A 115,343-nucleotide genomic window follows, 5' to 3' on the forward strand; every position below is an offset into this window, starting at 1 on the left:
ATATTATGAACTACTGTACCAACAGGTATGTTCTTCATAGGAAGACAGTTACCAACCTTTATATCAGCATCTGATCCTGAGAAAATAACATCTCCTACTTTTAATCCAACAGGAGCTATTATATATCTTTTTTCACCATCAGCATAAACTACAAGAGCTATATAAGCTGATCTATTTGGATCATATTCTATTGTAGATACCTTTGCTGGTATTCCATCTTTATTTCTTTTAAAATCTATTAATCTATATTTTTGTTTTGCACCGCCACCAATATGACGAACTGTTATTTTACCGTTTGCATTTCTACCACCAGTTCTCTTTTTTGCAACAAGAAGAGATTTCTCAGGTACACTTGTAGTTATTTCTTCAAAAGTACTCATAGTCATTTCTCTTCTTGAAGGAGTGGTAGGTTTAAAACCTTTAACTGCCATCTCGGTATTCCCTCCTTCTTATAGCTTATCTGGTATTTAACCAATAAACGCTTTATTTATAATTACATGCCTTCAAAGAATTCAATAGCCTTACTATCAGCTGCAAGTTTAATTATTGCTTTTTTATAGTCAGGTCTTTTTCCAACATGTACTCCAACCCTCTTAGTCTTACCTAAAAATCTAGCAGTTTTAACATCTTCTACTTTTACGCCGAAAACTTCTTCTACCGCTCTTTTTATCATTGACTTATTAGCATGAATATCAACTATAAGGGTGTATTTTTTATCATTCATAGAAGCCATGCTTTTTTCAGTTATAACAGGTCTTCTTATGATATCATAATTAGTTAGCTTCATTATGCATACACCTCCTCAATTTTTGACACAGCATTCCTAGTAATTATAACCTTATCATATTTTAATAAATCATATACATTTATATTGTTAGCTGGTATTACAGCTACACCTTCTATGTTTCTTGCTGATTTATATACATTTTCGTTTGATTCAGATGTAATTATTAGGGTTTTCTTAGCATCAAATGCATTTAACATTTTAACAACTTCTTTTGTTTTTGGAGCATCTAATTCAAGACTCTCTAAAATTATCATTTCGTTATCTTTAACTTTGCTTGTAAGAGCAGATTTCATAGCCACTCTTCTCATTGACTTTGGAACAGAAGTTCTGTAACTTCTTGGTTTTACTGCAAAAACCATACCACCATGAATCCATTGTGGCGCTCTTATTGAACCCTGTCTTGCTCTACCAGTTCCTTTTTGTCTCCAAGGCTTTATTCCACCTCCAGAAACTTCAGCTCTAGTTTTAGCTGACTGAGTTCCTTGTCTTTTGTTTGCAAGTAAAGCAACAACTACTTGATGTAAAGCATCTTCGTTAACTTCAACTCCGAACACGTTATCTGATAGTTGAATATCTCCAACTTTTTGTCCTTCTTTATTAAACATTCCTACTGTAGGCATTCTGCATCCTCCTTTCTACTAAAACTTAAGCCTTAACTGTATTTCTTATTACTACAAAGCTCTTGTTTGGTCCTGGTACTCCACCTTTTATTAATATAATGTTTTTCTCAGGCATAACCTTAGCAACTTGTAAATTCAATACTGTTGTATTTACATGCCCCATGTGTCCAGGTAACTTCTTGTTTTTAAATGTTCTTGATGGGCTTGATGATGCTCCCATAGAACCTACTGCTCTATGGAACTTTGATCCGTGTGACATTGGACCTCTGTGAGCATTCCATCTCTTTATAGTGCCTTGGAATCCCTTACCCTTTGACACTCCAGACACATCAATTCTTTCTCCAGCTGCAAACAAATCAGCCTTTATTTCGTTTCCTACTTCGTAGGAACTTATATCTTCTAATCTAAACTCTTTTATAAACCTTTTTAAAGAAGCACCAGCTTTAGCAAAATGCCCTTTCATTGGCTTATTTACAAGCTTTTCTCTTATATCAGCAAATCCTACCTGTATAGCATTGTAACCATCTTTTTCTGTAGTTTTCTTTTGAGTAACCACACATGGACCTGCTTCAATTACTGTTACAGGGATTATCTTACCATTCTCATCGAATATTTGAGTCATACCAAGTTTTCTGCCTAGTATAGCTTTTTTCATTATCTGCACCTCCTCAACATATTAGCGGATCGAACCAGCGATCATAATAGTCAGTAATAGTCTATCTATTACAATTATAATTTTATTTCAATATCAACGCCTGCTGGTAAATCAAGTCTCATTAAGGCATCAACAGTTTTTGGTGATGGACTTAATATATCTATTAATCTTTTGTGAGTTCTTATTTCAAACTGCTCTCTTGAATCCTTATATTTGTGTGGAGCTCTTAATATTGTTATAATATCCTTTTCTGTAGGTAGAGGTACTGGACCTGCTACTTTTGCTCCAGTTGATTTTGCAGTTTCAACAATTTTTTCAGCTGATTGATCTAATATATTGTGATCAAAAGCCTTTAGTCTGATTCTAATTTTTTGTTTTGCCATTGCTATTTCCCTCCTTTTCATGCACGCTTTGCTTCTTACGTACAACAGCGGATGTGTTATGTAAACTGTTCCGGGCGTTGCATATGTTTTTTTAAAACACCCTAATATACAGAACCACCGTCGCTCGGTTCAAGACCTAGCATACTCAGCTAAGAATTACCCGGAAGTCCGGCAACCTCTTGCCTCATCGCTGTTATCATTTTACAACTTCTTTATTATACACTATCTTTTTATTTTTGACAAGCATAAATTTTAATCTAAATAATTTTATAAAAAAGGAAAGAGCGTCCTCTTTCCTTTTTTTATTTTAAAGGCCTTTAAAATTTACATTAAGTTATTTAAGCTAAAATTGATTACTTTTCTATAGTACTAACAACTCCTGAACCAACAGTTCTTCCGCCTTCTCTTATAGCGAATCTTAATCCTTCATCCATTGCTACTGGAGTGATTAATTCAACTTTCATGTCGATGTGGTCTCCAGGCATAACCATTTCCATTCCTTCTGGTAATTTGATTGATCCTGTAACGTCTGTTGTTCTGAAATAGAATTGTGGTCTGTATCCATCGAAGAATGGAGTATGTCTTCCGCCTTCTTCTTTCTTTAATACGTAAACCTGACCTACAAACTTGCTGTGTGGTTGAACTGAACCAGGTTTTGCTAATACTTGACCTCTTTCGATATCAGTTCTTTGAACACCTCTTAATAATGCTCCTATGTTATCTCCTGCCATCGCTTGATCAAGAAGCTTTCTAAACATTTCAACTCCTGTACATACTGACTTACCTTTTTCTTCTTTTAATCCAACGATTTCTACTTCGTCTCCAACTTTTAGTATTCCACTTTCAACTCTTCCTGTTGCAACTGTTCCTCTTCCTGTGATTGTGAATACATCTTCTACTGGCATTAAGAATGCTTTGTCTGTAGCTCTTTCTGGTGTTGGTATATGGCTATCTACTGCATCCATTAAGTCTAGTATTGGCTTTATTGCTTCTTCATCTGTTGGATTTTCTAATGCTTTTAATGCTGATCCAGCTACGATTGGAGTATCATCTCCTGGGAAGTCATACTCGTTAAGTAATTCTCTAACTTCCATTTCAACTAATTCTAACAACTCTGGATCATCTACCATATCTGCTTTGTTTAAGAATACTACTATATATTGTACTCCAACTCTTGATGCTAGTAGTATGTGCTCTCTTGTTTGTGGCATTGGACCATCTGCTGCACTTACAACTAAGATAGCTCCATCCATCTGTGCTGCTCCTGTTATCATGTTCTTAACATAGTCAGCGTGTCCTGGACAATCAACGTGTGCATAGTGTCTTGTTTCTGTTTGATATTCAACGTGTGCTGTGTTGATTGTGATTCCTCTTTCTCTTTCTTCTGGTGCTTTGTCTATTGATGCATAATCAAATGCTTCTGCAAATCCTTTTTTTGATAATACTGTTGTTATTGCTGCTGTTAATGTTGTCTTACCGTGGTCTACGTGTCCTATTGTTCCTATGTTTACGTGTGGTTTTGTTCTTTCAAATTTTGCTTTTGACATTTTTTGTTCCTCCTTAAAATAAACTAATCTATTTTATTAAATTAAGAATTTTTCTTTCCTGCAACTTGCTCTTGAATGCTCTTTGGAACATCCTCATAATGATCAAATACCATTGAGTAAACTCCTCTACCTTGTGTTCTTGATCTTAAAGTAGTTGCATAACCAAACATCTCTGAAAGAGGTACGAATGATCTTATTACTTGAGCACCTGCTCTTGCTTCCATTCCTTCTATTCTTCCTCTTCTTGAGTTAATGTCTCCCATTACATCTCCCATGTACTCTTCAGGGACTATAACTTCAACTTTCATCATTGGTTCTAGTAATACTGCATCTGCTTTTGCCATAGCGTTCTTAAATGCCATAGATCCAGCGATTTTAAATGCCATTTCTGATGAGTCAACATCATGATATGATCCATCAACTAATTTAATCTTGAAGTTGATAACTGGATATCCAGCTATTATACCACTATCTGAAGCTTCTTGGATACCATTGTCAATTGGTGAAACATATTCCTTTGGAATTGCTCCCCCAACAATAGCATTTTCAAATGAATATCCTTCTTCTGATGGTATCATTTCAATCCAACAGTGACCATACTGACCACGTCCACCAGACTGTCTAACAAACTTACCTTCAGCTTTAACAGCCTTTTTAATAGTTTCTTTATAAGCAACTTGTGGCTTACCAACGTTACATTCAACTTTAAATTCTCTTTGAAGTCTATCAACGATTATCTCAAGGTGAAGTTCTCCCATACCAGCTATAATTGTCTGACCAGTTTCTTGATCTGTATGAGTTCTAAATGTTGGATCCTCTTCAGCAAGCTTAGCTAACGCTATACCCATTTTTTCTTGACCAGCTTTAGTCTTTGGCTCTATAGCTACATCTATAACTGGATCTGGGAATTCCATACTTTCAAGTATAATTGGATTTTCATCATCACAAAGTGTATTACCTGTTGTAGTTTCTTTTAATCCAATTATTGCTCCTAAATCACCAGCGCGAAGTTCTTCAACTTCTTGTCTGGAGTTAGCATGCATTTTAACAAGTCTTCCAATTCTCTCTTTTTTTCCTTTTGTTGAGTTAAGTACATAAGTACCGCTCTTCATTATACCTGAGTATATTCTTGCGAAAGCTAACTTACCTACAAATGGGTCAGTTGCTATTTTAAATGCTAACGCTGACATTGGTGCGTTATCGTCCGCTGGTCTTCTATCTTCTGCACCAGTATCAGGATTTGTTCCTTGAATAGCTGGAATGTCTAATGGTGATGGCATGTATGCAACTACAGCATCAATCATTGGTTGAACACCTTTGTTTTTATATGATGATCCACATACAACTGGCACTATAGCATTGTTTATAACACCTTTTCTAAGTGCTTGATTTATTTCTTCTATAGTAAACTCTTCGCCTTCAAGATATTTCATCATTAATTCTTCATCTTGTTCAGCTACAGCTTCTAGTAAAGTTGTTCTGTATTCTGCAGCTTTTTCTTTTAAATCTGCAGGAATTTCAACTGAATCCATAACTGTTCCTAAATCATCTTCATATATTATAGCTTCATTAGTTACAATGTCTACAATTCCTTTGAAATTAGCTTCAGATCCTATCGGGATTTGAATTGGAACTGCATTACAGTGCAATCTATCTCTTAACATGTTTACACACATGTAGAAGTCAGCACCTGTTGAGTCCATCTTGTTCACATATACCATTCTTGGTACTTTATAGTTATCTGCCTGTCTCCATACTGTCTCAGTTTGTGGTTCTACTCCACTTTTTGCATCCAGTACTGTAACTGCACCATCAAGAACTCTTAACGATCTTTCAACTTCTACAGTAAAATCCACGTGTCCTGGTGTATCTATGATGTTTATTGCATGATCTTTCCATAGACAGAAGGTTGCAGCTGATGTTATTGTTATTCCTCTTTCCTGCTCTTGAACCATCCAGTCCATTGTAGCTCCGCCTTCATGAACCTCACCTATTTTATGAGTTTTTCCTGTATAGAAAAGGATACGCTCAGTTGTGGTAGTTTTTCCAGCATCAATATGTGCCATTATTCCGATATTACGAAATCTCTCTAATGGATATTCTCTTCCCACTTAATCTTCCTCCCTTTTAAGTATGAATTTTAAATTTGACAAAACTGTTTTGGTGTATACCAAAACAGTTTTGTGATATTAGTATCTATAATGTGCAAAAGCCTTATTAGCTTCAGCCATTTTATGAGTATCTTCTCTTTTCTTAACAGCTGCACCTGTATTGTTAGCTGCATCCATTAATTCTCCAGCAAGTCTGTCTCTCATGTACTTCTCGCCTCTTTTTCTTGCTGCTGCAAGCATCCATCTGATTCCTAATGTCTGTCTTCTCTCAGGTCTAACCTCTATAGGAACTTGGTATGTAGCACCACCTATTCTTCTTGCTTTTACTTCAAGAAGTGGCATTACATTGTTCATTGCATCTTCAAAAACCTCTAATGGTTCTCTATCTGTTTTCTGGCGGATTATTTCAAAAGCTGCATAACAAACTTTTTGCGCCACCCCTTTTTTACCATCTTCCATTATACTGTTTATAAACTTTGTAACAACTTTACTATTGTATATTGGATCTGGTAATACATCTCTTTTAGCTATATGTCCTTTTCTTGGCACTTTTCTTCCCTCCTTAACAATTTTAACTTTTAAGTTCATCGGTACTCGGTTAAAATATGTTATATAAACAACATTTTCAACCGCAAAGTGCTTTGTACTTCTGCAAATTATCTATAAATCTATATATAAATGCTGAAGACGCAGCACTACTTTTCAACTTAATTTGACCAAATCTTATTTTTGTTTTGGTCTCTTAGCACCATATTTTGATCTTGATTGTAATCTGTTAGCTACTCCAGCAGAGTCAAGTGCTCCTCTTACTATGTGGTATCTAACCCCTGGAAGGTCTTTAACTCTTCCTCCTCTTATAAGAACAACGCTGTGCTCTTGTAAGTTGTGACCTACACCTGGAATATACGCAGATACTTCAAAACCGTTTGTTAGTCTAACTCTTGCTATTTTTCTTAACGCTGAGTTTGGCTTCTTAGGTGTTGTAGTTTTTACTACTGTACAAACTCCTCTTTTTTGAGGGCATTCCTTTAGTGCTGGTGCTGTTGATTTTGTACCTACTGTCTTTCTGCCTTTTCTTACTAATTGGCTTATAGTTGGCATATTTACACCTCCTTTAAGATATAAATTAAACTAGGCTGTTAACCTAAGTTAATTTCAAATTTGTAGTGTTAAAAATTTATGTTAAATTAAATCTGTAAGCTAATTTAATTAAAAAGACTAATCTTTTAGTACAGCAGCTGTCGCAGCTCCTACATCTATTCCACAAAGTCTTCCTAATTCTTTCATTGTATTTATATACAATACTTCCAGGGAATTTTCATCAACTAATATTTTTACTGACTGTACTAACTTATCATCAGCATCCTTAGCAATATAAACAGTTTTAACGCTATTGTTTTTAATACTTTTAACTGTCTGCTTAACGCCAATAACTTTGTTTCCTTCAAGCCTGTAAACCATAATCTCTATTCCCCCTTACAGTTCTATAGAGACAAAGTTTAAATTACTTTGTCTCCATAAAAAACATACAGATGTATTTTATCATCTTAGCACTGGTATGTCAATAAGTTATATGATTAAGCTTGTGCCTCATCATCTAGTAAGTTCTCATCATTTTCCTTTTCAGTGTTGATTCTAATTGATCTATACCTTGTCATACCTGTACCAGCAGGTATTAACTTTCCAATAATTACATTTTCCTTTAATCCTAGAAGCGGATCTATTTTCCCTTTAATAGCTGCATCTGTAAGTACTCTTGTGGTTTCTTGGAACGATGCTGCTGAAAGGAATGACTCCGTAGCTAGTGATGCTTTTGTAATACCAAGTAAAGCAACCTTACCCTGTGCAGGTATTCCACCTTGAGCTTCAACTCTTTCATTTTCTTCTTCAAAGTCAAATATATCAATTAGTACTCCAGGTAATAACTCTGTATTACCTGACTCTTCTATCTTTACTTTTCTAGTCATTTGTCTTACTACAACTTCAAGATGTTTGTCATTAATATCAACACCCTGTAATCTATAAACTTTTTGCACTTCTGATAGAAGATAGTTTTTAACTCCAAGTACACCCTTAATTCTCAATACATCATGTGGATTAATAGAACCTTCTGTGATTTCATCTCCAGCACCAATTACATCTCCATTTGATACTTTAAGTCTTGAACCAAATGGGATATCATAAGTAACCTCTTCTCCAGCTTCTGTTATAACTGAAACCATTCTCTTCTTCTTTGTTTCTTCCATTCTCACTGTACCCGCAACTTCACTTACTATCGCGAGTCCTTTTGGCTTTCTAGCTTCAAATAATTCCTCTACTCTTGGAAGACCTTGAGTTATATCTGCTCCAGCAACCCCACCAGTGTGGAATGTTCTCATTGTAAGCTGAGTACCAGGTTCTCCTATACTTTGTGCCGCAACTATTCCAACAGCTTCTCCTATATTTATCTTTTGAGATGTAGCCATGTTCATTCCATAGCATCTTGAGCATACACCATGTTTTGACTTACAAGTAAATACTGATCTAATCTTTACCTTTTTAACACCAGCGTCCTCAACTTTATCTGCAATTATAGAGTCCATATAGGTATCTCTTGCAACAATAACTTCTCCTGTTTTAGGATTTAGGATATCTTCTCCTGAATATCTTCCAGTAAGTCTTTCAGCTAGACTTTCAATTGTTTCATTTCCCTCTTTTATTTCAGATACTTCATAACCATCTTGGGTTCCACAATCTTCAACTCTTACTATAACATCTTGGCTTACATCAACAAGTCTTCTAGTAAGGTATCCTGAGTCTGCTGTTTTTAAAGCCGTGTCAGCGTTACCTTTTCTAGCTCCGTGGGTTGATATAAAATACTCAAGAACGTCAAGTCCTTCTCTGAATGATGCTCTTATAGGTAATTCTATAATTTTACCAGATGGGTTAGCCATAAGACCTCTCATACCTGCAAGTTGCTTAATCTGACTCTTAGAACCTCTGGCTCCAGAGTCTGCCATCATAAATATTGGATTAAACTTATCAAGCGTTCTCATAAGCGCGTCTGCTACATCTTCTGTGGTCTTAGTCCATTTTTCTATAACTCTTTCATATCTTTCATCTTCAGATATGAATCCTCTTCTATACATCTTCTCAATTTTATCAACTGCGGCATCAGCTTCTTCAAGTAATCTTTTCTTATCTTCTGGAACTACCATGTCAGATGTTGAGACAGTAATAGCTCCTATACTTGAATAATGATATCCTTTTGCCTTTATGTTATCAAGCATAATAGACGTTTCAGTTGCACCGTGTTTCATATAACATTTATCTATAACTTTTCCAAGGTTTTTCTTAGTAACAAGGAAATCAACCTCCAACTTAAATTCGTTTTCTGGCTTACTTCTATCTATAAATCCTAAGTCTTGTGGTATAGCCTCATTAAATATTATTTTCCCTGGAGTAGTTTCTATTATTCCGCTAACTTCTTTTCCATCTTTTATTTTAGTCATTTTAACTTTTATTTTAGCATGAATGCTAACTTCAGTTAATTGATATGCCATTATCACTTCATCAGGTGATGAGAATATCTTTCCTTCACCCTTCTCACCATCTTTATCTATAGTTAAATAATATGAACCAAGTACCATATCCTGAGTTGGTACTACAACTGGCTTTCCATCAGATGGTTTCATTATATTGTGTGCTGCAAGCATCAAGAATCTTGCTTCTGCCTGCGCTTCAACAGATAAAGGAACGTGAACAGCCATTTGGTCTCCATCGAAATCTGCATTGTACGCTGTACATGATAGTGGGTGAAGTTTTATTGCTCTACCTTCAACAAGTACAGGTTGGAATGCCTGAATTCCTAGTCTATGTAGAGTAGGAGCACGATTTAAAAGAACTGGATGGTCAGCTATTACTTCCTCAAGTACATCCCATACTTGAGTCTGAACCCTTTCAACCATTCTTTTAGCACTTTTTATGTTATGTGCTACTCCACTTTCAACAAGCTTCTTCATAACAAAAGGTTTAAATAATTCAAGCGCCATTTCTTTTGGAAGTCCACATTGATACATTTTAAGTTCAGGTCCTACAACTATAACAGAACGCCCTGAGTAGTCAACACGCTTTCCTAGTAGGTTTTGTCTAAATCTTCCCTGCTTACCTTTTAACATATCCGATAATGATTTTAAAGGTCTATTTCCTGGTCCTGTAACTGGTCTTCCTCTTCTTCCATTGTCTATAAGTGCATCTACTGCTTCTTGTAGCATTCTTTTTTCATTTCTTACTATGATATCTGGTGCACCTAAGTCTAGAAGCTTCTTCAATCTATTGTTTCTGTTTATAACTCTTCTATAAAGGTCATTTAAATCTGATGTAGCGAATCTACCACCATCAAGTTGAACCATAGGTCTTAAGTCTGGTGGTATCACAGGTATTACATCTATAATCATCCACTCTGGTCTATTGCTAGACTTTCTAAATGACTCTACAACTTCTAATCTTCTAATTATTCTTACTTTCTTTTGTCCTGTACTGGTTTTCAAATCTTCTTTTAATTCAACAGATAATTGCTCTAAGTCTAGTTCTTCTAAAAGCTTTTTAATAGACTCAGCTCCCATACCTGCCGAAAAGTTTTCTTCGCCGTATTTGTCTACAGCTTCTCTATATTCCTTTTCATTTAGCAATTGCTTCTTTAATAAAGGAGTTTCTTTAGGGTCTAAAACAACATAGGATGCAAAGTATAGAATTTTTTCTAAAGCCCTTGGAGACATATCAAGTATAAGTCCCATACGCGATGGTATTCCCTTGAAATACCATATGTGAGATACAGGGGCTGCGAGTTCAATATGCCCCATTCTCTCACGTCTTACCTTAGCTTTAGTAACTTCAACGCCGCATCTGTCACAAACTATACCTTTATATCTAATCCTCTTATATTTACCACAGTGACATTCCCAGTCTTTCATTGGTCCAAATATTCTTTCACAGAACAAACCATCTCTTTCGGGTTTTAACGTTCTATAATTTATAGTTTCTGGTTTTTTAACTTCACCTCTAGACCATTCTCTAATTTTTTCAGGCGAAGCCAATCCTATTTGTAGTGCATCAAAATTATTTAATTCAAACAAGGGTACATCCTCCCTTCCTAGTGTTCATCACCAAAATCATCTATTTCCAATTCGCCCTGAAGATCATCTAAAGAAATATCTTCATAATCGATATCTAGTTCTTCATCAGTATCTTCATTTTCAATGTAGTCATCAGTAGGAGGTGGTGGAACAATCTCTTCGCTACCTTCAATATTAACACCTAAGTCCTCTATTTCTTCCTCTACTGATTCTCTTAATTTTATCTCTTCATTATCATCATTTAATACTTTTACATCAAGACATAAAGCCTGTAATTCCTTTATAAGAACCTTAAATGATTCAGGAACTCCTGGTTCAGGTATATTTTCACCTTTTACAATAGCTTCATAAGTTTTAACTCTTCCCACTACATCATCAGACTTAACTGTCAATATTTCTTGAAGAGTATGAGCAGCACCATATGCTTCTAGGGCCCAAACTTCCATCTCTCCAAATCTCTGTCCTCCGAATTGCGCCTTACCACCTAACGGTTGCTGAGTAACTAATGAATATGGTCCTGTAGATCTAGCATGTATCTTGTCATCAACTAAGTGAGCTAGTTTTAATATATACATATAGCCTACAGTTACATCGTTATCGAAAGGCTCTCCAGTTCTTCCATCATACAATATTGTTTTACCATGTTCTTTGTATCCAGCTTTTAATAGACAGTCAATTATTTCTTCCTCTGTAGCTCCATCGAATACAGGAGTAGCTATGTGCCATCCTAGTTCACTTGCTGCCCAACCTAAATGAACCTCAAGTACCTGACCTATATTCATACGTGAAGGAACCCCTAATGGGTTTAAACATATCTGAAGTGGTCTTCCATCAGGTAAGAATGGCATATCTTCTTCAGGTAATACTCTAGAAATAACCCCTTTATTACCATGTCTTCCTGCCATCTTATCTCCAACAGAAATCTTTCTTTTTTGTGCTATATAGCATCTAACTAGTTTATTAACACCTGGTGGTAATTCATCACCATTTTCTCTAGTAAATACTTTTACGTCAACAATTATACCAGCTTCTCCATGTGGTACCCTTAATGAAGTATCTCTAACTTCTCTTGCTTTTTCTCCAAATATTGCTCTAAGCAATCTTTCCTCTGCTGTAAGTTCAGTTTCTCCTTTAGGCGTTACTTTTCCTACAAGAATATCTCCTGATCTTACTTCAGCACCTATTCTTATTATTCCTCTTTCATCTATATCCTTTAAGGCATCATCACCAACATTAGGTATATCTCTTGTTATTTCTTCTGGTCCCAACTTTGTATCTCTTGCTTCTGCTTCATATTCTTCTATATGAATTGAAGTAAATACATCATTTTTAACTAACTCTTCTGAAATGAGCATCGCATCTTCATAGTTATAACCTTCCCATGTTATGAATCCCATTCTGATGTTTTTTCCTAATGCTATTTCTCCCAAATCAGTTGATGGTCCATCTGACAATACAGTTCCCTTTTCAACACGTTCATCCTTGCTTACTATTGGTCTTTGATTTATACAAGTACCTTGGTTAGATCTCTTAAATTTAAGAAGTCTATAGACGTCTATTCCACCATCTGAATCTCTCTTAACCCTTACCTCATTTGCACTCACATATACAACAATTCCTGCATTTTTTGCTTTTGGTAATACACCTGAGTCTACCGCAGCCTTAAATTCAATTCCTGTTCCTACAACTGGAGCTTGAGGCTTTAATAGGGGTACCGCCTGACGTTGCATGTTTGATCCCATAAGAGCACGGCTGGCATCATCATTCTCTAAGAATGGTATCATTGCAGTAGCAACAGAAACTATTTGTCTTGGAGATATATCCATAAAGTCAACATCTTCTCGTGGAACAACAATTATATCTTCCTTAGTTCTTACAGTAATCTTATTATCAATAAAATATCCATCTTCCTCAATAGGTTCATTTGCCTGAGCAACTAGGTACTCATCTTCTTCATCTGCTGTCATATATACTATTTTGGTGGTAACTCTACCTGTCTTTTTATCAACTTTTCTATATGGCGCTTCGATAAATCCGTAATCATTAACTCTAGCATAAGTTGCTAATGAGTTAATGAGACCTATATTTGGACCTTCTGGTGTTTCTATAGGGCACATTCTACCATAGTGTGAGTGGTGAACGTCTCTAACTTCGAATCCAGCTCTTTCTCTTGAAAGACCACCTGGTCCTAGAGCCGAAAGTCTTCTCTTGTGAGTTAACTCTGATAAAGGATTTGTTTGATCCATGAATTGTGAAAGCTGTGAACTTCCAAAAAACTCCTTTATAGCTGCTGCCACAGGTCTTATATTTATCAGTGCTTGTGGAGTTATTACCTCTTGATCTTGAATAGTCATTCTTTCCTTAACTACTCTTTCCATTCTTGAAAGACCTATTCTAAATTGGTTTTGAAGAAGTTCTCCAACTGATCTAAGTCTTCTGTTTCCAAGGTGATCAATATCATCTGTATGACCAATATTATACGCTAATCCTAATTCATAGCTTACTGTAGCGTATATATCATCTCTTATTATATGCTTAGGTATTAACATATGGATATTCTTTCTTAGTTGCTCTTTTATACTTTGTTCATCGCTATAATTGTCTAAAATTTCTTTTAGAGTAGGATAATGAACAAGTTCCTTTATATTTAAATCATCTATTTTAAAATCTATAAAATTATGTATATTTACAAAGTTATTTCCTAAAATCTTTAAAACTTTATCTTCAACTTGAATATTTACTGAGTTTACACCACAGTTTTGAATTTCTAAGGCTTTTTCTCTATCAATCTTCTCACCTTTTTGAATAAGAATCTCACCTGTTTGTGGGCTTACAACATCTTCTGCTGAAATTTGGTTTGCAATTCTTAGATGTAATGCTAATTTTTTATTGAATTTATATCTTCCAACTCTTGATAAATCATATCTTTTGGGGTCAAAAAATAAAGATTCAATAAGTGACTGTGCACTATCAACTGTAGGTGGTTCTCCCGGTCTTAATCTTTTGTAAATCTCAAGTAATGCCTCTTCACGAGTTTTTGTATTATCTTTTTCTATTGTAGCTTTTAATCTTTCGTCATCTCCAAAAAACTCAGTTATTTCAGCATCTGTTCCGTACCCCATAGATCTTACAAGAATAGTTATAGGCAACTTTCTCGTCTTGTCTATTCTTACATAAATTATATCATTTGAGTCAGTTTCATACTCTAACCAAGCACCTCTGTTTGGTATTACAGTTGCGGAAAAAAGTTTCTTACCTGTCTTATCAACTGCCATGTCATAGTAAACACCTGGTGATCTAACTAATTGGCTAACTATTACTCTTTCTGCACCGTTAATAATAAAGGTTCCCTGTTCGGTCATAAGAGGAAAGTCTCCCATGAACACTTCTTGTTCTTTTACCTCACCAGTTTCCTTGTTAAGTAATCTAACTTTTACTTTTAAAGGTGCTGCGTATGTAGCATCTCTTTCCTTACATTCCTCAACAGAATACTTGATGTTATCCATATCCAATTTATACCCAACAAACTCTAGATTTAGATTAGCGGTATAATCCTGAATTGGATTAATATCGTCAAACACTTCTTGCAGGCCTTCCCTTAAAAACCAATTATAGGAATCTAGCTGCACCTCAATCAAATTAGGCATATCACCTACTTCTTTAAGTTTGGAAAAGCTCATTCTTGTTCTTTTACCAACCTGGACAGGATGTACCATTGACTTTCACCCCTTGCATAAACTAAAAATAACCACAAACACAACTCAATTAAAATGTGTTTCTGGATTGACCACATTACCATCTTTTTAGTATAACCTTTTTTTTATAATTAATTCAAACTTTAGTAAAAAATTATAATATTCACATTGTAATTAATTCATCAATGCAATAAATTATTTTATCACAATACTAAATAATTGTCAATAATTACTGTCTATAAATTTGAAAAGAGGCACTTTTTATATAAAAAGTGCCTCTTTTTTATAAGATACTATTTTATTTCTACAGTAGCACCAACTTCTGCAAGTTTAGCTTTTATAGCTTCAGCATCTTCTTTGCTTACGCCCTCTTTTAATGTCTTAGGAGCTCCATCAACTACTTCTTTAGCTTCTTTTAATCCTAAGCCAGTTAACTCTCTAACTACTTTTATAACTTTTATTTTTTCTGATCCAGCATTAGCTAATACTACATCAAATTCAGTTTTTTCTTCTGCTGCAGCTGGTGCTGCACCCGCTACTGCTACTGGAGCAGCTGCGCTTACTCCAAATTCCTCTTCACATGCTTTTACTAACTCGTTTAATTCTAAAACGCTCATTTCTTTTATAGCTTGAATTATTTCTTCTCTAGTCATTATTAGACACCTCCAAAATTTCTCTTCAATAAATTATTCATTATTCAAATTATGCTTCTTCTGACTCTTTCTTTTCTTTAATAGCATTTAATAAATATGCTAAGTTTGACATTGGAGCTTTGAAGCTTCCAAGTAATTGAGCAAGTAGAACTTCTCTTGGTGGTATTTTAGCAAGTTGTTGAACTTTTGCAGTATCAAATATCTCGCCTTGAACTACTCCACCTTTTAATTCTAACTTTTTATGATCCTTTGCAAAGTCATTAAGGATTCTAGCAGGAGCTGTTGGATCTTCATATCCAAATGCTACTGATACAGGTCCTTCAAGAACGCTTTCAATTCCATCAAATCCTAACTCTTTTGCAGCTAACGTAGTTAAAGTATTCTTGTAAACTTTATATTCTACGCCTGACTCTCTTAATTTCTTTCTAAGCTCTGTATCCTCTTCAACAGTTAATCCTTGATATTTAGCGAAAATTATACCTTGAGCTTTTTCCATTTTTTCTTTTATTTCTAACACTTTTGTTTCTTTTATTTCTCTATTCTTTCCCACTGTGTGTCCACCTCCTCACAGTTTAAAACTGATATAATATAAATTTAAAGGTCTCTCCGTAAACGCAGAGAGACCAATTACATTCTACTATTGGAACCCTCGGTAGGTTGGTACAACCGTTATGCATTCGCACCTACTGTCTACGGAATATTTATTTATTTTATCAACCTCTAAGATTATACATTAATTATCGATTTATGTCAACAATTAATCTAATGCTTTTACCGGATTTATTCTTATTCCAGGTCCCATAGTGCTTGAAACTGCTACAGATTTTAAGTATTGTCCTTTAGCAGCTGCAGGTTTAGCTTTTATAACAGCTTCCATTAATGAATGGAAGTTTTCAAGTAATTTTTGCTCTCCAAATGATTTCTTTCCAATTGGAACGTGTACTATAGCAGTTTTATCAACTCTATATTCAACCTTACCAGCTTTAATATCAGCTACTGCTCTTGATACATCAAAAGTAACTGTACCTGATTTTGGGTTTGGCATTAATCCCTTAGGTCCTAATACTCTACCTAATCTACCAACAACACCCATCATGTCTGGTGTAGCAACAACTACGTCAAAGTCAAACCAGTTTTCTTTTTGTATTTTATCAACTAGTTCCTCTGCTCCTACGAATTCTGCGCCAGCTGCTTCAGCTTCTTTAGCCTTATCACCTTTTGCAAAAACTAAAACTCTTACTTTCTTACCAGTTCCGTGAGGAAGTACTACAGCTCCTCTAACTTGCTGGTCTGCGTGTCTTGGGTCAACTCCAAGTCTTAATGCTAATTCAATAGTTTCATCAAATTTAGCTTTTGAAGTCTTTACAGCAAGTTCCATAGCTTCTGATGGTGTGTATAGAACACTTCTATCAATAAGCTTAACGCTTTCATTGTAACTCTTTCCCATTTTCTATCCTCCTTTGTGGTTTTAACGGTTTTTACCTCCCACTATTTTGGTTAACTATTCTTCAACAACTATACCCATGCTTCTTGCTGTTCCTGCTACCATGCTCATAGCAGCTTCAACTGATCCTGCATTTAAGTCTGGCATTTTTGTTTCAGCTATTTGTCTAACTTGTTCTTTAGTTACTTTAGCAACTTTAGTTTTATTTGGTACGCCTGATCCACTCTCTATTCCTGCTGCTTTCTTTAATAATACTGCTGCAGGTGGAGTCTTTAGTATGAAACTAAATGATCTGTCCTGATATACAGTAATAACTACAGGAATTATCAAGCCTGCTTGATTAGCAGTCTTAGCGTTAAATTCTTTACAGAATCCCATAATATTTACCCCATGCTGTCCAAGTGCTGGTCCAACAGGTGGTGCTGGAGTTGCTTTTCCTGCAGGAAGTTGAAGTTTAATCATTCCTACTACTTTTTTAGCCATGAATTTACACCTCCTAAAATGTGGTTATACGGACTTATGCCCTCCCACTTGTTAAGACTTACGTCTTATTGACTAATCTAGTTTTTCTATTTGATTAAAATCAAGTTCAACAGGGGTTTCCCTGCCAAACATGTTTACTAACGCTTTAATTTTTCTTTTTTCTGTATTAATTTCTTGGATAACAGCCGGGAAGTTTTCTAATGGTCCTGACTTAACTTTAATATTCTCTCCCACTTCAACATCTACGTTAACGAGTTTTTCAGCTATGCCCATAGCTGTTACTTCTTCTTCAGTAAGTGGTACAGGTTTTGACCCTGGTCCTACAAACCCCGTTACTCCTCTAGTGTTTCTAACTATGTACCAAGAATCATCTGTCATTATCATATGCACTAAAACATATCCTGGAAAAATCTTTTTTTGAGTTATTTTCTTTTTACCATCTTTTATTTCGATTTGTTCCTCCATAGGAACTTGAACATCATCTATCCAATGGTAAAGATTTCTATTCTCAATGGTTTTTTCAAGATTAGCTTTAACCTTATTCTCATAACCAGAATATGTGTGTACTACATACCATCTAGCTTTTTCTGCCATAATTCAAGGGACGGGAATCTTCTCTCGACCCCTACCTCCTTTTTATGTTATTTAAATATTACTGCAATCAGATTTTTGAATCCAAAATCTAGTAGTCCAACAATTAATACATATATAACACAAAATGTCATAACTGTTGCTGTTGCTTTTTTTACATTTTCTTTAGAGGCCCAAGTTATTCTTTTAAATTCTGCTTTTAATTCTTTAAAAAAATTAATAACTCCGTTGCCGGATGCTGCTGTTTTATTCACTTTTTTCATATCATTCTGTGCAGCCATTATTTCACATCCTCAATTCATTTTAATTAAACGCCTCTATGTAATACTACTTTGTTTCTTTATGAGCTGTGTGCTTATGGCAAAATGGGCAATACTTTCTCATTTCTAATCTGTCAGGATCATTTTTCTTGTTTTTCATTGTATGATAATTTCTTTGTTTGCAGTCTGTACATGCTATTGTTATTTTTATTCTCATTGCTTCCACCTCCTGATACATGCCTATATATAAATATCAAAATGTCGTTTATTGTTACTTACGATTGTGCGTTACTTAGATAATTTATCACAACTTAGTTATTATGTCAATTGAAATTAAAAGCATGTATTACTATTAATTTACATTTATACTTTTAAAAGGACTAGGTCTAGAAACCCAGTCCTATAACATTGATTACTTTTCTATAGTACTAACAACTCCTGAACCAACAGTTCTTCCGCCTTCTCTTATAGCGAATCTTAATCCTTCATCCATTGCTACTGGAGTGATTAATTCAACTTTCATGTCGATGTGGTCTCCAGGCATAACCATTTCCATTCCTTCTGGTAATTTGATTGATCCTGTAACGTCTGTTGTTCTGAAATAGAATTGTGGTCTGTATCCATCGAAGAATGGAGTGTGTCTTCCGCCTTCTTCTTTCTTTAATACGTAAACCTGACCTACAAACTTGCTGTGTGGTTGAACTGAACCAGGTTTTGCTAATACTTGACCTCTTTCGATATCAGTTCTTTGAACACCTCTTAATAATGCTCCTATGTTATCTCCTGCCATCGCTTGATCAAGAAGCTTTCTAAACATTTCAACTCCTGTACATACTGACTTACCTTTTTCTTCTTTTAATCCAACGATTTCTACTTCGTCTCCAACTTTTAGTATTCCACTTTCAACTCTTCCTGTTGCAACTGTTCCTCTTCCTGTGATTGTGAATACATCTTCTACTGGCATTAAGAATGCTTTGTCTGTAGCTCTTTCTGGTGTTGGTATATGGCTATCTACTGCATCCATTAAGTCTAGTATTGGCTTTATTGCTTCTTCATCTGTTGGATTTTCTAATGCTTTTAATGCTGATCCAGCTACGATTGGAGTATCATCTCCTGGGAAGTCATACTCGTTAAGTAATTCTCTAACTTCCATTTCAACTAATTCTAACAACTCTGGATCATCTACCATATCTGCTTTGTTTAAGAATACTACTATATATTGTACTCCAACTCTTGATGCTAGTAGTATGTGCTCTCTTGTTTGTGGCATTGGACCATCTGCTGCACTTACAACTAAGATAGCTCCATCCATCTGTGCTGCTCCTGTTATCATGTTCTTAACATAGTCAGCGTGTCCTGGACAATCAACGTGTGCATAGTGTCTTGTTTCTGTTTGATATTCAACGTGTGCTGTGTTGATTGTGATTCCTCTTTCTCTTTCTTCTGGTGCTTTGTCTATTGATGCATAATCAAATGCTTCTGCAAATCCTTTTTTTGATAATACTGTTGTTATTGCTGCTGTTAATGTTGTCTTACCGTGGTCTACGTGTCCTATTGTTCCTATGTTTACGTGTGGTTTTGTTCTTTCAAATTTTGCTTTTGACATTTTTTGTTCCTCCTCGTTTGATAAACATTTTGTTTAGGTAAACTCACCCTGGTGTGTTGTGAACTTTAAATATATTATTGGAGCCCATGACCGGGATTGAACCGGTGACCTCCACCTTACCAAGGTGACGCTCTGCCGACTGAGCTACATGGGCAATTTTACTATTCAGAGCAGGAATGATTAAAATTCCTAACACATAATTTAATAGGTTAATCTATATTAAATTACTCCTGCTCACCATAAATTAAAATTATTTTAAAAGTTATATACCGATTATCAATTTTAATATAATTTTTTTTTTTTGTCAATATGTATTTGTTATTTATCATTCAAACATTTTTCTAGTTTTCTTTTAACTCTTTGTAACGCATTGTCTATTGATTTAGCGTGCCTATCTAAATCACAAGCAATCTCTTGATATGACTTACCATCAAGATAAGACATCAAAACTTCCATTTCTAAACTTGACAAAACTTCGCCAATTTCTCGTTGTATGTGGTTTAGTTCTTCTTTACTTATGATTAGCTCTTCTGGATCAGATACCCTAGCTTCAGATAATACATCTAATAAAGTTCTATCTGACTCTTCGTCATATATAGGTTTATTTAAAGAAACATATGTATTAAGTGGTATATGTTTTTGACGTGTAGCCGTCTTGATTGCAGTTATTATTTGCCTAGTTACACATAATTCTGCAAAAGCCTTAAAGGAAGACAATTTATCTGGCTTGAAATCCCTAATAGCTTTATATAATCCTATCATTCCCTCTTGATATATATCTTCTTTATCTGCTCCTATTAAAAAATAAGACTTAGCTTTAGATTTAACGAAGTTTTCATATTTGTTTATCAAATATTCCTGAGCCCTAATATCCCCTTTTTTAGCTTCCATAACAACTTCCTCATCTAACTTATCTGTAAAGGAGGAAATTTTACTGATATAACCCCTCTTTTCCAAGGTATCCCCCCCAAAATAAATATAGGCCACATAACTGATTATACATTACATTTAAATTTTTAGTCAATAGATTTCACTTACTTCTTCGAATTTTTTCAAGTTTTTCCAGTATATTCTCATCAACATCATCTGCTAATGTATACTTCCTAGAAAAATACTTTTTCTCTATCTTATTTTTTATTTTAGATTCTATTAATTTAATCTCGTGATAGAACTCAATAGAGGACATTCTTACCGCTCCTCTTTGAAACACAATTTGCTGCTCTAATGAGTCAGATGTTACAACACACACTTCTGCTTTCCGGCCTATTCTATTAACTTCCCTCTCTATGAGGATATCTGCCGTTTCTCCTTCTTTAGTGAAAATAACAATAATGTTATCGGTTATTTTTTCACGTTTTTCTATACTTCCACTAACCATATGTGCATCAAAAACTATAAATATTTTATATCCATTATATGCTGCATAGTTGCTAAGAATCTCTATTAACTCTTTCCTGGCAGCCTCAAAGCTATATTGTTTAATATCCTTTAGCCCAGGCCAACTATTAATTACATTATAGCCATCTACAAAAACTTTTTTCACTTTTTATCACATTTCATTTTTTGTTTTAATACTTCATACATCAATATGCCACCTGCAACAGAAGCATTTAAAGACGATATTTTTCCAACCATAGGTATTTTAACAAGTACATCACATTTTTCTTTCGTTAATTTTAGAATACCTTTACCTTCACTTCCAATTATTAAAGCTATTGATCCCTCAAAATTTGTGTCAAAACAATAACTTTCTCCAGCCATGTCAGCTCCGTATATCCATATACCCTCCTCTTTAAGTTTATCTATAGTAGAGTTTAGATTTGTAACTTTAGCAATTTTTATATGCTCTGTGGCACCTGCCGAAGATTTATATACAGTTGGAGTGACCCCTACATTCCTTCTTTTAGGTATTATAATTCCATGAGCTCCACAAGTTTCAGCTGTTCTTATTATAGAACCAAAGTTATGTGGATCTTCAATTTCATCAAGTATTATTATAAAAGGATTTTCTCCTTTTTCTTTTGCATAACTTAAAATATCCTCAATTTCAAAGTATTTGTACGGAGTAACCTGCGCAATTACACCCTGGTGAGCCCCCGTTTGAGACATTTGATCCAACTTTCTTCTGTCTACGTACTTTATGACTATATTTTTATCCTTCGCTAAACCTAGAACTACATTTATTGAACCTGACACATCTCCATTTGCTATAAATATCTGTTCAATTGTTCGATTGGAACGTAAAGCCTCTATAACTGCATTCCTACCTTCAATTATATCTTCTCTAAATTCCATTACATTATTCTCAGTAATTTTATTAATCTTGCCTTTATTACTATCGGTGGAATTACTATTTTCTCTTTTGGGATTTAAATTTTTTTCTTTAAACCCCTTATTGTTTTCTTTCACATTATTACCTCCTCAACAGCCAATACTCAAGCAATGTATACTATTAAATATATTTCCTTCTTACATCCTCAATTTTACCGCAACTCATTCGTCCTTCAGGACAAATTCCTGTTACACAGGAAGGTCCACATTTTTTGAAAAGAATTGGCGCTACTCCTTTTACTTGTTTAAGCATTTCATCTGCTAACTCTCTTATTTCCCACTGTGCTCGATTGCAACACCTATGTTTGAAAAAGTTAATTAGACTTCTAGCATTCATAGTAAATATTATTTTTGTTTCACAAGCATTAGGAAATACATATCTTGCATCTTCAATAGCCTTTTTTTCTGCCGATAACAAATCCATTCCACTTTCTACATATCTTTCCTTTAATATGTTGGTCAACTTATTATAAGACTCTTGACTATTTTTCATAGTATCAATAAATATTTCCTTAGCATCATTATCTTTCTCAATTTCTGGCGGGATTATATATTCAAACTGTTTTAATTTTACGTACCTTTGACTTTGCTGAGAATATGAACCAATTCTATGTCTTACTAACTGGTGTGTTAAACTTCTCGAAACCCCTTCAACAGCAAATGTAAAAGATACGTGTTCTACTGGTGACTCATGTCCATATGACATAAGCATATTTAAGAATTTAGTTGCAGCTTCTCCATCTAAATTTTTTTGTATTTCATCAATTCCAACAGAGCTATAGCATAATTTTGCTGCTGAAGCTATAACATTTTCAGGATTAGGTGTATATTCTATTAGTTTAACTTTAAGTTGCACTTATATCCCCCCCTTTTTGTATATCAACAATAATATTAAGTAGATACTCAAGTCTTTCAACTTGCTCCGTTATATATAAAAATCCCACTAATGCTTCAAATCCTGTGGCAAATCTATATTCTTGAATATCTGCATTTTTCGGAGCAGTTGACGACTTGCAGTTTCTGCCTCTCTTAAATATATTTATTTCTTCTTCCGTCAATTTGCATTCTAACTTTTTTATAAATTCACTTTGTGAATGCGCCTTAACAAACTTTATAGTTTCCTTATGTAGTTTATGAACAGACATATCCCTATTCATTTCTACTAAATAAGTTCTTATAAAAATTTCATATATTGCATCTCCTACATAAGCTAAAACTAGTGGGTTTAATTGCCTTGCACTTTCTTTGGTAAATTTATTTTTTATTAAGTTAAAATTCATCTAAATTCTCCATTCTAAATCAGCTTCACTTTAGTTTCTTTTCCATCTTACCCCTTGAGGTGTATCTTCAAGAATAATCCCTTGCGCCTTTAGATCATCTCTAATTTTATCAGAAAGAGCCCAGTCTTTATTTTTTCTTGCTTGCTGTCTCATTTCTATAAGCTTCTCGATTTCTTCCTCCAAAGTTACCTTTTTGGAATTTTGTAATATACCCAAAGGTTTACCAAGTTCTTTTATTAGATCTAATGAATATCTGACTACCTCTTCAGAAGAGTTTACTCCTACATTTGTATTAATATCTCTTACCAAGTCAAAGATAACAGATATAGCATCAGCCGTATTGAAATCATCATCCATTTTTTCTATATATTTTTTTCTATACGAATCTAGATTCTCAATGTATTTCTTTTCCTCTTCTGTAGCTTTTTCTAGCTTTATTTCATCCAATAGACTTTCTAGGTTCCCAATTGAATTGTACAATCTTTCTATTGCCGCTTTTGTGGAGTCTAATAATTCCAGACTAAAATTTATCTGTGTTCTGTAATGCCCAGATAACATAAACATTCTTATAACATCAGAATCATACTTCTCTAATATTTCTCTTGCAGTGAAAAAGTTATTAAGCGACTTTGACATTTTTTGATTGTTAACATTCACAAAGGCAGAGTGCATCCAATATTTTGCAAATGTTTGACCTGTTCTTCCCTCACTTTGTGCTATTTCATTCTCATGATGTGGAAAAACTAAATCTGAGCCACCAGCATGAATGTCGATAGTTTCTCCCAATAAATCATGAGCCATACAAGAACACTCTATATGCCACCCCGGTCTTCCCATACCCCATGGACTTTCCCATGCGGGTTCTCCTGGTTTTTGACTCTTCCAAATTGCAAAGTCCATAGGGTCTTGTTTTCTCTCATCTACATCTATTCTTGCTCCAGATTGAAGGTCTTCAAGATTTTGACCAGATAACTTTCCATACTCATCAAATTTCTTTGTACTAAAATATACATCTCCATTAACTTCGTATGCATATCCTCTTTCTATTAGATCTCTTACAAATTCAACTATTTGATCTATATAATGAGTTGCTCTTGGATTTACTGTAGCTCTTTCTATATTTAAAGCATCGGCATCTTTGTAATACTCATCTATAAATCTATCTCCCAACTGTTTAACTGTAATACTTTCTTCACTTGCTCTCTTTATCATTTTGTCGTCAATATCAGTAAAATTTTGTACGAATTTTACTTTATATCCTCTGTACTCAAAATATCTTCTAACGGCATCAAAAACAACAAACGTTCTCGCATTACCTATGTGGAAATAATTGTAAACTGTAGGTCCGCACACATACATATTTACTTCTCCCTCTTTTAGAGGAATAAACTCTTCTTTCTTTCTTGTCATTGTATTGAATAGCTTCATATTATTTTTACCTCCTGATTCGGATTTGTATTATAATCAACAAAATTATTTACCTTTTAAATAACGAAAGTAATACATTAATTTACTTAAACATTTTAACACATTCTTTTCACTTATTTAACCCTTATTAGCATTTTTATCACACTTTAGGTTAAATGTTATATTTACCTAAATTACTGCTATTAGTTTTATATGGTATACTGACTTAAGTTTAATGTCTTCAATATTCAATTAAATCTCTTATTGCATCAGCAATAAGAGATTTAATTAATTTTTAGAGTTTTTCAATTATTTTTTCCGCTATATATAAATCTTCTGGCGTCGTAATCTTTATATTATTATAACTTCCCTCATATAAGTAAACTTTGTTACCATAGTACTCAACAACTGAAGTATCATCAGTAACCTTCTGCCCAGTTAACGATAACTTTTCATGACAATTAAAAATAAGATCATACTTAAAACATTGAGGGGTTTGAACAGCGAAAACTTTCTCCCTCTCAAACGTATTGCATGAGAATCCCTCTTCATCTTTAATCTTTATTGTATCCTTAGGCATTATACCACAGGCACAAGCACCATAACTTTTTGTATATTTTATACCATCCTCAATAATTTTTACTGTTACAAAAGGCCTAGCGCCATCATGAATTAAGACAACTCCACAATCTTTAATAGCTTTTAACCCATTGTACACTGAATCTTGCCTTTCACTCCCACCAGCTACTATCTGTAATACTTTACCTATCTGATATTTATCTACTATTTCTTTCTTACAATACTTTATTTCATTCTCAGCACATACAATAATTATTCCATCTATTAAATCAGAATTTGAAAATGTCTTTAGTGAATAGTAAAGAATAGGTTTATCTTTTATATTGATAAACTGCTTATTGATATTAGCCCCCATTCTTTTTCCTTTTCCTGCCGCTACAATAATAACAAAATTCTTACTCATACTTAAGCTTCCTCTTTCTGTTTTGCAAAAATCATTCTTCCAGCTGCAGTCTGAAGTACAGATGTAACTACTACATCTTTAGTTTCACCTATGTGCTTTCTTCCACCTTCTACAACTATCATTGTACCATCATCAAGGTAAGCAATTCCTTGACCTGATTCTTTTCCATCCTTAACTATTTGAATTTTCATTTCTTCACCTGGCAACACAACTGGCTTAACGGCATTTGCTAACTCATTTATATTTAAAACTGGTACTCCTTGGAACTCTGCAACCTTATTTAAATTATAATCATTAGTTATAACTTTTCCACCTAAAACTTGTGCTAGTTTTAAAAGCTTGCTATCTACTTCTGCTATTTCAGGAAAATCTTTTTCGTAAATTTGTACCTCTATATTTAATTCCTTTTGTATCTTGTTTAATATATCAAGTCCTCTTCTTCCTCGGTTCCTTTTTAAACCATCCGAAGAATCTGCTATGTGCCTCAATTCCTCAAGTACAAAGTTAGGTATTACTAAAGCTCCCTCAATAAATCCAGTCTGACATATATCAAATATTCTTCCGTCTATGATTACAGATGTATCTAATATTTTAGAATATCCCTTATAATCAGATTTACTCTTTTTATCCTTGTTAACAACTCCCTTTTTTATGCTTATGCTAGAGAATAAGGCTAACAATTCTTCTCTCTTTCGTATAGCTATATTTCCGCCTAAAGCCGCCATTATTACTGCAACTACTACTGCTAGGATAGCTCCTATTATAGGTATACGAGCTAAAAGGTTAACAAATAATGCAGCTATTGCAAGTCCTACAATACCACCTATTGTACCAAATAGTATTTCAGTTGCAGGTAACTTTTGAATACTCTTTTCAATATAATCCATAATCTTTATTATAATAGCATTAATCCAAGGAGATATTAAAAATAATATAATTCCGAAAAATATAGTTGATAAAATCAAAAATAATATTGACTTTATAGGACTTCCTCCTATATGGGCTAACTTTAAGAAATAACTGGTATGAATTACTTCATCACCAATTAGATAACCTAATATTAGTCCTATAATTGTAAATAAACCCCTTAATAATTTTTTTAACAATAACATCACCTCCTTTATAATTATTAACATTTTTTTCATTTTTAAATCCTATTAATATCTAATATATATTAATAAATTATTTTTTTCAATAAAACTTAATTTATTTAATAAATTATTTACCTTATCTTACATAATGCCTCATCCATATTTATATCAAAAACTAGCATAATTTCGCTTGCCAACATATTTTCAGCTTTATATAAGATTTTATTTTCCCCTGGTGGCAGATGTTCATGAAGTTTTAAATAATATAAATCCCTTATTACCTCGCATATTTTTAAAATATTGCCAGTTTTTATCTTATCATTATTATCTCTATATCTCTTTCCCCACTTTTTTTCAATTTGCAAAGGATTTTGTTTTATTATTTTAAGCATATCTTCCATAACGTCTTTGCACACTAGTTCTCTAACCTTATAGCCATCAATCTTATCTTCAGGTATATATAAATCTATATCATTAAGCAAAAGAGAAATTTTTATATATTTCTTTTTTGTATCATATTCATTACATTCTAATTGTGACATAATACCAGCCCCATAATTGGGAACAAATACCTTAACTCCATTATCTGACATGCTAATCCCCCTATCCATATAATTGTTCTTGATTTATTATATAGAAGGAAAGTAAAATTCGTACTATATTTATTGACAAAATTATCTGAAAAAAACTATAATTAATTTGTAGATGTTAATTTAAATCTATATAAGGAGTTGAGCCTGATGAAAGATGTAATTTTTGATGATTTTCAGAATGCAGTTGATGAATCTCTTATAAGACATAAAAGTGTTTTGGATATAATGACTAAGCTTCAAGAATCTAATGGAAGAATAAACAGAGCTGTAGCAAAGTCAGCTACAAATTGCGGATGCGTTGAAATAAATGGTAAAAAACAGCACTTACCTGAAGATGATAACAACATAAATGTAGAATCATTAAAAGATTCCTTTAAAACACATATCGATGGAAAGCTTTGCAGTAATTGTCGAGATGTAATCGAAAGAGAAATTGGAAATAACTTTTTCTATATTGCTTCTCTTTGTAATAGTTTAGACTTAAATTTATATGATATACTTCTTAAAGAGTATGATAAAATAAATACTTTAGGTAAATATTCCTTTAGATGAAAAATCAGCACAAAATAATGAAAACATTATTTTGTGCTGAAATTATTATCTATCATTATTTGCTCTCTAAGCCTTCGAAGTCCATTTTTTATAGCCCTAGCCCTTGCTTCTCCAATTCCTTCAACCTTATCTAATTGTTCATATGATGCTTCCATAACACCCTTTAACTCTCTAAAGTTTTTAACTAAGTTTTCTATTACATTAGTTGGTATCCTTGGTATCTTATTTAACATCCTATATCCTCTTGGGGATATAAGTGTATCTACCAAAGGTACTCCTATATAACCTAAATACTTTGAAATGGTGTCTAAATTCAGCAACTCTTCAGACCCCATCGCTTGAACTAGTTTATATATTTCATTGTAATCCATATTATTTTGACAATAATCTCGTATTAAAAGAATACCGTCCTGTTCAACACTTTTTACAAGTTCATTTAACTGCATAGAAATGAGCCTTCCTTCATTTCCCAACTCACATATGTATCTTTCGATTTCTGATACAATTCTCATGACCATTTCCGTTCTTTGTATTCCTGTAACAACATCAAACAAAGTTACTAAATCTTGAAATTCAAGAATATTCAAATTACTTACAACCCTATCTAGTACTGCTACATATTTTTCTAAAGTCTGAAGTGCTTGATTAGCCCTTCCTAGTATTATACTACTATCTCTTAATACGTATTTTACACTACCTTTATATACCGTTATAATATTTCTCCTTTGGGAAATAGCTACAACAATTGCGCCTGTTTGTTTGGCTACTCTGTCGGCAGTCCTATGCCTAGTCCCAGTCTCAAAAGTAGGAATACTAGAGTCCGGAATCAATTGTGCATTTGCATATATAATTTTTTTCAGATCACTACTCAAAACAAGTGCTCCATCCATCTTAGCAAGCTCATAGACGTAAGAAGGACTATATTCTGAATTTATAGTAAAACCACCGTCAACTATTTTTAGTATTTGTTCATTATCTCCTAATATTATGAGTCCACCAGTCTTAGCTCTCAGTATGTTCTCCAGTCCATCCCTAAGTTGAGTACCTGGTGCCATAAGCTTAAGTATATTCATAAGTTCCTTGTCTTTTTCAAATCTCAACTCTATCACCCTACATTAAAAAACTTTACTTACCGCTTCTTTCAGGGAAGTAACTCCAATTATATTTATTTTCTTGTTCTTTATCTTTTCCCTATTTCTAAATGGTATTACAATATTTTTAAATCCCATTTTTTCTGCCTCATTTGCAAGCCTATCAGAAAACGATACTGGTCTTACTTCTCCTGTAAGACCTAACTCTCCAATTATCAATAACTTTTCCAAGTTTATTTCCTTAGACTTAACACTTGAAATAAGAGCTAAAGCTAACCCTAAGTCTCCAAAGGTTCCATTGATATTAAGGCCTCCTACTACATTAACATATACATCGCAATTATAAAAGGGCATTTTTAACTTTTTTTCTAAAACTGCTAAGATAAGATTTAACCTAGAGCTTTCAACTCCAACTACTGTTCTCCTTGGCATTACAGCTTTTGTTTCACTAACTAATGCTTGAATTTCTACTAAAATTGGCCTAGTTCCTTCCATTATACCTATGACCACAGACCCCTCTTTTTGAAATCCAGTATCCTCAAGAAATACCTCTGAAGGATTTGATATTTCTTCAAGCCCACTTTCCCTCATTTCAAAGACCCCGATTTCGCTAGTTGTTCCAAAACGATTCTTCACAGTTCTCAAAATTCTAAACTCTTCTGTTCTCTCTCCTTCAAATGATAACACTGTATCTACCATATGCTCTAATACTCTTGGGCCTGCAAGTTCCCCTTGTTTAGTGATATGTGCCACTATAAAAAATGAAATGTCTTTTGTTTTACCAATACGCATGATATCATTAGCACTTTCTCTAACTTGAGAAACACTTCCTGGCGCAGATGTAATAGACTGTTTAAAAAGTGTTTGTATTGAATCAATAATTACAAAAACCGGTTTGGTATTTTCTATATGTTCCTCTATCTTATCTAAATTAGTTTCTGATACTATATAAAGTTCCTCAGATAAGGCCTCTAACCTATCTCCTCTCATCTTTATTTGCTCTTCTGACTCTTCTCCCGATATATACAAAACTTTACCATATTTTCTTGCTATATTATTTGCAGTTTGGAGAAGTAATGTAGATTTACCTATACCAGGTGCTCCTGATATTAAAGTAAGTGATCCCCTTACTATTCCTCCTCCTAATACTCTATTTAATTCAGCTATTTGTGTGTCAAATCTGTCATACTCACTAGACTTAATATTCAATATACTCTTTGGTAAACTATTAGATCCCCCTGACAAACTTGAGGGAACATTAGCTGTCTTGATTTCTTCAATCATACTATTCCAATTATTACAATTTGGGCATTTCCCAAGCCATTTCAACGATTCATACCCACACTCTTGACATACAAAAGTAGTCTTATTTTTGGCCATTAAAAACACCTCCTTCTATACAAAATATAATTATACAGTATTATTCCTGTATCTTGTCAACAGTAATCAAATTTTAAAAGCAAAAACAATGTATGATCTCTTTAAGATTATACATTGTTTTGTTCAAAAATTAATTTTAAATATTACTCTGATTTTCTAAATACTAGTTCATCATTTTCTACAGCTACCTTTACTTTATTGCCCTTTCTAACATTTCCTTTTAACATTTCTTCGGAAAGCTTATCTTCTACCACTTTGGTTATTGCTCTTCTAAGGGGCCTTGCTCCATAAGTTAAGTCAAATCCCTTCTTAGCAAGAATTTCCTCTGCTTCATTGGAAAAGTGAATATCTATATTCTGATCTCTTAGTCTTTCTGATACAGAACCTAGCATTAGTCTAACAATTTGTTTCAAGTCTTCTTCTTGAAGTTGATGGAAGACTATAATATCATCTATTCTATTTAAAAATTCTGGTCTAAAAGAGCGCCTAAGTTCCTCCATCACATTGTCTTTCATCTTCTCATATTCATCAAGTTTTTGATTTTCACCACTTAAGGCAAACCCCATAGATTTTTGCTTTTTAATAGTAGATGCTCCTACATTAGATGTCATTATTATTATAGTATTTCTAAAATCTACAGTTTTTCCCTTACCATCTGTAAGTCTTCCGTCTTCTAATATTTGAAGCAATATATTAAAAATTTCTGGATGTGCTTTCTCAATTTCATCAAATAGTACTACTGAGTAAGGATTCCTTCTTACCTTTTCTGTTAGCTGGCCACCTTCATCATATCCTACATATCCAGGAGGAGACCCTATAAGCCTTGATACAGTATGTTTCTCCATATACTCTGACATATCAATTCTTATCATATTAGTCTCATCACCAAACATTGCTTCAGCCAAGGCTTTAGATAACTCTGTTTTCCCTACTCCTGTCGGTCCTAGGAATATAAATGACCCTATAGGTCTCTTAGGATCTTTAAGTCCTACTCTAGCTCTTCTTACAGCCCTTGATATAGATTTTACTGCCTCTTCCTGACCTATAACTCTTTTATGAAGGATTTCTTCTAACTTCAATAATCTTTCTGACTCTTTTTCTGTTAGTTTTTCTATAGGTATATTAGTCCATTTAGAAACAACAGCTGCTATTTGAGGCTCAGATACAGTTAATGTAGAAACATCTTTTTGAGTCATCCAATTTGTTTTCAACCCATCTAGCCTATCCTTTATTGCTTTTTCCTTATCTCTTAATCTTGCTGCCTTTTCAAAATCCTGGACTCTTATTGAGTCCTCTTTTTCTTTTGTAGTTTTTTCAAGCTCAGATTCTAATTCCTTTAAATCTGGAGGAGTAGTTAAGCTTTCAATTCTAACTTTTGCAGCAGCTTCATCAATTAAATCTATTGCTTTATCAGGCAAATGTCTATCTGTTATATATCTATCTGACAAATTTACTGATGCTTCTATAGCATCATCAGTAATTTTCACCCTATGATGCGCTTCATACTTATCTCTTAATCCTTTTAATATAAGAATAGCTTCCTCCTTAGTAGGTTCCCCAACCATAATAGGCTGAAACCTTCTTTCTAAAGCTGCATCCTTCTCAATATATTTCCTATACTCATCAATTGTAGTAGCCCCGATGCATTGAATTTCTCCCCTAGCTAAAGCAGGCTTTAGTATATTAGATGCGTCTATCGCCCCCTCTGCTGCACCTGCTCCTATAAGGGTATGAATTTCATCTATAAATAAAATGACATTTGCAGCTTTTCTTATTTCCTCCATAACCTTTTTAAGCCTATCTTCAAATTCACCTCTATACTTAGATCCCGCAATCATTGATGATAAATCTAATGTTACTACTCTCTTATCCTTAAGCATTTCAGGAATAGTTGCTGAAACTATTTTTTGTGCTAATCCCTCGGCTATAGCTGTTTTACCGACTCCTGGGTCCCCTATTAAACAAGGATTATTTTTTGTTCTTCTAGACAGTATTTCAAGAACTCTTTGAGTTTCTTTATCTCTACCTATTACGGGGTCAAGTTTTCCTTCCCTAGCCATCTCAGTTAAATCCCTGCCAAATTGATCTAGAGTAGGAGTTGGTTCACCGGACCCTTTCTTAACATCATTCGAATTTGTTGACTGTTCTCCTGACAAAGTATCAACTAATTCTTTCCTTAACCTACCAAAATCTGCACCTAAGTTATTTAATATAGTAAAAGCAACACCCTCAGCTTCTCTAATAAGTGCTAATAATATATGTTCTGGACTTATATAATTGTGATTCAACGTTCTAGCTTCAAGTAAACTTACTTCTAAAAGTCTTTTCGTTCTTGGAGTCAGAGGTATTTCTTTCTTATAAAGTTCCATATCTCCTTTTCCTTCATATTCTTCAACTAGATTTCTTACATTTTCTACAGTAATCCCCATTCCATTAAGAAGTTTTTTAGCAATTCCATCTTCCCTTAGAATTCCTAATAAAATATGCTCAGTTCCTACATAACCATGTTTAAGTGATTGAGCTTCTTCTTGAGCATAAAAGAGAACTTTTTGTGCTCTCTCAGTAAATCTTCCAAACATCATAACATATTCACCATCCTATACTTATTATATATCTTTATGATAACTTTTCTCTAACAAGTTTAGCTCTATTTAGATCTCTCTCTTTGCTAGATAGCTTTTTGTCAAAAAGCTTTTGTATAGTCGCATTTTGTGTATAAACTAAAAGGCTATTTAAAGTAATCTTATCTACATCTTTAATTATTCCCATTTCTATTCCTAATCTTACATCGGATAATAGCTTTAAACATTCATCAGGACTCAAAAGTACTGATGACCTTAATATTCCCAAAGCCCTATAAATTCTATCCTCTGTCTCATATCTGTATTTTTTTATAAGATTTTCTCTTGATGAATTTTCTTCATTGATTATTTGGCTTACAACCGCCTTTAAATTACTTATAATTTCCTCATCACTTAATCCTAATGTTATTTGATTGGATATTTGATAGATGTTCCCCTTAGCTTTTGAACCTTCTCCGTATAGCCCCCGTACAGTCATTCCAACTTGAGTTATCGCGTTTAAAACTGCATTCATTTTATTGTTTATAGTAAGCGATGGAAGATGTACCATTACAGATGCTCTTAGGCCAGTTCCAATGTTAGTAGGGCAAGTAGTTAGATATCCAAACTTTTCATCAAAAGCATAATCTAGTTTTTCTTCTAGGAGATTATCAATCTTATTACTTAAATCATATACCTCTTCTAAATTTAATCCCGATGTAATACATTGTATTCTTATATGGTCTTCTTCATTAATCATAATGCTTATTGTTTCATTTTTATCTTTAATAAAAGCTGCTTTATTAGTATTGTCTAAAAGATTTTTGCTTATCAAATGTTTTTCTAAGTAAATTTCATTATTAATAGGATTTTCTTCCCAAAGTAAAATGGTTTTAAACTCATCCTCTGTATGAGAGGAGGTATAAAATGCTTCCTCAACCTTTCTTATCAACTTCTTCCCACTATCATCATCTAATTTATGCGGGAATGGCATTTTGTTAAGATTTCTTGCCAATCTTATTCTACTGCTTAATACTAAATCTTCATTTTTACCACGTGATTTTATCCAGTTCTCCATGATTACACCTCCTTACCGGGCTCTCCTTGAAGTTCTTTTATAGCATCTCTAATTTTTGCAGCACTTTCATAGTCTTCCGAAGCAATAGCTCTCTGAAGGTTTTCCTTTAGCTCTAATAATCTTCTTCTCTTTATTATTGTTTCACCAGCTTTTCTAGGTAACTTTCCTGTATGCTCTAAATTTCCTTGAACTCTTTTAATAATAGGTTTCAAGGTCTGTGCAAAGTTACTATAGCATTCGCTACAACCTAGCAATCCTTTTCTTTTAAACTCACTATAAGTATTGCCACAATTGCTACATGAAATATCAAAGTTGTTCTGCGTTTGATTATTTGGACCAACATAGTCCATTATCCCGCTGAGTATTGTCTGAAATGTAAATGGTGATGAGAACTCAATAGCCCCACCTATCCCAAATTCTCCTTTTTCTCTTGCGCATTTTTCACACAAGCTAAATTCCTGCTTAACTCCATTTACTATTTTTGTTATGTGTACAGTAGCATCATTTTTTTTACATACTTCACACAGCATGTTATCACCCCTATAATATGAATTATCTCAATATATTCTAGTGAGCTAATCTATTGACAAATCCAATATTACATAATACAACTTTATCTGAAAAATTATGACTTGTTCAGAATAATTGTAATTATTGACTTCAATATATTAGCTCTCAATCTATTTGTATTCTCTATATAAGTATTTAAGGTCCTATCATTTATTGCGGCTTTTGTAATAATAGCTTCTCTTTCACTAAGAACTCCTATTTCAACTAGACCTTCTATTATCTTTGCACCATCATTGTATGTTATGCTTTCACCTATCCTATCATTTATGACTTGAAGTAATGACTTATCTTTATCTAACTTGATACGTTTGATTATTATATATCCGCCACCACCCCTTTTGCTCTCTATGTAATACCCCTTATCTAGAGTAAACCTTGTCGTTAATACATAATTTATCTGAGACGGAGCACAACTAAAATAATTAGCTAACTCGTTTCTAACAATCTGAAGCTGATTTTCTCCATTGCTTTTCAACATTTCCTTTATAAATTCTTCTATAACATCTGACAATCTTGTCATAAGGATCCTCTCCTGTCTTTGACTTTCTTTGACCTTAATTCCATATTAATATTATCAGTGATTTTATTCAATACTTATATTATCTCAAATTTATAGTTTTATAATCATTATACTAATATACGCTTTAGTTTCTTTTATTTTCTAAAATATTCTCTACGATCCAAGCTAAAAAATGTTGAGAACCAATTGTTATATAATTACACTATAGAACAATTGGTTCTCAATCAAACTCTCCATTATTTACACAAACCAAACTTCTTCTGATATAGTTTTTCTTCTAATACACAAATAATTTTATTATGAAATATTATATTTAGATGCCTTAATGTAGTACTTTCCACCATTATCCTTATTATCCAAATCCACTATAAAATTATTATTCTCTAACATTTTGCATATAAGATTAACATTCTCTCCCTCACTATTATTTATAGTAATTATAAGATTATCATTTTTATTAACTATTGCCATATAATCATAAATACTGCTATAATCACCTAACTCTATTGCTCCACTTATATCCATACGGTATTCAGACATAAAATCTCTCCTTACTGAAATAATTCACATGTTTATTTTCTCTTATAATTTATTAAAATATGCAGAATATTATTCCAATAAAAAACTCCAATAGTACTTTACTATTGGAATTTTCACTAAACTTTATACCTCTTCTTTAATTTTTAGCCTTTTGGATTCTTCAATAACCTTACCAACTTCAGTAGGAGGAACTTCTTCATATCTTTCAAATTTCATTGTAAAGCTTCCTCTTGCTTGTGTCATAGATCTTAAATCCGTTGCATACTTAAACATTTCTGATTGTGGGGCTTCTGCTATTATTTTTTGTTTATCTGAACATGGCTCCATTCCTAGAACCCTACCTCTTTTCTTATTAATATCACCTATTATATCACCCATATAGTATTCTGGAACGATTATCTCAACATGCATAATCGGCTCTAATAATATCGGTTGAGCCTCTGTTAACCCTTTCTTGTAAGCTAGAGACGCTGCTACTTTAAATGCCATTTCAGACGAATCTACTGGATGATATGATCCATCATGCAATATAGCTTTCAGTCTTATAACAGGATATCCAGCCAATACTCCATGCTGTATACACTCTTTGAGCCCTTTCTCTACTGCCGGAATATACTGTCTTGGAACAACTCCACCAACAACTTGATCTACAAATTGTAACTCATCCTCTCCATCTACTCTAGGCTCAAACTTAATTTTTACATCACCATACTGTCCATGACCACCGGACTGTTTTTTATGTTTTCCTTGAACATCCACAACTTTTTTAATAGTTTCTCTATAAGGTATCTTTGGCGTTTGTAATATTACATCTGCACCAAACTTACTTTTTAATTTAGATGCAATTATATCAAGATGTGACTCTCCTAGGCCTGAAACTATGGTTTCAGCATTCTCTATATCTCTTGAAACTTTAAAAGTAGGGTCTTCTTCTAATAACTTATTTAACCCACTAGATATTTTATCTTCATCATTTTTAGACTTTGGCAGAACAGCCATTGATATAACAGGTTCTGGGAATTCGATATTTTCAAAAACTATTGGATTTGAAGCATCACATAAGGTATCTCCAGTACTTGTAAACTGTAACTTTGCTACAGCTCCTATATCACCAGCTATAATCTCACTTGTAGGTATTTGTTGCTTACCTCTTAAAAAATACATAGTACCAATCTTTTCATTCTTATCCTTACTAGCATTATATATAACAGAATCAGACTTAACTTTTCCAGTCACCACTCTGAAAAGTGACAGCTTCCCAACAAAAGGATCTGCTATTGTCTTGAATACAAATGCAGAAAAAGGAGAATTCTCATTTATTACTATATCAATATTACTGTTACTTTTTAAGTTTTTAGCCATAACTGGTAATGTGTTTTCTGGTGATGGGAAACACTCAACTATGTCTTCAAGTAGTGTTTCTATTCCAATTCCCTTTAAAGCTGATCCACACATTACTGGCGTAATCTCACCTTTAGCGCACCCGTTTATCAGTCCGTTGTATATTTCCTCATCACTTAATGTACCTTCACTAAAATACTTATCAAGTAGCACCTCATCAGTTTCAGCTACCGCCTCTACAATCATATTCTTACATTCATCAACTTTATCAATTAGTTCTAGTGGTATATCAGATTCCTTCATACTATTAGTCTTTTCATCAAATATCCTAGCTTTTCTTGAAATTATATTTATAACTCCCCTAAAACTTTCTTCAGTTCCTATAGGATATTGAACCGGTACTACTGATATTCCAAACCTTTCTTTCAAATCTGATAATACCTTGTCAAAGTTAGAGTTTTCTCTGTCTAATTTGTTAATGTACAATGACCTTGGTAACTTATACCTATTAACATATTGCCAGGCCTTTTCTGTACCTACTTGAATGCTAGATACCCCAGAAACAACAATCATAGATGTATCTGACGCTCTTAGTCCTTGTAAAACGTCACCGACAAAATCAAAATATCCAGGCATATCAACTAGATTTATTTTTGTATTATTCCACTCACATGGTAACGTTGAAGTTGATATAGATATTTTTCTCTTCTTTTCTTCTAAATCATAATCACTAACTGTGTTTCCTTCCTCAATTTTACCAAACCTATCTGTGGTTTTAGTATAGTACAATATTGATTCTGCTAAAGTAGTTTTTCCTGAACCGCTATGTCCAATTATACCTACATTCCTCAAATTTTTAGTTGTGTAGTTTTTCATAAGCAATTCCCCCTCACTTTTAGGTTAATTATATATTTCTACTTTAATTTAAAAAACCCTTTAGAATTTATTTAATTTTCTAAATAATTTGATTATATGTTTCCACTTATTTCTTATTTTATGCTTTCTCAAATGGAAATTATTAAAATTTTTTTCTACAGAATTTGCAAATAAAAAAACTAGCTACCTTAAGTAACTAGTTTCTACACATCTATACATAATTATATAATTTTATTCAAAATAAAAATGGCTCCGTGGAGAGGACTCGAACCTCCAACCCTTCGGTTAACAGCCGAATGCTCCGCCGTTGAGCTACCACGGAATATTTTAACCTAGCAGCGACCTACTCTTCCACACAGTCTCCCGTGCAGTACCATCGGCACTGTGAAGCTTAACCATCGTGTTCGGAATGGGAACGGGTGTAGCCTTCACGTCATAACCACTAGATTATATTTAATTTATCAAGAGAATTTTGTTCTCTCAAAATTGCACAGTGATATATTAGGTCAAGCCCTCGACCTATTAGTATCAGTCAGCTGAACATGTTACCATGCTTACACCTCTGACCTATCAACCTTGTGTTCTTCAAGGGGTCTTACTAGCTTACGCTATGGGAAATCTTATCTTGAGGTGGGCTTCACGCTTAGATGCTTTCAGCGTTTATCCCGTCCCGACATAGCTACCCAGCTGTGCTCCTGGCGGAACAACTGGTGCACCAGAGGTCAGTCCATCCCGGTCCTCTCGTACTAAGGACAGCTCCTCTCAAATTTCCTACGCCCGCGACGGATAGGGACCGAACTGTCTCACGACGTTCTGAACCCAGCTCGCGTGCCGCTTTAATGGGCGAACAGCCCAACCCTTGGGACCTACTTCAGCCCCAGGATGCGACGAGCCGACATCGAGGTGCCAAACCTCCCCGTCGATGTGGACTCTTGGGGGAGATCAGCCTGTTATCCCCGAGGTAGCTTTTATCCGTTGAGCGATGGCCCTCCCACGAGGTACCACCGGATCACTAAGCCCGACTTTCGTCCCTGCTCCACTTGTTTGTGTCGCAGTCAGGCTCCCTTCTGCCTTTGCACTCTACGAACGATTTCCAACCGTTCTGAGGGAACCTTTGGGCGCCTCCGTTACTTTTTAGGAGGCGACCGCCCCAGTCAAACTGCCCACCTAACAATGTCCCGTGACCAGATTCATGGCCGCCGGTTAGAATCCCAGTACTGTCAGGGTGGTATCCCAAGGACGACTCCACAAAGGCTGACGCCTCTGCTTCGCAGTCTCCCACCTATCCTGTACAGACAATACCGAGACTCAATGCTAAGCTACAGTAAAGCTCTACGGGGTCTTTCCGTCCAATCGCGGGTAGCGAGCATCTTCACTCGCAATACAATTTCGCCGGATTTGTTGTCGAGACAGTGCCCAAGTCATTACGCCATTCGTGCGGGTCGGAACTTACCCGACAAGGAATTTCGCTACCTTAGGACCGTTATAGTTACGGCCGCCGTTTACTGGGGCTTAAGTTCACACCTTCGCTTGCGCTAAGTGTTCCCCTTAACCTTCCAGCACCGGGCAGGCGTCAGCCCCTATACATCAGCTTTCGCTTTAGCAGAGACCTGTGTTTTTGCTAAACAGTTGCTTGGGCCTATTCTCTGCGACCACCTTGCGGTGGCACCCCTTCTCCCGAAGTTACGGGGTCAATTTGCCGAGTTCCTTGACAACAATTCTTCCGCTGGTCTTAGGATTCTCTCCTCACCTACCTGTGTCGGTTTGCGGTACGGGCACCAGTTCACTCCATAGAGACTTTTCTTGGCAGCGTGGAATCAGATACTTCGCCCAAAAGGGCTCCCCGTAACACCTCAGCATTAACTAGACGGATTTGCCTATCTAGTCTGCCTAAGTGCTTAGACGCACATCCAATAGTGCGCACATCCTATCCTCCTGCGTCATCCCATTTGTAATAACGCAAACTGGTGGTATCGGAATATCAACCGATTGTCCATCACCTACGCCTTTCGGCCTCGGCTTAGGTCCCGACTAACCCTGAGCGGACGAGCCTTCCTCAGGAAACCTTAGGTTTTCGACCAATAAGATTCTCACTTATTTCTCGCTACTTATGCCAGCATACTCACTCCTGTACAGTCCACCGCTCCTTACGGTACGACTTCAACCCATACAGGAAGCTCCTCTACCACTGATACTTACGTATCAATCCATAGCTTCGGTGGTAAGTTTTAGCCCCGAACATCTTCGGCGCAGGATCTCTCGACTAGTGAGCTATTACGCACTCTTTAAATGAGTGGCTGCTTCTAAGCCAACATCCTAGTTGTCTTAGAAATCCCACATCCTTTTCCACTTAACTTACACTTTGGGACCTTAGCTGATGGTCTGGGCTGTTTCCCTTTTGACCACGGATCTTATCATTCGTAGTCTGACTGCTTTGATTCAAGTATATGGCATTCGGAGTTTGATAGGGTTCAGTAACTGTTGTCAGCCCCTAGCCCATTCAGTGCTCTACCTCCACTACTCATTCAAAACGCTAGCCCTAAAGCTATTTCGAGGAGAACCAGCTATCTCCGAGTTCGATTGGAATTTCTCCGCTATCCACAGCTCATCCCATGGTTTTTCAACACCAATGTGGTTCGGTCCTCCACGGAATTTTACTTCCGCTTCAACCTGTCCATGGATAGGTCACCCGGTTTCGGGTCTACGACATGCAACTTTTTGCCCTATTCAGACTCGGTTTCCCTTCGGCTACGTATCTTAAATACTTAACCTTGCTACACATCGTAACTCGCTGGCTCGTTCTACAAAAAGCACGTCGTCGCAGGTAAAACTGCTTCGACTGATTGTGGACACACGGTTTCAGGTTCTATTTCACTCCCCTTCCGGGGTTCTTTTCACCTTTCCCTCACGGTACTGCTTCACTATCGGTCACCAGTTAGTATTTAGCCTTGGGAGGTGGTCCTCCCTGCTTCCCACAAGGTTTCACGTGTCTCGTGGTACTCTGGATCAGATCTAGAAGTTTTCATTTTCATCTACAGGGCTGTTACCTTCTATGGCGGAGCCTTCCAGCTCTCTTCAATTAATTCCTACTTCCTTTTATGATCTGTCCGCAACCCCAGGAACAAGTTCCTGGTTTGGGCTCTTTCCCTTTCGCTCGCCGCTACTTAGGAAATCGATTTTTCTTTCTCTTCCTCCGGGTACTTAGATGTTTCAGTTCCCCGGGTCTACCTCTATAAACCTATGAATTCAGTTTACAGTACATAGCGTTAGCTATGTGGGTTGCCCCATTCGGAAATCTCCGGATCGCAGGCTATTTGCGCCTACCCGAAGCTTATCGCAGCTTATCGCGTCCTTCATCGGCTACTGGTGCCAAGGCATTCACCATGCGCCCTTTGTAGCTTGACCTTAAATCATAATTCTACAAAGGTATATATACCTTTAGCTTTACTTTGTTTATGTTAAATAATTCTCATTATTCAACGCTTATCACTGTGCAATTTTCAAAGAACATTTTGGTGGGCTTAAATGGACTCGAACCATCGACCTCACGCTTATCAGGCGTGCGCTCTAACCAGCTGAGCTATAAGCCCATAAGGGTTAATCCCTCAAAATTAAACAGAGTGTAAACCAGAATTCCAATGTAACTAAAAACCTAAGTTCTTAGTTATTATTCCTTAGAAAGGAGGTGATCCAGCCGCAGGTTCTCCTACGGCTACCTTGTTACGACTTCACCCCAATCACTGACCCCACCTTCGGCCGCTGGCTCCTTACGGTTACCTCACGGACTTCGGGTGTTGCCAGCTCTCATGGTGTGACGGGCGGTGTGTACAAGGCCCGGGAACGTATTCACCGCGACATTCTGATTCGCGATTACTAGCAACTCCAGCTTCATGTAGGCGAGTTTCAGCCTACAATCCGAACTGGGATGAGTTTTTTAGTTTGGCTCCCCCTCGCGGGTTTGCATCTAATTGTACTCACCATTGTAGCACGTGTGTAGCCCTGGACATAAGGGGCATGATGATTTGACGTCATCCCCACCTTCCTCCCGGTTAACCCGGGCAGTCTCACTAGAGTGCTCAACTTAATGGTAGCAACTAATGATAAGGGTTGCGCTCGTTGCAGGACTTAACCTAACATCTCACGACACGAGCTGACGACAACCATGCACCACCTGTCTCCCTGCCCCGAAGGGCTTCCTCCATTACGAGTAATTCAGGGGATGTCAAGTCCAGGTAAGGTTCTTCGCGTTGCTTCGAATTAAACCACATGCTCCGCTGCTTGTGCGGGCCCCCGTCAATTCCTTTGAGTTTTAATCTTGCGATCGTACTTCCCAGGCGGAGTACTTATTGTGTTAACTGCGGCACAGAGGGTTGGACCCCCCTACACCTAGTACTCATCGTTTACGGCGTGGACTACCAGGGTATCTAATCCTGTTTGCTACCCACGCTTTCATGCCTCAGCGTCAGTTATGGTCCAGAGAATCGCCTTCGCCACTGGTGTTCTTCCTAATCTCTACGCATTTCACCGCTACACTAGGAATTCCATTCTCCTCTCCCACACTCTAGATATCCAGTTTGAAATGCAGCTCCCAAGTTAAGCCCGGGAATTTCACATCTCACTTAAATATCCGCCTACGCATCCTTTACGCCCAGTAAATCCGGACAACGCTTGCCACCTACGTATTACCGCGGCTGCTGGCACGTAGTTAGCCGTGGCTTCCTCCTTGGGTACCGTCATTATCGTCCCCAAAGACAGAGCTTTACAACCCGAAGGCCTTCATCACTCACGCGGCGTTGCTGCATCAGGCTTTCGCCCATTGTGCAATATTCCCCACTGCTGCCTCCCGTAGGAGTCTGGACCGTATCTCAGTTCCAATGTGGCCGATCACCCTCTCAGGTCGGCTACGCATCGTCGCCTTGGTGAGCCTTTACCTCACCAACTAGCTAATGCGCCGCGGGTCCATCTCAAAGCGGATTACTCCTTTAATTAGTTCTTCATGCGAAAAACTAATGTTATGCGGTATTAATCTCCCTTTCGCGAGGCTATCCCCCTCTTTGAGGCAGGTTACCCACGTGTTACTCACCCGTCCGCCGCTAATCCACCCCGAAGGGTTTCATCGCTCGACTTGCATGTGTTAGGCACGCCGCCAGCGTTCGTCCTGAGCCAGGATCAAACTCTCAATTTAAAAGTTTGCTTGCTCATTACTGCTTTGTTACTTTAAAAGTAACTCAAAGAATTGCTGGTTTATTCAAAGATAAGTTATCTTATCTTTCACTCTGTTTAATTTTCAAGGATCAGTTTCTCTTCAACAATTATGAATTTTATCAAATTCATGTTAATTTGTCAATACCTTTTTTAAAGATTTAACTAATGATATTAAAAATTAAATTTATGCTTATAAGTTATCATTAATTAATTCACTTAACTTGTCTCCTTCGAATATATCATTTTACACTCTTAAAGAAGACAAGAGTTATTCTATCACAATTTTGAATCTTAATAATCATAAATTTAACGAATTCATCAAGTTATATTAATATACCTCTTTATTTTAAGGTATTGCTTTAAAATTCATATATAGATACACCAGGTTAAGTTTGTTTTTATAAGCTTTGACTATACGCAGAATGCACATATACCACCTTGCCAATCAAAAGTTGATAATAAACCTTTAGTTCATTGAATTTAAATTCTATAATAAATATTACGATTAATTCAGTAAAAAAATATGTTAAGCTGTGATTGAATAAAATAGAAGTGAATATTTTCCGATTCTCTACCAATTTCAAAATCAACATAAATTTATATATAAAAAAAAGAAGTAGTACATACTACTTCTTTTTTGGTGGAGATAAAGGGATTCGAACCCTTGACCCCCTGCGTGCAAGGCAGGTGCTCTCCCAGCTGAGCTATACCCCCATATGGTGGACCTTCAGGGACTCGAACCCCGGACCAACCGGTTATGAGCCGGTTGCTCTAACCAACTGAGCTAAAGATCCATATCGACCTGGCAGCGACCTACTCTTCCACACAGTCTCCCGTGCAGTACCATCGGCACTGTAAAGCTTAACCATCGTGTTCGGAATGGGAACGGGTGTAGCCTTTACGTCATAACCACCAGATATCTTAAGTTCATTACAGTTATTAATTATACTATACTAAACTTAATTTGTCAACATATTTTTATTATTTTTTAATATGTTGTTCTCTCAAAATTGCACAGTGATATATTAGGTCAAGCCCTCGACCTATTAGTATCAGTCAGCTGAACATGTTGCCATGCTTACACCTCTGACCTATCAACCTTGTGTTCTTCAAGGGGTCTTACTAGCTTACGCTATGGGAAATCTTATCTTGAGGTGGGCTTCACGCTTAGATGCTTTCAGCGTTTATCCCGTCCCGACATAGCTACCCAGCTGTGCTCCTGGCGGAACAACTGGTGCACCAGAGGTCAGTCCATCCCGGTCCTCTCGTACTAAGGACAGCTCCTCTCAAATTTCCTACGCCCGCGACGGATAGGGACCGAACTGTCTCACGACGTTCTGAACCCAGCTCGCGTGCCGCTTTAATGGGCGAACAGCCCAACCCTTGGGACCTACTTCAGCCCCAGGATGCGACGAGCCGACATCGAGGTGCCAAACCTCCCCGTCGATGTGGACTCTTGGGGGAGATCAGCCTGTTATCCCCGAGGTAGCTTTTATCCGTTGAGCGATGGCCCTCCCACGAGGTACCACCGGATCACTAAGCCCGACTTTCGTCCCTGCTCCACTTGTTTGTGTCGCAGTCAGGCTCCCTTCTGCCTTTGCACTCTACGAACGATTTCCAACCGTTCTGAGGGAACCTTTGGGCGCCTCCGTTACTTTTTAGGAGGCGACCGCCCCAGTCAAACTGCCCACCTAACAATGTCCCGTGACCAGATTCATGGCCGCCGGTTAGAATCCCAGTACTGTCAGGGTGGTATCCCAAGGACGACTCCACAAAGGCTGACGCCTCTGCTTCGCAGTCTCCCACCTATCCTGTACAGACAATACCGAGACTCAATGCTAAGCTACAGTAAAGCTCTACGGGGTCTTTCCGTCCAATCGCGGGTAGCGAGCATCTTCACTCGCAATACAATTTCGCCGGATTTGTTGTCGAGACAGTGCCCAAGTCATTACGCCATTCGTGCGGGTCGGAACTTACCCGACAAGGAATTTCGCTACCTTAGGACCGTTATAGTTACGGCCGCCGTTTACTGGGGCTTAAGTTCACACCTTCGCTTGCGCTAAGTGTTCCCCTTAACCTTCCAGCACCGGGCAGGCGTCAGCCCCTATACATCAGCTTTCGCTTTAGCAGAGACCTGTGTTTTTGCTAAACAGTTGCTTGGGCCTATTCTCTGCGACCACCTTGCGGTGGCACCCCTTCTCCCGAAGTTACGGGGTCAATTTGCCGAGTTCCTTGACAACAATTCTTCCGCTGGTCTTAGGATTCTCTCCTCACCTACCTGTGTCGGTTTGCGGTACGGGCACCAGTTCACTCCATAGAGACTTTTCTTGGCAGCGTGGAATCAGATACTTCGCCCAAAAGGGCTCCCCGTAACACCTCAGCATTAACTAGACGGATTTGCCTATCTAGTCTGCCTAAGTGCTTAGACGCACATCCAATAGTGCGCACATCCTATCCTCCTGCGTCATCCCATTTGTAATAACGCAAACTGGTGGTATCGGAATATCAACCGATTGTCCATCACCTACGCCTTTCGGCCTCGGCTTAGGTCCCGACTAACCCTGAGCGGACGAGCCTTCCTCAGGAAACCTTAGGTTTTCGACCAATAAGATTCTCACTTATTTCTCGCTACTTATGCCAGCATACTCACTCCTGTACAGTCCACCGCTCCTTACGGTACGACTTCAACCCATACAGGAAGCTCCTCTACCACTGATACTTACGTATCAATCCATAGCTTCGGTGGTAAGTTTTAGCCCCGAACATCTTCGGCGCAGGATCTCTCGACTAGTGAGCTATTACGCACTCTTTAAATGAGTGGCTGCTTCTAAGCCAACATCCTAGTTGTCTTAGAAATCCCACATCCTTTTCCACTTAACTTACACTTTGGGACCTTAGCTGATGGTCTGGGCTGTTTCCCTTTTGACCACGGATCTTATCATTCGTAGTCTGACTGCTTTGATTCAAGTATATGGCATTCGGAGTTTGATAGGGTTCAGTAACTGTTGTCAGCCCCTAGCCCATTCAGTGCTCTACCTCCACTACTCATTCAAAACGCTAGCCCTAAAGCTATTTCGAGGAGAACCAGCTATCTCCGAGTTCGATTGGAATTTCTCCGCTATCCACAGCTCATCCCATGGTTTTTCAACACCAATGTGGTTCGGTCCTCCACGGAATTTTACTTCCGCTTCAACCTGTCCATGGATAGGTCACCCGGTTTCGGGTCTACGACATGCAACTTTTTGCCCTATTCAGACTCGGTTTCCCTTCGGCTACGTATCTTAAATACTTAACCTTGCTACACATCGTAACTCGCTGGCTCGTTCTACAAAAAGCACGTCGTCGCAGGTAAAACTGCTTCGACTGATTGTGGACACACGGTTTCAGGTTCTATTTCACTCCCCTTCCGGGGTTCTTTTCACCTTTCCCTCACGGTACTGCTTCACTATCGGTCACCAGTTAGTATTTAGCCTTGGGAGGTGGTCCTCCCTGCTTCCCACAAGGTTTCACGTGTCTCGTGGTACTCTGGATCAGATCTGACTGTTATTCTTTTTACCTACAGGGCTGTTACCTTCTATGGCAGAGCCTTCCAGCTCTCTTCAATTAAGAAATCACAGTATTTAATGATCTGTCCGCAACCCCAGGAACAAGTTCCTGGTTTGGGCTCTTTCCCTTTCGCTCGCCGCTACTTAGGAAATCGATTTTTCTTTCTCTTCCTCCGGGTACTTAGATGTTTCAGTTCCCCGGGTCTACCTCTATAAACCTATGAATTCAGTTTACAGTACATAGCGTTAGCTATGTGGGTTGCCCCATTCGGAAATCTCCGGATCGCAGGCTATTTGCGCCTACCCGAAGCTTATCGCAGCTTATCGCGTCCTTCATCGGCTACTGGTGCCAAGGCATTCACCATGCGCCCTTTGTAGCTTGACCTATTGACCGAAAATTGCTATAAACTTCGCATCTCTTCGTCAGATCACTCGTTGCGGTGCTCATTTACCTGAAGTAAACTCCGCTCCTCACTCATGCTCTTCCTCGACCTGCTCGTTTCTATCAATTTTCTAGTTTTAGTTTATAAATCTACAAAGGTGTTATTGATACTTTAATACAGATATAAATATCCATATTTAAGTAATCATACCTTTAGCTTTACTTTGTTTATGTTAAATAATTTTCATTATTCAACGCTTATCACTGTGCAATTTTCAAAGAACATTTTGCTACCACCTTAGTGTTAGCTTTATTTGAGGTTTTAATCCCTCAAAATTAAACAGAGTGTAAACCAGAATTCCAATGTAACTAAAAACCTAAGCTTCTAGTTATTATTCCTTAGAAAGGAGGTGATCCAGCCGCAGGTTCTCCTACGGCTACCTTGTTACGACTTCACCCCAATCACTGACCCCACCTTCGGCCGCTGGCTCCTTACGGTTACCTCACGGACTTCGGGTGTTGCCAGCTCTCATGGTGTGACGGGCGGTGTGTACAAGGCCCGGGAACGTATTCACCGCGACATTCTGATTCGCGATTACTAGCAACTCCAGCTTCATGTAGGCGAGTTTCAGCCTACAATCCGAACTGGGATGAGTTTTTTAGTTTGGCTCCCCCTCGCGGGTTTGCATCTAATTGTACTCACCATTGTAGCACGTGTGTAGCCCTGGACATAAGGGGCATGATGATTTGACGTCATCCCCACCTTCCTCCCGGTTAACCCGGGCAGTCTCACTAGAGTGCTCAACTTAATGGTAGCAACTAATGATAAGGGTTGCGCTCGTTGCAGGACTTAACCTAACATCTCACGACACGAGCTGACGACAACCATGCACCACCTGTCTCCCTGCCCCGAAGGGCTTCCTCCATTACGAGTAATTCAGGGGATGTCAAGTCCAGGTAAGGTTCTTCGCGTTGCTTCGAATTAAACCACATGCTCCGCTGCTTGTGCGGGCCCCCGTCAATTCCTTTGAGTTTTAATCTTGCGATCGTACTTCCCAGGCGGAGTACTTATTGTGTTAACTGCGGCACAGAGGGTTGGACCCCCCTACACCTAGTACTCATCGTTTACGGCGTGGACTACCAGGGTATCTAATCCTGTTTGCTACCCACGCTTTCATGCCTCAGCGTCAGTTATGGTCCAGAGAATCGCCTTCGCCACTGGTGTTCTTCCTAATCTCTACGCATTTCACCGCTACACTAGGAATTCCATTCTCCTCTCCCACACTCTAGATATCCAGTTTGAAATGCAGCTCCCAAGTTAAGCCCGGGAATTTCACATCTCACTTAAATATCCGCCTACGCATCCTTTACGCCCAGTAAATCCGGACAACGCTTGCCACCTACGTATTACCGCGGCTGCTGGCACGTAGTTAGCCGTGGCTTCCTCCTTGGGTACCGTCATTATCGTCCCCAAAGACAGAGCTTTACAACCCGAAGGCCTTCATCACTCACGCGGCGTTGCTGCATCAGGCTTTCGCCCATTGTGCAATATTCCCCACTGCTGCCTCCCGTAGGAGTCTGGACCGTATCTCAGTTCCAATGTGGCCGATCACCCTCTCAGGTCGGCTACGCATCGTCGCCTTGGTGAGCCTTTACCTCACCAACTAGCTAATGCGCCGCGGGTCCATCTCAAAGCGGATTACTCCTTTAATTAGTCCTTCATGCGAAAAACTAATGTTATGCGGTATTAATCTCCCTTTCGGGAGGCTATCCCCCTCTTTGAGGCAGGTTACCCACGTGTTACTCACCCGTCCGCCGCTAATCCACCCCGAAGGGTTTCATCGCTCGACTTGCATGTGTTAGGCACGCCGCCAGCGTTCGTCCTGAGCCAGGATCAAACTCTCAATTTAAAAGTTTGCTTGCTCATTACTGTTTTGTTACTTTAAAAGTAACTCAAAGAATTGCTGGTTTATTTAAAAACAAGTTTTAACTTATCTTTCACTCTGTTTAATTTTCAAGGATCAATTTGTCTCATCCCGACTGCTTACTTAGTTTAACAGCTTTGTTTTATATTGTCAATAACTTTTTTATTACTTGGAAAGTTATTTTGTTAAACTTTGTCGTATCTCGTGACGACATATGTTATTCTATCACAAACAAAGATGTATATATATTCTTTTCATAGCAAATCCGTGATTTAATTTACTATTACTCAATTTCTCTTCAAAATTCATCTTATTTTATATATTGATACACATGGGTAAGTTTCTGTTAACTTGATGTTTTTTTATTAAAAGTACTGATTTGAGTAAATCCTGGTAATTTAGTAGGATTTACCTGATGTTATCATAAAACTAATAATTAAATGAGTTCTTAATAACGCATTTAATTATTAGTTTTATAAGCACTTTACCAAAGGCTAAATGCTATATACCTTCACTTTTTACTTTAGAACTGAAATTTAATCATATAAAGTGATTCTGTTCCCATTATCTATATAAACACTAACTATTAATTTAGACAAGGCTTTACATATATGAGTATAAGCAAATTATATTTTTCTTATGAGTTCTTTAAATTTATTCCCTCTAATTTCAAAATTAGCAAACATATCAAAACTTGCACAAGCTGGTGATAATGTTACTATATCGCCTTTCTTCCCTATTTCTTTTGATTTATAAATAGCAGATTCTAGACTTTCTTCAATTATTATCGGTAAAGTAATACCTTTCGCAGAAATAACTTTATCAAAAGCATCCTTTATTTTATATTTTGTGTCCCCTATCAAAATTAAATACTTAATCTTAGAATACCCTTCTTCTGCTAAGGATTCAAAAGGTAAGTTTTTGTCATATCCTCCTGCAATTAAAATTACTGACTTATCAAAAGCCTTGAGCCCAGCTAACGTTCTGCTTGGACTGGATGCTATAGAATCATTGTAATATTTCACACCATCTATCTCTCTAACAAATTCACATCTATGCTCTACCCCAGCAAATGTTGTAGCCACTACTCTCATACTATCTACGCTTACATCTTCGCTTAGTGCACAAAACGCAGCAAGTAAATTCTCTACATTATGCATTCCCTTTAGTTTTAACTCGCTTAAATCACATACTTCTTTTTCTTTTATATACAGCTTGTTATTTTTGAAACATGCATCCTCTTCTGCACTTATTATAGAAAATTGGAGCACTTTTCCCTTAGCTTCTTTTACCATAGAATTAGTTATTTCATTATCCCTATTTAGTACTAATAAATCATTCTCACACTGGTATTTAAATATATTCTTTTTAGCCTCAACGTACTCATTCATATCCTTATGAATATCCAGGTGGTTTGGGCTTAAATTTGTAATAACAGCTACCTCTGGTGATACACCCATTGTCATAAGTTGAAAACTAGAAAGTTCAAGCACAACTCTATCACTCTCTTTTACTTCTTCTATTTTTGTGAAAAGTGGGGTTCCTATATTGCCACCAACCCATGTCTTATATCCATTTTCTTTAAGTATTGTATATATCAGTGTCGTAGTAGTGGTTTTCCCATCGCTACCTGTCACTCCATAAATCTTAGCAGGGCAGTATCTTACAAACTCTTCTATTTCTGAAGTTATATACGCACCTTCTTTCTTAGCTTTTATAAGTGACGGACTATCTATTCTCATCGATGGAGTTTTGAATATAACATCAAACCCTTTTAAGTTATCCAGATACCCTTCCCCTAATACTAATTGTACTCCTTTTTTCTTAAAATCTTCAACAATTTCACCTAGTTCCTCTTCACTTTTTTTATCAAAAGCCGTAACTTTTGCTCCTAAATTTAAGAGAAAATTTATTAGTGGAGTATTACTTATACCTATACCAACTACAGCTGTCTTTTTATCTTTTATAAAATCCTTAAAATAATTAAAATCCTTCTTCATAAAAAACCTCCAAAACTTTAAAAACCTATCTATTTGATTTTTCCTCATACTAAATTATACCACTTTAATAGAGAAATTAGTTGTTTTCTAATGTGTTTTTATTTTATATATTAAATAATCTACAATTACATAATAATCTTCATTTAACTCTTAATACTATAGAGCTATAGTATTATTATAAAGTCGAGAAAAGTCGAAATTGATAGAAAATATTTAATTTATCAACTTTATTGTAACGTATTGAACTTTTTTGTTATTATATGATATAATATGTTTGTGCCGTAAGGAAACATTAATATAATTCCCCAAGTTTTAATTAAACATATAACATATCCCCATGATTAAACCCTATTTTACCGGATAATAAGTATCCGGTTCTTTTTTTATTTTAATTTCCTTAAACTATGTTAAGAATTCATCTCTTGTTAGTGTAAACATTTAGTCTTCTCAGTAATTATTATATAGAATTATTTTAATATTAATTAATAGCATCTTCTTGTATGTAGGACATAATTTATAAAAGGCATATTTACTTTAGATATTCTAAAGCAAATATGCCTTGTTAAATTAGAATTCTATCTTTTCTTTTATAAAATTCTTAATTTCATCTATCTTTATTCTGAATTGTTGCATAGTATCTCTATCTCTAACTGTTACAGTATTATCCTCAAGAGTATCAAAGTCTACTGTTATGCAATAAGGTGTTCCAATTTCGTCTTCTCTTCTATATCTCTTTCCGATACTTCCTGCATCATCATAATCAACATTAAAATCCTTTCTTAAATCATCATATATTTCTAATGCTTTATCAGAAAGTTTTTTAGTTAAAGGAAGTATAGCTAATTTAAAAGGTGCTATTGCTGGATGAAAGTGAAGCACAGCTCTTACATCGCCACCTTCAATTTCCTCCTCATCATAAGCATCAATTAAGAATGATAATGTTAATCTATCAGCTCCAACTGAAGGCTCTATACAGTATGGCACATATCTTTCATTTGTGTTAGGATCAAGGTATGATAAATCTTTTCCAGAGTGCTGTTGATGTTGTTTAAGATCATAATCAGTTCTATCAGCTATTCCCCACATTTCACCCCATCCAAATGGATACAAATACTCAATATCTGAAGTTGCATTACTGTAGTGAGATAGTTCATCTTTTTCATGGTCTCTAAATCTTATATTCTCTTCTTTTATTCCAAGTTTTAATAAGAAGTTCCAACAATATTCCTTCCAGTAGCTATGCCATTCTAAGTCAGTTCCCGGTTGGCAGAAAAATTCAAGTTCCATCTGCTCGAATTCTCTAGTTCTAAAAGTAAAATTACCTGGAGTTATCTCATTTCTAAAAGACTTGCCTATTTGAGCTATTCCAAATGGCACCTTTTTTCTTGAAGTTCTTTGTACATTTTTAAAATTTACAAATATCCCTTGTGCTGTTTCTGGTCTTAAAAATATTTCCGCTTGGGTATCTTCTGTAACTCCCTGAAAAGTCTTAAACATCAAGTTGAATTTTCTTATATCTGTATAGTTCTTTTTACCACAACTTGGACAAACTATATTATTATCGTCTATATACTGTTTTAATTTTTCATTACTCCATCCATCTGCACTAGCTTTTTCTATTCCTTGTGCTGTCATATGCTCTTCAACTAACTTATCTGCTCTAAATCTAGCCTTACATTCCTTACAATCCATAAGTGGATCTGAAAAGTTTCCAACATGACCAGATGCAACCCAAACATCTTTATTCATTAGAATAGCAGTATCTATTCCAACATTATGTTTGCTCTCATGAACAAACTTTTGCCACCAGGCTCTTTTTACATTATTTTTTAATTCTACACCTAAAGGACCATAATCCCAAGTATTTGCAAGTCCTCCGTATATTTCTGATCCCGGATATACAAATCCTCTGTTTTTAGCTAAGGCAACTACCTTATCCATAGTCTTTTCAAATGCCATAACATTACCTCCTACTTTTATCATTTTTAGTTAGTATTTACATTTTATATTAAAATATAAAAAAAGGCCTGCCATGAAGGGACGAAAATTTATTTCCGCGGTTCCACCCTTCTTGACATGAGCCCTGCTTTCTACCATTATCACTCAAAAGCTCCATTCATAATAAATTCCGATTGTTCACACCAGCCACAATCTCTCTTAAAGAATATTCATTACTACTCCTCTTCATCATAGCGAAATATTAAATTTTCAATTGTATATTAAATCTAGGCCATAAATGGCGCCTTTCATTCATGGCAATTATCACCTACATCTAATATTTAATATAAAAAAAAGACCTAACCATAAAGGGACGAAAGTTTATTTCGCGGTTCCACCCTTCTTGGCCTTAGCCCTACTCTTCATTCCATCACTCGGAAGTTCCCTTCATAATAAAATCTTAATTGTTTTCACCAACCACAATCTCTCTTAGAAGATTTCTACTATTACTTCTCTTCTTCATAGTGAACTATTTAATTCATTGTATATAATTTATAACCTTTACTTCCTTTGTTATATTATATACTAATTATTCAATTTTATACATATAAAATTGAACTTATCAAAAAATAAAAATGGCTCCGTGGAGAGGACTCGAACCTCCAACCCTTCGGTTAACAGCCGAATGCTCCGCCGTTGAGCTACCACGGAATAACTTAACTTACATTTATTATTATATCATACATTTTTAAAGTTTCAATAGTTTTTTTAAAAAAACTACATTTTTAACTACATAAATATAATTTTTCTTTAAAACTTTATAATGCTAGATAAGCCAGAAAATTAATACAAGTTATTTCTAGCTTATCTCATTATAAAGTTCTAAGTTATTGAAGCTTAACTTTATGTGATATCTAAACTATATATACTATTGCTGAGTTGGTTTCATAGTTGGGAATAGAATAACATCTCTAATAGATGCCGCATCTGTTAGGAACATTACCATTCTGTCTATACCTATACCAAGTCCACCAGTTGGAGGCATACCTATTTCCAATGAATTGATAAAATCATCATCCATCATATAAGCTTCATCATCTCCAAGTTCTCTTTCTTTAAGCTGTTGAACAAATCTATCTTTTTGAACTATAGGGTCATTCAATTCAGAGTATGCATTACATACTTCTCTTCCGAATATAAATCCTTCAAATCTCTCCGTAAACTGCTCATTTCCTCTCTTTTTCTTTGTAAGAGGAGATATTTCAACTGGATAATCAAGAATAAATGTAGGTTGAATTAATTTATCTTCTCCGAATTCTTCAAATAATAGATTTAATATTTCACCCTTTGTATAATCCTTTAATTCCTTTTTCAATGGAAGATGTTTTTCTTTTGCAATAACTCTTGCTTCCTCATCAGTTTTTATTTCATTAAAATCTACACCAGCATATTCTTTAACAGCATCTACCATAGTAATTCTTCTCCATGGTGGTGTAAAATCTATCTCTGTTCCTTGATATATTACCTTTTTAGTACCAAGAACCTTATCACATACATAAGCCATCATATTCTCGGTAATTTCCATCATATCATTGTAGTCTGCAAAAGCTTCATATAATTCTATCATTGTAAATTCCGGATTATGTCTTACACTTATACCTTCATTTCTAAAGTTTTTACCCATTTCATATACTTTTTCAAATCCACCGACAATTAATCTCTTTAAATAAAGTTCTGTAGCAATTCTTAGATACATATCTATATCTAAAGCATTATGATGAGTATTAAACGGTCTAGCTGCTGCACCACCTGCTATAGGAGAAAGCACTGGAGTTTCAACTTCTAAATAATCTCTATTATCTAAAAACTCTCTTATAGCTCTTATTATAGCAGTTCTCTTCATAAAGGTATCTCTAACATCTTGATTCATTATTAAATCAACATACCTTTGTCTATATCTTAAATCAGGATCCTTCAATCCATGCCATTTTTCTGGAAGTGGTTTTAATGATTTAGCTATAAGTTGAAAATCTGTAATATGTATACTTATTTCTCCTGTCTTACTTTTAAATACTTTACCTGTTACAGATAAAATATCTCCTATATCAAAAGACTTATATTCTTTTAGTTTCTCTTCACCTACATCATTTATTTTTATATAAAGTTGTATTTTCCCATATCTATCATGCAAGTCTGAGAATCCAGCTTTACCCTGAACTCTTTTTGACATAAGTCTTCCTGCTACGGTTACTTCTTTGTCTTCTAATTCATCATAATTATCTTTTATTTGTTTTGAAGTATGAGTTCTCTCAACTTTATAAACATCAAAAGGGTCCTTTCCTTCATTTTGTAGATTAAAGAACTTCTCTCTTCTTATTTTCATAAGTTCATTAAAATCTTCTTCTAATTCGTTTATATTCTTTTCTTCATTTGACATTTGTACAACCTCCAATTATCTTCTTATGCCAAGTATTTCATACTTGCTTACTCCATCTGGCACTTGTATTTCTACTATATCACCAACTCTTTTTCCTACAAGGCCTCTTCCTACTGGTGATTCATTAGATATCTTATTATTAATAGGATCTGCCTCTGCAGAACCTACCATTATATATTCTACTTCCTCATCAAACTCATAGTCTTTTAATTTCACTATAGAACCTATGCTTACAATATCTGTTGGTACTTCACTTTCATCTACAATACTAGCATTTTTAAGCATATTTTCAAGTTGAACTATTCTTCCTTCTACAAATGCTTGTTCATTTTTAGCATCGTCATACTCTGAGTTTTCACTTAAATCTCCAAAAGAAAGTGCAACTTTAATTTTTTCAGTTATTTCTTTTCTCTTAACTGTTTTTAAATATTCTAATTCTTCTTCTAACTTCTTTACTCCCTCATAAGTCATTACATATTTTTTTGATCCACTCATTTTATTCTCCCCTTTTAATAATTTATCAAAAACTTTCTATATCAGTGTTTATTAACCCTTTTATGATGGAATAACCTACCTTTATCAATCATTTAAGTAATTATAAAACAGCATCCTCTTAATGTCAACATTTTCAAGCTTAATTCACAATGAGTAAAGATTATGATTACTTTAATCTATCCCCAAAGTGTCTTCATTAAATTTCATCTTATCTAAATATATCCCATTATACTGAAGGGATTTTTCAACATCTTTTTCTTCCATCTGACACAGTATGGATCCAAGAAGTTCTGGAGACATGTTTAATCCTCTTAACTTCCAAGGTACGTTATACGTTACATCATTTATAATTATCTGACTGCTCTTTTCAGGAACATATATATTATTTAAATGCCATATAGCCGCTTTACTATTTATATTCATTCCCATTGAACTAACAATAAAGTCTGCGTTTCTAAAAGCATATTCCTTGTCATTTGTAATCATAGGTGTTATACCATAGTTAGCAACTATATATTCTCCAATAGTATTGATTTTTCCTATGTTTTCAGATAACAAAACTATATATTTAGCCTCTTTTGCCATATTACATATTACATGAAAATTCATATCATCAGCTGCATCACATATAACTATACAACTATCCCTTATACTTTTATTCGTAACTCTTAGTATAAGTTTAGAACTCCTTACAATTCCATAAGCCATAAGATCTTTTTGAAAATTATTAAAAAGCTTATAATCCAGTTTCCTGTATGTCTTAGATGCTAAGGTAGACTCTTTATTTCTTATTACCTTTTTAGCAATTCCTAAGTTACCATAATACGCCTTCTCATGAAAGTTAGATGGAAGCTTTACGTTAATTATATTTAGATTTAACTCCTCAATAAAACTCTCCCCTGAACACCTAATTTTAAATCGATCCTTTACTCGTGAAATAATGCTATTGTCCTCATATGGCCTTTTAACATCAGCATTAACATATACTATTGGCTTCATTAAATATTTCCTTATAAATTATTTACATTATCATTGTATTCTAATACATTATTAAAAATTACATAGAATTTGTTAATGTACATTCCTTAATCTTTTCTTATAATCTTCTAAGATACTTATTGCATTTATACTTTCTTTTTCATAGTTAACCTTGTCTTTGATTTCCTTATTATTTTCAAGACCTTTTATATACCATCCTATATGTTTCCTCATTTCTCTTAAAGCCACATTCTCACCATTATAATAAATTGAGCGTCTGTAGTGTTCAATACACATATCTATTTTTTCGTCGGCTGAAGGATATATTATTTCTTTTCCCTCAATTCCTTGCTGTACTTGTCTAAATATCCAAGGGTTTCCCATTGAGCCTCTACCAATCATTACACCATCACATCCAGTAATCTTCAAAAGACTCATTGCATCTTCGCTAGTAACCACATCTCCATTTCCTATGACAGGTATACTAACAGCCTTCTTTACTTGACTTATTATATCCCAATCAGCTCTTCCTTCATACATTTGCTCACGGGTTCTTCCATGAATAGTTATAGCATCTACTCCAGCTTGCTCCAATTCTTTTGCAAATTCAACAGCATTAATATTGTTAGAATCAAATCCTTTTCTAAATTTAACTGTTACAGGCTTGGAAGATGCACTCTTTACTTGTTTCACTATTTCTGCTGCTAACTTAGGATTCTTCATTAGCGCAGAACCTTCTCCATTCTTAACTATCTTAGGAGCCGGGCAACCCATATTTATATCAACAATTGCGATATCCTTATTATTGTTAAAAAAATCACATGACTTTGCCATTACAACAGGGTCATTGCCAAATATCTGCACAGCTACTGGTTTTTCTTCTTCTGAAATAATCAGCATATCTTTTGTATTTTCACTGCCATAGAATAAGGCCTTAGAACTTATCATTTCTGTATATACGAGACCACAACCCATTTGCTTACAGAGACCTCTAAATGCAATATCAGTAACACCAGCCATAGGAGCCAAAAATACATTGTTTTCAAACTCCAGATCTCTTATTTTCATCATAGCACCTGCTCTTTATTTTTTTCATAAATAATTCTAAGTCCGCTCAATGTCAAAATAGGATCTATTTTATCGATTGATTTTGACTCCTCACTAATAAGTTTAGCTAATCCTCCTGTAGCTATAACAAATGGCTCTTCTTCACCCAATTGTATCATTTCCTTTTTCATTCTATCCACTATATAGTCCACCTGTCCTATATATCCATAAACAATTCCCGCTTGCATACTTGATATTGTATTCTTACAAATAACCCCTGCTGGTTTTGTAAGCTCAACCCTAGGTAGTTTAGCAGCTCTTTCAAATAACGCTTCAGAAGCTATCTTAATTCCTGGACAAATAGTCCCCCCTAGATAATCTCCTTTGGAAGTTAACGCACAAAATGTTGTAGCTGTGCCAAAGTCTATAATAATGCATGATCTCTTATAAACCTCATGAACAGCAACAGCATTTACAATTCTATCTGCTCCAACTTCTTTTGGGTTATCATATTTTATGTTAATCCCTGTTTTTACTCCTGGCCCAACAATTATAGGCTCTATTTCAAAATATTTTTTTATCATATGTTCTAAAGAATACATGATATTAGGTACTACTGAAGATATTATTACTCCTTCTACATCATCAGGATCTAACTTACTTTGTAAAAATAATTGTATTACTTGAACTCCATATTCATCTGCAGTTCTTTTATAATCTGTTGACAATCTCCAGCTTGCAATAAGCTCTTTATTTTCGTATACACCCAATACAATATTGGTATTTCCTACATCTAAAACTAAAATCACAGAACATACCACCTTTCCATCATCTTGTGTGAGTTAACCTTCAACTTAAATATACTTACTCACATTAGTCCTCTTCACGAATCAAACAAATTCTCTAAATTAATATCAATCCTTCATTTATATGTAATTACTCATTTCTTGAGTTAATTTAATATAAATAGAATTCTTGAAATCTATTAGCTATCTAATAAATGAACTAATACCCAATTTACAATAATTAAAGAGCAGCTTTACAGCTGCCCTTTAGTATATCCATTTTACTGTCAATTAATAATCTAATTGTATCAATTAAATCATATTTGTCAAGTTTGCATAAGCTACGTAAAGTTATAAACTAATTTTTTTCATAAACTCTTCACTATTTACTATATACCTTGTGTGAGTACCTTCTCCAATTTTTCCTTTTTCATCCGAAGCTTCAACACTAAATATAAGTTTTTTACCTTGAACCTTGGTTAAGTATGATTCACATCTTATTTTCATACCAATAGGCGATGCTTTAATATGTTTTATATTCAGTTCTATACCTACAGTAGTATATCCAAATGGAAGATGCAGATCTACAGAACTTTTACAAGTATTCTCCATAAGAGCTATCATAGAAGGTGTGGAGAACACATCTAAATTCCCTGAACCTAGCTTACTTGCAGTATCATTCTCTGTTACATATATCTCCATAGTAGCCGTCATGCCTTCTTTTAAATTAAACTCCATACAATCATCTCATTTCATAAAAATTTTATTTCAAAATTTCAGACACGTATGTTAATTATACCATGTTATGATACTTTTAACATAACTTTAAAACAAAAATAGAGGCAGTTTTGCCTCTATTTTTATGCATTATTAAAAATCTCTTCGAATTCATTAGCTTCAAGTTTCTCTTTTTCGAGGAGAGCCTTGGCAACTGCATGAAGTTTTTTTATGTTTTCATTCAAAAGATTTTCAGCTTTCTTATATCCTTCATCAATAAACTTTCTTAGCTCTCTATCTATCTCAAAAGCTACTTCTTCACTAAAGTTTCTACTCTTACCTAAGTCTCTGCCTAGGAAAACTTCATCGTGTCCTGATCCAAAAGCAATCGGTCCAAGATCACTCATTCCGTAATCCATAACCATTTTTCGTGCTATCGTCGTAGCTCTATCAATGTCATTTTTAGCACCTGTACTTATATCACCTATCACAAGCTTTTCAGCAACTCTACCTCCAAGAAGTCCGACAATCTCATCTTCAAGTTTTGTCTTAGACATATAAGCGGTATCCTTCTCTGGAAGATGCATTGTATATCCTCCAGCCATTCCTCTTGGTATAATGCTTATTTGGTGAACTGGATCTGCTGTAGGTAATAACTTCATAACAACTGCATGCCCAGCTTCATGATAAGCAGTAAGCCTTCTGTCTTCTTCTGCAATAACTCTGCTCTTCTTTTCTGGTCCTGCTATGACTCTAGTTACAGCTTCCTCCAATTCATCCATTCCTATTAACTTTTTATCTTTTCTAACAGCTAAAAGTGCTGATTCATTCATCAAGTTTTCTAAGTCTGCACCTGTAAATCCAGGAGTTCTTTTTGCAAGTATATCTAACTTTACTTCTTCTGCTAAAGGCTTATTTGTTGAATGAACTTTTAGAATTTCTTCTCTTCCCTTAACATCTGGAGCACCTACAAGTATTTGTCTATCAAATCTTCCCGGTCTTAAAAGCGCAGGATCTAATATATCTGGTCTATTTGTTGCAGCTATCATTATTATACCTTCATTGGCTCCAAATCCATCCATCTCGACAAGCAACTGATTTAGTGTTTGCTCTCTCTCGTCATGTCCACCGCCAAGTCCAGCACCTCTTTGTCTTCCTACAGCGTCAATCTCATCTATAAATATAATACATGGGGAGTTTTTCTTTGCCTGCTCAAATAAATCTCTGACTCTAGAAGCACCAACCCCTACAAACATCTCAACAAAATCTGATCCTGATATACTGAAGAAAGGAACCCCAGCTTCTCCTGCTATAGCCTTAGCAAGCAATGTTTTTCCTGTTCCTGGAGGTCCCACAAGAAGAACTCCTTTCGGGATTCTTGCTCCCATTTCTATGTATCGTTTTGGCTGTTTTAAAAAGTCTACGATTTCTGCTAGTTCTTGTTTTTCTTCATCGGCCCCAGCTACATCTTCGAATGTAACCTTTTTCCTATCTGGATTTGCCATCTTAGCTCTACTTTTTCCAAAGTTCATGACATTCCGATTTCCTCCACCACCCTGTGATTGCTGCATAAACATGAACCAGAAGGCAACAAGCATAAGTATCAATAAGACTGTAGGCAAGTATTGTATCCACATTGGAACTGTTGCAGGTTTTACATAAATCTCCTTTACATCTCCGTTCTTTGGATGTTCTCCAATGAATTGGAATAGTCTCTCAGATGGAACCACTGTCTCATACTGTGAACCATCCTTTAAATTACCCATTACAGTCATCTTATCTTCTCTTACTTGAAAACTTTTTATATTGTTATCTAACCAATATTTTTGAAATTCATTAAAACTAATGGCTGTTGAATTTTCATTAGTTCTTACTAGCATCATAGCTGCAAGAATTACTAAGATAAATACTATAACCCAGGCCGTTGCACTTGAAAATTTTTTCATTACAGGCCCCCCTCTCTTTCTGGTTTTATATTGTAAAATTGTATCATAAGGAAATTTCCTTTACAATAAATTTAATATTAATTATTTATAAACTTCCTCCTTTAAGATTGCGACATATGGTAAATTTCTATACTTTTCACCATAATCTAAACCGTATCCCACTAAAAAGTAATCCGGTACATTATAACCTATGTATTTGGCATTAACTTCAGCAGTCCTTCTTTCAGGCTTATTTAGAAGGGCAGCTATCTCTATACTTGAAGCCTTCCTCCCCATTAAGTACTCTGTTAAATATTTAAGTGTTATACCTGAATCTATAATATCTTCTACAATTAATATATGTTTATTTTCTATTTCAAAATCTAAATCTTTTAGTATTCTTACTACCCCAGAAGTTTTTGTTGAATTGCCATAACTAGACACTGCCATAAAATCCATAGTACATGGTATAGTTATTTCCTTCATTAAGTCAGCCATAAAGGGAACTGATCCTTTTAATATTCCCACAAGCATTAAGTCTTTGCCCTCATAATCTTTACTTACTTTTAAGCCTATTTCCTTTATTTTTTCTCTTAATTGCTCCTCAGTAAATAATATCTCTTTTATGTCTTCCTTCATTTTACATATCCTCACTTTCAATACTAACTTCTAAAACTGTTTTTGTATCTTTATCTACCTTAAAAAGCTCACTTTCTCTGTACCCAACAATCCACCCTATATCTTCATTAAAACATATAAGCGGTATTCTATCTCTCTTATCCTTAGGAATCTTTAAATCTATAAATAAATCTTTTAGCTTCTTGCTACCACTCATTCCAAGTGGCCTGAATCTATCTCCATCTTTTCTATACCTTAATGTAATATCACCCTTTATCTTGTCATAATCGAAATACTTAAGAAGTTTTTTTCTCTTAAATTCAATTCCTTCTTCTACATTATTGATTAACTTCATATGTATCCTTAATTTTAGATTTTCAAGTTTGTTTACTCCAAGTTGTAATGTAAGTTCTCCTTTGTCTACTTTTAAATTTTCTTCTCTATTAGTACCTATAATTAAGTCTCCATAAGTATTTGATACAAGTACGTTATTAGGAAGATTAAGCTGCTTACCTGTAGAATTCTTTTGAATAGCTATTACATCATAAATGTGGACTCTTTCAAAATTGTATAAGTTGCCACACAACCCACTTAAAGCTAACCTTATAACCCTAGTAACTATTGCCTCATGTTCTAAAAATACTTCCTTAGATATTATAACCTTTCCTTCATGAATGTCACAATATTTTTTGTATTCTTCCTTTGCAATTGATTCTAAATACTCGCTATCTATCCTCATAGTATCAGAAAATCTATTTAAACCTTTGATGATGTCCTTATTAAAATTCGCCTCAATATAAGGTATAAGCTCTAATCTTATCTTATTTCTAGAATATATGGTTTCTAAATTTGTTTTATCAATCCTAGGCTTTAAGTTGTTATTCTCACAATAATTTTCTATGTCACTTCTCATAATATTTATCAAAGGTCTTACATAAATATTGTCTCTAACTGGCCTTATCCCAACTAATCCTTCTATACCAGTCCCACGCATAATTCTCATCAATATGGTTTCTGCTTGATCATTCGCATTATGTGCTATCGCAACCTTTTTAGCACCAATTTCCTTCTTTAACTCCTCAAAGTAACTATACCTAGCTTCTCTTCCTGCACTCTCGGATGATATATTCCTCAATTCTGATAGCTCATTTATGTCTATTCTCTTACTGTTAAATCCTATCTTTAACTCTTCACAAAACCTTTTTACATATTCTTCATCCTCATCGGCTTCGTTTCCTCTTAAGCAGTGATTTACATGTGCTGCATAAACTTTTATTTGTAAATCATTTTCCAAATTATGTAAAATATGCAATAGTGCCATAGAATCTGGTCCACCTGATACAGCAACTATTACCTTATCTCCTTTATCGAACATTTTATTTTCTTTAATAGTTTTTAAGACTTTTCCCTTCAAAACAAACACTTCCTGAAATAGATTATTTTAGAAATATATGTACTTTATTATATCATAATAATTTAATATTGTAGAGTTTTTAACCTAATTTTAAAAATTATTAATTATTGCTGATAACAATTTTAAAACTAAACACGCAAGCCATGTTGCGTATTTAGTTTTACTCTAAACTTAATATAAATTATAAACCTTTTCAACAATTACAGTCATATCATCTTTTACTTTTCCACCACTTAGTTCCTTTGCCTTACCAATAATTGCTTCACATAATTCCTTAGCATCATTACATTTAGAATTTTTCAAGAACTCTACTATCCAATCCACCTTACCTACAGCTTCACTTTCATAGTCAAGTACCCCATCACTTAACATTATTATAAAATCACCATTTTTAATTTTCTTTTTAGTAATATCAATGTCTGGCTTATCTAAAACACCTATAGGTAAAGTCCTAGAGTTTATCACCTCAATCTCATCACCTCTTTTTATAAAACTAGCTACTGCACCGACTTTCATAAAATCTATTTCTCCTTCATACAGGTCTATACTACTTAGATCCAATGTTGAAAACTTCTCACTTTCCGAGAACTTAATAGTCATTAAGGAATTTACTGTATTTATAGCAGTAAGCTTATTAAATCCAACTTTAGCAAATCTCTCTATAAGTTCTACAGCCGCACTACTTTCTTGCCCTGCTTGAGGTCCCGATCCCATTCCATCACTCACAATAGTCATATATGTTCCATCGGAAAGTTTTCCAAAACTATAACTATCACCGTTATGTTTTTCTCCTTCTTTGCACTTTCCACTCACATATGTTGCAACATGATATTTTGGTGTTTCTTCAAATGTTATATTACAAGATTTTGTTAATGGATCTATATTACATCCATCATCACTTACACACATACACTTTCCTGTAACTTGATTAATCAAAGGTAAAATTTCTTTTATGCATAATTGACTTCCACCACAAGCATCCATCGATAGCTTTATAACTATTCTATTACTTTTATTATTAAAACAAAATATGTCTTTATATGCAATGTTACTTCTGTTTAACACTCTTCTTATGTTATTCTCAATATCAACATTAAATTTTATATCAAGATTAAACTCTTCTACTATTTCAGATACTGAGTTACCCATATTACTTATTTGCTGTGATAAAAGTTCTCTACACTCACTCAACCTCCCTCTCCACATCTCATTGATTATATAGTTGTTTACAATCTCTTCTGTATTTTTTATAAGTGCAGATCTTCTTATACATTTTCTTTCTATTTCATAAGGCATTTGTTTCTTATTTTCTTGGTAATTTTGTATTAGTTCACCAAAACCATTGTAAGTATAGAAGGTTTCTCTTTTCCAACACATAGATTTCATATCACAATTAGCACACACTCTATCTGCTAGATTCTCTATTAACGCACTACTTTTATTTTTCATAGTAAGCTTATCATTATCAGCTAGCTTTTCTAATGTTTGCGACATACTAATTAGTACATCAGAAAAATCACTAAGCTTGTCCATTAATATTTCTTTAATTTTTTCACCATAGTTCTCCCTAAGATGTTCTTGCTTTTTCTCCCAATCCAGCTCTAATTCTAATCTCTTATAAATCTTCTGAGGTATTATGAAAAATATACCACTACTTATTACTACCTCAATGATTTTAAATTGTATTCCTATATCCGAGTACATCTTTAATACAGCAAACGCTACTAAATAAGATACACCACTCATTATTTTACCAGTTTCCCTAAACACTCCAGATATTAATCCACACAACCCATATACCCCAACAAAGGTAATCATATCATTGGATGTAACACCAATAATAGTTCCCATAGCTACCCCTGCTGCTGATCCAGCTGAACTTCCTTTGACATAACCAACTATGAGTACAAAAGTTAACGCTATTATGTTTCTTATTGAAACCCCCTGAACACTTATCCCCCACGTTCCAGCAATGATTAAGGAAATAGTTATTGCCATACTTATTATTTCTTCACTACTGTATAAATGTCTAGTTTTTATTTCTTTAAAACATCTTATCGAATAATTAATAATAAAATATAATGGAAACATACACATTGTTTCGAAGAAAGCATTTAAAAAGGCTATTCCAAGAGCAACCTTAACGATTAATAATTTATAAAATAAAATTTCCGCAAAAACTATACTAAACATTAGTAATATTTTTTTACTCTTCTCAGTATATTTTACTATGTAGGATAAAATTAACAATGACCCTGTTATGATAAAATATACAGGCAAATCTTTTACATTATTGTAAAGTGAAAGATACCCTAAGAATACACCACATCCTGAAATTAATGGTATCTTGCCTTCTTCATCAGAGATTATCGAAATTAAAAACGATATCCCAAATGGTGCCATAAGATTTATCATAAGCACCCTGCCAATTAAAAAAGATGCTATAAAATAAGTCGCCAGTGTCATTATCATTGATAAATCTGCGATTTTATTCTTTTTCTTCTCATCCTTTAACCTCTTAATCCTTTGATATGGAAAAAGTTCTACTCCGTACTGCATTACATACCACCCACCTTATAGAATTACTTTCTCTATTATAGCAAGGTGATTTGGAAATAAATGTCATAAACTGATATGGATATATGTTTTTTTTAGGACATATATTTCTATGTTTTTTTCTTAATATTGTATTTAGACAATTAAATTGAAAAAACCTCTTTACCATTAAATTCCACGTCGTGTATTTAACTATTTTTGTTAAAATTCAACATCATATTATATACTATTTAGTAATTAAAATGAATTATAAGATTTATTGTATTTTGCTGGATAACTAACTACTCCTTAGACTATAATGGTTATAACCTGTTTAATTGATAAATTAAAGCTATCCTAGATGTGTTAAATGTCACTAAATTACTTAGTTTATTTCTACGAAATGAAAATGATATAAATAAAAAAAGATCTGTGATATCTCACAGATCTTGGTAGCGGAAATAGGACTTGAACCTACGACACTTCGGGTATGAACCGAATGCTCTAGCCAGCTGAGCTATTCCGCCATGTATTAAATTGGTTGCGGGAGCAGGACTTGAACCTACGACCTTCGGGTTATGAGCCCGACGAGCTACCAACTGCTCCATCCCGCGATATTTGGTGCTGAAGACCGGAATCGAACCGGTACGGGTTTTAAGGCCCGCAGGATTTTAAGTCCTGTGCGTCTGCCAGTTCCGCCACTTCAGCGTTATATGGTAGCGGAAATAGGACTTGAACCTACGACACTTCGGGTATGAACCGAATGCTCTAGCCAGCTGAGCTATTCCGCCACGTATTAAGTTGGTTGCGGGAGCAGGACTTGAACCTACGACCTTCGGGTTATGAGCCCGACGAGCTACCAACTGCTCCATCCCGCGATATTTGGTGCTGAAGACCGGAATCGAACCGGTACGGGTTTTAAAGCCCGCAGGATTTTAAGTCCTGTGCGTCTGCCAGTTCCGCCACTCCAGCACTACTGTCATTTGATTTTCATCTCCTGACGACATAATCAATTATATATCATATATTACTAACTGTCAACTAACTTTTAAACTTTATTTTTATTTTTTTATTTTTAAATATAAAAGAGGCCACTATTAGCCTCTTATATTTTAATAATTCGAACTTCTCTTGTATCCTTTTCCTCTTGAATCTTGATGTTTCTTTAAATCTTGAAATCTTTCTTCACTATCTTTTAAGAATTTAGATATCCTATCCTCAAAATTTCCTTGTTGAGATTGCTTACCTTTTTCCTTAGACCAATCTATTTCCATTGGTCTAAAACTCTTTTTATCTGGCATAGCTTGCTTTATTGATAGGCTTATTTTCCCATTGTCATCTACTGAGATCACTTTAACTTTAACTTTATCCTTTTCCTTCAGATGATCTCTAATATTTTTTACATAAGTATCTGATACCTCAGATATATGAACTAATCCTGTTTTGCCTTCAATTTCTACAAAAGCTCCAAAACTAGTAATGTTAACTACTATTCCTTCTAGTATGCTTCCTGCCTTTAAGGTCATATTAATAAGACTCCTCCTTAAAATAATATAATATTTATATATAAATTTAAAATGTAAAACTAAGTATTAATTTTTACTGTCTATTACAGGAGTCTCGCCTTGCTTAATAAGACCCAACCTCTCTCTTGCTAGCTTCTCTATATACATGTCTGACTTAGACATCTTTACTTCATCCTGTAATTTCTGATTTTTATCTTTAACTTTTAGTTCCTCTACCTTTTTATCAGCAATTTGATTCTTTATTTTCTGCATAGTTACTTGCTGACTTATGAATACATATAATACATAACAAATTATTAAAGTAAAAATCACATTTTTTCCTTTGATTTTCTTACTCATATATAATCACCAATTTCCTAAACGGGATTATTTTAAAAACATCTAATTATATTTTAGTTTGATTTTGAGTTTTCTTCAAGCTATTTTTTATAATTTCCTTTATTTTTTGTTTTAGCACCATAAATTAGTAATTGGAAAGGGTATAGTATAAAATTTCTAGTAACTCTAAAAGCTTTACCTAATACCTTAAATATTTTATATTGAGACTTTATAAAAATTCTACTAAACAATTTTATATATAAATATACACCAATGGCTATGCACATATATACATACATACCTATATAAGCATAATTTGTATATAGTAAGAATATAAATACTATTACAGATGTAAATATCCAAAATAAAGTATCTTCTATAAAAACAACTATTTTGTTGATATTACTAAATCCCCTTATTAATCTATAAAAATCAAATAATATACCTGTTAGTATACCTGCAGCAAGACTAAATATTACTAATCTAAATTGTTCATTTATTGATATTACCATAGCTGCTCCTATTTAAATAGTCTTGATAACAGACTTTGCTTTTCTTTTTTATTCTCACTATTTGTATATACGCATGAATTTATCGTCCCAATTATTACTACATCTCCATTTTGTACATCTAGTTTATTCATCTTAAGTCCTGACCCTTTGATATTAAGAGTACCTAAACTAGTATTTAACACTATTTGATCTTCATTAAAGCTTACTACTTCAACTACTCCATTTAGCGTTAACTTTTTTCTATTCTCAAGATTTAGAGTGCTTTTTTTTTCTTCTATTCTTACTTCTTTCTTCTCCATAACATCCCCTCCACTTGTAATTAATATATGCTGTGAAGTAGGATAATATTACTTATGCAATTAATAGCACTATTCCTGATCTTCTTCTCCAGAAATAATTTCATACATTCCCTGAGCACTTTCTTTCGTAACATGTTGAGTTATATTAATAATTTTAGCTTTTAAAGATCTACTAGCATACTGTATTTCAATAATGTCACCTTCCTTTACTTCTGTACCAGGTTTAGCGACTTTACCATTTATGCTTACTCGGCCACCTTCACAAGCCTCTTTCGCTACAGTTCTCCTTTTTATTATTCTTGATACCTTAAGATATTTATCTAACCTCATGATACTCTCTCCTTAATTAAAACAAAAAACCTAGATTTACACCCAGGCTTTTTGGAAATAATTTTTAATTACTTATTTACTTTATCTTTAAATTCTTTACCAGCTTTAAACACTGGAACAGTTGATTCTGGAATTGTTATCTCTTCTTTTGTTCTTGGGTTTCTTCCAACTCTTGCGGCTCTATTTCTCGTTTCGAATGTTCCAAATCCAACTAATTGAACTTTATCTCCTTTTTCAAGCGCCTCTTCAACACTTTCTATAAATGCTTTTAAAGCTGCTTCTGCATCTTTTTTTGTTAACTTTGACTTTTCTGATATACTTGTGATTAATTCTGACTTATTCACTGTTTTTACCTCCTTAAAATTGAGTATGCTTATACAACAGCATACTAGCTTATTCTGCAAAGAATTAAAAAATCCTTCTTTTTTATGGATTTTTTGCATATAAATCTAAAACCTACTTTTTCTTAGCCTCTTCCCAAAGTGCATCCATTTCTTGTAATGTCATATTCATCATATCAACACCTTTAGATTTAGCTATTTTTTCTATGTATGCGAAACGATTTATAAACTTCTCTATAGTATAATTTAATGCAAACTCAGGGTCAATGTCAAGGAATCTTGCAACATTTACGGAAGCAAATATCAAATCTCCTATTTCTTCTATTATTTTTGCCTCATCTTTCCCTTTATATACATTCTTTACTTCATAATATTCTTCTAAAACCTTTTCTAATGCACATTCTACCCTGTCCCAGTCAAAACCTACTTTAGCTGCTTTTTTTTGAACCTTTTCCGCTCTCATTAAAGCTGGAAGACTTTTTGCGATATGTCTAAGTTCCTCTGTGTAACTCGTAAGACCTTGTTCCTTTTTCTTGATACTATCCCAGTTAACTAAAACTTCTTCCGATGTATTTACATCTACCTCTCCAAAAACATGAGGATGCCTGTTTATCATTTTATTACAAATGCCCTTAATTACATCATTTATATTAAAAAAACCTTCTTCTTTACCAATCTGGGCATGAAATACAACTTGAAGCAACACGTCTCCTAGCTCTTCCACAAGCTCATCATCATCTTTCTCATCTATTGCCTCTAATACTTCATAACTTTCTTCTACTAAATATCTTTTTATACTTTCATGCGTTTGTTCCTTATCCCAAGGACATCCATTTTCTGACCTTAACTTATCCATTATATCTAACAAATCATTAAAGTCTCTAGCGATATCTTGTTCCTTAGGAACATATATAGATGTCAAGTAGTCTATATCTTCTTGTCTATCTAATTCGTATAAAGGAATTTTTCTTATACTTTCCATACTTTTAATTCCTGCTGCTCTTACAAAATATAATTCTGTATCATCATTATAATATTCCATTAAAGCAAGCTTTACCTCAGATGCAATATATTTATCATAAACTTGAGTTATTATAGTTCCTACTCTTTTATCTAATAATTGGTTTTTTATATCAAAGGCGTCTAAAATTTTTATTCCTTCTATTGGATCTATCCTTAAACTTTCCATAACTGCATCTACAAAACTTACTGCAGTCATTAATTCTGACTCTATACATTTATCTTCGCATATCTTTAATAGTATACTTACAGACTTTTCTGCAACTAAAGGATGCCCTGGTACAGCATATACTATGTTTTTGAATTCTGCATGTTTCTTTACTAAATCTTCAGCAATAGATTTATAAACTTCATCAAAATTATCCGCTTTATCATACATGTAATCATAAGTTTCAAACTTTATATTGCTATCCCTTAAATACTCTACAGTTGGGTGTTTCTCTGTTCTTAAATAAATTTTTGATGAATCTTTTAAGGCCTCTAAGGTTCCTATAGTTAAAGCTTCCTTAGCTCCTGGACCTAATCCAACTATTCTAATCATTTGTAATCACTCCTTTATCTTCTAAGAAACCTGCTTTTTATATAGTCATACTTAAATATTCCAAATATAACTACTAAAACGGTGTATATAACTATTCCAATAAATATAGATAACAAGCAAGCTATTCTACTACTCATTATATAATTATAAACATTCATGTAGATAATTATAACACATATTACCATCAAAAGAGATGCAAATAGAGGTTTTAACATCACTTCAAATAAACTTATGCTTACTTTTAATTTTCGTCTTAATAAATTCATATTCAAAGTTGAAGCAATAATATAGCCTACTGTACTCCCTATTACAGCTCCATAAATATTGATAAATGGTATCGGCACTAAAAAAAGTGTTATAACTACCTTTAGTACGCAGCCAATACCTAGATTAATTACTGGCCAAATATAATGTCCCACACCTTGTAGAATAGATGTAGAAGTTTGAGCTATTATTATAAAAGGAACAGATATTGCTGAATATTGTAGTATCTTAAAGCCGTCAGACTGTCCTGGAAACAGTAAATCTAGAATAGGGTATGCAAGGCTATATAACCCTAAGCAAGAAGGTAGGGCTATAATCATTGAAGTCTTAAGCGCTAAGTCTACCTTACTTATTACCTCAAATCTTTTATTTAATATATGAGATTCTGCAATTATTGGCACTAATGATGCGCATAGTGCTGCTGATAGGGTAAGGGGAACATTAATTAAAATGAATGCTTTACCCGTAAGCTGTCCATATAATATCGTAGATTCTCTATATGTGAATCCTGCCTGCAATAATTTTTGGGGAACTAGTGCAGAGTCAATAAGACTCATAACGCTGCTTACTGCTGCCCCTAAAGATACAGGAATTGCTATCCACAATAATTTACTTAGTACATCTACATTATCTCTAACTTTCTTTATCTTAAATTCTTTCCTTACTTTAACATATCTAACTAGGAGGTATATTCCCCCGAAGATTCCTCCTGCTGCGGCACCAAGAGCGGCCCCACCTGCTGAATACTCAATTCCCATTGGCAAAAGTGCATAAGCTAGTCCAACTCCAACAACAACTCTTCCAATTTGCTCTATAACTTGGGAGACTGCAGTATAATTCATATTTTGAAGCCCTTGGAAAAAGCCTCTAAAAGCGCTCATTACTGATATAAATATAGGTGCAAAAGCAATAGCTATTAATGAATAATAGGACTTATTATCCCACTTTAAAAACTGAATAATAGGTCTTGAAAAGATAAGAAGCACAGCTGTGAACCCAATTCCCATAATAACCATGAGAAGCATAGCCTTTTTAAGAACCAGGATTGCTCCTTCATCATCATTGAATGCCTTTCTTTCTGAAACCATCTTTGATATCGCCACTGGCACACCTGACGCTGCAGCAATAAAAAACATATATAGTGGAAATGACATTTGGTAGTAACCTACTCCTTCATCACCAATAAGCATTTGAAGAGGCCACCTAAAAAATAATCCTAAAAATTTTGATAATATTCCTGCAATCCCTAGTATAAATGTCCCTCTGATAAGTGATTGTTTTTTCATAAAAAATACCCCCGAAACAATATAGTGACAAGCACCTTGTCTTAACGTTTTTCACTTTAAAGCTTAACTAAATTATAATTTATTTCTATGTCTATAATTATTTTAACTTTAGGGGTATTATTACTTAGTAAGTGAATATTTTTATTATTAATGTCAATAATCTTTTATGAATGAAATAAATAAAAATGGCAGCATTGCTGCCATTGTTTATTGCTCCATTTGTTTTCCCAAGAAGGATGACGCAGTTTCAGCTAATTTGACTTCTACATCACTGAATTTTACACCCTCATCTTTAGATACTATAATTACGGCTCCAATTGCGTCTCCTTCGGCTATAATAGGTGAAAATACTTGTGCTGAATACTTGCCTTCAATCTCTTCATCATCATATACTGATACTGATTTTTCCCTTCCTTCTCCAAAAGAGACTGTTTTTCTATCATCTATTATCTTTTCAACTTCATTACTAACTTTCTTTTCTAAATATTCTTTTTTTGTTGACCCACTTATTGATATTATGCTATCTTTATCACATATCATAACTATATGACCTATAGTCTGCTGTAGTGACTCTGCATACCCTTTTGAAAAATCACTTAACTCTCCAATTGGAGAATATTTTTTAAGTATAACTCCACCTTCTCTATCAGTAAAAATCTCGAGAGGATCTCCTTCTCTTATTCTAAGAGTTCTTCTTATCTCCTTTGGTATAACTACTCTTCCTAAGTCGTCTATACGTCTAACAATACCTGTTGCTTTCATTTTGTCGTACCTCCTCAAAAATAATATAAATATCACTTGTGCTAATATTATCTTTCTAAATATGAAATTTTATACACAATTGTTATTTAAATTAGGATATTCTTGTAGAAACCAAAAAAATTAAGTGTTAACATCCTAAGATATCAACACTTAATCCTTTAAATTCTATGAAAGGTTATTCTCATATACTTTTATTTTAGCAGCTTTTTTCCACTCATCAATCTTCTGTGAAACTATTTTTTGCTTTTCTTCATTCTCAAGTTGTTTTCTTATTTCATCCTTTACAGTATCAAATTTTTTAGCTGGATATTCTTCCTTTTTGATTGCTTTTATAATATGATATCCAAACTGCGTTTGAACTGGAGCTGAAATAGATCCTTCTTTTAGTGCTATAGCTGCAGACATAAATGTAGGGTCAAATCCTGAATCAACATAAGGTACAGTACCTAAATCTCCACCTTTATCCTTTGAACCAGGATCTGTTGATACCTCTTTGGCAACCTTTGCAAAATCTTCCCCTTTATCAAGTCTTTCTTTTACCTTCTTAGCCTCATCCTCAGTTTTAACTAATATATGTGCTAGGTGTATTTTGTTAGGTTTTTCGGAATATTTCATTTTGTTGGTATTGTAATAATCCTGAACTTTTTTATCATCAACCTTTACATCTTTTGAAAGATTATCACTAACATTCTTTTGAATTTGTTGATTTCTCAATTGACTTAAAAACATTGCCTTTAATGATTGTTCAGTAAAACCTTCCTTTTTTAAAACGTCCTCAAACTTAGATCCACTACCTTCAATCTGCTTTTTAGTTTCATCATATTGTTTATCAACATCTGCCTTTAACTTTGATTCATCAGGAAGCAGTTTCATTTCCTTTGCTTTCTGCTCTATAACTTTTTCGGTTACCATATTATCTACAATTTGTTGTCTTTGAGTTTTTAAGTTTCCTTTTACCTCTTCATTCTTTTCATAGTTCTCTCCATACTGTTGCTTAACTTGAGCTATTAATTGCATCATTTCTGGATTCTTATCTAGTTCTGCTCTAGTAATTTTTTCTCCATTTACAGTCGCTACAGGACTTTTTGCTATCGCTTCTGGTGTTTTTTCTATCATATTACAACCAACAGCTGAAAATGCAAACATAGTTATTAGTACTGTACTAACTAATTTTTTTATATTTGTCACAATGTATTCCCCCACTCTTTTGTATTATTCTAGACCAATATAACTAATTTTAACATAAAAATATTTTTACTACAAAATTATTTTTGCTCTTGTATTCTAACCATATATTCCATAATTTCTTTTATATTTTGAATTAACTCCTCTCTTTTTACATCATTAAGCTTATAGCCCACTCCAGGCTTATCGCCCATCTTTATAACAATTTTCTTATTATAATCTTTTAATAATGCCCTAATCACATTCTCATCGATTCTTCCCTGACTTTCAAATATAACTAATATCTCTCCCTTTCTCTCTTTTATTTCTTCTACACCAAGCTTTTTGCCCATACTTCTTATATATGATATATTCATAAGATTTACAACTGAATCAGGTATAGTAGAGAATCTATCTTCTAATTCTTCCTGTATATCAATCATATCTTCTAGTGAGTCTATCGCTGCTATTTTCTTATAGACTTCTATCTTTTGGACTTCATCTTTTATGTAGTTACTTGGAATATATGCATCCACTTTTAATTCCACAGTAGTTTCTACAGGTTCCTGGTCTATCTCACCCTTTACTAATTTGATTGTATCTTCAAGCATTCTGCAATATAAATCGTATCCTATAGATGCCATATGCCCATGTTGAGAGTCCCCCATCATATTGCCAGCGCCTCTTATCTCTAAATCCTTTAAAGCTATCTTAAACCCTGAGCCTAATTCCGTAAAGTCTTTTATAGCCTTAAGTCTCTTTTCAGCTACCTCTGTTAAAATCTTATCTTTTCGATAGGTTAGATAACAGTACGCTATTCTATTGCTTCTACCAACTCGACCTCTTAGTTGGTATAATTGAGATAATCCCATTTTATCCGCATCAAAAATTATCATAGTATTTACATTCTGAATATCCATACCAGTTTCTATAATAGTTGTAGCTACAAGAACATCGTACTCATTCTTCATAAAATCTACGATTATATTCTCTAGTTCTCTCTCTTGCATCTGACCGTGAGCTACTGCAACTCTTGCCTCCGGAACTAATTTTGATACATATGCTGCCATCTCTTTAATATTTTCAACTCTATTATGAACAAAATAAACCTGTCCGCCTCTATTAAGCTCTCTAAGAACTGCATCTCTTATGAGTTGATCATTATATTCCACAACATAAGTTTGTATTGGATGTCTTTCTTGGGGAGGAGTTTCAATTACACTTATATCCCTAACCCCTACGAGAGACATATGGAGAGTTCTAGGTATAGGTGTCGCACTCAATGTCAAAACATCTACATTTTTCTTAAACTTTTTAATTTTTTCTTTATGAGTAACTCCAAACCTTTGTTCTTCATCAATTATTAAAAGTCCTAAATCCTTAAACTGAATATCTTTTTGTAGTATTCTATGAGTTCCTATAAGTATATCTACTTCTCCATCCTTTACAGCTTTAATTGTAGATTTTTGCTGGGCAGTAGTCCTAAATCTACTTACCATATCTATTTTCACAGGAAAATCTGAGAATCTCTGCACAAAGTTATTATAATGTTGCTGTGCAAGTATTGTAGTTGGCACTAAAAAAGCTACTTGTTTTCCGTCCATTACTGCCTTGAATACAGCTCTTATAGCTACCTCGGTCTTTCCATATCCCACATCTCCACATAAAAGCCTATCCATAGCTTTATCCGATTCCATGTCTACCTTTATATCATTTATAGCTGAAAGCTGATCTGGAGTTTCTTCATAAGGAAATTCGTCTTCAAATTGCTTTTGCCATACGGTATCTTTTGAATATTTATATCCCTTTAATGTAGACCTTACCGCATAAAGCTTAACCAAGTCCTCAGCTATAGCCTCTATAGACTTTTTAACCTTTCTTTTCGCCTTGGCCCACTCACTACTGCCTAACTTATTTATCTTTGGAGTTTTACCCTCTGTACCTATATATTTTTGAACCATATCAAGCTGTTCTACCGGAACATATAATTTGTCGTCTGAATCATAAATTACTTCAAGATAATCCTTTTTATGTCCATCTAACTCTAGCTGCTTTATTCCCTTATATACGCCGATACCATGGTTTGCGTGAACTACATAATCCCCAGGTTTTAATTCTGAGAAACTTTTAATTTTACTTACACCTTTTTTCGATGACTTAGTAGTGGTTTTTCTTTTAGCCTCACCGAAAACCTCTTTGTCTGAAATAACACACATTTTTAGCTCAGGATATTCAAAACCCTTTAATTGACTACCAAAGGTTATGACTACTTCACCTGCTTGTATATCATTTATTACATCCTTATATGAACTTTCTATATTGCTATCTCTTAAAGTATTTACAAGTCTTTCCCCTCTTGGCCTTGTACCAGAAAGTATAATAATCTTGTACCCTCTACTTTTCTTATCTTTTATATCATCTATCAGCAAATCCATTTGTCCATGATAGTTATGGAGTGTAATTTGCGAGAAGCTTACTATAGCCCTTGGTGGTAAAACCTTTGTTGATTTTGCTATAGCATCTAGTGTTATAGTTTCTTTTTCTTTTAATTCAGAAAATATATTTTGCTTATTTAGTAAAAGATCGATTTGTTTAGGTAAGATATTTCCCCTTTGAAGGAATCCTTTATAATTCTCTTCAAATTCAAAATACACGCTATCAATCTTTCCACTACATCTTTGCATATCATCTATAACTATAAAATAATCATCAGCATAATCTAAAAAAGATGAAGGTTTATCATAGAAGTATGGAAGAAAACTGTCTATAGTTTCAAAACTCCAATTTTCTCTTAGGAGCTCTAAATTCTTACCGATAGTCTCTTGAATCTTCTCCATAGCGTCTTTATTCTTACTCGTCTTAAGCTTACCTAGAATAGAATGTAAGTCTTTTTCTATATTCTCATAACCTTTTTTGATTCTTTCACCGTCTAATATCATCTCCTTAGCAGGAAATATTTCAACACTTGCTATCTTTTCAATACTCCTTTGTGATTCTAAATTAAAACTTCTAATAGAATCAACTTCATCTCCAAAAAGCTCTATTCTATAAGGTTCCACAGATGTCGGAGAATATACATCCATTATACCTCCTCTTATAGAAAATTGACCTTTCCCATCCACAATTTCAACTCTTTCATATCCACATTGCACAAGCTTCTCACTTAACTTATCTAAATTCAAAGCATCTCCTATATTGATATTGAATGTATAATCTCTATACAGATTAACTGGAATATAACTTGATGCTAATGCTTCTATAGAGGTAACAACTACCTTTTTGCTCTTATTAAGCATTTCTTTTATCACTTTAAGTCTTTCCCACCTTAAGTCACCTGATATAGCATCAATATTATAAAATACAACTTCTTTTGTAGGAAAGTAATAAACTTGTGGTATATAAAAAGATAAATCTTCATATAACTTTCTAGCTTCTACATCACTGTGTGTAAGAACTAGAAAAGGCTTGTCTAATTCTTCATACACTCCATCAATTAAATAACTTCTTGCAGATTCTGAAAGCCCAAACACTCCTATTGGGAACTTACTGGCTTCTATACTGCTTACTATATTCTTAAACTCTCTACTACCTTTAAGAGGTTTAAAAAGCCCGTTTAGTCTCATTTCAACAACCACCCTATCAAATTACATCTTTATATTTTAAAACCGTTAAACCTATTCATTGCTTCTTCTGTTCCATTGCTTATAATAACTTCTACTGCATCTATACTAGTTTTAAAAATTTCTTGAAGTTTTTCCTGCTCCTCTTTAGAGAATCTCCCTAATACATGAGCTACTAAATCTGCCTTAGGCTGTCCTACTCCTATTTTAATTCTCGGAAAAATATCATTCCCTAGATTAGAGATAATACTTTTTATTCCGTTATGCCCTCCAGCACTTCCTTGTGGCCTTATTCTAATCCTTCCAACATCTAAACTTATATCATCGTATAAAACTATTATATTTTCATTTTTTATTTTATAGAAGCTTACTACCTCTCTTATACTTTCTCCACTTAGATTCATAAATGTACTTGGTTTTAATAATATCACTTTGTTCCCATATATATTTCCTTCTCCATACATCCCCTTAAATTTTTCCCTGTTAATAGGTATATTATACCTATCACTCATTAAATCTATAGCGTCAAACCCTACATTATGTCTAGTATGTTCATATTGTTTTCCTATATTTCCTAGTCCTGCTATTAAAAACATCTTTTCACTCCCTATAATTTTCCTTTATACATCTACCTGTCTATAGCAATTTTCTTAATTATAAAAATAGCCCGTAAATCGCGCTATATTATATATTATACTAAAAGACATGAATAATAAAGAGACCATTAAGCCTCTTTATCTATTTTTTTCTTTCACCTCTGAAAGAATAATATTTACTTCTATTGTTTTTCCACTTCTCCAAACCTTACTTATTATAGAATCACCAATTTTATGCTTATCTAAAATATCTGCTAAATCTTCAAACTTACTGATTTTGTTACCATCTAGTTCTAACATAATGTCAGTAGGTTTAATTCCTGCAAGCGAAGCACCACTTCCAGTAACTACTTCTGTTACATATATACCTTGAATATTATTTCTTTGGGATACCACATATTGGCCATATATTCCAAGAAAAGGCCTAGCTACCTTTCCATAATCCATAAGCGACTTTATTATGTCCTTTGCTTCATTTATTGATATCGCAAATCCCATTCCCTCCGCATTTTGCTCTGATCCCATTTTTAAGCTATTTATTGCTATAACTTCACCAACCTCATTGCAAAGAGGTCCCCCGCTATTTCCTGGATTAATAGCTGCATCAGTCTGAAGAACCTTGTATATAGCTCCTCCATATTGTATTCTCCTATTTAAAGCACTTACTATACCTGCTGTAACAGAACCTGCAAATTCCTCTCCTAATGGATTTCCTATAGCAATAGCTAAATCTCCTACCTTGACCTTAGAAGAATCTCCAAAATTGGCTATGGGCAAGTTTTGTGCATCTATTTTAATAACAGCTAAATCTGACCTTGGGTCAGCACCTACTACATTAGCATTTAGAATCTTGCCACTAGAAAGCTTTACCGTAACTCTAGTAGCCCCTTCAATAACATGATTATTAGTAACTATATAACCATTAGGGTCAAATATTATACCTGAACCACTTCCTATATCCTGAAGCCCGAAGAATCCTTCGGCCTTATTGCTTATTCCAACAACTGTAGGCCCAACAACTTCAGCAACCTTTGTTATTGCATTTTTGGGTATATCAGATGTTTTAGTTTTACTTATTTCTTCTTTCGGTTCAATTAGTGATTGATTATTTGGCATACTATTAGAATACCTTTTATTTATAACGTAGCTTCCGGATATTCCCCCAGAGATTGCTGCTATTAGTATAAAAATTACCCCTTTTACTAAAGCCTTAAGTCTAACATTTTTTCTTCTACTTGTAAAATTTATTTCACCTTTATCATTATCTATGCCTTTCCACCTAGCATCTTTTATTTCACGAGTTCCATTATCATCCATATATTTGCACCTCATAACCCATCATTTTAGAAATATTATAAAAATTTTAAGTATTTATCAATAAATTTAATAATTGCCTATATCCTCTTTAATGTAAAAGTGAATATAACCCCTTGGGGTTCCTTATTCTCAACCCATATATCTTCCCCAAGTTGTGTAAGTATACTTCTAATGATGGATAACCCAAGTCCAGTACTTACCTTTGATGTTCTCGATTTATCTGCTTTATAAAATCTATTCCATATATACTTTATATCCTCATTTGCAATATTAGGTCCATCATTAAATACAGATACTAAAGCTTTTTCCCCCTTAGTTCTAGTACTTATTTTAACATTTCCACCTTCCCCTACATACTTTATTGCATTATCTATAAGATTCGTTATTACCTGAGTTATTCTATCCCTGTCGGCTGCTACATAAAGCTTATCATCATGCATCATTACATCTACTTTTAGCTTTTTTTCCTTTATCTTTGTTTCAAATTTTATTACACAAATTCGTACTATTTCGTTAATATCTAATTCTTCTATTCTAAGCTTAAATTGACCTGCTTCTATAGATGATAAATCTAATAAGTCATTTACTAACCGTGTAAGCCTTTGAATTTCTTCATAAGCAACAGATAAATAGTATCTTTCTTTCTCTTTTGGAATAATTTCATCTAATATTCCACCAATAAATCCTTTTATAGAAGTTATAGGTGATCTTATTTCATGAGATACATTTGATATAAATTCTCTTCTATTTTTTTCTACTTCCTCTAATGAATCTGCCATGGAATTAAATGAGCTAGCTAAGGTTCCAATTTCATCATTAGACCTAATGCTCACCCTCTTGTCTACCTCTCCCTTTGATATCTTATCTGCTACATAATTAATTTGCTCTAGGGGTCTTACGATTATCCTTTGGGAAAAATAGTATATTACTATACAAGAAACTATAATAGCGAAAATAGCAGATATCCATATTATTTCATAAACCCTTTTTAATGGTCCCTTTAATTCATTTATTGAGGTATGCATCATTATGGCCCCGTTAAACATACCTTTTGAAAAAATGGGTATTTCAAAAGTATGTACAGATCCTTTAAATATATTCTCGTAAATTCCCCTTCTCTCAACAGTGTGCCCAATTCTTAATTCCTCTAGCTCTTTAGTAAGCATTTGCGTTCCTATAAGTTTTTTGTGGTCACTTTTTGAGACTGCGTATATATATCCATAGTTATCAACAAGCCATATATCTGTAGACAAGTAATTACCTATGTAGGTTAGTGTTTCATTTATTTTATCTGGTGAAATATTTCCCTGTAAATATTGAACAGCTGCGGTACTAATAAATTGCGACTCTGTCTCCAATTGACCTTTTCTCTGCTCAAAATAGTAACTTTCAAACCAATAGGATAGGAATGCTGCAGTCATTACAAAACTGACTGCAATAATTACCGTAAAAGTGGCTACTAACTTTGGAAACAAACCTTTCTTCATTTATTTCACCTCAAATTTATATCCTACTCCCCATACTGTTTCTATTTGCCAATTAGGTCCACCTTGAAGTTTTTCTCTAAGTCTTTTTACATGTACATCTACAGTTCTTGAATCTCCTGGATAATCATATCCCCACACTTCACATAAAAGTTGTTCTCTCGTAAATACCCTGTTTTTATTACTTGACAAATAATATAGCAATTCAAATTCCTTAGGAGGCATTTTTATCTCTTCCTCCTTATAAACTACTGTATATGAGTTAATATCAATATTTAGTTGTTCAAACTTTAGAACTTCCTTATTTTCATTATCAATATTATATCTTCTCAAAACAGCCTTAATCCTTGCCAGTAGCTCCTTTGGTTCAAATGGTTTAACTATATAATCGTCCGCTCCGAGTTCAAGTCCCAATACCTTATCGAAAGTTTCACCTTTAGCAGTTAACATAATAACTGGAACTTCATGATCTTTTCTTATCCATTTAAGAACATCAATGCCATCAACATGAGGAAGCATGATATCAAGCAACACTAAATCAGGTTTATAATCTATAAATGCTTCTTGCGCTTCCTTCCCATCATGAGAAACCCGCGTATTATAACCTGCACTTTCAACATACATTTTTATCACTTCGCATATATTAGCATCATCATCTACAATTAAAACTTTTCCTATTGAGCCTTCCATTTTATATCTCCTCTCATTATAACTTTATTTTATTAATAAAATATCCTAAAAATTAAATACTATTATTTAAAAACTTAACTGATTTCTAAAAATAATATATATCTCTATATATAATTTATCATATGTTTTGTATATAGTAGTAGTATATGCTTAAAAAGTTACAAATAATTTACTATATGAGAATAACAAAAAGCATGCAGAATCTATTTACTCTACATGCTTTTTGTTATCTATTAGTCTTCAAATAGCTTACTAACTGGACTATCTTCATATATTCTTTTTATAGCCTCAGCAAATACAGGTGCTACTGATAAAATCTTAAATTTATCTATCATTTTATCTTCTGTCAAATCTATAGTATTTAGCATTACTAATTCTTTTATAGCCGATTCTTTTATTCTATCTATCGCTGGGCCAGATAAAACAGCATGTGTACAACAAGCATAAACTTCCTTTGCACCCATCTTAACTAGAGCATTTGCCCCATTTGTTATAGTACCAGCTGTATCTATCATATCATCTACTAATATTACAGTTTTATCTTGAATATCACCAATAACATTCATTATTTCTGATACGTTTGCCTTAGGTCTTCTTTTATCAATTATTGCAATTGGAGCATGTAGCTTATCTGCAAATTTTCTAGCTCTTGTTACACTTCCAAGGTCAGGCGAAACGACAACTACGTCTTCTCTTTCTGCAAATCCTTTTTGCACAAAATACTTTGAAAGTATAGGTGCTCCTAGTAGATGGTCTACTGGTATATTGAAATATCCTTGAATTTGTGCTGCGTGTAAATCCATTGTTAAAACTCTGTCTGCACCAGCTGCAGTTAATATATCTGCAACTAATTTTGCTGTGATTGGATCTCTCGCTTTTGCTTTCCTATCTTGTCTTGCATAACCATAGTACGGCATTACGGCTGTTATTCTACCAGCTGAAGCTCTTTTAAATGCATCAATCATAATAAGCAGTTCCATCATGTTGTCGTTAACTGGATTATTTGTAGATTGAATTATAAATACATCTGTACCTCTAACTGTTTCGTTAACATCAACAGATATTTCACCATCACTAAATGTAGAAACCTTTGCATCACCAACAGATGATCCCAATATATCAGCAATATCTCTAGCTAAATCAGGATGTGAGTTTCCTGAAAAAATCTTAATGTTTTTACCATGAGTTATCATGTGTAGTCCTCCTAAAATCTTATTTTTTTAACCCTTTTTTCTCGACCCAGCCTTCTTTGTTGACTTGTTTTGCTCTTGCAATAGCTAATGCTCCTTCTTGTACCTCTTCTAAAATAGTTGAACCTGCTGCTATGTATGTATCATTATTAATCTTAATTGGAGCAACTAAATTTACATTACATCCTATAAACGCGTTATCCCCAATTATAGTTTTATGCTTAGCCTTACCATCATAATTTACTACGACTGTTCCACAACCAAAGTTGCATCCACTTCCAACCTCTGCATCACCAATATAAGTTAAATGTGAAACTTTAGTTTTATCTCCGATAGTTGATTTTTTGATCTCAACAAAATCACCTATTCTAGCAGATTTTCCAATAACACTTTCTGGCCTTATATACGCAAATGGCCCTACTGTAGTATTGTCACCTATTGTACTTTCTAATATTACTGAATTTTGAATTGTAACACTTTTTCCTATTGAGCTATTTTCTATCCTAGAATCAGGATATAACATACATCCCTCTTCTATAACTGTTCTTCCTTGTATCACGTTTCCAGGATATATTATAGTATCATTGCCTATTTGAACATCTATATCTATATATGTATCTTCAGGATTTATCAATGTAACTCCATTTTCCATATGCTTTAGGTTTATTCTTTTTCTCATAACCTTTTCTGCATCTGAAAGCTGGGCTCTTGAATTTATTCCCATCGTTTCTTCAAAAGGTATAGATAGGGCTGCAACCTTTTCGCCTTCACTCTTTAGAATACCTATAACATCTGTTATATAATATTCTCCTTGAGAATTATTATTATTTAGTTTATCTAAACTCTTTAGTAAATACTCTATATCAAAGCAATACATTCCAGCATTTATTTCATTTACTCTAAGTTCTTCCTCTGAACAGTCTTTATGTTCTACTATTTTTAGAACTTCATCAGCATCCATTCTCACTACTCTACCATATCCCGAAGGATTGTCTACTATAGAAGTTAATATTGTAGCTTTATAGTTTCCCTTTTCATGGAAAATAAGGAGCCTTTTTACTGTATCCTCTGTAATTAAAGGAGCATCTCCTGTAAATACTGCCACCGTCCCTTTCCTTGAAGCTAAAAACTCTTTTGCACACATTACTGCGTGACCAGTTCCGAGTTGCTTATCTTGCAGCGAATAGAATACACCTCTTTTTTCAGTAGATTCTTTTACCTTATCTGCTCCTCTTCCTATAATTACATTTATGTCATTTATTCCTGAATTTTTAATAACATCGATAACCACATTAACCATTTCTTTGCCACAAACTTTATGAAGTACTTTAGGAATAGAAGATTTCATCCTTTTTCCTTCTCCAGCTGCCAATATTATAGCACAATTATACATTATAACACCTCTTTACGGTCATAATCTTACATTTTTCTATCTTATATTATAAAAACATCCCTTAATATTATATTTTATATATAAATTATTTTCAACCTTATAGTGAATTTTTATAAAGAATTTCAGAAATCAATTCACGATTTATAAGGTAAAATTATATTGGAATTTTACTATTTTATAATAAATTATAAAATAATAAAAAGGAGTACTCCTACTCCTTCTCATTGTTATTCTGCTACGTCTTCAGAAACTATTTCTTCATTTTTAGCTTTTTCATATTCTTCTAAAATTGACTTTTGTATTTTTTCTCTTGTCTGAGTGTTAATCGGATGTGCAATGTCTTTAAATTCTCCATCAGGAGTCTTTCTACTAGGCATTGCTATAAAAAGCCCATTCTGACCTTCTATAACCTTAATATCATGAACTACGAATTCATTATCAAAGGTTACTGAAACAATAGCTTTCATTTTGCCTTCAGCAGCAATCTTTCTCACTCTAACGTCTGTAATTTGCATATAAAATCCACCTCCAAGATGCTTATGTATATATTATTCTTCACATTTTATATTTTTCCTTCTTATTTCCTGAAAAAACATTTAATTTTTCGAAAATTTTATTATTTGAACATTTTTGAAGGAAATAATAATGCTTCACCATTTTCATCGATACCTTCAAAGTCTACTATTGATACATAATCTTGCACTAATTTCTTAGGAATTTCTACGTTATCTATTAATACGCCTATTCCTAAAAGCTCACTTTCGAACTCCTTTAGCAAGTCTATTATGCCCATAGCAGTTCCCCCAGCCTTCATAAAGTCATCTACAAATATACACTTACTTCCTTTATTCATCGCCTTTTTTGACAATGACATAGTTTGAATTCTTCCACTTGAACCAGAAACATAGTTTATACTTAATGTGGATCCTTCTGTAACTTTTGTTTCTCTTCTAACGACCACAAGCTGTACGCCTAACATTTTAGCTACTTCGTAAGCCAATGGAATACCCTTTGTTTCTACAGTTACTACATAATCTATATTCTTGTCAATAAAAGATGAAGCAAGTATTATTCCAGCTGAATGTATTATCTGAGGATTAAACATCACATCTGTCATGTATAAAAAATTCCCTGGTATTATTCTTTCTCCATTTTTCAAAATAATACATAGTTTTTCAGCAAATTCCTTACTTTTTTCTATAGATAATCCGCATACATATCTTACGCCTCCAGCTGCACCTGCTATAGTCTCTATTCTTCCCATAGATAATCTACCTAAAATTTCCTTAACTACAACTAAATCTTCGCTTACGGTAGACTTTGCAGCATTAAACATTTCTGTAAAACTACTCAAATTTATGACCTTATTAGGATTTTCAATTAGTATCTTCGTTATTGCTGATATCCTTTGATTTCTACTAAACTTATCCATACTCTCACCTATCTATCTAAAATTTACGAATAATATCGAAATAATTATGTGTTATTATTCATATTCTATTCTAAATTTAATATATAATCAATACTTTATTATATTAATTGCAATTTCTTCATAAGTATTTATTAAACAAGGTTGAAAACAATTTCAGATTATAGTAATTTCTAAATTTAATTTAAGTAAACCTTACTTAAAAGATATAAACAGTTGAAATAAAAATTTTGTAGATGTATTTTTTTGATTTATTTTTGTATATAATTATTAAATGAGGTTATTCTTACTAATTGATTAAGGGAGATGATTTTGTTGTCATTTGATTTTATAAAGGATAAAAATAAAAAGATACATTTTATAGGTATCGGCGGAATAAGTATGAGTGGACTTGCCGAAATTTTAATGGAAAGAAACTTCAAAGTATCTGGTTCAGACATGAAGTCCTCTACAATAACTGACAAATTAGCTAAAGATGGTGCTGAAATTCACATAGGTCAATCTAAAGAAAACATAACAGAAGATATAGACCTAGTCATATATACAGCGGCTATATCTGATGAAGATCCAGAGCTTTTAAGAGCTAAAGAACTTAAAATTCCAACAATAACTAGAGCCGAATTTTTAGGATATATAATGAAAGGGCATAAGTATAATATAGCTATATCCGGTACCCACGGCAAAACTACTACTACTTCTATGGTATCTCACATATTCTTGGATGCCAATTTAGATCCTACTATACTTGTAGGGGGGCAGTTAGATATTATAAACGGAAATGTTCGACCAGGAAAAAGTGACTACTTTATAACCGAAGCATGTGAATATAAGGGTTCTTTCTTAGAGTTTTTTCCTTATTTAGGCGTGATATTGAATATAGATGCGGATCACTTGGATTACTACAAAGATATAGATGATATACAAAACGCATTTATAAATTTTGCAAAACTTATTCCTGATGATGGATATTTAGTATGTTATGCGGATGATGAGAGAATGAATAATGTTATTTCTAATGTTAATTGTAATATCTTAACCTATGGAATAAATCATGGAACTATCAGAGCTAAAAATATAGAGTTTAATACTAATGGTTGTGCAAACTTTGATATTTACAAAGATACTGAAAAACTCTTCTCTGTTCAGCTTGCTGTTCCTGGTAATCACAATGTATTGAATGCCTTAGCAAGTATATGTACAGCACTTAGCTTAAACGTCCCAGCAGAAAGTATAGTTAAAGGTCTAGAGAGCTTTAAAGGTACTCACAGAAGATTTGAGTTAAAGGGTGTAAAAAATGATGTTACAGTTATAGATGATTATGCTCATCATCCAACTGAAATTAAAGCAACTTTAAGTGCTGCAAAGAATTACCCTCACAAGAAAATATTCTGTGTATTCCAACCTCATACTTATTCAAGAACAATAAACTTATTTACAGAGTTTGTTGAGGCCTTTGACGAAGCAGATGAACTTATACTTGCAGATATATATGCAGCAAGAGAAAAGGACACAGGTATAGTAAGTTCTACTATGCTTGGAGATAAGATAAGAGAAAGAAAAGTAAAATGTTCTAATTTTCATTCCTTTGATGAAATAGTTTCTTATTTAAATGAAAAATCAGAACCTGGTGATATAATTCTAACTGTAGGTGCGGGAGATGTAAATAAAATAGGAGAACTATATCTATCTAAAAAATAATTTAAAACCATAAAAACGCGTAAAATCCTTCAACATGGTAATAATATAATTTATAACCAGTTGGAGGTGTTTTACTATGAGAAACTTTTTAATATCCGCTTTTGTAGATATAATCTTGATTCTAATTTCCTATTTCCTATTTAGAAAAATAATTAGTGGCCCTACAAGACATAGACTTTATGAGAAATTTTTTAGTTCCTTTGCAAAATTTATAATTTATATTTTTATAGTTTCAATCGGTATAACTGGGCTTACTGCTCTTGTGCTATATAGGACTTGGTTTATAGCTTATATAAATATAGTTGCCCCAGCATTAGTTTCAGTTTTAGTAGGTTTTCTTATGTCTACAGTTCCTACAAGAGGTATCGGTGATCCTGAAGAAAAAAAATAAGTGTTACCCTAAAAGTAGTGACATAAACAAAAAGTTTCCAAGGAGTGTTATTATGAAGGCAAAATATAGTGATTTATTTAAAAGCATAGTAAGTTCATATTATGAGGATAAATTTGAAGAAAGAATAAACGAAATTCTATCCCAGGACAATATAGATAAAGAAGGCTTATGTAGGGTTATTTCCTCTCTTTGCGGAACAGGTATAACTTATAGTGAAAACTTTATTAATGATTTAAAAGATTCAATAAAATCATATGAAGCGAATCACAAAATAGTAAACAAAATCAAGCACTGTACTATGGACTGTTCAGATGTTAACGGTGAAACTATGTGTCAAAAATCATGCCCTTTTGATGCAATATTTATTGATAAAGAAAAAAATACAAGTGTGATTGATCCTGAAAAATGTACAGATTGTGGTTTTTGCGTAGAGGCCTGTCCCACAGGAGGTATCCTTGATAGAGTTGAATTTGTTCCTCTTTTAGATTTATTTAAGAGTAATCATCCAGTAATCGCTGCAGTGGCCCCTGCAATAATCGGTCAATTTGGCGAGAATATTACTATCAATCAATTAAGATCTGCCTTTAAACAAATAGGATTTACAGATATGGTGGAAGTAGCATTTTTTGCAGATATGCTTACACTAAAAGAAGCTATTGAGTTTGATCATTTCGTAAAAAAGCGTGAAGACTTAATGATAACCTCTTGTTGTTGCCCTATGTGGGTTGGAATGCTTAAAAGGGTTTATAATGATTTGGTAAAATATGTTTCTCCATCAGTATCTCCTATGATTGCATCTGGTAGAGTAATGAAAGCGCTAAATCCTAATTGCAAAGTTGTATTTATAGGACCTTGTGTTGCTAAAAAAGCTGAAGCCAAAGAAAAGGATCTCCTAGGAGATATTGATTTTGTTCTAACATTTGCAGAAGTAAAAGATATTTTTCAAGCATTAAACATAGATCCTTCTAAACTGGAGGAAGATCTATCGACCGAGTATGCTTCCAGAGGAGGAAGACTTTATGCTCGTACAGGCGGAGTATCTATAGCCGTATCAGAAGCAATAGAACGATTGTTTCCAGAAAAATACAAACTATTAAAAACGATCCAGGCAAATGGTGTAAAGGAATGCAAAGAGATTCTTGAAAGCGCTAAAAATGGTACTGTAGATGCAAATTTTATAGAAGGAATGGGCTGCATAGGTGGATGCGTAGGTGGTCCTAAAGCAATTATTCCAAGAAAAGAAGGAAAAGAACATGTAGATAATCTCGCTGATAGCTCAGAAATTAAAGTACCTATAGATAGTTATTATATGATTAAATTTTTAGACGAGTTAGAAATTGAATCTGTAGAAGACTTTAAAAACGAAAAGAAAATAGAAATATTCGAAAGAAACTTTTAATTATTAAATAGTTCCCTCCCTCTCTATTCGTTAGAGAGGGGGGGAACTATAATTTACATTCTCTTGTTTCATTGTTATACTAAAAACGAGGTGATATTATGCTGAAAAATATTAAGGGCGCTATTTTCGACATGGATGGAACTCTAATTGATTCTATGTGGGTCTGGAGTAAGATTGATATAGAATACTTAAAGAAGAGAAATATAGAATTACCCAAAAATTTGAAAGAAGAAATAGAACATATGAGTTTTTCAGAGGTAGCTCAATATTTTAAAAACAGATTTAATCTTAATGATACCATTGAGGATATTCAAAAAGAATGGAATGACATGGCATTACATCATTACGCTAATGATGTAAAATTAAAACCTGGGGTAAAAGAATTTTTATCTCTATTAAGATTAAAGGGAGTAAAAATAGGACTAGCTACCAGTAACTGTAGACCACTTATCGAAATAGCATTAAGAAATAATAATATATATGACTTTTTTGATTCAATAAGTACTACTGATGAAGTAATAAGAGGAAAGGACTTTCCCGATATATATTTACTTGCAGCTAAAAAACTAAATTTAAGACCTGAAGAATGTGCAGTATTTGAAGACATACTTCCAGCTGTTAAAGGTGCTAAATCAGCAGGCATGGTAGTTATTGGTGTACATGATCTTTACTCGGAATATCAAAAAGAAGAGATTATAAATCACGCTGATATGTATATTTCAAAATATGAGGATTTATCTAAAGTAGTTTAACTTATTAAATAAAGGTTTTTATTAACTGACAGCTTTTTCATTTATCATGAATATACTATTATTGAATAAGTTTTTGGAGGAATATATATGCTAGCATTTCTATTTACTTTACTTGTAATTGTAGCTTTATGTACGTCATATTACTTTACCAATAAAATGACAAATCAAAGAAAGCAAATTTTGCTTCTAAAATATCAAAATAATAATCTTAAGAAAAGTACAAAAGTGAAAAAAAGTGAAAGTTTAACTATAGAATATATTTTTCCGAATAACTCTGAAGGCAAGATAGTAAAAAAATGTGAGTTATTTATATCTCCTTTATCTGATTCTCCAGTTTTAAATACTCTAGAAGAAGATACACTTGTACAAATACATGATAGCTCAAAAATTAATAATGAATTATGGTATGAAGTTTCTATAACATCTGATAAAAGGATTAATTCAAAAGGTTGGATAAAAGAATTTAACTTATACTTATGTGAATCAGCAATTCAATAATAAAAAAGTGACAAGCAATAGCGCTGTATATTCTTGTCACTTTTTTATTTTATAATCTTATACTACAATTTCATTCCTCTGCGGCAATTATCCTCTTATGTCTTAAACAACTATTAAAATAAATCGTGGTAAATTTCTTGACAAGTAAGATTTTATTTGTATAATTAATATTAATTGATAATTATTATTAATTAAGGCTTTTATTATGTACTATCCAACCTTATTATAATTCTAAGATTAAATTTAGGAGGGAAATTTATTATGTCATTAATTGGAACTGAAGTGAAACCATTTAAATCACAAGCTTATCAAAACGGAAAGTTTGTAGAAATTACAGACGCAGATCTTAAAGGAAAGTGGAGTGTAGTTTGTTTTTATCCTGCAGACTTTACATTTGTATGTCCAACTGAGTTGGAAGATTTACAAAACAATTATGAAATACTAAAGGAGCTTAATGTTGAGGTTTATTCCGTTTCAACAGATACTCATTTTACACATAAAGCATGGCACGATAGCTCAGAAGCTATTAGGAAAATTACTTATATTATGGTCGGTGATCCTTCACATACACTATCTAGAAACTTCGATGTACTAATTGAATCCGATGGTCTTGCTGATCGCGGTACTTTTATCATAGATCCAGACGGTATAGTTCAAGCTGTTGAAATTAATGCTGGTAATATTGGTCGTGATGCAAGCGCTCTTATTAATAAAATCAAAGCAGCACAATATGTTAGAAATAATCCTGGTGAAGTTTGCCCAGCTAAATGGAAAGATGGTAGTGCAACACTTAAGCCTAGTCTTGACCTTGTAGGAAAGATCTAACTGGTAAGATATATGCTACTAGATGCAGATATTAAGAAACAATTAGGCCAATATCTCAAGCTTATGGAAGGCGATGTGCTAATTAAAATTAGCGAAGGATCTGACAGCGTATCTAGTGACATGGTAGCTCTAGTAGATGAGATAGCTACAATGTCCCCTAAAATCATAGTAGAAAAAGCAAAGTTATCTAGAACTCCAAGCTTTAGTATAAATCGTGTAGATAAAGACATAGGAGTAATTTTTGCGGGAATACCTTTAGGACATGAATTCACTTCATTAGTATTAGCTCTTCTTCAGGTTAGTGGAAGAGCCCCAAGGATTGATGATAAACTAATCGATCAAGTTAAAAACCTTAATGGTAAATACCATTTTGAATCCTACATTAGCTTAAGCTGCCACAACTGCCCAGAGGTTGTTCAGGCACTTAATTTAATGAGCATTCTCAATCCTGGAATTACACATACCATGATTGACGGTGGTACGTTCAAGGAAGAGGTAGAAAACAAGAACATTATGGCAGTCCCATCTGTTTACTTAAATGGTGAATTTTTTGGCAGCGGCCGTATGTCACTTGAAGAGATTCTTGCCAAGATGAGTAATACTCTCGATGTTTCAGAGTTTAACACTAAATGTCTATTTGATGTTCTTGTTATTGGAGGCGGCCCGGCTGGGGCAAGTGCAGCTATTTATGCGGCACGTAAAGGCATTCGTACGGGCATTGTTGCTGAACGCTTTGGTGGGCAAGTAATGGACACTATGGGTATTGAGAACTTTATAAGTATAAAATATACAGAAGGACCTAAACTTGTAGCTAGCCTTGAGGAGCATGTTAAAAATTACAATATTGATATTATGAATTTACAGCGTGCCATAAGTTTAGAAAAGAAAGAATTCATAGAAGTTAAGCTTAAAAATGGTGCTATTTTAAAAAGTAAAACCGTAATCCTTTCAACAGGTGCTCGCTGGAGAAATGTTGGTGTACCTGGAGAAATAGAGTTTAAAAACAAGGGTGTAGCCTACTGCCCTCATTGTGATGGCCCTTTATTTAAAGGAAAACACGTAGCAGTTATTGGTGGTGGTAATTCCGGTATTGAGGCTGCCATTGATCTTGCAGGTATTGTAAGGCATGTGACTGTTCTTGAATTTATGTCAGAACTGAAAGCTGATGCTGTACTTCAAGAACGTCTTTACAGTTTGCCAAATGTAACTGTCTTAAAAAACGTTCAAACAAAGGAAATTACCGGTACTGATAAAGTAAATGGTGTCACCTACCTTGAACGCGATACAGGAGTAGTTAAGAATATTGAATTGCAAGGCGTGTTTATACAGATAGGACTTGTACCAAATACAGATTGGTTAGAAGAATTAGTTGAGCTTAATCACTTAGGTGAGATCATCGTAGATAACCATGGTTCTACAAATATACCCGGAGTATTTGCCGCAGGAGACTGTACCAATAGTCCATATAAACAGATTATTATTTCTATGGGGTCAGGTGCAAATTCAGCCTTAGGTGTATTCGATTATTTAATGCGTAATTAATTTTGAAGGATGCTTTGCTCTCATCTAGATAGCAAAGTGTCCTTCTTTTTTATAGTTTAATTTCATTCTAAGTTATATCTTATTAGGATAAAAAACAGCAACAATACATGTTAATATTGTTGCTGCTTTAGTATTATCACTTATGATATTTCATTATATTCCAGATTCGACGATGTTAATTTAAATTGCTTCTTTATAACTTGAAACTACTATATAGCTTTCAGTGTCCAATCTTCACAATTCCATACTTCTGTAACTACATCTCTATAAAACTCTGGCTCGTGACAAACTATTAATATGGTACCTTTGTATTCCTTTAATGCTCTTTTGAGTTCATCTTTTGCATCCACATCTAAGTGGTTAGTTGGCTCGTCAAGAATTAATATATTGGTTTCACTATTAATTAGCTTTGCAAGTCTGACCTTAGCAGCTTCTCCACCTGACAATACCATTACCATGCTCTCAATATGTTTTGTTGTAAGTCCACACTTCGCAAGAGCAGCACGAACTTCATATTGAGTATATCCAGGGAATTCCTTCCAAAACTCTTCAATACAAGTATTTGTGTTTCCCTCTTTACTTTCTTGCTCAAAATATCCAATATATTGATAATCTCCAAGCTGAACCTCACCACTTATTGGTTTAATTTGTCCCATTAAACTCTTAAGCAATGTAGTTTTTCCAAGACCATTAGAACCTACTAAAGCAATTTTCTGTCCTCTTTCCATATAAAGATTAAGAGGTTTAGTAAGTGGATGGTCATATCCTATAACTAAATCCTTAGTTTCAAATATCATCTTTCCTGAAGCTCTAGCTGTCTTAAAATTAAAGGTTGGTTTTGGCTTCTCTTGAGTAAGTTCAATTCTATCTATTTTATCAAGTTTCTTTTGTCTAGACTTAGCCATATTAGCAGTAGCTACATTAGCTTTATTTCTAGCAACAAAATCCTCTAATCTTGCAATTTCAGCCTGCTGTCTCTCATAAGCTTGCTCTAATTGTCTCTTTTTCGCCTCATATATTCTCTCAAACTCTTCATAATTTCCAACATATCTAGTAAGCTTCTTATTCTCTACATGATATATAAGATTAATTACTGAATTTAAAAATGGAATATCGTGAGATATTAATATAAAAGCATTTTCGTAATTATTTAAAAATCTTTTAAGCCACTCTATGTGAGCTTCATCCAGGTAGTTAGTAGGCTCGTCTAAAAGTAATATATCTGGAGTCTCTAAAAGGAGTTTAGCAAGTAAAACCTTTGTTCTTTGTCCTCCACTTAAATCTGTAACATCTCTATCTAGTCCAACATCTAAAAGTCCTAATCCTCTAGCAGTATCTTCAATTTTAGCATCAATAATATAAAATCCATTATGATCCAACATATCTTGAATTACCGCTGTTCTTTCTAGCATTTTTTCAAGTTCTTCAGGACTAACCTCTCCCATTTTACCGTATAACTCATTCATTTCTGCTTCAGCATCAAATAGATACTGAAAAGCCCCTTTTAAAACATCTCTTATAGTTTGTCCGCTTTCAAGAACTACGTGCTGGTCCATATAACCTACTCTAACCTTATTAGACCATTCAATCTGTCCTTCGTCTGGAGCAAGTTTTCCTGTAATTATATTCATAAAGGTTGATTTACCTTCACCATTTGCACCTATAAAACCAACGTGCTCTCCCTTTAAAAGTCTGAAGGACACATCTTCAAGTATTGCTCTATCACCAAAGCCATGATTCATATTTTTAACAGTTAATATACTCATATCTTCTCTCCTTAAATATTTATATTTATATTTAAACTATCAAAATTTTAAAATTTAATACAAGAAATAGTTTAATTTATTTTTAGCAGTTCTGTCAAAGGAATTTTAAGTATTATTAACCTTTTAATTGTGGTATACTACATAAACAGAGTTCTTAGCATCAGATGGAGGTTTAGCTCCATCTGATGTTTAGAACTCGTTATCCAGAGACGTACCCGCTCTTTACTCAGTCTTTGAAAAAGAAGGAATGTTAGAGCGGGTGGTCATCGTGTAATGAAAAAAATCAGGGAGGTATAAAACTAATGACTTGCAAATTTTACTTACATAAGGGAATGGGAAGAAAAGCAGAAAATGGACACCCTTGGATTTATACTAGTGAAATAGAAGGTTATGATGGTACATATGAGAATGGAGATATAGTTGAAGTCTATAATTTTAAAAATAGTTTTATAGGTAAAGGGTACATAAATGATCTTTCAAAAATTACTATAAGAATGATGACAAGAGATATAAATGAAGAAGTAGATGAAACTTTCTTCAGAACCAGATTACATAATGCTTGGGAATATAGAAAAAAGGTTATAGATACTTCAAGTTGTAGATTTTTATTTGGAGAAGCAGACTTTGTACCTGGTCTTATAATAGATAAATACGAAGACTATTATGTATTACAATCTCTTGCATTAGGTATAGATAAATATAAAGATATAGTAGTTAAAATACTTCAAGAAGACTTTGGTGCAAAAGGTGTATATGAAAGAAGTGATGTAAAGGTTCGTGGACTTGAGGGCATGGAACAAACAAAGGGATTTTTGACATCGACCTTTGAAACCAAGGTGCAAATTGTAGAAAATGGTGTTAAATATACTGTTGATATAGAGAATGGCCAAAAGACAGGATTTTTTCTTGACCAAAAAGAGAATAGACACGCCATACACAAAATCTGTAAGGATGCTGACGTTCTAGATTGCTTTACACACACTGGTTCTTTCGCTTTAAATGCAGGGGTTGCTGGTGCTAAAAGTGTACTTGGACTTGATATATCCCAACTTGCTGTGGATGAAGCAACAAGAAATTCAGAATTAAATGGACTTTCAGACGTTGTTAAATTCGAATGCCACAATGCTTTTGATGCTCTTCCTCAATGGGTTAAGGAAGGCAGAAAATTTGATGTTGTAATACTTGATCCACCTGCATTTACCAAATCTAGATCTACAATAAATAGTGCGGTAAGAGGATATAAGGAAATCAACCTAAGAGGCATAAAAATGGTTAAACCAGGCGGGTTTCTAGTTACATGTTCATGTTCACACTTTATGAATCCCGATCTCTTTAAAGAGACTATCGCAGATGCTGCAAAGGATGCCAGAAGAATGTTAAGACAGGTTGAATTTAGAACTCAGGCTTCTGATCACCCAATATTATGGAACTCTGATGAATCTTACTACTTAAAGTTCTATATATTCCAAGTGGTATAATCAATATTAAGGATAAAAAAAGCTTTCTATGCTAACCGCATAAAAAGCTTTTTAATTATTATATATTTTTTCTCCAAAAGTATCCCTTAATCTTTATTCTTATCCATATTCCATAATTAAATGGCTTTCTGACTTGGCTTAGTATCCAAGGTTATAATTCCAGCTCTATACTCTGGTACCACATCTATTATATCTTTCTTACAACAATATTCTAAATCCTTATCAAGATTTAGTTCCATAATTCTCTTATAGTGTACTGCATTCTTTATGAAATTTATTATATTTTTATTCTCTCTATAAATATAACATGCTGTTTTCGCTATGTCAGTAAGCTCTATATCTTGTTTTTTTTGCAGTATGCAATCTATTATATAACCACTGCAAATAAAATCATCCATAGAAAACTGACCATTTGTTCCTGCGTTAACTATAACTACATCATTATTTAACTCAGTTAACCTTTCTGCAACACTACTCGCATTAATTAATGCACCTATTAAAATATTCTTAGCTCCTGTACTCCCTTTTATTGCCCTAGTTCCGTTACTAGTTGTTAATATCAATCTTTTTCCCTCTATAACACTTCTTTTATATTCTAAAGGAGAATTAGCACAATCAAATCCATCTATTTTAAGGGCTTTTCTCTCCCCGCCTAATATATACCTATCCCTATCCTTATTTGCTATATTAAAAGCCTCTTCTACTGTTAGAACCGGTATTACTCCAGTACATCCATTACTTATTGCAGTAGTTATTACAGATGTAGCTCTTAACATATCTATTACTACTACTGACTTATCCTTGACCTTTTCTTCTTTTATATCATCTGCTGAAATTATTAAATCAATTCTCATGAAAAATCCCCCTATTATAGTTGTTGTAATTTCTATTCTATCACTCATATAAGAATCAGTTAACTATTAAGGCATAGGAAAATAATTAAATACTCGCTAAAATTATCTCAAAAATAAAAAATGTCCTCTATCACGAAATAGAGGACTTGTAGAATTATATTGAATTTTCAGCTTTGCTTGCAATTTATTCCTTGATATATATTCCTGTTAATGAGTTCTGAATCAATAGTGTTTAATACTTCCCATTTTTTTAGGCTCCATTTTGGTCCAATTAATAGATTTCTTGGTGCATCTCCTGTTAGCCTATGAATAACTACCTCAGAAGGAGTGCTAGCTATAGCAGAGCATATTATGTCTATATACTCTTCTTTCTCTAAAAACTTTAATTCTCCTTTGCGGTATAAATTTACTAAAGGTGTATTCTCCATCAAGTGTAAAAGATGGTACTTTACCCCCTGTATATCGCTGCTACTAACATACCTCACCGTTTCTAACATATCTTCTTTACTCTCACCAGGCAACCCGAAAATCACATGTGTTACTATATCAATATTCCTACTTCTCAAATCTTTCACAGCTTTTTCAAATACTTCTAAATTATATCCTCTATTAATTTTTCTTGCTGTTGCTTCGTTGGAAGTTTGAAGTCCGAGTTCAACCCAAGTATATACTCTTTTATTAATATCATCTAGAAGATCTAAAATTTCATCACTTAGACAATCAGGTCTTGTTGCTATAGCTAACGCTACAACTCCTTCTTCATTTATTGCTTCTTCATATTTCTGCCTAAGCACCTCCACAGGAGCATAGGTGTTTGTATATGCTTGAAAATATGCAATATATTTTCCTTCTTTCCACTTTTTATTCATCATTTCCTTTATGTCTTTAAACTGTTCCTTAATAGAGTAACACCTATTTCCTGCAAAGTCTCCTGATCCTCTTTCGCTACAAAATACGCATCCACCTTTACTAATGGTACCATCCCTATTAGGGCAAGAAAAACCTGCATCTAAAGATATTTTAAATACCTTACTTCCAAATTTTTGTCTTAAAAAATAATTTAAACTATAATATCTTTTATTATCCCACTGCATCCTTATTCTCCGATTATATTTTTTACTTGTATTATATCACATTTTCTTCTCTTTAAAATCTTTAAGATTTAATTGCCATTTTCCTATTGTGTTAGCAACAGTTTTATCTCCAGCCTTTTTAGGTATTACGTCGTAATTCAAAGCTTCCTTATCATATGAAGAGAATACTACATCTACTTTATCTAACGGATATTTTTCTTCAAACTTAAAGTCTATCATTTCTCCGCCATCCATTTTATAAACCCTTATACAATGACCGATTCCAGGCTTAGTGTACTGAATTGCAATATGCTTTTCCTCCGGAGAGAAACTCATAAATTCTACCTTAGAGTCTTTTAGTAAATCTAAAGTGGAAATTTCTTTACCAATAGGTTTTTCTTTTGTTTTAGATCCACCGCCACCTCCAGTTTCTCCTCCTTTTCCTCCTGTCTCTTTACCTCCGCCTTTCTCATCTGCCCCACCTTTATCGGATTGTACGGCCATAGATTCATCAATCTTTATAATTGCTATATAAGAATCCTTATCTTCAGTAGATATAGCCAAGTTATCCCCACCATAAGAAAAATTAATTATTCCAAACCTTGTTTTAGGGACAGATAGTTTATCTATATTAGTTTTGTCATCTTTAGAAAAAGCAAAACTAGGGATACTACCTAAATCTATTACCAGGTTTGTGCTTACATTATTCTTATTTCTTAACCTTATTTGATCTCCTTCTATAAAAGCTTCTTTTTGAACATTATTATTGGTTTCGCTTATCTTATAATCTGATTCTTCCTTTGATATTTTCATAGAATATTCGTCTAATGATGCAAAAGACTTAGTAGTGTCCGATCTTGATACTTTCATTTTAAAGACTCCTGACTTTCCTACCTCACTAGTGTCCGATAAGTTATATCCAAATATTTTCAAGCTTTTATTTTCATCTGTCCCTGAGCTCTTCAAAAGGTCTTTTGAGTAGAACTTTTTACTATTTTCTAAATCACCTTTCATCAAATATTTCATGTATGTATCTGCTACGTTAGTGGCAGCCTTCATGTCAAAACTTTCCGTACTTTCTTTACTTTCTTCCTTCTTTTTAGATTTACAACTTGATAACATAACTGGAACTATCATTAAGATAATTATAAATATAATTCCACTTATCCATCTTCTATATATTTTTTTCATTTTATTTCCCTCCATTTATGTATGATTTATTGCGTTTTTATCTTTAATTAGTTTTCCCTTAAAACAAAAATTTAATTTATGAATCATTATTTTAACTTCATACTTATATATTTATACAAGTATAATTATTGGCTGTTTGTTGTAAAAATTTAAATTCTATTTTAGGAGGGGTACTTTTGAAAAAAAATTTACTATTGAATTTCCAAATAGCTGCTGTTTTCATAGGAACTGTAGTTGGTGCAGGTCTTGCATCAGGCCAAGAAATAAACCAATTTTTTACTTCTTATGGATATAAAAGCTTTATAGGAATAATAATTTGTTGCTTTATTTATATTGCCATGGGAAGCATAATCATAGATTTAAGTCTAAAATATAAGCTTAATTCATATGATGGTCTCATTTCACTAGTCAGTCCGGGATTCTTAGGATACATAACTAATTCTCTCACCACTGCATTTTTAATAGGTGGTTCTGCTACAATTCTAGCAGGGAGTGGAGCATTAATTCATGAATATTTTGGTGTTTCTAAATGGGTAGGAATAATTATTATGATATTAGTGTCTATTACAGCTCTCTTTAGAGATACAAAAGGACTTATTGAAGTAAATTCATTTATCGTACCGTCTTTAATTACAGTTATAATTAGTATATTTATATTATACTTAACCTTTTATCAAGATATAGATGTGTATCATTTAAAAAATGTCCCTTACACTAAAACTAATTGGCTTTTTTCCTCACTCATATACGGTGGATTTAATATATTATGCTGTAGTGGAGTTCTTGTACCATTATGTCTTGAAATTAAAAGAAAAAAAAATCTATTAATTGGTGTTATATTAGGTTCTATTGGGCTCACCATACTCGCATTAATTATAAACTTTTTACTATTATCAAATGTTCCTTATATTTTTAAATATGAAATTCCGCTTTTATATATAGCTAACCGTTTTGGTAAAGGAATTCAAATAATACTTTTATGTATAATTTGGTTGGAGATGTTTTCAACAGAGGTTTCTAATATATATAGTGTCAGTAAAAATCTTGAGGAAGTATTCAATATCCCTTATAAAAAGACAGTAATCTTAGTGATTCTTCTCGCGATTCCTATATCTCAAATAGGATTCTCAAAGCTAATACATTTTCTTTACCCAGCCTTCGCTGTTGTAAGTTTTGTATTTATGATTCAATGTTTAATTTTTTATTTTAGGAAAAAATCATAAGCTATACAAGTGTACATATATAATTGTATAATTATTTGAGGATTAACGTAAATACAGAGGTGTTATAATGCTAGAAATGCTTAAAAATTGTAGACTATGCCCTAGAAATTGTGGTGTTAACAGACTTGACGGCTCCTTAGGATTTTGTAATTCCGGAAAAAATGTTAAAGTTGCAAGAGTTTCCCTCCATCACTTCGAAGAGCCTTATATCTCTGGTGAAAATGGTTCTGGCACCGTCTTCTTTTCCGATTGCAACTTAAGGTGTCAGTTTTGCCAAAATTACCAAATAAGTTCCGAGGGAGTTGGTAGGGAAATATCAATAGAAAGATTATGTAGTATATTTTTAGAACAGCAAGATGTGGGTGCCCACAACATAAACTTAGTTACACCTACTCACTTTGTTCCTCAAATAATTAAAGCTTTAGATATAGCTAAAGCTAATGGACTTAATATTCCTGTTATATATAATACAAATAGCTACGAAAATATAGAAACTATACGAGCACTTAAAGGATATGTTGACGTATATTTGCCTGATCTTAAGTATTTTAGTGATAAATTCTCACAAAAATATTCAAACGCACCAAAATACTTTTATCATGCTTCAAAATCCATTGAGGAAATGTTTTCACAAGTTGGTGAAGCCAAATTTGATAATAAAGGGCTGATACAGCAAGGTGTAGTTATACGTCATCTTATGCTTCCTGGACTTTTATTTGACTCTAAAAAGATTATAGATTATGTTTACAGAACCTTTGGTCATTCTGTTTATATAAGTATAATGAATCAATATACCCCAATGTATAATTCAATCAACTTTCCAGAAATTAATAAACCTCTAAATTCAAAACATTACGATTCTATAATAGACTATTGTTTATCTATTGGAATAAGAAATGCCTTTATACAAGAGGAAGGTACTTGCTCCGAAAGCTTTATACCTGAATTTGATTTAAGAGGAATATAAACCAAGTTCTGTTTTAGCTCCACCTGGTGCTTATAACTCGCTATCCAGGGACGTAGCCGTTCGGAACATATACTTTTAAAAAAGAAAGTATTAGAATAAAAGCATCAGCAGTAATAACCCTAATGAGTTTTCCTGTTGATGCTCTTTAGCTAAATTTTTAAAGCTTTATTTCTAATTTATCTAACTTTACAATAACCTTTAAGTCTCTAAGTTCTACTGTCTCTGTTCTTAAAGATCCTCTATTACTTATAAGAAGAACTTTATTATTATCTAATTTTTTAATTTGTCTTATAGCCCTTGTTCCATTATATTCCACAAGACATATCGCATTGTTTTCTATCTCATGAGTCATGTGTCCAAAGGCCAAATCTCCTTTTGCAATTCTAGATCCTATCATGTCCTCATCTTGTATCTCTAAATATAAAACCTTATCTTGAGAGTACCCCTCTACCTTATTATTTATCAATGGTAGTTGTTTTGAAGCTATAGGTTTGTGTAAATCATATTTATAAATTGGTACGTTTTTAAGTACGGATCCAAATGCCTCATTCCATATGTCTTTCACATTCTCTTTTTTAGGTTCTGGTGTATACTTCTGGCTCTTTTCTTCTTTATACACTTGATCTTCAAAAGACATAGTTATGTCATTAATATCTTTTCCTAAAACCTTAGATAGTCTATCTATCAGATTTTGGTTTACAACCTTTCTTCCTGATTCCACTTCATTGATAAAGCTTTCTGATACTCCTAATTTTTTTCCTAATTGTTTTTGACTCATGCCAATACTAGTTCTTATGCTCTTTACCTTTTCTCCAACTCTACTCATATTTTCCCCCTGCTTTTACTTACCCTGCTTTCTATACCATTCTCTTTCTTCAATCAAATGATCTACCAAATATTCAAAAGTCCAATCTATGGAAGTGTTTGTGACTATTGCAAATATAGGTGCAGGATGAATAATAGTCTTGATAGTTCTTATTGCATTTTTTAGTTCATTATCTTCAAAGTTATTAAATAATACTAATTTTTCACTTGGAAGCTTGCAGTTATATACCTCTAGTTTAACTCCATTAAGTATATCTCTTATTTTCATTTTACCCATAGATGTTTCTATTGTTTTATAATTGTTATATAATACTTCTGAAACATTCTTTAATTCTTCTTCAGTTAATCCATATATAAGAGCAACTTTATTGTTTTGCAACAACATCACCCTCCCATCCTTTAAACTTTCTCAGGTTCAGAATAGTCCTTCTCAAATGTATCTACGGTAACTTCCTCCATAACTTGGTCTTCATACGGTTTATCCCTAAAATCTCTCTTAGTGTTTACTATTTCTTTTACTATTTCAATTCCTTCTGTAACCTTACCAAAAGCTGCATACTGACCATCTAAATGTGGTGAATCTGCTACCATTATGAAAAATTGACTTCCAGCAGAATCTGGGTGCATAGCTCTTGCCATAGATAGCACTCCAGCTGTATGCTTTAAATCATTTTTAAATCCATTAATATTGAATTCTCCCTTAATTGTATATCCTGGGCCTCCTGTTCCTTCTCCTTTAGGACATCCACCTTGAATCATAAAACCAGGAATTACTCTATGAAAGATAAGATTATTATAAAAACCTTTCTTTACTAAGCTTACAAAATTGTTAACAGTATTTGGAGCAATCTCCGGATATAATTCCGCTTTTATTACTCCCCCATTTTTCATCTTAATTGTAACTATAGGATTCATAAATATTTTCTCCCTTCACTCTCTAATATAGATATAATTGAATTATATCATATATTATATTATTTACTATTTTTTATATAATAATGTTTTTATATCCCTTGGTCAAGATATTATGTTAAATTTATGCATGAAAAGTGACAGAATTATGTCAGGCTTTAATTGTGATATTACAATATATATTAAATTCAAAATTTAATACTCTTTAAGGTTTAATAGTCTATAGCTTAACTCTACAATTTGATCTGTATCCAATGAGTTGTTTATTTCTACTTTGCCACCTTGTTGCCTTTTATTTAAAATGTTATATTCAAATAACTGCCTTTGCAACTGCTTTGCAGTTCCCCTACTTCCATCAATAATAGGAACATCTTCAGATACAATTCTAGCCAATGTTTTTTTGATAAAAGGATAATGGGTACACCCAAGAACTATTGCCGCTATTCCTTTACTTTCGAAGGGTTTTATCTTATCTTTTAAATAGTTTTCTATCTCTTCACCTTCAATTTTACCATTTTCTATCAGTTCAACAAGCCCAGGGCATGGCAATGGCTCGATTTCAGCTTCATCCTTATAATTATTCATAAGATTATTAAATTTAGATTCAGTAAGAGTCATAGGTGTTGCCATTATTAATATGCTTCCCTGTCTCTTATATTCAACTGCTGGTTTTAATGCAGGTTCTATTCCTATTATAGGCATAATAGAACTATATTTCTCTCTCAGGTCTGTTATAGCTGCGCTGGTAGCAGTATTACAAGCTACTACTAATGCTTTAATATTTTTCTTTACTAAAAAATCCACAGCAGCAAAAGTCAATGTTTTAACCTCTTCTACACTTCTAGTGCCATAAGGAGCATTTTTAGAATCTCCAAAGTAAATAAAATCCTCTCCTCGTAGCACTTTAACAGCCTCTGCTAAAACACTAATTCCACCTACCCCTGAATCAAAAAATCCAATAGGTCTATCTTCTACATTCACTATACCACCTCATTATGTTAATTAACGTATGTACCTATCTTATATTATATTATATTGATATAGAGTACACAAATTTATAATAAAAAGTATATTCAAAAAGAAATTAATAATGAAGGCATTTGTATAATAACCTTCATTATTGCTATTGACATACATGCATATTAATTATAAAATCATGAATATGTAAAAATCTACGAAATGCTATGAACTAAATTTAACCTAGTATAATACATTAAAAAATATAGTTTATTTTATAAATTTTAGGAGGTAATCATATGCTAAAAGACTTAATCTATGTTATACCAAAAGAAAAGCATTCAGAAGAAGATTTGAAAAACATTCTAATGTCGCATCCCGAGATAAAATTTGTATCCCTCGTTGGTATAGATCTATCTGGAAATGACACTGATGAGAGAATTCCTATTAAAGTTTTTCTAGAAGATATCTCCACATTTTTAAAAGGAGCAGTTCAAACTGATGGCTCTTCTGTTGTTCTTCCTGGAATTGCAAGCCTAAATAATGCTAAAGTAGATATGTTAGCAGATACAGATGTTCACTGGTTTATAGAGTATAATTATGAGCATATAGACCTCGAAAGTAACAAGCCTGTTGGGACCTTGAGAATTCCTTGTTTCTTATATCACGAAAATAAACCTGTAGACTCAAGACACATCTTAAAACAATCCATAGAGCATTTTAAATCAACTCTTTTGGATTTATTTGAAAAACATCCTGAATCACTGACATCCTTTGGAGTAAACTATGAAGATATAGACAATATTATCGCAACCTGTGCTACAGAGTTAGAATTTTGGGTACAGACACCTAATGATGAAGCCCATGTTGAAGAACTATCTACTTCCCAGGTATTGCACGAACAATATTGGACTAGAACAAAAGGAGCTGTGAGAACTGCTCTTGAACAATCTCTTATAATAATGGATCTATATGGTTTAGAGCCAGAAATGGGACACAAAGAGGTTGGTGGTGTAAAGGCAAAGATTGATGAATCAGGTAAATTCAATCACATAATGGAGCAGCTTGAAATTGACTGGAAATATTCTACTGCAGTACAAGCCGCAGACAATGAACGTTTAGTAAGAAATATAGTTAAAGAAACATTCAGGAGAAACGGACTAGATGTAACTTTCCTTGCAAAACCTATCGATGGAGTAGCCGGTAGTGGAAAGCATACTCATATCGGTATAGCGTTAAAACTTAAAAATGGAAAGAGAGTGAACTTATTCTCCGCTCCAAAACATCATTTTTTAAGTACATTTGGATATGCTTCTGTAATGGGAATACTTAAGAACTATGAGGTTATAAATCCATTTGTATCTTCAACTAACGATTCTCTTAGAAGGTTAAAACCAGGTTTTGAAGCTCCTATATGTATAGTAACATCCTTAGGACACTCTGTTGAAATTCCTTCAAGAAACAGAACAATACTGATAGGTGTCATAAGAGACTTACAAAACCCTCTAGGTACAAGATTTGAGCTTAGAGCTCCAAACCCTCATACTAATACCTATCTAGCTGTAACAACCCTCTACATGGCAATGATAGATGGTATAAAATATGCAATAACTAACGGAAAAACAGAAGATGATCTTTTAGATGAACTTTCTAAAAAACCTGAGGATACTGCTGACTACTTAGAAAAAGGAAGAGCTTACAGAAGTGAAGAGGATGTCTTCGAAGACTTTACAGAAGAGGAAAGAGAAATCTTCTTTGGTAAAGCTCCGGCTACTGTTTATGAAAATCTTTTAGCGCTTGATTTATATCCAGAAAAGAAAGCCGTACTTATGGATGGCAATGTAATGAATGAAAAGATTATTAATAGCTTTAGACTTGGAACAACACAAAGATGGTTAGTAGAAATAAATAATAGAATAATAGCAAATTATTCTGATGAGATAAGAAGCTACAAAATGCTTCATTCAATAGATAAAGCATTAGATCTTGACGTGGCTAATTGGATGAAAATAAATGAACTAAGACACTATCTACTAAAGGACACTTATTCAAAGGAAAGCTTATTTACAAAGATAAAACGTGCAACAGAAGCAAAGGACTATAAAACCGTATCTAATCTTCAAATAGAACTTGACGAGAAGATGAAGGAATTAAGAGATGTATATTCCTCATATAGAAAGAATTTACTAGATATATAACATATACACTCCTAAATAATATATAGTTTTTAATAAAGAAGTAGCAACCAAGAATTTATTTTATACTAATTCTTGGTTGCTTTTTTATGCCATAATTATTTTAAACTTTAGTTATTATATTTTAAGTAGTCTTTCTAATTATAAGCTCTGTTTTAAAATAGACTTGCTTTGTATTAGTATGAATCCCATTTATTATGTCTATCAACAGACTGCAAGACTCTCTTCCCATGTTGTAAATTGGCTGAGCTATAGTAGTTAACTCAGGCTCGAAAATCTCAGATATATCTATATTATCAAATCCCATAACCCTTACATCCTCTGGAATTCTAAGTCCTTTTCTAAGCAAAACCTTCATACCACCAAAAGCCATTATATCATTACTATAAAATATAGCATCTATTTGATTTAAGGTTTCTAATATTTTTTCTGTTGCCTTAATTCCACCGTCTATTGTAAAATCCCCTGTGAATATAAGACTTTCATCAAATATTCCGTATTTATTCATAGCATGCTTATACCCTTTTAATCTTTCATTGGAGATTTGAAGACTCTCATGACCTTGTACAAATGCTATTTTTCTATTTCCTTTACTATATAAATACTCTATACCTTGTATAACTCCATCTTCATTCAGTGAATATACCCCATATTCATCTTTATAGCTATCTATATATCTATCTACTAGAACAAAAGGTATGTTATTGCTCTTTATCATTTCCACGCTACTACAGCTCTCTCCCCCTGCTATGAATATAACTCCATCAACTAATTTACTTATAAGAAGCTTAATATACTCTAACTCCTTATCTATTTCATTATCTGTATTGCAAAATATAACATTATATTCAGAAGAGCTTGCACTGTCTTCAATAGCTCTAGCGATAGACGCAAAGAATGGATTTGTAATATCAGGAAGAACTATTCCTATAGTTCTTGTTTTCTTTGTACTTAAACCCCTAGCTAGAGAATTAGGAATATAATTAAGCTCTTCAGCTAATTTCAATATCCTATTCTTTGTTTCTTCACTTATACTTTGATCTCTTTTATTTAATACCATAGAAACTGTTGCTTTAGATACTCCCGCCTTTTTTGCAATATCAAGCATTGTAACTTTTTTCATATTTATCCCTCAATTTTTAATATTGTATGTAATCTATACATCATAAATTATACTTTATACTATAATCCAATGTCACTAGTACACCTAATTTTAGATTTGGAGAATCTGCTTAATTAGCTAAATAATCCTACAAATTTTTTACTTTATAAAATCCAGGGTGTTAACCCTGGATTTTATTATTTCTTTATAAGCTTTAAATCAACTGGAATTTGTTTTTGTACGCTTTCACCTTTTATAACCTTAGCAGCATTTTCAACAGCTAAGCTTCCCATTAAGTCTGGTTGCTGAGCAACTGTAGCTGCCATTTCACCACTTTCAACTGCTTTCTTAGCATCATCATTACCGTCGAATCCTACAACTAAAACCTTCTTGCCCTTTAATGCTTTTACTGCACCTAGTGCCATTTCATCATTGTGAGCAAATATAGCATCGAATTGCGGAGTTGCTTGCATTATGTTTTCCATTACATTTAAGCCTTTTTGTCTATCAAAGTCAGCTGGTTGGCTTGCAACAACCTTAACATCAGCTTTTCCATCAACACCATTGTGGAATCCCTTACCTCTATCTCTTGTAGCAGATGCTCCTGGTATACCTTGAAGTTCAACTATATTAGCCTTACCACCTAGTTTTTCAAGTATAAATGCTGCTGCCATTTCTCCGCCTTTAACATTATCTGAAGCTATGTGAGCTACAACATCTCCCTTATTTGCCTGTCTGTCAACTGTTAAAACTGGTATTTTCTTATCATTTGCAACTCCAATTGAGTTTCCAACTGCATCACTATCTGTTGGATTTATTATAATTGCTGAAACTCCTTGTTGTAAAAGATCCTCAACATTAGATCTTTCCTTAGTTGCATCATTTTGTGAATCTACAACTACTAATTCATAACCTAATTCTTGAGCCTTCTTAGTTGCTCCATCTTTCATTGATACGAAAAATGGATTGTTTAAAGTTGATACAACCATACCTATTTTCTTCTTGTCGCCGCTCTTTTGAGCTCCCTGATCAGCCTTATTGCCGCATCCTGTAAGTCCTGCAATAGCAAGAATTCCTGTTAATGCAACTGATAACATTTTTAAACGTGTTCTTTTCATGATAATAATCCTCCCTTGTTTTATATAAATTTTTAGATTTAACTACTTACTTTTTTTATCCATCATAACCGCCAATAATATAACCAAACCCTTTACTATTAATTGATAGAAAGGTGATACATTCATTAAATTTAGTCCGTTATTTAATACACCAATTATCATAGCACCTATGATTGTACCAATGACAGAGCCCTCTCCACCAGAAAGACTTGTACCTCCAAGAACAACTGCAGCTATTGCATCTAATTCGAAGCCACTTCCCGCATTTGGAGAAGCTGATCCTATTCTACTTGTTACCACAACACCACTTAACGCTGCTGTAACACCAGAAACAACATAAACTAAAGCCTTAATTTTATCTGTATTTATACCTGATAGTCTTGCTGAGTCTTCATTTCCGCCAACTGCAAATACATATCTACCATATCTAGTTTGGTTTAAAACATACCACGCTATTAAAACTACAATTATTATAAGAATTACTGGTAAAGGTATTCCTGCTAACTTTTTATTTCCTATTACCATAAAATCTGGACCTAATCCTGATATCGGAGTTCCTTTAGTATAAACATAAGTTACCCCTCTAAACACAGTCATTGTTGCTAACGTTACTATAAATGCTTGGATTCTTCCCTTTGAAACTAGTATTCCATTGAATAATCCAATTAATCCTCCAATAGCTAAAGCTACAACTAGAACTACACCTATATTCGAGTTACCTTTTGCAAGTACAGCTGCAACAGCTCCTGTTATTGCAAGAGTAGACCCTACTGATAGGTCTATTCCACCGGTTAGAATGACAAAACTCATTCCTACGGCAATTATAGCGTTAACAGAAACCTGAGTAAATACATTTAATATATTTGTAACGCTTAAAAATCTAGGTGTTATAACTGATATTACCAAGCAAAGCAATATTAGTCCTATTAAAGATCTATATTTAAAAAGTAAACTTTTAAAATCTTTTTCCATTTTACACGCCCCTCTACGCTTCATTCTTAGCTAATATAACTATATTCCAACAGCAAACTTCATTATATTTTCCTGAGTAAGCTCATCCCTGGAAAGTTCTCCTGTTATCTTTCCTTCATGCATTACTAAAACTCTATCACTAACTCCAATTACTTCTGCCATATCAGAAGAAATCATTATAACAGCCTTTCCCATACTTTTTAACTCATTCAATACCTCATAAATCTCCTTTTTTGCCCCTACATCTATTCCTTTTGTTGGTTCATCAATAATTAAAACTTTAGGTGAAAGCATAAGCCACTTCGCTAAAATTACTTTTTGTTGGTTTCCTCCACTTAGGTTCTTTATTAATTGTTCTTGATTAGGAGTTTTTATAGAAATTTTCTTTATATATTGCTGAACTTCTTCCTTCTCTGCTTTCTTATTTATTCTCATAGCTTTATTCTCGTAGCTCTGCAGATTAGAAAGAGTCATGTTTTCTCTTACTGACATATTTAGAATTAAACCTTCTTTTTTTCTATCCTCTGAAAGATAACAAATTCCATATTTAATTGCATCCTTAGGGGAATTAATACTTACTTTTCCACCATCTACATAAATCTCACCAGAGCCTTTTTTATAATCACCAAAAATAGTTTTAGCGAGTTCAGTTCTTCCAGCTCCCATAAGTCCTGCAAAACCTACTATTTCGCCGGCCTTTACTTCAAAACTTACATTTCTCACCCTATCTTTCAAAGAAATATTTTCGACTTTTAGAAGACAGTCTGTTTTTTCCACTTCTCTATACGGGAATTGCTCTTCAAGTTTTCTTCCAACCATCATTGTTATTAAATCATCTTTAGTTACATCTTTTGTCTTAACATCTCCAACATATTGACCATCTCTTAAAACTGTTATTGAATCACAAATCTCGAAAATTTCATCAAGTCTGTGAGAAATGTATATAATAGCAATTCCTTTTTCTTTTAATTTTCTAATTACCTCAAATAACTTTCTCGTTTCAACATCAGTAAGAGCTGTCGTAGGTTCATCCATTATGATTATACTTGAATTTTTTGTTAGAGCTTTTGCAATTTCAATCATCTGCATGTCGCCTACATTTATATTCTTTACTAAGGTATCTGGATTTATATTACACCCTATCTGCTCTAGAAAACTTATACTTCTTTCTCTCATCCATGCTTTATTTATCTTTCTCGTTCCCTTATTGAACTTTTCATTCCCTAGGAATATATTTTCAGCTATTGTTAAATTAGGAAGAACACTAAGTTCTTGATGAATAATCGTAACACCTAACTTTTCAGCCTGTTTAATTCCTTGTATATCTACTTCTACACCATCTATTAAAATCTTACCTGAATTCTTTTTATAAACACCACTCAAAATCTTCATTAAAGTAGATTTTCCTGCTCCATTTTCTCCAAGTAATGCTAAGACTTCTCCACTGTGAACCTTCAAGTTCACATCTTGAAGTGCTTTTACACCTGGAAAAGACTTTGATATATTAACCATTTCCAAAAGAGGTTTCTTATCTAACATATCCTTTCCTCCTAAAAATCTTTTTAGAAAACAACTCCTGACCTTAAAATTATGTTAGCATAAGGTGTCTGTTCTCCTGTTCTTATAACTGCCTTACACTCACCTAGTTTTTGTTTAAGTTCCTCATGAGTAATTATTTTTACTTTAACGTCTCCTACCGTCTTCTTTATATCTTCATATACAGTAGGATTAGCCTCCATAGTTTCCTTAGCGATCTCTACTTCTTCTATTTGAAGTTCATTTAGAACAGCTTTTAATGTTTGAATAAATCCAGGTACATCTTTTATAAGCGCTATATCTATTCTTTTAGTGCTATCTGGGATAGGTAACCCACAATCCCCTATTGCAAGTCCATCTGTATGACCCATCTTAGATATGACATCAGAAATACTTGAATTTAGCAATCCTGTCTTCTTCATAATTTATTCCTCTCCATATATTTCTATAATTTCTTCTAAATAAGGCAAGGATGGTTGAGCTCCCTGTTTTTGAACAACAACTGATGAAACCTTATTAGCAAATCTAATAGCATTTTGAATCTTTTCAAATCCTATATTTTCTTCATCTTGAAGTTTACTTACTAATGCACCAATGAAACTATCCCCAGCAGCAGTAGTATCTATTGCCTTTACCTTGTACGCTGGTACAATACTTAGTTTATCCTCTGTTATTAAAGCAGCTCCTCTTTCTCCTAGTGTTATGATTACAAATGATACGCCCTTTTTAATAAATTTTGTTGCTGCTTCTTTAATGCTTTCATCGTTATCAACATTAATGTTAGTAAGCTCAAAAGCTTCAGTTTCATTTGGAACTATAATATCTGTAAGTTTTAATAGTTCATCTGGAATTTGCTTAGCTGGCGCAGGGTTTAATACTGTAATTACCCCGTTTTCTTTGGCAATTTTAAAAGCTTCTATAATAGCTTTTAGCGGTGTTTCAAACTGCGATACAAGGATCTTTGAATTCTTTATTATCCCCTCTGCATTTCTAATACACTCTTCACTAATTTCCATATTAGCACCTGGTACCACTACAATTGAGTTTCTTCCTTCACCATCTACTGTAATAATTGCCATTCCCGTAGGGCTCTTCTCACTACGCTTTATATAACTTACATCTATTTTATCTTTTTCAAGAGCATTAACCAGTTCGTAACCGTTTTCATCATTTCCAACTTGACCTATAAAATAAACATTAGCACCTAACCTTTTAGCCGCTACTGCCTGATTAGCACCTTTTCCACCTGATATCCTCTTATAATCTTTCGATAGGATAGTTTCACCTGGTTGTGCCATCCTATTCACTCTTAATACCAAGTCCATATTTATACTTCCTAAAATACAAATATTATGCATCATCTATTCACCTCATCTTTACTTAACCGGTTTATTTAACCGGTTAAGTACATTTTATATCACCTATTATTGGATGTCAATTAGTTTCCGTAAACTTTTTCAGAGGATAGTAATTGCATCTTTTCCAACAAAATAAAAAAATTCCTACACTAATGAAAAGGTGTAAGAATAATCTAATAATTTCTCAAACTTTATGAACTTTCTCTTTTAATACTATAATATTTTCACAATTAAAGTGATAGACAATCTTGCAAACAGCTAAAATTAGATAGAGTCCAAGCACCATCTAATTTTAGCTTATATAATCCTAAATTTATACTAATATATAATTGGCTATTAAAAATCTCTAAGTGGAAATGTCTTTACAATCATTTCCTTCTTATTATTTATAGGTTTCCATATTTCTATTCTATCTATCTTTGCCATTCTATAAATTTCTTCTCTTTTAGCACTTTCACAAGCTGCTACATACTCTCTTGCGGACCATTCCCTCACAGCATAATTTGTATTTGCAAGTGAAACATGCAAGTCCCAGTTAGCTATACTTTCCCTTACATCAAATCCATGTAACTTTAAGGTGTCGTTAATTTGCCTTGCTAACCTAATAATATAACCTTTATTCTCTACTCTTAAGTTTACAGATTTATAAGGAGGATCAAAGCAAATTGCACCATTAATCTCTACCTTAAATTTTTTATATGGTTTTAATATATCAGAAACTATTTTACTTAGCTTTTCTATATCAGGGTCTCCTATAACCTCTAATGTTATATGTAAAACAGGCATCTGCTTATATATTTTATATTTTTTACATATGCTTTTTTGAATCTCTTCAATATAAGAATAAGATTGTTTATCAAATAAAGCTACTAAATAATATTTCATATTTTAAATCCCCCAAAAATAATAATTATTGTATCAATTATATAATTTAGATATTATTATATCATATTATTATATTAATTATATCAATATATATATTATCAATCACTTAAAGCTATATTCAAGACTTTTAATAAACAAATTGTAATAAGCTTAACCTAAGTTGTTAAATAAAGTCATACTATACCACTTGTGTATAAATATTTAATCGATTTCCATCTAGGTTTATTATGTCGAATAGCTATATAATTCTAATATTAGCCTTAGATTAACAAAAGATAATAGACTTTCCTATAATTTAGTTAAAATTGATGTTAAAATATTATATAATTATGTTATAATAAACTTTGTGTAATAATGTGAATTTAAGATTTTTGAATTTAAATATAAGTTATTAATTTATGATAAGGATGGATACGGGAATGGATAAGTTAGTGATTAATGGTGGTAAATGTCTTTCTGGTAATATAGAAATAAATGGTGCAAAAAACGCCGCTGTAGCAATAATCCCTGCTGCAGTAATGGCAAGCAGTGGATCCTGTACGATAGATAACATACCGGATATTGAGGATGTTCATTGTCTTGAAAGAATACTTGAAGGTTTAGGTTGTAAACTTACTATTGGTAAAAACTCAGTTATAATAGATAGTATTTCTGTACATAATGTTAATGCGAATACTGAAGATGTAAGAAAAATGAGAGCTTCTTATTATTTAATTGGTGCTTTGCTTGGAAGATTTAAAAAAGCTAGAGTTGAACTTCCAGGGGGTTGTCCTATTGGTGTTAGACCTATAGATCAACATATCAAAGGATTTGAGGCGTTAGGTGCAAAAGTTGAAATAAAACATGGTTCTGTAACAGTTGAAGCTGATCGACTAATTGGTACTAACATATTTTTTGATGTAGTAAGTGTAGGATCTACTATTAACGTAATGTTAGCTGCAACACTTGCTGAAGGTATAACCACTTTGGAAAATGTCGCAAAAGAACCTCACGTAGTTGATGTAGCTAATTTTCTAAATAGTATGGGTGCTAATATAAAAGGGGCTGGTACTGATATAATTAGAGTTGTTGGTGTCAAAGAGTTAAAAGGATGTTCCTATAGTGTAATACCAGATCAAATTGAAGCAGGCACTTATATGATTGCTGCTGCTGCTTGTGGCGGTGAAGTAACTATAGAAAATGTTATACCAAAACATCTTGAATCTATTTCTGCAAAGCTTATAGAAATGGGTGCAGAAGTTACTGAAGCTGGTGATTCTGTAACTGTAAAATCTAAAGGTAGATTAAAAGGTGTTAATATAAAAACTCAACCTTATCCTGGCTTTCCAACAGATGTACAACAACCTATGAGCACGCTTTTAACAGTAGCTGAAGGTAGAAGTATTATTACTGAAAGTATATGGGAAAGCAGACTTAAGCATGTAGATGAACTTAAAAAAATGGGCGCTAACGTAAAGGTAGAAGGTACTACAGCCATTATTGACGGAGTAAGTGAGCTTACAGGTGCTGTGGTAAAGGCAACAGACTTAAGAGCTGGTGCGGCTATGGTAATAGCCGGATTAATTGCTGAAGGTACTACAGAGGTCTTAAATATTGAACATATCGATAGAGGATATCCAAATATTGAAGATAAATTTAAGGCTCTTGGCGCTGATA

96 protein-coding genes, 12 tRNA genes, 6 rRNA genes and 2 other annotated features (2 of these 116 cut by a window edge) are annotated in these 115,343 nt (G+C 33.8%); of the genes, 13 read left to right on the forward strand and 101 right to left on the reverse strand.

Annotated elements, in window-relative coordinates; genetic code table 11:
* From rplB to AC0N0V_RS22800, 30 genes are all read right to left on the reverse strand, one after another.
* Positions 1-431, reverse strand: the 5' portion of a protein-coding gene (rplB, locus tag AC0N0V_RS22655) for a 50S ribosomal protein L2 (protein WP_474461181.1). Its footprint begins 403 nt before the window's first position; 431 of the gene's 834 nt are visible here — the first part of the coding sequence; its start codon is at positions 429-431; its stop codon lies beyond the left edge, outside the window.
* Between the two features lie 62 nt (positions 432-493).
* Positions 494-787 carry a 50S ribosomal protein L23 gene (gene rplW, locus AC0N0V_RS22660; RefSeq protein WP_474461182.1) on the reverse strand — a complete coding sequence of 98 codons (294 nt, stop codon included), beginning with the start codon at positions 785-787 and terminating at the stop codon, positions 494-496.
* Positions 787-1,407, reverse strand: a complete 621-nt coding sequence (rplD, locus tag AC0N0V_RS22665; protein ID WP_474461183.1) for a 50S ribosomal protein L4 — start codon at positions 1,405-1,407, stop codon at positions 787-789. Before rplD ends, rplW begins: the two co-directional genes overlap by 1 nt.
* A 25-nt stretch (positions 1,408-1,432) precedes the next feature.
* Entirely contained in the window at positions 1,433-2,062 is a 630-nt protein-coding gene (rplC, locus tag AC0N0V_RS22670; protein WP_474461184.1) for a 50S ribosomal protein L3, read from the reverse strand.
* A 74-nt stretch (positions 2,063-2,136) separates the two neighbouring features.
* A complete protein-coding gene (gene rpsJ, locus AC0N0V_RS22675; protein WP_250815505.1) occupies positions 2,137-2,445 on the reverse strand; it encodes a 30S ribosomal protein S10 in 309 nt (102 codons plus the stop codon).
* Positions 2,446-2,798: 353 nt separating this feature from the next.
* Complete coding sequence (gene tuf / locus AC0N0V_RS22680) at positions 2,799-3,992, reverse strand: elongation factor Tu (protein WP_474461185.1); 1,194 nt, start codon at positions 3,990-3,992, stop codon at positions 2,799-2,801.
* 41 nt (positions 3,993-4,033) lie between these two features.
* Complete coding sequence (fusA, locus tag AC0N0V_RS22685; protein WP_474461186.1) at positions 4,034-6,103, reverse strand: elongation factor G; 2,070 nt, start codon at positions 6,101-6,103, stop codon at positions 4,034-4,036.
* A 78-nt stretch (positions 6,104-6,181) separates the two neighbouring features.
* Entirely contained in the window at positions 6,182-6,652 is a 471-nt protein-coding gene (rpsG, locus tag AC0N0V_RS22690) for a 30S ribosomal protein S7 (RefSeq protein ID WP_474461187.1), read from the reverse strand.
* A gap of 174 nt (positions 6,653-6,826) precedes the next feature.
* Positions 6,827-7,204, reverse strand: a complete 378-nt coding sequence (rpsL, locus tag AC0N0V_RS22695) for a 30S ribosomal protein S12 (protein ID WP_474461188.1) — start codon at positions 7,202-7,204, stop codon at positions 6,827-6,829.
* Between the two features lie 117 nt (positions 7,205-7,321).
* Complete coding sequence (locus AC0N0V_RS22700) at positions 7,322-7,564, reverse strand: ribosomal L7Ae/L30e/S12e/Gadd45 family protein (protein WP_474461189.1); 243 nt, start codon at positions 7,562-7,564, stop codon at positions 7,322-7,324.
* 116 nt (positions 7,565-7,680) lie between these two features.
* Positions 7,681-11,217 carry a DNA-directed RNA polymerase subunit beta' gene (rpoC, locus tag AC0N0V_RS22705; protein ID WP_474461190.1) on the reverse strand — a complete coding sequence of 1,179 codons (3,537 nt, stop codon included), beginning with the start codon at positions 11,215-11,217 and terminating at the stop codon, positions 7,681-7,683.
* A 17-nt stretch (positions 11,218-11,234) separates the two neighbouring features.
* Complete coding sequence (rpoB, locus tag AC0N0V_RS22710; protein WP_474461192.1) at positions 11,235-14,933, reverse strand: DNA-directed RNA polymerase subunit beta; 3,699 nt, start codon at positions 14,931-14,933, stop codon at positions 11,235-11,237.
* Between the two features lie 272 nt (positions 14,934-15,205).
* Positions 15,206-15,565: a 50S ribosomal protein L7/L12 gene (gene rplL, locus AC0N0V_RS22715; RefSeq protein WP_474461193.1), complete on the reverse strand. Its 360-nt coding sequence runs from the start codon at positions 15,563-15,565 to the stop codon at positions 15,206-15,208.
* A 49-nt stretch (positions 15,566-15,614) separates the two neighbouring features.
* Positions 15,615-16,115, reverse strand: coding sequence for a 50S ribosomal protein L10 (gene rplJ, locus AC0N0V_RS22720; protein WP_474461194.1), 501 nt, complete (start codon positions 16,113-16,115; stop codon positions 15,615-15,617).
* A gap of 34 nt (positions 16,116-16,149) precedes the next feature.
* Positions 16,150-16,279: a sequence feature (ribosomal protein L10 leader region), on the reverse strand.
* A gap of 43 nt (positions 16,280-16,322) precedes the next feature.
* On the reverse strand, positions 16,323-17,012 hold the full coding sequence (gene rplA / locus AC0N0V_RS22725; RefSeq protein ID WP_474461196.1) for a 50S ribosomal protein L1: 690 nt from the start codon (positions 17,010-17,012) through the stop codon (positions 16,323-16,325).
* 54 nt (positions 17,013-17,066) lie between these two features.
* A complete protein-coding gene (gene rplK, locus AC0N0V_RS22730) occupies positions 17,067-17,492 on the reverse strand; it encodes a 50S ribosomal protein L11 (protein ID WP_474461197.1) in 426 nt (141 codons plus the stop codon).
* A 72-nt stretch (positions 17,493-17,564) separates the two neighbouring features.
* Complete coding sequence (gene nusG, locus AC0N0V_RS22735) at positions 17,565-18,086, reverse strand: transcription termination/antitermination protein NusG (protein WP_474461198.1); 522 nt, start codon at positions 18,084-18,086, stop codon at positions 17,565-17,567.
* 47 nt (positions 18,087-18,133) lie between these two features.
* Positions 18,134-18,364, reverse strand: coding sequence for a preprotein translocase subunit SecE (gene secE, locus AC0N0V_RS22740; RefSeq protein WP_474461199.1), 231 nt, complete (start codon positions 18,362-18,364; stop codon positions 18,134-18,136).
* 46 nt (positions 18,365-18,410) lie between these two features.
* The gene (gene rpmG / locus AC0N0V_RS22745; protein ID WP_474461200.1) at positions 18,411-18,560 is read right to left on the reverse strand and encodes a 50S ribosomal protein L33; all 150 of its coding nucleotides are present in this window, start codon (positions 18,558-18,560) and stop codon (positions 18,411-18,413) included.
* A gap of 195 nt (positions 18,561-18,755) precedes the next feature.
* Positions 18,756-19,949: an elongation factor Tu gene (gene tuf, locus AC0N0V_RS22750; protein ID WP_474461185.1), complete on the reverse strand. Its 1,194-nt coding sequence runs from the start codon at positions 19,947-19,949 to the stop codon at positions 18,756-18,758.
* 78 nt (positions 19,950-20,027) lie between these two features.
* Positions 20,028-20,103 (reverse strand) — tRNA-Thr (locus AC0N0V_RS22755).
* Between the two features lie 164 nt (positions 20,104-20,267).
* Positions 20,268-20,906 (reverse strand): RNA polymerase sporulation sigma factor SigH, encoded by a 639-nt coding sequence (gene sigH, locus AC0N0V_RS22760; protein ID WP_474461201.1) that lies wholly within the window; start codon positions 20,904-20,906, stop codon positions 20,268-20,270.
* 73 nt (positions 20,907-20,979) lie between these two features.
* Positions 20,980-21,492 (reverse strand): NYN domain-containing protein, encoded by a 513-nt coding sequence (locus tag AC0N0V_RS22765; protein ID WP_474461202.1) that lies wholly within the window; start codon positions 21,490-21,492, stop codon positions 20,980-20,982.
* Positions 21,489-22,244: a 23S rRNA (guanosine(2251)-2'-O)-methyltransferase RlmB gene (gene rlmB, locus AC0N0V_RS22770; RefSeq protein ID WP_474464619.1), complete on the reverse strand. Its 756-nt coding sequence runs from the start codon at positions 22,242-22,244 to the stop codon at positions 21,489-21,491. Before rlmB ends, AC0N0V_RS22765 begins: the two co-directional genes overlap by 4 nt.
* Positions 22,245-22,401: 157 nt before the next feature.
* A complete protein-coding gene (gene thyX / locus AC0N0V_RS22775) occupies positions 22,402-23,136 on the reverse strand; it encodes an FAD-dependent thymidylate synthase (RefSeq protein WP_474461203.1) in 735 nt (244 codons plus the stop codon).
* On the reverse strand, positions 23,126-23,560 hold the full coding sequence (locus tag AC0N0V_RS22780) for a Mini-ribonuclease 3 (protein ID WP_474461204.1): 435 nt from the start codon (positions 23,558-23,560) through the stop codon (positions 23,126-23,128). Before AC0N0V_RS22780 ends, thyX begins: the two co-directional genes overlap by 11 nt.
* Before the next feature lie 30 nt (positions 23,561-23,590).
* A complete protein-coding gene (gene cysS, locus AC0N0V_RS22785) occupies positions 23,591-24,988 on the reverse strand; it encodes a cysteine--tRNA ligase (protein ID WP_474461205.1) in 1,398 nt (465 codons plus the stop codon).
* A gap of 274 nt (positions 24,989-25,262) precedes the next feature.
* The gene (ispD, locus tag AC0N0V_RS22790) at positions 25,263-25,949 is read right to left on the reverse strand and encodes a 2-C-methyl-D-erythritol 4-phosphate cytidylyltransferase (RefSeq protein ID WP_474461206.1); all 687 of its coding nucleotides are present in this window, start codon (positions 25,947-25,949) and stop codon (positions 25,263-25,265) included.
* 2 nt (positions 25,950-25,951) lie between these two features.
* On the reverse strand, positions 25,952-27,055 hold the full coding sequence (locus AC0N0V_RS22795) for a PIN/TRAM domain-containing protein (protein WP_474461207.1): 1,104 nt from the start codon (positions 27,053-27,055) through the stop codon (positions 25,952-25,954).
* A 116-nt stretch (positions 27,056-27,171) separates the two neighbouring features.
* Positions 27,172-27,633 carry a CarD family transcriptional regulator gene (locus AC0N0V_RS22800; RefSeq protein ID WP_474461208.1) on the reverse strand — a complete coding sequence of 154 codons (462 nt, stop codon included), beginning with the start codon at positions 27,631-27,633 and terminating at the stop codon, positions 27,172-27,174.
* 147 nt (positions 27,634-27,780) lie between these two features.
* Here AC0N0V_RS22800 and AC0N0V_RS22805 point away from each other — a divergent pair, with 147 nt between their 5' ends.
* Positions 27,781-28,185, forward strand: coding sequence for a nucleoside triphosphate pyrophosphohydrolase family protein (locus AC0N0V_RS22805; protein WP_474461209.1), 405 nt, complete (start codon positions 27,781-27,783; stop codon positions 28,183-28,185).
* 26 nt (positions 28,186-28,211) lie between these two features.
* On the opposite strand, the gene disA is transcribed toward AC0N0V_RS22805, so the two are convergent.
* The 56 genes from disA to purR form a co-directional block, all read right to left on the reverse strand.
* Positions 28,212-29,285 carry a DNA integrity scanning diadenylate cyclase DisA gene (disA, locus tag AC0N0V_RS22810; RefSeq protein WP_474461210.1) on the reverse strand — a complete coding sequence of 358 codons (1,074 nt, stop codon included), beginning with the start codon at positions 29,283-29,285 and terminating at the stop codon, positions 28,212-28,214.
* Positions 29,286-29,300: 15 nt separating this feature from the next.
* Positions 29,301-30,656 (reverse strand): DNA repair protein RadA, encoded by a 1,356-nt coding sequence (radA, locus tag AC0N0V_RS22815; RefSeq protein WP_474461211.1) that lies wholly within the window; start codon positions 30,654-30,656, stop codon positions 29,301-29,303.
* 143 nt (positions 30,657-30,799) lie between these two features.
* Complete coding sequence (locus AC0N0V_RS22820) at positions 30,800-33,238, reverse strand: ATP-dependent Clp protease ATP-binding subunit (protein ID WP_474461212.1); 2,439 nt, start codon at positions 33,236-33,238, stop codon at positions 30,800-30,802.
* A gap of 34 nt (positions 33,239-33,272) precedes the next feature.
* Entirely contained in the window at positions 33,273-34,295 is a 1,023-nt protein-coding gene (locus AC0N0V_RS22825) for a protein arginine kinase (protein WP_474461213.1), read from the reverse strand.
* 2 nt (positions 34,296-34,297) lie between these two features.
* Complete coding sequence (locus tag AC0N0V_RS22830; RefSeq protein WP_474461214.1) at positions 34,298-34,825, reverse strand: UvrB/UvrC motif-containing protein; 528 nt, start codon at positions 34,823-34,825, stop codon at positions 34,298-34,300.
* Between the two features lie 95 nt (positions 34,826-34,920).
* Positions 34,921-35,385 (reverse strand): CtsR family transcriptional regulator, encoded by a 465-nt coding sequence (locus tag AC0N0V_RS22835; RefSeq protein WP_474461215.1) that lies wholly within the window; start codon positions 35,383-35,385, stop codon positions 34,921-34,923.
* A 297-nt stretch (positions 35,386-35,682) separates the two neighbouring features.
* Complete coding sequence (locus AC0N0V_RS22840) at positions 35,683-35,925, reverse strand: hypothetical protein (RefSeq protein ID WP_474461216.1); 243 nt, start codon at positions 35,923-35,925, stop codon at positions 35,683-35,685.
* 123 nt (positions 35,926-36,048) lie between these two features.
* The gene (fusA, locus tag AC0N0V_RS22845; RefSeq protein ID WP_474461217.1) at positions 36,049-38,142 is read right to left on the reverse strand and encodes an elongation factor G; all 2,094 of its coding nucleotides are present in this window, start codon (positions 38,140-38,142) and stop codon (positions 36,049-36,051) included.
* A gap of 247 nt (positions 38,143-38,389) precedes the next feature.
* A tRNA-Asn gene (locus AC0N0V_RS22850) sits at positions 38,390-38,464 on the reverse strand.
* An 8-nt stretch (positions 38,465-38,472) separates the two neighbouring features.
* A 5S ribosomal RNA gene (gene rrf / locus AC0N0V_RS22855) occupies positions 38,473-38,589 on the reverse strand.
* Between the two features lie 55 nt (positions 38,590-38,644).
* Positions 38,645-41,547 (reverse strand): 23S ribosomal RNA (locus AC0N0V_RS22860).
* 108 nt (positions 41,548-41,655) lie between these two features.
* Positions 41,656-41,732 (reverse strand) — tRNA-Ile (locus AC0N0V_RS22865).
* 88 nt (positions 41,733-41,820) lie between these two features.
* Positions 41,821-43,327: ribosomal RNA gene (locus tag AC0N0V_RS22870) — 16S ribosomal RNA — on the reverse strand.
* Between the two features lie 658 nt (positions 43,328-43,985).
* A tRNA-Ala gene (locus AC0N0V_RS22875) sits at positions 43,986-44,061 on the reverse strand.
* 3 nt (positions 44,062-44,064) lie between these two features.
* Positions 44,065-44,141, reverse strand: a tRNA-Ile gene (locus AC0N0V_RS22880).
* A gap of 6 nt (positions 44,142-44,147) precedes the next feature.
* A 5S ribosomal RNA gene (rrf, locus tag AC0N0V_RS22885) occupies positions 44,148-44,264 on the reverse strand.
* Positions 44,265-44,373: 109 nt separating this feature from the next.
* A 23S ribosomal RNA gene (locus AC0N0V_RS22890) occupies positions 44,374-47,277 on the reverse strand.
* Between the two features lie 400 nt (positions 47,278-47,677).
* A 16S ribosomal RNA gene (locus AC0N0V_RS22895) occupies positions 47,678-49,184 on the reverse strand.
* The 16S, 23S and 5S rRNA genes sit together here with 4 tRNA genes alongside, the layout of an rRNA operon.
* Before the next feature lie 641 nt (positions 49,185-49,825).
* The gene (murD, locus tag AC0N0V_RS22900) at positions 49,826-51,199 is read right to left on the reverse strand and encodes a UDP-N-acetylmuramoyl-L-alanine--D-glutamate ligase (protein WP_474461218.1); all 1,374 of its coding nucleotides are present in this window, start codon (positions 51,197-51,199) and stop codon (positions 49,826-49,828) included.
* 567 nt (positions 51,200-51,766) lie between these two features.
* Complete coding sequence (locus AC0N0V_RS22905; RefSeq protein ID WP_474461220.1) at positions 51,767-53,158, reverse strand: glycine--tRNA ligase; 1,392 nt, start codon at positions 53,156-53,158, stop codon at positions 51,767-51,769.
* A 345-nt stretch (positions 53,159-53,503) separates the two neighbouring features.
* Positions 53,504-53,669 (reverse strand) — a binding site (T-box leader).
* A 104-nt stretch (positions 53,670-53,773) separates the two neighbouring features.
* Positions 53,774-53,848: transfer RNA gene (locus AC0N0V_RS22910), tRNA-Asn, on the reverse strand.
* Positions 53,849-54,065: 217 nt separating this feature from the next.
* Entirely contained in the window at positions 54,066-55,574 is a 1,509-nt protein-coding gene (gene lysS, locus AC0N0V_RS22915) for a lysine--tRNA ligase (protein WP_474461221.1), read from the reverse strand.
* A gap of 15 nt (positions 55,575-55,589) precedes the next feature.
* Positions 55,590-56,069, reverse strand: coding sequence for a transcription elongation factor GreA (greA, locus tag AC0N0V_RS22920; RefSeq protein WP_474461222.1), 480 nt, complete (start codon positions 56,067-56,069; stop codon positions 55,590-55,592).
* A gap of 171 nt (positions 56,070-56,240) precedes the next feature.
* Positions 56,241-57,068, reverse strand: a complete 828-nt coding sequence (locus tag AC0N0V_RS22925; protein WP_474461223.1) for a hypothetical protein — start codon at positions 57,066-57,068, stop codon at positions 56,241-56,243.
* 72 nt (positions 57,069-57,140) lie between these two features.
* Positions 57,141-58,115: a tRNA dihydrouridine synthase DusB gene (gene dusB, locus AC0N0V_RS22930; protein ID WP_474464621.1), complete on the reverse strand. Its 975-nt coding sequence runs from the start codon at positions 58,113-58,115 to the stop codon at positions 57,141-57,143.
* Positions 58,115-58,903 carry a type III pantothenate kinase gene (locus tag AC0N0V_RS22935; RefSeq protein ID WP_474461224.1) on the reverse strand — a complete coding sequence of 263 codons (789 nt, stop codon included), beginning with the start codon at positions 58,901-58,903 and terminating at the stop codon, positions 58,115-58,117. The genes dusB and AC0N0V_RS22935 overlap by 1 nt, the downstream gene beginning before the upstream one ends.
* A 327-nt stretch (positions 58,904-59,230) precedes the next feature.
* Positions 59,231-59,617 carry a thioesterase family protein gene (locus AC0N0V_RS22940; protein WP_474461225.1) on the reverse strand — a complete coding sequence of 129 codons (387 nt, stop codon included), beginning with the start codon at positions 59,615-59,617 and terminating at the stop codon, positions 59,231-59,233.
* 122 nt (positions 59,618-59,739) lie between these two features.
* Positions 59,740-61,542, reverse strand: a complete 1,803-nt coding sequence (gene ftsH, locus AC0N0V_RS22945) for an ATP-dependent zinc metalloprotease FtsH (protein ID WP_474461226.1) — start codon at positions 61,540-61,542, stop codon at positions 59,740-59,742.
* 81 nt (positions 61,543-61,623) lie between these two features.
* A complete protein-coding gene (gene hpt / locus AC0N0V_RS22950) occupies positions 61,624-62,160 on the reverse strand; it encodes a hypoxanthine phosphoribosyltransferase (RefSeq protein ID WP_474461228.1) in 537 nt (178 codons plus the stop codon).
* A 1-nt stretch (position 62,161) separates the two neighbouring features.
* A complete protein-coding gene (gene tilS, locus AC0N0V_RS22955) occupies positions 62,162-63,514 on the reverse strand; it encodes a tRNA lysidine(34) synthetase TilS (protein WP_474464623.1) in 1,353 nt (450 codons plus the stop codon).
* A gap of 210 nt (positions 63,515-63,724) precedes the next feature.
* Complete coding sequence (spoIIE, locus tag AC0N0V_RS22960; protein ID WP_474461229.1) at positions 63,725-66,112, reverse strand: stage II sporulation protein E; 2,388 nt, start codon at positions 66,110-66,112, stop codon at positions 63,725-63,727.
* A 426-nt stretch (positions 66,113-66,538) separates the two neighbouring features.
* A tRNA-Met gene (locus tag AC0N0V_RS22965) sits at positions 66,539-66,615 on the reverse strand.
* 11 nt (positions 66,616-66,626) lie between these two features.
* A tRNA-Met gene (locus AC0N0V_RS22970) sits at positions 66,627-66,702 on the reverse strand.
* 5 nt (positions 66,703-66,707) lie between these two features.
* A tRNA-Leu gene (locus tag AC0N0V_RS22975) sits at positions 66,708-66,796 on the reverse strand.
* Positions 66,797-66,802: 6 nt separating this feature from the next.
* Positions 66,803-66,879 (reverse strand) — tRNA-Met (locus AC0N0V_RS22980).
* A gap of 11 nt (positions 66,880-66,890) precedes the next feature.
* Positions 66,891-66,966, reverse strand: a tRNA-Met gene (locus AC0N0V_RS22985).
* A gap of 5 nt (positions 66,967-66,971) precedes the next feature.
* Positions 66,972-67,060 (reverse strand) — tRNA-Leu (locus AC0N0V_RS22990).
* Positions 67,061-67,200: 140 nt separating this feature from the next.
* Positions 67,201-67,614: a S1 domain-containing RNA-binding protein gene (locus AC0N0V_RS22995; protein WP_474461230.1), complete on the reverse strand. Its 414-nt coding sequence runs from the start codon at positions 67,612-67,614 to the stop codon at positions 67,201-67,203.
* A gap of 66 nt (positions 67,615-67,680) precedes the next feature.
* A complete protein-coding gene (locus AC0N0V_RS23000; protein ID WP_474461231.1) occupies positions 67,681-67,953 on the reverse strand; it encodes an FtsB family cell division protein in 273 nt (90 codons plus the stop codon).
* An 80-nt stretch (positions 67,954-68,033) separates the two neighbouring features.
* A complete protein-coding gene (gene yabQ, locus AC0N0V_RS23005) occupies positions 68,034-68,444 on the reverse strand; it encodes a spore cortex biosynthesis protein YabQ (RefSeq protein WP_474461232.1) in 411 nt (136 codons plus the stop codon).
* 8 nt (positions 68,445-68,452) lie between these two features.
* Positions 68,453-68,743 (reverse strand): sporulation protein YabP, encoded by a 291-nt coding sequence (yabP, locus tag AC0N0V_RS23010; RefSeq protein ID WP_474461233.1) that lies wholly within the window; start codon positions 68,741-68,743, stop codon positions 68,453-68,455.
* A gap of 69 nt (positions 68,744-68,812) precedes the next feature.
* Complete coding sequence (locus AC0N0V_RS23015; RefSeq protein ID WP_474461234.1) at positions 68,813-69,073, reverse strand: RNA-binding S4 domain-containing protein; 261 nt, start codon at positions 69,071-69,073, stop codon at positions 68,813-68,815.
* Between the two features lie 68 nt (positions 69,074-69,141).
* On the reverse strand, positions 69,142-69,516 hold the full coding sequence (locus tag AC0N0V_RS23020) for an HU family DNA-binding protein (protein WP_474461235.1): 375 nt from the start codon (positions 69,514-69,516) through the stop codon (positions 69,142-69,144).
* 13 nt (positions 69,517-69,529) lie between these two features.
* Positions 69,530-70,975, reverse strand: a complete 1,446-nt coding sequence (yabN, locus tag AC0N0V_RS23025; RefSeq protein WP_474461236.1) for a bifunctional methyltransferase/pyrophosphohydrolase YabN — start codon at positions 70,973-70,975, stop codon at positions 69,530-69,532.
* Positions 70,976-70,989: 14 nt separating this feature from the next.
* The gene (locus AC0N0V_RS23030) at positions 70,990-72,525 is read right to left on the reverse strand and encodes a putative polysaccharide biosynthesis protein (RefSeq protein WP_474461237.1); all 1,536 of its coding nucleotides are present in this window, start codon (positions 72,523-72,525) and stop codon (positions 70,990-70,992) included.
* 207 nt (positions 72,526-72,732) lie between these two features.
* Positions 72,733-73,287 (reverse strand): stage V sporulation protein T, encoded by a 555-nt coding sequence (gene spoVT, locus AC0N0V_RS23035; protein ID WP_474461238.1) that lies wholly within the window; start codon positions 73,285-73,287, stop codon positions 72,733-72,735.
* A 165-nt stretch (positions 73,288-73,452) separates the two neighbouring features.
* A complete protein-coding gene (locus tag AC0N0V_RS23040) occupies positions 73,453-74,475 on the reverse strand; it encodes a peptidylprolyl isomerase (protein ID WP_474461239.1) in 1,023 nt (340 codons plus the stop codon).
* A gap of 77 nt (positions 74,476-74,552) precedes the next feature.
* Positions 74,553-78,074: a transcription-repair coupling factor gene (mfd, locus tag AC0N0V_RS23045; RefSeq protein WP_474461240.1), complete on the reverse strand. Its 3,522-nt coding sequence runs from the start codon at positions 78,072-78,074 to the stop codon at positions 74,553-74,555.
* 29 nt (positions 78,075-78,103) lie between these two features.
* Entirely contained in the window at positions 78,104-78,667 is a 564-nt protein-coding gene (pth, locus tag AC0N0V_RS23050; RefSeq protein ID WP_474461241.1) for an aminoacyl-tRNA hydrolase, read from the reverse strand.
* Positions 78,668-78,805: 138 nt separating this feature from the next.
* Positions 78,806-79,984 (reverse strand): S1C family serine protease, encoded by a 1,179-nt coding sequence (locus AC0N0V_RS23055; protein ID WP_474461242.1) that lies wholly within the window; start codon positions 79,982-79,984, stop codon positions 78,806-78,808.
* 77 nt (positions 79,985-80,061) lie between these two features.
* On the reverse strand, positions 80,062-81,471 hold the full coding sequence (locus AC0N0V_RS23060; RefSeq protein ID WP_474461244.1) for a sensor histidine kinase: 1,410 nt from the start codon (positions 81,469-81,471) through the stop codon (positions 80,062-80,064).
* Positions 81,472-82,158, reverse strand: coding sequence for a response regulator (locus tag AC0N0V_RS23065; protein ID WP_474461245.1), 687 nt, complete (start codon positions 82,156-82,158; stop codon positions 81,472-81,474). It abuts the gene before it with no gap.
* Between the two features lie 233 nt (positions 82,159-82,391).
* On the reverse strand, positions 82,392-83,351 hold the full coding sequence (locus tag AC0N0V_RS23070) for a ribose-phosphate diphosphokinase (protein ID WP_474461246.1): 960 nt from the start codon (positions 83,349-83,351) through the stop codon (positions 82,392-82,394).
* A 19-nt stretch (positions 83,352-83,370) separates the two neighbouring features.
* Positions 83,371-84,741 carry a bifunctional UDP-N-acetylglucosamine diphosphorylase/glucosamine-1-phosphate N-acetyltransferase GlmU gene (glmU, locus tag AC0N0V_RS23075; RefSeq protein WP_474461248.1) on the reverse strand — a complete coding sequence of 457 codons (1,371 nt, stop codon included), beginning with the start codon at positions 84,739-84,741 and terminating at the stop codon, positions 83,371-83,373.
* A 227-nt stretch (positions 84,742-84,968) separates the two neighbouring features.
* Entirely contained in the window at positions 84,969-85,256 is a 288-nt protein-coding gene (spoVG, locus tag AC0N0V_RS23080) for a septation regulator SpoVG (RefSeq protein WP_474461249.1), read from the reverse strand.
* Between the two features lie 101 nt (positions 85,257-85,357).
* Positions 85,358-86,173 carry a pur operon repressor gene (purR, locus tag AC0N0V_RS23085; RefSeq protein ID WP_474461250.1) on the reverse strand — a complete coding sequence of 272 codons (816 nt, stop codon included), beginning with the start codon at positions 86,171-86,173 and terminating at the stop codon, positions 85,358-85,360.
* Positions 86,174-86,485: 312 nt separating this feature from the next.
* On the opposite strand from purR, the gene murC reads away from it, so the two are divergent.
* The 7 genes from murC to ahpF all read left to right on the forward strand — a co-directional run bounded on the left by murC (position 86,486) and on the right by ahpF (position 93,275).
* Positions 86,486-87,868 carry a UDP-N-acetylmuramate--L-alanine ligase gene (gene murC, locus AC0N0V_RS23090; RefSeq protein WP_474461251.1) on the forward strand — a complete coding sequence of 461 codons (1,383 nt, stop codon included), beginning with the start codon at positions 86,486-86,488 and terminating at the stop codon, positions 87,866-87,868.
* A 76-nt stretch (positions 87,869-87,944) separates the two neighbouring features.
* Positions 87,945-88,259 carry a hypothetical protein gene (locus tag AC0N0V_RS23095; protein WP_474461253.1) on the forward strand — a complete coding sequence of 105 codons (315 nt, stop codon included), beginning with the start codon at positions 87,945-87,947 and terminating at the stop codon, positions 88,257-88,259.
* A gap of 52 nt (positions 88,260-88,311) precedes the next feature.
* Complete coding sequence (locus AC0N0V_RS23100; protein WP_474461255.1) at positions 88,312-89,658, forward strand: [Fe-Fe] hydrogenase large subunit C-terminal domain-containing protein; 1,347 nt, start codon at positions 88,312-88,314, stop codon at positions 89,656-89,658.
* A 98-nt stretch (positions 89,659-89,756) separates the two neighbouring features.
* On the forward strand, positions 89,757-90,410 hold the full coding sequence (locus AC0N0V_RS23105) for an HAD family hydrolase (RefSeq protein ID WP_474461256.1): 654 nt from the start codon (positions 89,757-89,759) through the stop codon (positions 90,408-90,410).
* A gap of 87 nt (positions 90,411-90,497) precedes the next feature.
* The gene (locus AC0N0V_RS23110; protein WP_474461258.1) at positions 90,498-90,908 is read left to right on the forward strand and encodes a hypothetical protein; all 411 of its coding nucleotides are present in this window, start codon (positions 90,498-90,500) and stop codon (positions 90,906-90,908) included.
* Positions 90,909-91,169: 261 nt separating this feature from the next.
* On the forward strand, positions 91,170-91,733 hold the full coding sequence (gene ahpC / locus AC0N0V_RS23115) for an alkyl hydroperoxide reductase subunit C (protein ID WP_474461260.1): 564 nt from the start codon (positions 91,170-91,172) through the stop codon (positions 91,731-91,733).
* Between the two features lie 12 nt (positions 91,734-91,745).
* Positions 91,746-93,275: an alkyl hydroperoxide reductase subunit F gene (gene ahpF / locus AC0N0V_RS23120; RefSeq protein WP_474461261.1), complete on the forward strand. Its 1,530-nt coding sequence runs from the start codon at positions 91,746-91,748 to the stop codon at positions 93,273-93,275.
* Positions 93,276-93,484: 209 nt separating this feature from the next.
* Here the strand turns inward: ahpF and AC0N0V_RS23125 are convergent, their stop codons facing one another.
* Complete coding sequence (locus AC0N0V_RS23125; RefSeq protein WP_474461263.1) at positions 93,485-95,041, reverse strand: ABC-F family ATP-binding cassette domain-containing protein; 1,557 nt, start codon at positions 95,039-95,041, stop codon at positions 93,485-93,487.
* 302 nt (positions 95,042-95,343) lie between these two features.
* On the opposite strand from AC0N0V_RS23125, the gene AC0N0V_RS23130 reads away from it, so the two are divergent.
* On the forward strand, positions 95,344-96,519 hold the full coding sequence (locus tag AC0N0V_RS23130; RefSeq protein WP_474461265.1) for a class I SAM-dependent rRNA methyltransferase: 1,176 nt from the start codon (positions 95,344-95,346) through the stop codon (positions 96,517-96,519).
* 116 nt (positions 96,520-96,635) lie between these two features.
* Here AC0N0V_RS23130 and AC0N0V_RS23135 read toward each other — a convergent pair whose 3' ends face one another.
* The 3 genes from AC0N0V_RS23135 to AC0N0V_RS23145 all read right to left on the reverse strand — a co-directional run bounded on the left by AC0N0V_RS23135 (position 96,636) and on the right by AC0N0V_RS23145 (position 99,637).
* Positions 96,636-97,373 (reverse strand): 2-phosphosulfolactate phosphatase family protein, encoded by a 738-nt coding sequence (locus AC0N0V_RS23135; RefSeq protein ID WP_474461267.1) that lies wholly within the window; start codon positions 97,371-97,373, stop codon positions 96,636-96,638.
* Positions 97,374-97,540: 167 nt separating this feature from the next.
* Positions 97,541-98,467, reverse strand: a complete 927-nt coding sequence (mnmL, locus tag AC0N0V_RS23140; protein WP_474461268.1) for a tRNA modification radical SAM protein MnmL/YtqA — start codon at positions 98,465-98,467, stop codon at positions 97,541-97,543.
* Between the two features lie 36 nt (positions 98,468-98,503).
* A complete protein-coding gene (locus AC0N0V_RS23145; RefSeq protein ID WP_474461269.1) occupies positions 98,504-99,637 on the reverse strand; it encodes a hypothetical protein in 1,134 nt (377 codons plus the stop codon).
* Positions 99,638-99,813: 176 nt separating this feature from the next.
* Between AC0N0V_RS23145 and AC0N0V_RS23150 the strand changes: the two genes are divergently transcribed.
* Together AC0N0V_RS23150 and AC0N0V_RS23155 are read left to right on the forward strand one after the other, a co-directional pair.
* Complete coding sequence (locus AC0N0V_RS23150; protein WP_474461270.1) at positions 99,814-100,860, forward strand: YkvI family membrane protein; 1,047 nt, start codon at positions 99,814-99,816, stop codon at positions 100,858-100,860.
* Between the two features lie 76 nt (positions 100,861-100,936).
* Positions 100,937-101,827, forward strand: a complete 891-nt coding sequence (locus AC0N0V_RS23155; RefSeq protein WP_474464625.1) for a radical SAM protein — start codon at positions 100,937-100,939, stop codon at positions 101,825-101,827.
* Between the two features lie 157 nt (positions 101,828-101,984).
* Here the strand turns inward: AC0N0V_RS23155 and AC0N0V_RS23160 are convergent, their stop codons facing one another.
* The 4 genes from AC0N0V_RS23160 to murI form a co-directional block, all read right to left on the reverse strand.
* Entirely contained in the window at positions 101,985-102,653 is a 669-nt protein-coding gene (locus tag AC0N0V_RS23160; protein WP_474461271.1) for a helix-turn-helix domain-containing protein, read from the reverse strand.
* A gap of 15 nt (positions 102,654-102,668) precedes the next feature.
* Positions 102,669-103,037 (reverse strand): DUF3783 domain-containing protein, encoded by a 369-nt coding sequence (locus AC0N0V_RS23165; RefSeq protein WP_474461273.1) that lies wholly within the window; start codon positions 103,035-103,037, stop codon positions 102,669-102,671.
* 14 nt (positions 103,038-103,051) lie between these two features.
* Entirely contained in the window at positions 103,052-103,567 is a 516-nt protein-coding gene (locus AC0N0V_RS23170) for a peptidylprolyl isomerase (protein ID WP_474461274.1), read from the reverse strand.
* 192 nt (positions 103,568-103,759) lie between these two features.
* On the reverse strand, positions 103,760-104,545 hold the full coding sequence (gene murI / locus AC0N0V_RS23175) for a glutamate racemase (protein ID WP_474461275.1): 786 nt from the start codon (positions 104,543-104,545) through the stop codon (positions 103,760-103,762).
* 275 nt (positions 104,546-104,820) lie between these two features.
* On the opposite strand from murI, the gene AC0N0V_RS23180 reads away from it, so the two are divergent.
* Positions 104,821-106,719 (forward strand): type I glutamate--ammonia ligase, encoded by a 1,899-nt coding sequence (locus tag AC0N0V_RS23180; RefSeq protein WP_474461277.1) that lies wholly within the window; start codon positions 104,821-104,823, stop codon positions 106,717-106,719.
* Between the two features lie 121 nt (positions 106,720-106,840).
* Here the strand turns inward: AC0N0V_RS23180 and AC0N0V_RS23185 are convergent, their stop codons facing one another.
* The 7 genes from AC0N0V_RS23185 to AC0N0V_RS23215 all read right to left on the reverse strand — a co-directional run bounded on the left by AC0N0V_RS23185 (position 106,841) and on the right by AC0N0V_RS23215 (position 113,687).
* Complete coding sequence (locus tag AC0N0V_RS23185; RefSeq protein WP_474461279.1) at positions 106,841-107,839, reverse strand: LacI family DNA-binding transcriptional regulator; 999 nt, start codon at positions 107,837-107,839, stop codon at positions 106,841-106,843.
* Positions 107,840-108,015: 176 nt separating this feature from the next.
* The gene (gene rbsB, locus AC0N0V_RS23190; protein ID WP_474461281.1) at positions 108,016-108,936 is read right to left on the reverse strand and encodes a ribose ABC transporter substrate-binding protein RbsB; all 921 of its coding nucleotides are present in this window, start codon (positions 108,934-108,936) and stop codon (positions 108,016-108,018) included.
* 42 nt (positions 108,937-108,978) lie between these two features.
* Positions 108,979-109,908, reverse strand: a complete 930-nt coding sequence (locus AC0N0V_RS23195; RefSeq protein ID WP_474461282.1) for an ABC transporter permease subunit — start codon at positions 109,906-109,908, stop codon at positions 108,979-108,981.
* A gap of 39 nt (positions 109,909-109,947) precedes the next feature.
* Positions 109,948-111,447: a sugar ABC transporter ATP-binding protein gene (locus tag AC0N0V_RS23200; protein WP_474461283.1), complete on the reverse strand. Its 1,500-nt coding sequence runs from the start codon at positions 111,445-111,447 to the stop codon at positions 109,948-109,950.
* A gap of 23 nt (positions 111,448-111,470) precedes the next feature.
* A complete protein-coding gene (gene rbsD / locus AC0N0V_RS23205; RefSeq protein ID WP_474461284.1) occupies positions 111,471-111,866 on the reverse strand; it encodes a D-ribose pyranase in 396 nt (131 codons plus the stop codon).
* 3 nt (positions 111,867-111,869) lie between these two features.
* Entirely contained in the window at positions 111,870-112,802 is a 933-nt protein-coding gene (gene rbsK / locus AC0N0V_RS23210; protein WP_474464626.1) for a ribokinase, read from the reverse strand.
* Between the two features lie 336 nt (positions 112,803-113,138).
* Positions 113,139-113,687: a 2'-5' RNA ligase family protein gene (locus AC0N0V_RS23215; protein ID WP_474461286.1), complete on the reverse strand. Its 549-nt coding sequence runs from the start codon at positions 113,685-113,687 to the stop codon at positions 113,139-113,141.
* Between the two features lie 419 nt (positions 113,688-114,106).
* Between AC0N0V_RS23215 and AC0N0V_RS23220 the strand changes: the two genes are divergently transcribed.
* Positions 114,107-115,343: the 5' portion of a UDP-N-acetylglucosamine 1-carboxyvinyltransferase gene (locus AC0N0V_RS23220; RefSeq protein WP_474461287.1), read on the forward strand. The gene runs 26 nt beyond the window's last position; 1,237 of the gene's 1,263 nt are visible here — the first part of the coding sequence; the start codon lies at positions 114,107-114,109; its stop codon lies off the right edge, out of view.

Source organism: Clostridium sp. CS1-1, from assembly GCF_056135525.1.

Excerpts from the sequence above, each read along its gene's own strand:
- fusA (WP_474461217.1), bottom strand. The coding sequence starts at position 38,142 with ATGAAAAACTACACAACTAAAAATTTGAGGAATGTAGGTATAATTGGA.
- ispD (WP_474461206.1), bottom strand. The coding sequence starts at position 25,949 with ATGAGTAAGAATTTTGTTATTATTGTAGCGGCAGGAAAAGGAAAAAGA.
- AC0N0V_RS22800 (WP_474461208.1), bottom strand. The coding sequence starts at position 27,633 with ATGTCAGATAATGGAGTTAAGGTATTTGTTCCCAATTATGGGGCTGGT.
- AC0N0V_RS23195 (WP_474461282.1), bottom strand. The coding sequence starts at position 109,908 with ATGGAAAAAGATTTTAAAAGTTTACTTTTTAAATATAGATCTTTAATA.
- pth (WP_474461241.1), bottom strand. The coding sequence starts at position 78,667 with ATGTTTTTAATAGCAGGACTAGGAAATATAGGAAAACAATATGAACAT.
- lysS (WP_474461221.1), bottom strand. The coding sequence starts at position 55,574 with ATGTCAAATGAAGAAAAGAATATAAACGAATTAGAAGAAGATTTTAAT.
- purR (WP_474461250.1), bottom strand. The coding sequence starts at position 86,173 with ATGGATAAGTTTAGTAGAAATCAAAGGATATCAGCAATAACGAAGATA.
- AC0N0V_RS23170 (WP_474461274.1), bottom strand. The coding sequence starts at position 103,567 with ATGAATCCTATAGTTACAATTAAGATGAAAAATGGGGGAGTAATAAAA.
- AC0N0V_RS23100 (WP_474461255.1), top strand. The coding sequence starts at position 88,312 with ATGAAGGCAAAATATAGTGATTTATTTAAAAGCATAGTAAGTTCATAT.
- mfd (WP_474461240.1), bottom strand. The coding sequence starts at position 78,074 with ATGAGACTAAACGGGCTTTTTAAACCTCTTAAAGGTAGTAGAGAGTTT.
- rpmG (WP_474461200.1), bottom strand. The coding sequence starts at position 18,560 with ATGAGAATAAAAATAACAATAGCATGTACAGACTGCAAACAAAGAAAT.
- ftsH (WP_474461226.1), bottom strand. The coding sequence starts at position 61,542 with ATGAAAAAATTTTCAAGTGCAACGGCCTGGGTTATAGTATTTATCTTA.
- cysS (WP_474461205.1), bottom strand. The coding sequence starts at position 24,988 with ATGAAGCTATTCAATACAATGACAAGAAAGAAAGAAGAGTTTATTCCT.
- radA (WP_474461211.1), bottom strand. The coding sequence starts at position 30,656 with ATGGCCAAAAATAAGACTACTTTTGTATGTCAAGAGTGTGGGTATGAA.
- AC0N0V_RS22925 (WP_474461223.1), bottom strand. The coding sequence starts at position 57,068 with ATGAAGCCAATAGTATATGTTAATGCTGATGTTAAAAGGCCATATGAG.
- rlmB (WP_474464619.1), bottom strand. The coding sequence starts at position 22,244 with ATGGAATTTAGAGAAGATATAATTGAAGGTAGGAATGCAGTTATAGAG.
- AC0N0V_RS23070 (WP_474461246.1), bottom strand. The coding sequence starts at position 83,351 with ATGATAACTCATGGTAAAAACATTAAGATTTTTTCAGGAAACTCACAT.
- AC0N0V_RS23185 (WP_474461279.1), bottom strand. The coding sequence starts at position 107,839 with ATGAAAAAAGTTACAATGCTTGATATTGCAAAAAAGGCGGGAGTATCT.
- AC0N0V_RS22825 (WP_474461213.1), bottom strand. The coding sequence starts at position 34,295 with ATGGAGAACTGGATAAAATCACGTGGTAAAAATGAAGATTTAGTATTA.
- tilS (WP_474464623.1), bottom strand. The coding sequence starts at position 63,514 with ATGTTCGATAAAGGAGATAAGGTAATAGTTGCTGTATCAGGTGGACCA.
- AC0N0V_RS23000 (WP_474461231.1), bottom strand. The coding sequence starts at position 67,953 with ATGAGTAAGAAAATCAAAGGAAAAAATGTGATTTTTACTTTAATAATT.
- rpoB (WP_474461192.1), bottom strand. The coding sequence starts at position 14,933 with ATGGTACATCCTGTCCAGGTTGGTAAAAGAACAAGAATGAGCTTTTCC.
- greA (WP_474461222.1), bottom strand. The coding sequence starts at position 56,069 with ATGAGTGGATCAAAAAAATATGTAATGACTTATGAGGGAGTAAAGAAG.
- AC0N0V_RS23030 (WP_474461237.1), bottom strand. The coding sequence starts at position 72,525 with ATGAAAAAACAATCACTTATCAGAGGGACATTTATACTAGGGATTGCA.
- mnmL (WP_474461268.1), bottom strand. The coding sequence starts at position 98,467 with ATGCAGTGGGATAATAAAAGATATTATAGTTTAAATTATTTTTTAAGA.
- rplK (WP_474461197.1), bottom strand. The coding sequence starts at position 17,492 with ATGGCTAAAAAAGTAGTAGGAATGATTAAACTTCAACTTCCTGCAGGA.
- glmU (WP_474461248.1), bottom strand. The coding sequence starts at position 84,741 with ATGTATAATTGTGCTATAATATTGGCAGCTGGAGAAGGAAAAAGGATG.
- AC0N0V_RS23110 (WP_474461258.1), top strand. The coding sequence starts at position 90,498 with ATGCTAGCATTTCTATTTACTTTACTTGTAATTGTAGCTTTATGTACG.
- tuf (WP_474461185.1), bottom strand. The coding sequence starts at position 19,949 with ATGTCAAAAGCAAAATTTGAAAGAACAAAACCACACGTAAACATAGGA.
- rplD (WP_474461183.1), bottom strand. The coding sequence starts at position 1,407 with ATGCCTACAGTAGGAATGTTTAATAAAGAAGGACAAAAAGTTGGAGAT.
- rbsB (WP_474461281.1), bottom strand. The coding sequence starts at position 108,936 with ATGAAAAGAACACGTTTAAAAATGTTATCAGTTGCATTAACAGGAATT.
- AC0N0V_RS23200 (WP_474461283.1), bottom strand. The coding sequence starts at position 111,447 with ATGTTAGATAAGAAACCTCTTTTGGAAATGGTTAATATATCAAAGTCT.
- rbsK (WP_474464626.1), bottom strand. The coding sequence starts at position 112,802 with ATGCATAATATTTGTATTTTAGGAAGTATAAATATGGACTTGGTATTA.
- spoVG (WP_474461249.1), bottom strand. The coding sequence starts at position 85,256 with ATGCAAATTACAGACGTTAGAGTGAGAAAGATTGCTGCTGAAGGCAAA.
- rplC (WP_474461184.1), bottom strand. The coding sequence starts at position 2,062 with ATGAAAAAAGCTATACTAGGCAGAAAACTTGGTATGACTCAAATATTC.
- AC0N0V_RS23125 (WP_474461263.1), bottom strand. The coding sequence starts at position 95,041 with ATGAGTATATTAACTGTTAAAAATATGAATCATGGCTTTGGTGATAGA.
- AC0N0V_RS23165 (WP_474461273.1), bottom strand. The coding sequence starts at position 103,037 with ATGTTGTTGCAAAACAATAAAGTTGCTCTTATATATGGATTAACTGAA.
- AC0N0V_RS23065 (WP_474461245.1), bottom strand. The coding sequence starts at position 82,158 with ATGGAAGGCTCAATAGGAAAAGTTTTAATTGTAGATGATGATGCTAAT.
- AC0N0V_RS23160 (WP_474461271.1), bottom strand. The coding sequence starts at position 102,653 with ATGAGTAGAGTTGGAGAAAAGGTAAAGAGCATAAGAACTAGTATTGGC.
- rplA (WP_474461196.1), bottom strand. The coding sequence starts at position 17,012 with ATGGGAAAGAGTTACAATGAAAGCGTTAAGCTTATTGATAGAAGTGTT.
- AC0N0V_RS22840 (WP_474461216.1), bottom strand. The coding sequence starts at position 35,925 with ATGTCTGAATACCGTATGGATATAAGTGGAGCAATAGAGTTAGGTGAT.
- AC0N0V_RS23155 (WP_474464625.1), top strand. The coding sequence starts at position 100,937 with ATGCTTAAAAATTGTAGACTATGCCCTAGAAATTGTGGTGTTAACAGA.
- AC0N0V_RS22805 (WP_474461209.1), top strand. The coding sequence starts at position 27,781 with ATGAAAGATGTAATTTTTGATGATTTTCAGAATGCAGTTGATGAATCT.
- spoVT (WP_474461238.1), bottom strand. The coding sequence starts at position 73,287 with ATGAAAGCAACAGGTATTGTTAGACGTATAGACGACTTAGGAAGAGTA.
- nusG (WP_474461198.1), bottom strand. The coding sequence starts at position 18,086 with ATGGCAGAAAAAGCTAGATGGTATGTAGTACACACATATTCTGGTTAT.
- AC0N0V_RS22700 (WP_474461189.1), bottom strand. The coding sequence starts at position 7,564 with ATGGTTTACAGGCTTGAAGGAAACAAAGTTATTGGCGTTAAGCAGACA.
- yabN (WP_474461236.1), bottom strand. The coding sequence starts at position 70,975 with ATGATTAGAATAGTTGGATTAGGTCCAGGAGCTAAGGAAGCTTTAACT.
- AC0N0V_RS23055 (WP_474461242.1), bottom strand. The coding sequence starts at position 79,984 with ATGGATGATAATGGAACTCGTGAAATAAAAGATGCTAGGTGGAAAGGC.
- AC0N0V_RS23105 (WP_474461256.1), top strand. The coding sequence starts at position 89,757 with ATGCTGAAAAATATTAAGGGCGCTATTTTCGACATGGATGGAACTCTA.
- AC0N0V_RS22780 (WP_474461204.1), bottom strand. The coding sequence starts at position 23,560 with ATGAATTTTAACTTAATAAAAAATAAATTTACCAAAGAAAGTGCAAGG.
- ahpF (WP_474461261.1), top strand. The coding sequence starts at position 91,746 with ATGCTACTAGATGCAGATATTAAGAAACAATTAGGCCAATATCTCAAG.
- AC0N0V_RS23015 (WP_474461234.1), bottom strand. The coding sequence starts at position 69,073 with ATGAGGTTAGATAAATATCTTAAGGTATCAAGAATAATAAAAAGGAGA.
- murD (WP_474461218.1), bottom strand. The coding sequence starts at position 51,199 with ATGAAGAAGGATTTTAATTATTTTAAGGATTTTATAAAAGATAAAAAG.
- rplW (WP_474461182.1), bottom strand. The coding sequence starts at position 787 with ATGAAGCTAACTAATTATGATATCATAAGAAGACCTGTTATAACTGAA.
- dusB (WP_474464621.1), bottom strand. The coding sequence starts at position 58,115 with ATGAAAATAAGAGATCTGGAGTTTGAAAACAATGTATTTTTGGCTCCT.
- AC0N0V_RS22995 (WP_474461230.1), bottom strand. The coding sequence starts at position 67,614 with ATGACCTTAAAGGCAGGAAGCATACTAGAAGGAATAGTAGTTAACATT.
- yabP (WP_474461233.1), bottom strand. The coding sequence starts at position 68,743 with ATGGAGAAGAAAGAAGTAAGAATAGAAGAAAAAAAAAGCACTCTAAAT.
- AC0N0V_RS23060 (WP_474461244.1), bottom strand. The coding sequence starts at position 81,471 with ATGAAGAAAGGTTTGTTTCCAAAGTTAGTAGCCACTTTTACGGTAATT.
- AC0N0V_RS23135 (WP_474461267.1), bottom strand. The coding sequence starts at position 97,373 with ATGAGAATTGATTTAATAATTTCAGCAGATGATATAAAAGAAGAAAAG.
- secE (WP_474461199.1), bottom strand. The coding sequence starts at position 18,364 with ATGGCTGCACAGAATGATATGAAAAAAGTGAATAAAACAGCAGCATCC.
- ahpC (WP_474461260.1), top strand. The coding sequence starts at position 91,170 with ATGTCATTAATTGGAACTGAAGTGAAACCATTTAAATCACAAGCTTAT.
- AC0N0V_RS22820 (WP_474461212.1), bottom strand. The coding sequence starts at position 33,238 with ATGATGTTTGGAAGATTTACTGAGAGAGCACAAAAAGTTCTCTTTTAT.
- AC0N0V_RS22830 (WP_474461214.1), bottom strand. The coding sequence starts at position 34,825 with ATGCTGTGTGAAGTATGTAAAAAAAATGATGCTACTGTACACATAACA.
- rpsL (WP_474461188.1), bottom strand. The coding sequence starts at position 7,204 with ATGCCAACTATAAGCCAATTAGTAAGAAAAGGCAGAAAGACAGTAGGT.
- spoIIE (WP_474461229.1), bottom strand. The coding sequence starts at position 66,112 with ATGCAGTACGGAGTAGAACTTTTTCCATATCAAAGGATTAAGAGGTTA.
- AC0N0V_RS23130 (WP_474461265.1), top strand. The coding sequence starts at position 95,344 with ATGACTTGCAAATTTTACTTACATAAGGGAATGGGAAGAAAAGCAGAA.
- AC0N0V_RS22905 (WP_474461220.1), bottom strand. The coding sequence starts at position 53,158 with ATGGCATTTGAAAAGACTATGGATAAGGTAGTTGCCTTAGCTAAAAAC.
- AC0N0V_RS23145 (WP_474461269.1), bottom strand. The coding sequence starts at position 99,637 with ATGAAAAAAATATATAGAAGATGGATAAGTGGAATTATATTTATAATT.
- AC0N0V_RS23180 (WP_474461277.1), top strand. The coding sequence starts at position 104,821 with ATGCTAAAAGACTTAATCTATGTTATACCAAAAGAAAAGCATTCAGAA.
- hpt (WP_474461228.1), bottom strand. The coding sequence starts at position 62,160 with ATGAAGGAAGACATAAAAGAGATATTATTTACTGAGGAGCAATTAAGA.
- tuf (WP_474461185.1), bottom strand. The coding sequence starts at position 3,992 with ATGTCAAAAGCAAAATTTGAAAGAACAAAACCACACGTAAACATAGGA.
- AC0N0V_RS22835 (WP_474461215.1), bottom strand. The coding sequence starts at position 35,385 with ATGACAAGATTGTCAGATGTTATAGAAGAATTTATAAAGGAAATGTTG.
- rbsD (WP_474461284.1), bottom strand. The coding sequence starts at position 111,866 with ATGAAGAAGACAGGATTGCTAAATTCAAGTATTTCTGATGTCATATCT.
- AC0N0V_RS23215 (WP_474461286.1), bottom strand. The coding sequence starts at position 113,687 with ATGAAATATTATTTAGTAGCTTTATTTGATAAACAATCTTATTCTTAT.
- AC0N0V_RS22940 (WP_474461225.1), bottom strand. The coding sequence starts at position 59,617 with ATGGAGTTTAATTTAAAAGAAGGCATGACGGCTACTATGGAGATATAT.
- AC0N0V_RS23095 (WP_474461253.1), top strand. The coding sequence starts at position 87,945 with ATGAGAAACTTTTTAATATCCGCTTTTGTAGATATAATCTTGATTCTA.
- AC0N0V_RS23020 (WP_474461235.1), bottom strand. The coding sequence starts at position 69,516 with ATGCAAAAAATCCATAAAAAAGAAGGATTTTTTAATTCTTTGCAGAAT.
- yabQ (WP_474461232.1), bottom strand. The coding sequence starts at position 68,444 with ATGGTAATATCAATAAATGAACAATTTAGATTAGTAATATTTAGTCTT.
- rplL (WP_474461193.1), bottom strand. The coding sequence starts at position 15,565 with ATGACTAGAGAAGAAATAATTCAAGCTATAAAAGAAATGAGCGTTTTA.
- rpsJ (WP_250815505.1), bottom strand. The coding sequence starts at position 2,445 with ATGGCAAAACAAAAAATTAGAATCAGACTAAAGGCTTTTGATCACAAT.